Annotated in this window: 100 protein-coding genes, 1 tRNA gene and 8 pseudogenes; 58 read left to right on the top strand and 51 right to left on the bottom strand. The window is 69.2% G+C overall.

Annotated elements, in window-relative coordinates; all coding sequences use genetic code 11:
• Positions 1-782: 782 nt before the first annotated feature.
• The 5 genes from BG418_RS12330 to BG418_RS12310 all read right to left on the bottom strand — a co-directional run bounded on the left by BG418_RS12330 (position 783) and on the right by BG418_RS12310 (position 5,796).
• Entirely contained in the window at positions 783-1,295 is a 513-nt protein-coding gene (locus tag BG418_RS12330; RefSeq protein WP_188273843.1) for a hypothetical protein, read from the bottom strand.
• 148 nt (positions 1,296-1,443) lie between these two features.
• Positions 1,444-2,424: an aldo/keto reductase gene (locus BG418_RS12325; RefSeq protein ID WP_188273842.1), complete on the bottom strand. Its 981-nt coding sequence runs from the start codon at positions 2,422-2,424 to the stop codon at positions 1,444-1,446.
• Between the two features lie 38 nt (positions 2,425-2,462).
• Positions 2,463-2,813: a hypothetical protein gene (locus BG418_RS12320; protein WP_188273841.1), complete on the bottom strand. Its 351-nt coding sequence runs from the start codon at positions 2,811-2,813 to the stop codon at positions 2,463-2,465.
• A 101-nt stretch (positions 2,814-2,914) separates the two neighbouring features.
• Positions 2,915-2,998, bottom strand: a tRNA-Leu gene (locus BG418_RS12315).
• A gap of 2,249 nt (positions 2,999-5,247) precedes the next feature.
• The gene (locus tag BG418_RS12310; RefSeq protein WP_188273840.1) at positions 5,248-5,796 is read right to left on the bottom strand and encodes a hypothetical protein; all 549 of its coding nucleotides are present in this window, start codon (positions 5,794-5,796) and stop codon (positions 5,248-5,250) included.
• 1,449 nt (positions 5,797-7,245) lie between these two features.
• Between BG418_RS12310 and BG418_RS12305 the strand changes: the two genes are divergently transcribed.
• Positions 7,246-8,568, top strand: coding sequence for a PQQ-binding-like beta-propeller repeat protein (locus BG418_RS12305; RefSeq protein WP_188273839.1), 1,323 nt, complete (start codon positions 7,246-7,248; stop codon positions 8,566-8,568).
• Positions 8,569-8,699: 131 nt separating this feature from the next.
• Here the strand turns inward: BG418_RS12305 and BG418_RS12300 are convergent, their stop codons facing one another.
• The 3 genes from BG418_RS12300 to BG418_RS12290 are packed head-to-tail and all read right to left on the bottom strand — an operon-like array spanning position 8,700 to position 10,811.
• The gene (locus BG418_RS12300; RefSeq protein ID WP_188273838.1) at positions 8,700-9,308 is read right to left on the bottom strand and encodes a hypothetical protein; all 609 of its coding nucleotides are present in this window, start codon (positions 9,306-9,308) and stop codon (positions 8,700-8,702) included.
• Positions 9,309-9,357: 49 nt separating this feature from the next.
• A complete protein-coding gene (locus BG418_RS12295; protein ID WP_188273837.1) occupies positions 9,358-9,885 on the bottom strand; it encodes a hypothetical protein in 528 nt (175 codons plus the stop codon).
• Positions 9,882-10,811: a DUF6192 family protein gene (locus BG418_RS12290; protein WP_188273836.1), complete on the bottom strand. Its 930-nt coding sequence runs from the start codon at positions 10,809-10,811 to the stop codon at positions 9,882-9,884. Before BG418_RS12290 ends, BG418_RS12295 begins: the two co-directional genes overlap by 4 nt.
• A gap of 1,367 nt (positions 10,812-12,178) precedes the next feature.
• Here BG418_RS12290 and BG418_RS12285 point away from each other — a divergent pair.
• The 9 genes from BG418_RS12285 to BG418_RS12245 all read left to right on the top strand — a co-directional run bounded on the left by BG418_RS12285 (position 12,179) and on the right by BG418_RS12245 (position 23,404).
• A complete protein-coding gene (locus tag BG418_RS12285; RefSeq protein ID WP_188273835.1) occupies positions 12,179-13,702 on the top strand; it encodes a DUF2637 domain-containing protein in 1,524 nt (507 codons plus the stop codon).
• Between the two features lie 481 nt (positions 13,703-14,183).
• On the top strand, positions 14,184-15,092 hold the full coding sequence (locus BG418_RS12280) for a hypothetical protein (protein ID WP_188273834.1): 909 nt from the start codon (positions 14,184-14,186) through the stop codon (positions 15,090-15,092).
• A 53-nt stretch (positions 15,093-15,145) separates the two neighbouring features.
• A complete protein-coding gene (locus tag BG418_RS12275) occupies positions 15,146-15,412 on the top strand; it encodes a hypothetical protein (RefSeq protein ID WP_188273833.1) in 267 nt (88 codons plus the stop codon).
• The gene (locus BG418_RS12270; protein ID WP_188273832.1) at positions 15,409-16,524 is read left to right on the top strand and encodes a conjugal transfer protein; all 1,116 of its coding nucleotides are present in this window, start codon (positions 15,409-15,411) and stop codon (positions 16,522-16,524) included. The genes BG418_RS12275 and BG418_RS12270 overlap by 4 nt, the downstream gene beginning before the upstream one ends.
• Before the next feature lie 14 nt (positions 16,525-16,538).
• Positions 16,539-16,817 carry a hypothetical protein gene (locus tag BG418_RS12265; RefSeq protein WP_188273831.1) on the top strand — a complete coding sequence of 93 codons (279 nt, stop codon included), beginning with the start codon at positions 16,539-16,541 and terminating at the stop codon, positions 16,815-16,817.
• On the top strand, positions 16,814-17,437 hold the full coding sequence (locus tag BG418_RS12260; RefSeq protein WP_317453623.1) for a hypothetical protein: 624 nt from the start codon (positions 16,814-16,816) through the stop codon (positions 17,435-17,437). Before BG418_RS12265 ends, BG418_RS12260 begins: the two co-directional genes overlap by 4 nt.
• Entirely contained in the window at positions 17,437-19,977 is a 2,541-nt protein-coding gene (locus BG418_RS12255; protein ID WP_188273830.1) for an ATP-binding protein, read from the top strand. Before BG418_RS12260 ends, BG418_RS12255 begins: the two co-directional genes overlap by 1 nt.
• Complete coding sequence (locus BG418_RS12250) at positions 19,974-22,259, top strand: hypothetical protein (protein ID WP_188273829.1); 2,286 nt, start codon at positions 19,974-19,976, stop codon at positions 22,257-22,259. Before BG418_RS12255 ends, BG418_RS12250 begins: the two co-directional genes overlap by 4 nt.
• Entirely contained in the window at positions 22,256-23,404 is a 1,149-nt protein-coding gene (locus tag BG418_RS12245; RefSeq protein ID WP_188273828.1) for an NlpC/P60 family protein, read from the top strand. Before BG418_RS12250 ends, BG418_RS12245 begins: the two co-directional genes overlap by 4 nt.
• A gap of 366 nt (positions 23,405-23,770) precedes the next feature.
• Here BG418_RS12245 and BG418_RS12240 read toward each other — a convergent pair whose 3' ends face one another.
• From BG418_RS12240 to BG418_RS12225, 5 genes are all read right to left on the bottom strand, one after another.
• Positions 23,771-25,093 carry a helix-turn-helix transcriptional regulator gene (locus BG418_RS12240; protein WP_188273827.1) on the bottom strand — a complete coding sequence of 441 codons (1,323 nt, stop codon included), beginning with the start codon at positions 25,091-25,093 and terminating at the stop codon, positions 23,771-23,773.
• A gap of 316 nt (positions 25,094-25,409) precedes the next feature.
• The gene (locus tag BG418_RS40520) at positions 25,410-25,532 is read right to left on the bottom strand and encodes a hypothetical protein (protein WP_262928579.1); all 123 of its coding nucleotides are present in this window, start codon (positions 25,530-25,532) and stop codon (positions 25,410-25,412) included.
• Positions 25,533-26,151: 619 nt separating this feature from the next.
• On the bottom strand, positions 26,152-26,313 hold the full coding sequence (locus BG418_RS12235) for a hypothetical protein (RefSeq protein WP_188273826.1): 162 nt from the start codon (positions 26,311-26,313) through the stop codon (positions 26,152-26,154).
• Positions 26,314-26,396: 83 nt separating this feature from the next.
• Positions 26,397-26,669 carry a hypothetical protein gene (locus BG418_RS12230; protein ID WP_188273825.1) on the bottom strand — a complete coding sequence of 91 codons (273 nt, stop codon included), beginning with the start codon at positions 26,667-26,669 and terminating at the stop codon, positions 26,397-26,399.
• Positions 26,666-26,953, bottom strand: coding sequence for a hypothetical protein (locus BG418_RS12225; protein ID WP_188273824.1), 288 nt, complete (start codon positions 26,951-26,953; stop codon positions 26,666-26,668). Before BG418_RS12225 ends, BG418_RS12230 begins: the two co-directional genes overlap by 4 nt.
• Before the next feature lie 396 nt (positions 26,954-27,349).
• Here BG418_RS12225 and BG418_RS12220 point away from each other — a divergent pair, with 396 nt between their 5' ends.
• The 7 genes and pseudogenes from BG418_RS12220 to BG418_RS12190 form a co-directional block, all read left to right on the top strand.
• Complete coding sequence (locus BG418_RS12220; protein ID WP_188273823.1) at positions 27,350-27,814, top strand: hypothetical protein; 465 nt, start codon at positions 27,350-27,352, stop codon at positions 27,812-27,814.
• Complete coding sequence (locus BG418_RS12215) at positions 27,811-30,006, top strand: ATP/GTP-binding protein (RefSeq protein ID WP_223184722.1); 2,196 nt, start codon at positions 27,811-27,813, stop codon at positions 30,004-30,006. The genes BG418_RS12220 and BG418_RS12215 overlap by 4 nt, the downstream gene beginning before the upstream one ends.
• Positions 30,007-30,020: 14 nt before the next feature.
• The gene (locus tag BG418_RS12210; RefSeq protein ID WP_188273822.1) at positions 30,021-30,980 is read left to right on the top strand and encodes a replication-relaxation family protein; all 960 of its coding nucleotides are present in this window, start codon (positions 30,021-30,023) and stop codon (positions 30,978-30,980) included.
• Positions 30,977-31,312, top strand: a complete 336-nt coding sequence (locus tag BG418_RS12205; RefSeq protein ID WP_188273821.1) for a hypothetical protein — start codon at positions 30,977-30,979, stop codon at positions 31,310-31,312. Before BG418_RS12210 ends, BG418_RS12205 begins: the two co-directional genes overlap by 4 nt.
• 52 nt (positions 31,313-31,364) lie before the next feature.
• Positions 31,365-31,745: a hypothetical protein gene (locus BG418_RS12200; RefSeq protein ID WP_188273820.1), complete on the top strand. Its 381-nt coding sequence runs from the start codon at positions 31,365-31,367 to the stop codon at positions 31,743-31,745.
• 850 nt (positions 31,746-32,595) lie between these two features.
• Positions 32,596-34,005 (top strand): helix-turn-helix domain-containing protein, encoded by a 1,410-nt coding sequence (locus tag BG418_RS12195; protein ID WP_188273819.1) that lies wholly within the window; start codon positions 32,596-32,598, stop codon positions 34,003-34,005.
• 258 nt (positions 34,006-34,263) lie between these two features.
• Positions 34,264-35,150, top strand: a pseudogene (locus tag BG418_RS12190) (IS701 family transposase); the annotation flags it as partial.
• Positions 35,151-35,436: 286 nt separating this feature from the next.
• Here the strand turns inward: BG418_RS12190 and BG418_RS12185 are convergent.
• The gene (locus BG418_RS12185; protein ID WP_188273818.1) at positions 35,437-36,165 is read right to left on the bottom strand and encodes an SDR family oxidoreductase; all 729 of its coding nucleotides are present in this window, start codon (positions 36,163-36,165) and stop codon (positions 35,437-35,439) included.
• A 75-nt stretch (positions 36,166-36,240) separates the two neighbouring features.
• Here BG418_RS12185 and BG418_RS12180 point away from each other — a divergent pair, with 75 nt between their 5' ends.
• From BG418_RS12180 to BG418_RS12170, 3 genes and pseudogenes are all read left to right on the top strand, one after another.
• Complete coding sequence (locus tag BG418_RS12180; RefSeq protein WP_188273817.1) at positions 36,241-36,618, top strand: MerR family transcriptional regulator; 378 nt, start codon at positions 36,241-36,243, stop codon at positions 36,616-36,618.
• A 190-nt stretch (positions 36,619-36,808) separates the two neighbouring features.
• Positions 36,809-37,369 carry a hypothetical protein gene (locus BG418_RS12175; RefSeq protein WP_188273816.1) on the top strand — a complete coding sequence of 187 codons (561 nt, stop codon included), beginning with the start codon at positions 36,809-36,811 and terminating at the stop codon, positions 37,367-37,369.
• Between the two features lie 183 nt (positions 37,370-37,552).
• Positions 37,553-37,690 (top strand): annotated as a pseudogene (locus tag BG418_RS12170) (AAA family ATPase); the annotation flags it as partial.
• 868 nt (positions 37,691-38,558) lie between these two features.
• Here the strand turns inward: BG418_RS12170 and BG418_RS12165 are convergent.
• From BG418_RS12165 to BG418_RS12145, 5 genes are all read right to left on the bottom strand, one after another.
• Complete coding sequence (locus BG418_RS12165) at positions 38,559-39,743, bottom strand: bifunctional class I SAM-dependent methyltransferase/NUDIX hydrolase (RefSeq protein WP_188273815.1); 1,185 nt, start codon at positions 39,741-39,743, stop codon at positions 38,559-38,561.
• Positions 39,740-41,731 (bottom strand): ABC transporter ATP-binding protein, encoded by a 1,992-nt coding sequence (locus BG418_RS12160; RefSeq protein ID WP_223184721.1) that lies wholly within the window; start codon positions 41,729-41,731, stop codon positions 39,740-39,742. The genes BG418_RS12165 and BG418_RS12160 overlap by 4 nt, the downstream gene beginning before the upstream one ends.
• Positions 41,728-42,168, bottom strand: a complete 441-nt coding sequence (locus BG418_RS12155) for an NUDIX domain-containing protein (protein WP_188273813.1) — start codon at positions 42,166-42,168, stop codon at positions 41,728-41,730. Before BG418_RS12155 ends, BG418_RS12160 begins: the two co-directional genes overlap by 4 nt.
• Positions 42,169-42,717: 549 nt before the next feature.
• On the bottom strand, positions 42,718-43,233 hold the full coding sequence (locus BG418_RS12150; protein WP_188273812.1) for a topology modulation protein: 516 nt from the start codon (positions 43,231-43,233) through the stop codon (positions 42,718-42,720).
• Positions 43,234-43,367: 134 nt separating this feature from the next.
• Positions 43,368-43,586 (bottom strand): hypothetical protein, encoded by a 219-nt coding sequence (locus BG418_RS12145; protein WP_188273811.1) that lies wholly within the window; start codon positions 43,584-43,586, stop codon positions 43,368-43,370.
• A gap of 133 nt (positions 43,587-43,719) precedes the next feature.
• Between BG418_RS12145 and BG418_RS12140 the strand changes: the two genes are divergently transcribed.
• On the top strand, positions 43,720-45,069 hold the full coding sequence (locus BG418_RS12140) for an MFS transporter (RefSeq protein ID WP_398998491.1): 1,350 nt from the start codon (positions 43,720-43,722) through the stop codon (positions 45,067-45,069).
• Here BG418_RS12140 and BG418_RS12135 read toward each other — a convergent pair.
• Positions 44,991-46,628, bottom strand: coding sequence for a TfuA-like protein (locus tag BG418_RS12135; RefSeq protein WP_188273810.1), 1,638 nt, complete (start codon positions 46,626-46,628; stop codon positions 44,991-44,993). The two genes, BG418_RS12140 and BG418_RS12135, sit on opposite strands and share 79 nt — an antisense overlap.
• Before the next feature lie 215 nt (positions 46,629-46,843).
• Here BG418_RS12135 and BG418_RS12130 point away from each other — a divergent pair, with 215 nt between their 5' ends.
• Both BG418_RS12130 and BG418_RS41160 read left to right on the top strand, forming a co-directional pair.
• Complete coding sequence (locus tag BG418_RS12130; RefSeq protein ID WP_188273809.1) at positions 46,844-47,281, top strand: NUDIX domain-containing protein; 438 nt, start codon at positions 46,844-46,846, stop codon at positions 47,279-47,281.
• Positions 47,282-47,299: 18 nt separating this feature from the next.
• Positions 47,300-47,566 (top strand): annotated as a pseudogene (locus BG418_RS41160) (helix-turn-helix domain-containing protein); the annotation flags it as partial.
• Between the two features lie 259 nt (positions 47,567-47,825).
• Here BG418_RS41160 and BG418_RS40515 read toward each other — a convergent pair.
• Positions 47,826-47,957, bottom strand: coding sequence for a hypothetical protein (locus BG418_RS40515; RefSeq protein WP_262928578.1), 132 nt, complete (start codon positions 47,955-47,957; stop codon positions 47,826-47,828).
• A 55-nt stretch (positions 47,958-48,012) separates the two neighbouring features.
• Here BG418_RS40515 and BG418_RS12120 point away from each other — a divergent pair, with 55 nt between their 5' ends.
• A complete protein-coding gene (locus tag BG418_RS12120) occupies positions 48,013-48,465 on the top strand; it encodes an SAF domain-containing protein (RefSeq protein WP_188273807.1) in 453 nt (150 codons plus the stop codon).
• Between the two features lie 7 nt (positions 48,466-48,472).
• Here BG418_RS12120 and BG418_RS12115 read toward each other — a convergent pair whose 3' ends face one another.
• The 10 genes from BG418_RS12115 to BG418_RS12070 form a co-directional block, all read right to left on the bottom strand.
• Positions 48,473-48,907 (bottom strand): NUDIX domain-containing protein, encoded by a 435-nt coding sequence (locus tag BG418_RS12115; protein WP_188273806.1) that lies wholly within the window; start codon positions 48,905-48,907, stop codon positions 48,473-48,475.
• A gap of 24 nt (positions 48,908-48,931) precedes the next feature.
• Complete coding sequence (locus BG418_RS12110; protein ID WP_223184733.1) at positions 48,932-49,768, bottom strand: glycosyltransferase; 837 nt, start codon at positions 49,766-49,768, stop codon at positions 48,932-48,934.
• A 120-nt stretch (positions 49,769-49,888) separates the two neighbouring features.
• Complete coding sequence (locus BG418_RS12105) at positions 49,889-50,707, bottom strand: nucleoside phosphorylase (RefSeq protein ID WP_188273804.1); 819 nt, start codon at positions 50,705-50,707, stop codon at positions 49,889-49,891.
• On the bottom strand, positions 50,704-52,497 hold the full coding sequence (locus BG418_RS12100; protein ID WP_188273803.1) for a radical SAM protein: 1,794 nt from the start codon (positions 52,495-52,497) through the stop codon (positions 50,704-50,706). Before BG418_RS12100 ends, BG418_RS12105 begins: the two co-directional genes overlap by 4 nt.
• 13 nt (positions 52,498-52,510) lie before the next feature.
• Complete coding sequence (locus tag BG418_RS12095) at positions 52,511-53,716, bottom strand: DegT/DnrJ/EryC1/StrS aminotransferase family protein (RefSeq protein WP_188273802.1); 1,206 nt, start codon at positions 53,714-53,716, stop codon at positions 52,511-52,513.
• Positions 53,716-54,201, bottom strand: a complete 486-nt coding sequence (locus tag BG418_RS12090) for an RpiB/LacA/LacB family sugar-phosphate isomerase (protein ID WP_188273801.1) — start codon at positions 54,199-54,201, stop codon at positions 53,716-53,718. Before BG418_RS12090 ends, BG418_RS12095 begins: the two co-directional genes overlap by 1 nt.
• Positions 54,202-54,547: 346 nt before the next feature.
• On the bottom strand, positions 54,548-55,444 hold the full coding sequence (locus BG418_RS12085; protein WP_188273800.1) for an SAM-dependent methyltransferase: 897 nt from the start codon (positions 55,442-55,444) through the stop codon (positions 54,548-54,550).
• On the bottom strand, positions 55,444-55,920 hold the full coding sequence (locus BG418_RS12080) for a hypothetical protein (RefSeq protein WP_188273799.1): 477 nt from the start codon (positions 55,918-55,920) through the stop codon (positions 55,444-55,446). Before BG418_RS12080 ends, BG418_RS12085 begins: the two co-directional genes overlap by 1 nt.
• Positions 55,921-55,931: 11 nt before the next feature.
• A complete protein-coding gene (locus tag BG418_RS12075; protein WP_188273798.1) occupies positions 55,932-56,606 on the bottom strand; it encodes a hypothetical protein in 675 nt (224 codons plus the stop codon).
• Positions 56,606-56,941, bottom strand: a complete 336-nt coding sequence (locus tag BG418_RS12070) for an ATP-binding protein (RefSeq protein ID WP_188273797.1) — start codon at positions 56,939-56,941, stop codon at positions 56,606-56,608. Before BG418_RS12070 ends, BG418_RS12075 begins: the two co-directional genes overlap by 1 nt.
• A gap of 545 nt (positions 56,942-57,486) precedes the next feature.
• Between BG418_RS12070 and BG418_RS12065 the strand changes: the two genes are divergently transcribed.
• The 17 genes from BG418_RS12065 (at position 57,487) to BG418_RS11985 (ending at position 75,417) form a co-directional block, all read left to right on the top strand.
• Positions 57,487-58,275 (top strand): DUF5753 domain-containing protein, encoded by a 789-nt coding sequence (locus tag BG418_RS12065; protein WP_262928577.1) that lies wholly within the window; start codon positions 57,487-57,489, stop codon positions 58,273-58,275.
• Positions 58,272-58,487: a DUF397 domain-containing protein gene (locus BG418_RS12060; protein ID WP_188273795.1), complete on the top strand. Its 216-nt coding sequence runs from the start codon at positions 58,272-58,274 to the stop codon at positions 58,485-58,487. Before BG418_RS12065 ends, BG418_RS12060 begins: the two co-directional genes overlap by 4 nt.
• Positions 58,488-59,389: 902 nt before the next feature.
• Complete coding sequence (locus tag BG418_RS39790; RefSeq protein WP_223184718.1) at positions 59,390-60,013, top strand: hypothetical protein; 624 nt, start codon at positions 59,390-59,392, stop codon at positions 60,011-60,013.
• Positions 60,007-60,891: an ATP/GTP-binding protein gene (locus BG418_RS12050; protein WP_188273794.1), complete on the top strand. Its 885-nt coding sequence runs from the start codon at positions 60,007-60,009 to the stop codon at positions 60,889-60,891. The genes BG418_RS39790 and BG418_RS12050 overlap by 7 nt, the downstream gene beginning before the upstream one ends.
• A 33-nt stretch (positions 60,892-60,924) precedes the next feature.
• A complete protein-coding gene (locus BG418_RS12045) occupies positions 60,925-61,611 on the top strand; it encodes an SAF domain-containing protein (RefSeq protein WP_188273793.1) in 687 nt (228 codons plus the stop codon).
• Positions 61,611-62,486 (top strand): hypothetical protein, encoded by an 876-nt coding sequence (locus tag BG418_RS12040; RefSeq protein WP_188273792.1) that lies wholly within the window; start codon positions 61,611-61,613, stop codon positions 62,484-62,486. The genes BG418_RS12045 and BG418_RS12040 overlap by 1 nt, the downstream gene beginning before the upstream one ends.
• Positions 62,479-64,038, top strand: coding sequence for a CpaF/VirB11 family protein (locus tag BG418_RS12035; RefSeq protein WP_317453622.1), 1,560 nt, complete (start codon positions 62,479-62,481; stop codon positions 64,036-64,038). The genes BG418_RS12040 and BG418_RS12035 overlap by 8 nt, the downstream gene beginning before the upstream one ends.
• Positions 64,039-64,117: 79 nt before the next feature.
• Positions 64,118-65,092 carry a type II secretion system F family protein gene (locus BG418_RS12030; RefSeq protein WP_188273791.1) on the top strand — a complete coding sequence of 325 codons (975 nt, stop codon included), beginning with the start codon at positions 64,118-64,120 and terminating at the stop codon, positions 65,090-65,092.
• Positions 65,089-65,985, top strand: a complete 897-nt coding sequence (locus BG418_RS12025; RefSeq protein ID WP_188273790.1) for a hypothetical protein — start codon at positions 65,089-65,091, stop codon at positions 65,983-65,985. The genes BG418_RS12030 and BG418_RS12025 overlap by 4 nt, the downstream gene beginning before the upstream one ends.
• A gap of 19 nt (positions 65,986-66,004) precedes the next feature.
• Complete coding sequence (locus BG418_RS12020; protein WP_188273789.1) at positions 66,005-66,193, top strand: hypothetical protein; 189 nt, start codon at positions 66,005-66,007, stop codon at positions 66,191-66,193.
• A 44-nt stretch (positions 66,194-66,237) separates the two neighbouring features.
• A complete protein-coding gene (locus BG418_RS12015) occupies positions 66,238-66,654 on the top strand; it encodes a TadE/TadG family type IV pilus assembly protein (RefSeq protein ID WP_223184717.1) in 417 nt (138 codons plus the stop codon).
• Positions 66,651-67,109 (top strand): TadE/TadG family type IV pilus assembly protein, encoded by a 459-nt coding sequence (locus BG418_RS12010; RefSeq protein WP_188273787.1) that lies wholly within the window; start codon positions 66,651-66,653, stop codon positions 67,107-67,109. The genes BG418_RS12015 and BG418_RS12010 overlap by 4 nt, the downstream gene beginning before the upstream one ends.
• Positions 67,106-67,561 carry a TadE/TadG family type IV pilus assembly protein gene (locus BG418_RS12005; RefSeq protein ID WP_188273786.1) on the top strand — a complete coding sequence of 152 codons (456 nt, stop codon included), beginning with the start codon at positions 67,106-67,108 and terminating at the stop codon, positions 67,559-67,561. Before BG418_RS12010 ends, BG418_RS12005 begins: the two co-directional genes overlap by 4 nt.
• A gap of 8 nt (positions 67,562-67,569) precedes the next feature.
• Positions 67,570-71,151, top strand: coding sequence for a LysM peptidoglycan-binding domain-containing protein (locus tag BG418_RS12000; RefSeq protein ID WP_188273785.1), 3,582 nt, complete (start codon positions 67,570-67,572; stop codon positions 71,149-71,151).
• 401 nt (positions 71,152-71,552) lie between these two features.
• The gene (locus tag BG418_RS11995; protein WP_188273784.1) at positions 71,553-72,911 is read left to right on the top strand and encodes a dsDNA nuclease domain-containing protein; all 1,359 of its coding nucleotides are present in this window, start codon (positions 71,553-71,555) and stop codon (positions 72,909-72,911) included.
• Positions 72,908-73,480 (top strand): hypothetical protein, encoded by a 573-nt coding sequence (locus BG418_RS11990; RefSeq protein WP_188273783.1) that lies wholly within the window; start codon positions 72,908-72,910, stop codon positions 73,478-73,480. Before BG418_RS11995 ends, BG418_RS11990 begins: the two co-directional genes overlap by 4 nt.
• Positions 73,480-75,417, top strand: a complete 1,938-nt coding sequence (locus BG418_RS11985) for an AAA family ATPase (RefSeq protein ID WP_188273782.1) — start codon at positions 73,480-73,482, stop codon at positions 75,415-75,417. The genes BG418_RS11990 and BG418_RS11985 overlap by 1 nt, the downstream gene beginning before the upstream one ends.
• Before the next feature lie 25 nt (positions 75,418-75,442).
• On the opposite strand, the gene BG418_RS11980 is transcribed toward BG418_RS11985, so the two are convergent.
• Positions 75,443-75,745, bottom strand: a complete 303-nt coding sequence (locus BG418_RS11980; protein ID WP_188273781.1) for a hypothetical protein — start codon at positions 75,743-75,745, stop codon at positions 75,443-75,445.
• A gap of 411 nt (positions 75,746-76,156) precedes the next feature.
• On the opposite strand from BG418_RS11980, the gene BG418_RS11975 reads away from it, so the two are divergent.
• A complete protein-coding gene (locus tag BG418_RS11975) occupies positions 76,157-77,383 on the top strand; it encodes an MFS transporter (protein WP_317453627.1) in 1,227 nt (408 codons plus the stop codon).
• Positions 77,384-77,435: 52 nt separating this feature from the next.
• On the opposite strand, the gene BG418_RS11970 is transcribed toward BG418_RS11975, so the two are convergent.
• The 5 genes from BG418_RS11970 to BG418_RS11950 form a co-directional block, all read right to left on the bottom strand.
• A complete protein-coding gene (locus BG418_RS11970) occupies positions 77,436-77,861 on the bottom strand; it encodes a hypothetical protein (protein WP_188273779.1) in 426 nt (141 codons plus the stop codon).
• Between the two features lie 38 nt (positions 77,862-77,899).
• A complete protein-coding gene (locus tag BG418_RS11965; protein WP_188273778.1) occupies positions 77,900-78,361 on the bottom strand; it encodes a phytanoyl-CoA dioxygenase family protein in 462 nt (153 codons plus the stop codon).
• A 301-nt stretch (positions 78,362-78,662) separates the two neighbouring features.
• Positions 78,663-78,857: a hypothetical protein gene (locus tag BG418_RS11960; RefSeq protein ID WP_188273777.1), complete on the bottom strand. Its 195-nt coding sequence runs from the start codon at positions 78,855-78,857 to the stop codon at positions 78,663-78,665.
• Entirely contained in the window at positions 78,857-79,129 is a 273-nt protein-coding gene (locus BG418_RS11955; RefSeq protein WP_188273776.1) for a hypothetical protein, read from the bottom strand. Before BG418_RS11955 ends, BG418_RS11960 begins: the two co-directional genes overlap by 1 nt.
• Before the next feature lie 116 nt (positions 79,130-79,245).
• Positions 79,246-80,355 carry a methyltransferase domain-containing protein gene (locus BG418_RS11950; protein WP_188273775.1) on the bottom strand — a complete coding sequence of 370 codons (1,110 nt, stop codon included), beginning with the start codon at positions 80,353-80,355 and terminating at the stop codon, positions 79,246-79,248.
• Between the two features lie 319 nt (positions 80,356-80,674).
• Between BG418_RS11950 and BG418_RS11945 the strand changes: the two genes are divergently transcribed.
• The gene (locus tag BG418_RS11945; protein WP_188273774.1) at positions 80,675-82,024 is read left to right on the top strand and encodes a tetratricopeptide repeat protein; all 1,350 of its coding nucleotides are present in this window, start codon (positions 80,675-80,677) and stop codon (positions 82,022-82,024) included.
• A 276-nt stretch (positions 82,025-82,300) separates the two neighbouring features.
• Here the strand turns inward: BG418_RS11945 and BG418_RS11940 are convergent, their stop codons facing one another.
• On the bottom strand, positions 82,301-82,603 hold the full coding sequence (locus BG418_RS11940) for a hypothetical protein (RefSeq protein ID WP_188273773.1): 303 nt from the start codon (positions 82,601-82,603) through the stop codon (positions 82,301-82,303).
• A 240-nt stretch (positions 82,604-82,843) separates the two neighbouring features.
• Here BG418_RS11940 and BG418_RS11935 point away from each other — a divergent pair, with 240 nt between their 5' ends.
• Genes BG418_RS11935 through BG418_RS11925 form a run of 3 tightly spaced genes read left to right on the top strand, consistent with a single transcriptional unit; the run spans position 82,844 to position 84,782 of the window.
• Positions 82,844-83,095: a hypothetical protein gene (locus BG418_RS11935; protein WP_188273772.1), complete on the top strand. Its 252-nt coding sequence runs from the start codon at positions 82,844-82,846 to the stop codon at positions 83,093-83,095.
• Positions 83,092-83,673, top strand: a complete 582-nt coding sequence (locus BG418_RS11930; RefSeq protein WP_188273771.1) for an RNA polymerase sigma factor — start codon at positions 83,092-83,094, stop codon at positions 83,671-83,673. Before BG418_RS11935 ends, BG418_RS11930 begins: the two co-directional genes overlap by 4 nt.
• Positions 83,670-84,782 carry a hypothetical protein gene (locus BG418_RS11925; RefSeq protein WP_188273770.1) on the top strand — a complete coding sequence of 371 codons (1,113 nt, stop codon included), beginning with the start codon at positions 83,670-83,672 and terminating at the stop codon, positions 84,780-84,782. The genes BG418_RS11930 and BG418_RS11925 overlap by 4 nt, the downstream gene beginning before the upstream one ends.
• 34 nt (positions 84,783-84,816) lie before the next feature.
• On the opposite strand, the gene BG418_RS11920 is transcribed toward BG418_RS11925, so the two are convergent.
• Positions 84,817-86,001 (bottom strand): hypothetical protein, encoded by a 1,185-nt coding sequence (locus BG418_RS11920; protein WP_188273769.1) that lies wholly within the window; start codon positions 85,999-86,001, stop codon positions 84,817-84,819.
• Positions 86,002-86,298: 297 nt separating this feature from the next.
• On the opposite strand from BG418_RS11920, the gene BG418_RS11915 reads away from it, so the two are divergent.
• Positions 86,299-87,711 (top strand): hypothetical protein, encoded by a 1,413-nt coding sequence (locus tag BG418_RS11915; RefSeq protein ID WP_188273768.1) that lies wholly within the window; start codon positions 86,299-86,301, stop codon positions 87,709-87,711.
• A 467-nt stretch (positions 87,712-88,178) separates the two neighbouring features.
• Here BG418_RS11915 and BG418_RS11910 read toward each other — a convergent pair whose 3' ends face one another.
• Positions 88,179-88,379 (bottom strand): hypothetical protein, encoded by a 201-nt coding sequence (locus BG418_RS11910; RefSeq protein ID WP_188273767.1) that lies wholly within the window; start codon positions 88,377-88,379, stop codon positions 88,179-88,181.
• A 143-nt stretch (positions 88,380-88,522) separates the two neighbouring features.
• On the opposite strand from BG418_RS11910, the pseudogene BG418_RS11905 reads away from it, so the two are divergent.
• The 3 genes and pseudogenes from BG418_RS11905 to BG418_RS11895 form a co-directional block, all read left to right on the top strand.
• A pseudogene (locus BG418_RS11905) lies at positions 88,523-88,668 on the top strand (DnaB-like helicase C-terminal domain-containing protein); the annotation flags it as partial.
• Between the two features lie 129 nt (positions 88,669-88,797).
• Positions 88,798-89,052, top strand: coding sequence for a hypothetical protein (locus tag BG418_RS11900; RefSeq protein ID WP_188273867.1), 255 nt, complete (start codon positions 88,798-88,800; stop codon positions 89,050-89,052).
• Positions 89,049-89,423 carry a PIN domain-containing protein gene (locus BG418_RS11895; RefSeq protein ID WP_188273766.1) on the top strand — a complete coding sequence of 125 codons (375 nt, stop codon included), beginning with the start codon at positions 89,049-89,051 and terminating at the stop codon, positions 89,421-89,423. The genes BG418_RS11900 and BG418_RS11895 overlap by 4 nt, the downstream gene beginning before the upstream one ends.
• Before the next feature lie 620 nt (positions 89,424-90,043).
• Here the strand turns inward: BG418_RS11895 and BG418_RS11890 are convergent.
• Complete coding sequence (locus BG418_RS11890; RefSeq protein WP_188273765.1) at positions 90,044-91,063, bottom strand: hypothetical protein; 1,020 nt, start codon at positions 91,061-91,063, stop codon at positions 90,044-90,046.
• A gap of 676 nt (positions 91,064-91,739) precedes the next feature.
• Positions 91,740-92,153 carry a hypothetical protein gene (locus BG418_RS11885; protein ID WP_188273764.1) on the bottom strand — a complete coding sequence of 138 codons (414 nt, stop codon included), beginning with the start codon at positions 92,151-92,153 and terminating at the stop codon, positions 91,740-91,742.
• A 1,963-nt stretch (positions 92,154-94,116) separates the two neighbouring features.
• On the opposite strand from BG418_RS11885, the gene BG418_RS11880 reads away from it, so the two are divergent.
• From BG418_RS11880 to BG418_RS11870, 3 genes are all read left to right on the top strand, one after another.
• Entirely contained in the window at positions 94,117-94,752 is a 636-nt protein-coding gene (locus BG418_RS11880; RefSeq protein WP_188273763.1) for a hypothetical protein, read from the top strand.
• Positions 94,753-94,754: 2 nt separating this feature from the next.
• The gene (locus BG418_RS11875; RefSeq protein WP_188273762.1) at positions 94,755-96,632 is read left to right on the top strand and encodes a hypothetical protein; all 1,878 of its coding nucleotides are present in this window, start codon (positions 94,755-94,757) and stop codon (positions 96,630-96,632) included.
• A gap of 97 nt (positions 96,633-96,729) precedes the next feature.
• Positions 96,730-98,004 (top strand): Tat pathway signal protein, encoded by a 1,275-nt coding sequence (locus tag BG418_RS11870; protein ID WP_188273761.1) that lies wholly within the window; start codon positions 96,730-96,732, stop codon positions 98,002-98,004.
• A 31-nt stretch (positions 98,005-98,035) separates the two neighbouring features.
• Here the strand turns inward: BG418_RS11870 and BG418_RS11865 are convergent.
• Positions 98,036-98,750, bottom strand: a pseudogene (locus tag BG418_RS11865) (IS5 family transposase); the annotation flags it as partial.
• A 97-nt stretch (positions 98,751-98,847) separates the two neighbouring features.
• Positions 98,848-99,069: pseudogene (locus BG418_RS41155) on the bottom strand (ISAzo13 family transposase); the annotation flags it as partial.
• Here BG418_RS41155 and BG418_RS11855 point away from each other — a divergent pair.
• Both BG418_RS11855 and BG418_RS11850 read left to right on the top strand, forming a co-directional pair.
• Positions 99,065-99,406 (top strand): annotated as a pseudogene (locus tag BG418_RS11855) (ISAzo13 family transposase); the annotation flags it as partial. The pseudogenes BG418_RS41155 and BG418_RS11855 sit on opposite strands and share 5 nt — an antisense overlap.
• Before the next feature lie 95 nt (positions 99,407-99,501).
• The gene (locus BG418_RS11850) at positions 99,502-101,412 is read left to right on the top strand and encodes a phospholipase (RefSeq protein WP_188273760.1); all 1,911 of its coding nucleotides are present in this window, start codon (positions 99,502-99,504) and stop codon (positions 101,410-101,412) included.
• Positions 101,413-101,418: 6 nt separating this feature from the next.
• On the opposite strand, the pseudogene BG418_RS11845 reads toward BG418_RS11850, so the two are convergent.
• Positions 101,419-101,835, bottom strand: a pseudogene (locus BG418_RS11845) (ISL3 family transposase); the annotation flags it as partial.
• 666 nt (positions 101,836-102,501) lie between these two features.
• The gene (locus BG418_RS40510) at positions 102,502-102,630 is read right to left on the bottom strand and encodes a hypothetical protein (protein ID WP_262928576.1); all 129 of its coding nucleotides are present in this window, start codon (positions 102,628-102,630) and stop codon (positions 102,502-102,504) included.
• A gap of 268 nt (positions 102,631-102,898) precedes the next feature.
• On the opposite strand from BG418_RS40510, the gene BG418_RS11840 reads away from it, so the two are divergent.
• Together BG418_RS11840 and BG418_RS11835 are read left to right on the top strand one after the other, a co-directional pair.
• Positions 102,899-103,303 (top strand): NUDIX hydrolase, encoded by a 405-nt coding sequence (locus BG418_RS11840; RefSeq protein WP_317453626.1) that lies wholly within the window; start codon positions 102,899-102,901, stop codon positions 103,301-103,303.
• Between the two features lie 272 nt (positions 103,304-103,575).
• Positions 103,576-104,496 carry an HIT domain-containing protein gene (locus BG418_RS11835; protein WP_188273758.1) on the top strand — a complete coding sequence of 307 codons (921 nt, stop codon included), beginning with the start codon at positions 103,576-103,578 and terminating at the stop codon, positions 104,494-104,496.
• A gap of 453 nt (positions 104,497-104,949) precedes the next feature.
• On the opposite strand, the gene BG418_RS11830 is transcribed toward BG418_RS11835, so the two are convergent.
• The 5 genes from BG418_RS11830 to BG418_RS11810 form a co-directional block, all read right to left on the bottom strand.
• On the bottom strand, positions 104,950-105,927 hold the full coding sequence (locus tag BG418_RS11830) for a hypothetical protein (RefSeq protein WP_188273757.1): 978 nt from the start codon (positions 105,925-105,927) through the stop codon (positions 104,950-104,952).
• Between the two features lie 760 nt (positions 105,928-106,687).
• A complete protein-coding gene (locus BG418_RS11825; RefSeq protein ID WP_188273865.1) occupies positions 106,688-107,668 on the bottom strand; it encodes a TniB family NTP-binding protein in 981 nt (326 codons plus the stop codon).
• Positions 107,669-107,781: 113 nt separating this feature from the next.
• Entirely contained in the window at positions 107,782-109,917 is a 2,136-nt protein-coding gene (locus BG418_RS11820) for a Mu transposase C-terminal domain-containing protein (RefSeq protein ID WP_188273756.1), read from the bottom strand.
• Entirely contained in the window at positions 109,914-110,675 is a 762-nt protein-coding gene (locus BG418_RS11815) for a TnsA-like heteromeric transposase endonuclease subunit (RefSeq protein WP_317453621.1), read from the bottom strand. Before BG418_RS11815 ends, BG418_RS11820 begins: the two co-directional genes overlap by 4 nt.
• Before the next feature lie 210 nt (positions 110,676-110,885).
• Positions 110,886-111,899 (bottom strand): DNA-binding protein, encoded by a 1,014-nt coding sequence (locus BG418_RS11810; RefSeq protein ID WP_317453620.1) that lies wholly within the window; start codon positions 111,897-111,899, stop codon positions 110,886-110,888.
• Between the two features lie 593 nt (positions 111,900-112,492).
• On the opposite strand from BG418_RS11810, the gene BG418_RS11805 reads away from it, so the two are divergent.
• Entirely contained in the window at positions 112,493-114,988 is a 2,496-nt protein-coding gene (locus BG418_RS11805) for a DEAD/DEAH box helicase (protein WP_188273754.1), read from the top strand.
• Positions 114,989-115,343 lie beyond the last annotated feature (355 nt).

Genomic DNA, 115,343 nt, shown 5'->3' with positions numbered 1-115,343 from the left:
GGTCGTCCCACGCCCGTGCCATGAGCAGGTCCGGGTCGCTTCGGAGTTCGGCTTGTTGTTCCTCGGCGTATCCGCGGCTGATCAGGCGAAGCCGCAGCAGGAGGACCCATACGTTGGCCTGGCCGGGGCCGAAGGCGTGGGTGCCGGGGAAGGGGGGCGGGGCGGTGGTCAGCGGCAGCAGGGCACTGGGGTGCGGCCGGATCGGGGAAGCGGAGTCTCTGATCTGGGAGAGCGCGAGGCGGCGGACGGGGGAGGAGAGGCCAGGGGCTGCTGGGGGAGCTTCGGGGGGATGGTCTGCGGGGTGATCGGGTTCCTGCGCAGGAGTGGAAGACGGGGAGAGCGGGGGAGGAGCGGGCGGGGGCGCCGCATCGACAGGTATGTGCGGCTGGTCGGCGCAGAGGTCAGGTGGGGGGGTATGGGGGCGACGGTGCGGTGAGCGTCGACCTCTGGTCCATCGGAACGGAAACATGGGGGAATCCTTTCTGTGGCGGGGCTTTGGGGTTGTTGCAGCGCGTCGGCTGACCGCTCCGCCCGGCGGCAGTGCTGCTGGCCGCGCGTACCGACAGCAGTCCGGCTGCTCCGCAGGATGTGGCTTCCGCGGACGGGACGGTCGGGTGGGCGGGTGGATGGACAGGCTGGCCGGGCGGTGAACTGGCACGGCGGTGGAACGGGTGACGATGCTCTCCCGTGATGCCGGGCGCCTGGCTGCGGTGGGCGCGGGCGGCTCGGCGCAGGGGACAGGGCCGTTGTCCACGGGAGCGGTGCCGGGCGGGCGCCGATCACTAGGGTGTCCCGTAGCCGCAGGTGGCGTACGGCGGCAGGGGTCTGGGTTGGTCAGCGGCGTCCTCTTCGCTTTTCCAGCGTCGGTATTCGCCAGGGAAGATCATCAAGCAGCGTCCGACGAAGTAGGTGGGTGCGCTGGTGCCCCGGCCGGGCTGCCATCCGGTGCCGGCGAGCGCGCGTCGGCGGAATCGGGGCAGGGCGCAGGCGACGGTCAGACCGCAGAGTTCAGCGATGGCGTCGTGGTCGTCGCGCAGCCGGTCATGAAGGTGGATCCGTTGTCCGGTGAGGCGGCGGACCTTGGCGGGCAGAGTGTTCTCGATGATCCAGTGGTGCAGTGCTGACAGGCCGTGATGTGCCAGTTCGATGTCGACCGCGGCCCACTGGCGGAGGCCTTCTTCGCGTGTGGTGATCAGCCGTTCTATCCGTGTGTCGAGGAGACACCCGGCTTCACCGCCGGAGAACGGCAGGCGCGGCAGGCGGCTGCGATGCCGGCGCGTGGGGGAAGGCGACATGGTGGGGTTCCTTTCGGGACGGTGCGCCTTGAGGGCCGGGCGGGCGCCGCCTGCTGGCGGGCAGCGCGTACGAGTACGAAGGGGCGGGAACGGTCCGTTCAGGGGAGAACGACGGGCCGCTGGCACATGCGTCGCAGGCGTGAGGCGGTCATGGGACGGCTTGGGAAGGAGCATGGGTGGGCCGCGCGGGGCGGGGGGCGGGTTCCGGTGGGCAGCAGCGGTCGAGGGCGGCGAGTTCGTCCTGGTGGAAGGTGGTGTGCAGCACGGCGTGATGGTTGGCGGTGAGGTGGTCCAGGCAGGACGTCCGCACCAGGGTGGATGTCACGGCGGGGGTGCGCAGGCACCAGCCGAGAGCCAGTTGCTCGAGCTGCTGTTGGCGGGAGGCGGCGATCTGCGTGAGAGCGGTGAGAGTGCTCTCGCTGTACGGGGCACAGGGGTGGGGGGTTGGCCGTGTGCGGGTGAGTGCGCCGTGGGCCAGGGGTGCGCCGGCGACGAACCCGATGCCCAGCTCACCGAGCAGGCCCAGCAGTTCGAAATCCGCCCACCGGTCCAGCAAGGAGTAGGCGCCTTGGTAGGCGACGGCGGGAGTGCCGAGTGCCGACAGCAGCGAGGCGGCCTGGTGCACGCGGGACGCGGCGAACGACGACAGGCCCGCATACAGGGCTTTGCCCTGGGCGACGGCGGACGCCAGGGCTCCCATGGACTCTTCCAGGGGGGTGTCCTGGTCGTCGTGGTGGGCGTAGAGGATGTCGACGTAGTCCTGGCCCGTCCGGCGCAGGATGGCGTCGAGACCGGAGAGGATCTGGCGGCGCGAGCCGTAGCCGGTGTAGGGCTGGGGGCCGGTGCCCAGCCCCACGCGCACGGTGAGGGTCATCTCCTCGCGCCAGGCGCGCCAGGGCGCCAGCACGGTACCGATCTCGTCTTCTGCCTGGTGGCGGTTGACGGACGGGCAGGAGAGGTCGAAGTGGGTGACACCCAGGTCCAGTGCGTGTCCGACCAGGACGGTGGGAAGTCGCGCGCGGGAGCGGGGGGCCAGGCCCAGGCCGAGCGGAGTCAGGCACAGGCCGCTTGTCCCGCTGCGCCGATAGGGCGGGGACGGGAGGCTGGACAGGGAAGCCGAGGTCGGCATGGGCGGAGCTCCTTGGGGGGAAAGCGGGACGGGCAGGCTCACGTCAGGTGGAGGGAGCCGGGGCCTTGGGCCGTGGTGAAGTGCGCCAGGGTGACGCCGCGGGAGCGCAGGGCTTGCTCGCAGCGGGGGCATGGGCGGGCGAGCGCAGGAGCACCGGCCCGGTTGATCCGGGCGACGTAGACCACGGCACCCGGCGGGACCTGGGCGCGTCGCAGCAGCATTTCCTCGGCGTGGAAAGTAGCGTGGAGGAAGTCCACCGCCGGAGCGTTGCGGTAGCGGTTCGGTGAATGGGTCAGCACCCGGCCGCTTTTGACCAGGACAGCTCCCACGCGGTAGCGGCAGCGGGAGCGTGCCGCTTGTTTGAGTGCCAGCTCCAGGTAGGACAGCATGTCTTCTCCGGTCGGATGGCTGGGAAGGGGGTCGGGGGATGTCCCGCGGCCGGGCCTTCGTGGTGCCCCGGCGCGTGGGCAGGGGCGCGGGAGCGGTGGGGTGAGCGAGGTGGGAGTCGAACCCACATGCCCCGAAGGGGCGGCGGAGTTTAAGTCCGCTGCGTCTGCCATTTCGCCACTCGCCCGGAAGAACATCTGCTACGCCCTGCTCCTGTGGGTCATGACCGCTGGCGGAGAGCTGCCGCGGGGCCAGCGGGGACGGGCGGCCGTGGTGTGCCCGGTTCGCGGGACATCCGCAGGGCGGCCGGCCTGGCCGTCGGCGGGCAGGGCCATGGTGATTGCGGGACGGTGACGGGCCACTGCGTCCTCGGCGCGCCGGCGGTGCGGTGTCGGACAAAGCGGCGGTAGGACGGCTCTGTGCTCGAGCGGGTTGTCAGCACGGTGGAAGGCGGGCGAGGTTCTGCTCGCGCTGCGGATGCCGGAAGGGGACACGGGGCGGGTCCGGGGTCGATGTATGGCCCCTGGTGCCCGGCATCCGCGCCGATGGGCGCGGACCCGTACCCCAGGACCACCGTGCATATGTGACCGTGTGCCAGGATCTGGTTGTCCGCGCATAGCGAGGCCTGCGGCGACGCCTTGGCGGGATGCTCGTTCTGGCGGACATCCACCGGATCTCGAATCCGCCCCGGATCTGCGATGCAGTGGGCAGCAGCCCTGGGGATGGGGCGCGCACGGCGCGGCCGGTCTGATCTGGAGGCTGTTCGGGATGAAGACCGTGACCGGAGGCCGGTTCCCCACAACCATGACGCGGTCGGCTCTCGCACGGATGCCGTGTCGCTGCAGAGGGATCCGCCGCATTGGGACCTGGAGAGCCATGGAACGCGGCCAAGAGCGGCGGCCGGGCAGGCGAGCGATCAAGGCGAGCACCGGGAGCGATGCCGCAGTGGCGGTCGGCGCGGCTCCGGGGGCAGGGACGCACTGATGAGGGTGCCGCCTGTCTCCCGCGCCTGGTCCAGACGCGGGCTCACACCGGTGGCCCAGGTCTTGGGAGGAGCCCGGTACAGGGTGGCGCAGGCGGCTCGCTTCGCTGACCTGCCTGGTCAACGGTCCCGCCCGGTCTGCCAGCCCAGGGTGCGGCGGCGTCCCACCCCAGGGTGCAACAGCGGTCATCTCAGCCCACACACCGGCAAGGCAGGCGGATGCAGCACGAGCAGGCGGCACGACCGGCCCGCTGCACCCCGGTACAGGACACAATCCCGATTCCCCCCGGTCCGCGTCAGCGGTCTCGGGGCCGGGTGCGCTCAGGAGCCCGGTGGGCCGGGCACGCCCATCTGGGCCTGCCCGGACACCTAGTACGCGGCCGTCTTCCGCAACGTCATCGGACACGACTGGATCACCGTCTTCCCTCGTCTGCTCTGCGCGCCGGCCACCACGGTGACGAAGGGCGCCTGTTACGCGCGATACCGCCCGCTAGGGCATCCACCGCGGCTCGCCGGTTTCTCCCTCCTCCTGATCCGGGGCACCGCACCCTCTGTCCTTGCCCTTAAGGGGTGCGTGGCAGGGGCGGTGCATCGGATGCAGACACGCTTCCCCCGCCGTTGCCCGTCGGCGGCGGTCCTGACTGAGGCCCAAGCGGGCGGCGCAGTTGCCGCACGGCACATGGCGAAGGTCATCGAGCGGCATGCACGGTGAGGGGAGGCAGCGCACGTCTGCGAGGCCGAATCGCCAGGAGCGGACGAGACAGGCGACCTGACGATGCCGCGCAGGCTGACCGGAGCGGCTTGCCCCGCGCGGCCGGGGCACTGGGCCGACCGCCCGGCGGCACCCCCGACAGGGCACGGCATGCAACCGCGAAAGGCGGAGGGGGAGGAACCAGGCGACCACGGTGCAGGCGGCAAGCCACACCAGCCAGCTGCACCGCGACAGCACGAGCGCACGGGCGGGTACCGCGGTCCACCATGCGATGCGTGCGGCGACGTCCCCGGTGCGGGACTGAGTCGTGCGCCAGATTGTCTCTAGCGCCGCGGACAGCGGGTGCGGTGGCCGGTGCGCCGATGCCGTCGGGTCATCCAGGCACGGTACGGGGCGCCGCAGCGGTAGCGGTAAAGGTGATCGAGGCGGGGGAAACACGAGTGGAGTCCTTTCCTGCCGAAGGGCGCCGGTCCCGAATGCCCCGGCTGCCGTGGCGCCCGGCGGCCAGCAACCTCTGAGCCGCACGACAAGAGAGGGACAGTCCGGTGCGCGGGACAAGGCCACGGGGCGAGATGAGAGGAGAAGGGGGCTGCGGGCAGCCGGGGGAGGTCAGAGCGGGCCGGACGGTGCGGCGAGGAGGAAGGGGAAACCGCAGTCGGCCCGCCGCAGGCGGGGCAGACCCAGAGCTGAGCTCCGTGCACTGGGTCTGGCCGCGGCGAAGACGTACCCGTTTCCCGCGTCATCACGTGCGTGCTTGCTCGAGCGCGGTAACCACGGGGCCCACAAGCTCCTTCGGGGTCACCGCAGCATTGCCCCAGGCCCTCTCCAGCACCCACAGCGCAGGGGACACGTCCTGCCCGGCAGCCACCACGCGGGCAGCAACGGCCCGCGCGCCGGGTGCTTTTCCCCTCCTCACCCCCGCCGGGACCGGATGGAGGACAAGCAACTCGCGCGGCCTTGCGGACGGCGTCCAGATCCGCACGCGCAGAGCGGGCACCAGCCATGCATCCGCGTCCGGATCAACTCCTCGCCAGGCAGCCGCGAGGCGCATCAGCAGCAGCCGCTGCTCCTCGGCGAGGAGGATGCCAGAAGCCGAAGAGGCGGATGAGACCGGCAGGAAGCGGGCACGGCCGCCGCCCCACTCCGGCACGTACGGGGGGAAAGGAGCCGAGTCCGTCTCCGTGAACACGGAGGCGAGCAGCCGCGCCCCCGCGAGAGCACGGACGATTTCGGTGTCGGCCCGTCCGTGCACGCAGCAGGCCCCGCACGGGCCGGACACTGCTGCCGCCACGCGCTGCACCCCGGCCGCACGCGCTGGCCGTACGGCGCCTTGGGACAGCACCGGGGGAACGAACGGCCGCCGCTCTACTGCATCCCCCAGCCGGTCAGCAGGAGGCATGGGCCAGCCACCGCTTCGGTCCGCCTGCCGTCCGCGACCGCCCTCTGAGCCAGCGGGAGACACCCCCACCGCCACGACGGTCCCGGGCAGTGCCGCACCCCCGCCCCGTCGCACCACCACGGCAGATGAAGGCCGATCTCCTCGCGGCAGGACAACGGCAGGAACAAGGAAACGGGGCCGAACCGCCGGGGCGAGGGACTGCACAGCTGCCGCAGCAGGCGATCCCCACCCTGCCCCCCGCCCTGTTCCTTGTTCTACGGTTCCTTCTCGTCCGAGCCCTTCGTGCCCGAGGCGGCTGCGCTGCGGCCCGGCGATAGGACGGGGGGTGGGGTTCGTATCGGCTCGCCTGCCACGGGCTCCGGGCATGTGCAGCCGGTAGGCCAGCGCGGTCCGCCAGGCCACGCCCGCTCCCCGCCGCCACGCTGACGTTCTGCCCCTGATCTGGGCCGTGGCGAGCCGCACAGGGACCGCGACTGCTTCCCGCGTCCTGTGCAGGCACTGGAGTACGGCGGCGACCGCCCGGCGGTGCCGTCCTGCGTCGGATTCCGACAGATGTCTTCTGATCACGATGGCGCTCACTCCTGATTCTATGGAATCGGAACTTCCCGGTTGCCTGCTGAAAATATGCGGGCTGGAGGTGATATCCGCACGCGGCAGACAATCGCGGCGTCCCGGACCACTATTTCTTTTCGCGACCGGTATTGAGCCGGTACCCCGAGGTTTCCATACGATCCGAAAAGGAGTGGAGCGGGCGTCGAGGCATATCCTTGAAATAATTTTCTGAGCCCGAGGAAGTGCAGGCAGATGCCTGCACGCGGGAAGGAAAGTTCCGTAGAAAACCTGCAACGAGGCGCCTGCCGGAGGGCACGTGTCGGCGCCGGCTGTGGCGGGCGCCGCCGAGCACAAAGGGTATGCCGCGGGCGTGGCGCTCCTCGTGGCACCCAGCATGTGTACGAGCCCGGTCGGCTGGTGTTTCCAGCCTGCAGGCAGCCGCCGTGCGTTCGTCCAGGTCGCCCCCGTGCGGCCGGGCGGGGAGGCCATCGAGCGCCGCGGCTTAGACGCCTCAGAGCCCGGGCGCACAGGGCTACCGGGCATATGCCCAATAGAGAATGTCTTGCGTTCAGGCAGATGCCTGAACGCTCGCCAAGCGGCATGTGGCGCAGGCAGGTGAAGTAAGAGAGCAAGGGAAACAGCCGGATTGCGTACCGTCCAGACTCAGGGGTTCCGGCCCCGTTGTGGGGAGAGTCTAGAGGCGGAGAAAAAAGAGGTCTTATCACCGTGGTAAGGAATCGTCTGCCCGCTGTTCCGCAATGGTGGGGCTACCCAGGTGTGTTTTACAGCGTGGCGGCTCTGGTCTATGCGCTGGCAGTCATCGCCGGAACCCTCACGGCCCAGCGCTTTCTCCCGCACGAGGAAGCCCGCCCGGCCGTGGCAGCCGCGCTGCTGCACAAGCCCCTCAAGGGCCCACCCGCCCACCCCTCCACACCTCCCCCTACAGCCCATGAACACGCGCAGCAGACCCCCGCACGGCCGTCCGCCGAGGACTGGCCCATGCACCGCTATTCCGCCACACGGACGGGAGCACCGCCGTCCTTCGCGGCCGTGACGCCCCAGAGCGTCGAGCGGCTGGCGGAACGCTGGCGCAGCGACCTCGGGGCGAGCATGTCCGCCCCGGCCGTGGCCGCGGCCGGCCGGATCTATGCACCGGCGGACGGCGGCACCCTGCTGGCACTGGACCTGGCGACCGGCCACGTGGCCTGGCGCTACCAGACAGGGGCACCCCTCGTGTTCTCGCCGGCCGTCGCGGCAGGGCGGGTGCTGTTCACGACCTCCGACGGCCGGCTCTGCGCGCTCGATGCCACCACCGGCAGACGTCTGTGGTCCCGCACCGCCGGATACGGCGCGTCCTCTCCCGTCGTCCAGGAAGCCGACCGGGCCGCAGACACGCGGATCTACCTGGGAACCGCCCACGGCACGATCGAGGCACTGGACCTGGACGGGCAGCTCACATGGACGTTCATGGCCAAGGGACCGGTGGAATCCTCACCCGCCCTCGCCGGCCACACCCTCTACGTCGGGTCGAACGACCGCCACATCTACGCCCTCGACGCCCGCACCGGAAAGCTCCAGTGGAGCGTAGCTACCAGCGCCGGCGTCTCCGCGACTCCGGTCGTCACCCGCGACACCGTGTACGTCGGGTCCCAGGACGCCACCATGTACGCCCTGAACGCCACCACAGGCAGCACGCTGTGGACTCACCGCACGAACGGCTCCATCCGCTCCTCCGCAGCCGTCGGCAGCCAAACAGGCCACGAGAGCGTCTACGTCGGCTCCGATGACGGAACCCTGTACGCCTTCGACGCCATTGATGGCCATACCGAGTGGAAGAGGAGCTTCACCAACCCGGTGGTGTCCTCACCGGCCCTCGCCGGCGGCCTCGTCTACCTCGGCGCGGACGACAGCGTCGCAGCACTGGACGCCCGGACCGGACAGACGCGGTGGACCAGGCAGCTCGCAGGACCCGCGACCGCCTCACCGGCACTCACCCACGGCTCAGTGATCACCGGATCCGGCCGTGTGCTGTACGCGTTCGCTCTGCATGCGGCTGAAGTGACGGCCAACGAGGTCGTTCGCCCGCCGAACACCGCAGGCCACAGACCCTGATGTGGGCGCCAGACGGGCCGCTTGCGCACTCCGCGGCGACATGCCGACTGCAAACGGAGGGGGCGTGCGCGAGGTCGCCAGTTTCACATCCCAAATCAGTGCCGAAGCCGGGCCGGGTCTACCTACTTGTCTCACTGCGGCTTTCGTGGGTGCCGAGATGTCGTAGCCGACCGACGACCTGTAGGGCGATCTTGATCGTTTTGGGCCGCTGTTTGGGTGCGCGGCTTGCCGAACTCATGGCGTGCGCGCTTCACGGATACCGCGAGGTCGCGGCTGAACCGGGCTGCTGCATCCAGTGCTGCTGAGAGGGCCTCATCCTCGTCCGGAGGGCTCCGGTTATAGCGGAGGGCGTTGACAAGATTGGCGGCAGCGAGCGTAGCGCTCTCGGCAGCCTCAGAGATCGAGTCGGTGGCGTCGTCGTGCGTGGTGATCTCGATGGCTGTGCGGATCAGGCGTAGAGACATGAGCCGCAGGCGGATGTCACTGCCAGTGCCGATGAGGGCGTTGTAGCCGGTTATCAGAGCAGTGAGGCCATCTGGTGGGTAGGCGGAGGGGTCGGCCCGAACAGCGGCGTCGAGTTCCGCCTTGGCCAGCAGTACACCGAGCAGCAGCGGTGTGTCCTCCGGCTGCGGGCCGTGTGGCCGCTGCTTCGGGTCGGCGGTTGGGGCAGCGCCGAGTGCAGCCAGCGCGCGGTGCAGCGCCTGCGCGGTGGCTGGCCCGGATCTGGGCGACCTCGCCATGAGTGAACCAGAGCCGAATGGCATCGGTGCATGCCCACATGATTACCGATCAGAGGGTCGCAGTGGTGCGCCGACGACGCCTCGTGGTCCCCTTCACCGGCTTGGGCATCGTCATGCTGGCCTTCCGCATCCTCTCTTCGAGGCGCATCATGTGGCCGATCTCGTCCTGGTACATCGCAAGGACGTCGTAGTTGCTGACGTCTTCGCCGAGGGGATTGATCCAGCCGGACAGCAGGCGCCGCAGTTCCGTGTTGATCCGGCCGAGCCGCCAGCCGACGCTCTCAGCGATCTTCGCGGGATCCGTCGTGATCAGGTACCCGCCTCGGAACGCGAGGAACGCTCTCCCCTTCTCCATCGTCACGTGGTCACGTATGTATCCCTTCAGCCGTGTGAACTGACTGTCGGTGGCGTGCACTCGGGCGATGATGATCTCTTTCGGCACGAGTACGTCCTCGCCAGCCTCCTCAAAGATGTTCCACGCGAGTTCGGCAAGATGTTGGGTGGCTACGGGCGGCGTGCGCGGGGTCGGCGCGGCCGCCGTGGCCTTGGATGCTGTGGAGGTGGGGCGGGGAGTCATGACTGGTCATCGCCTTCATCGAGGATCCGCGCCAGTTCCTCGTCCATTGTTTTCTCGCCGGTCGTGACGACGGTGTCGCACCAGTCCAGGGCGGCGCGGATGCGACGGTGGTTGTCCAGGACTGCCCGGACCTCGCGGTCGGTGAACTCGGCCACGTGCAGGCCGGGGATCAGCCGCTGCATCTCGACCAGGAAGCTCGTACCAACGCCGATCAGCTCCAGTACTTCGCTGGATGCCCTCGTGTAGTCCACGGCCGACTCCCGGCGGCGCACCTGCCGGGTAGGTTCATCGGCTTCGTCGTGCTCGTGAGCGGCTGCGAACCGGGCCTCGGCGGCTTCGAGACGCTGCTCGTGGTGTGCCCGGTAGAGGATGCGCTGGTTGGACTGGTCTCCCATGATCCGATGAGCTACGTCGGGGCGACGAATCAGTTCGCTCACTGCTTCCGCTGCATTCTCGTCCTGGTCCAGCAGGACCCGGACCCGGTCCAGCTTCTCGGCCTTTGTCAGCGGTCGGTGCGGCAGTCGTCCGGCGTGGCTGAGTGCCTTGTCCTCAGTCCACTGGGCGATCCCACGAGGGGGGTTGTGGATCAGGTCGAAACGGTCGTTCATGGCGTCTAGGGCTTTGTGAATTGACCAGGACAGGCCGTCCGCGCGCTTGTCTGGTGGCCAGGCAATCGCCACATGCCTGTAGCCAAGAAGTGTGTGGACGTTGATCCCGATCTCGTCCGCATACCGGTCCAGGACGATGAAGACGCCCCTGTTGCCGCCGTTGGGGACGGAGGGGACCATCTTCAAGGTCAGATCGCCCAGCCGGAACTGGATACGGGTCTCCTCCTCGACCATTTCGCGGCCCTGCTTGATGTACCGGGCCCACTGCCGATCGGTGAACTGCTTGGGGAAGGGGCTAGTGATCTTCGTCGCCGACATGACGCCTCCACGGAGTATCGGCCTGGCCCGATTTCCATTCGCCAGGATGTACGCCACGGTTTGCCCTCTATAGGTATTTTATAACGAAATATTACTTTCGATGGAGTGGGGAATCTGGCTGGGGAGGCCGGGGGTCGAGTCCCGCTTCCTCCCTAGATCACACAGAGTGACAGGGGAACGGGGCGAGAGCTCGCACCGGTGATCGCTGCGGGCTGTGCCGGGGCTGGGACGGCGGATGACCGGCCGGGCTCGGGCAGGTCACTGCGGGGGTACGGATCGCCCTGCTCCATTGTCAGAGTGTCCACACCGCCGGGGTCGCCTCATCGGCGCGTCTGCGGGGAAGGACCGACCGGCCCCGGGAGGCGTGGGCAAGCCATTCGGCGGCGGATCCGGCAGGGGGTTGTACCCACAGGTGTCTGCACGGGTGTCTGAACAGGTGCATCCAAGGATGCTCCGGAGGTACGGCCGGAGGTATGCACCCCACTTTCGCGATCTTTTGCGTTTCCCCTGGTCAGCCCCCGTGGGCAAGCCTACGTCCTACGCCGACACCTCTTTCTCTGCGATAGCCGGAGTAAGAGGAACGAGCGGACGGTCCGGCGGCTTGTCTCGCCCAGCTGCCCTTTCTTCCTTCCGGTCTTTCTTCCGGATTCGTTTGGCGCTTGGGTCTGCGGCGCGCCGCTCGACGGTGCTCGCCGTGGGGTCTGCGGTCGGCGCCGACAGGCGGGCGGGCGCGCAGGTGTTCTCGGCCAAGAGCGGCGGATCAACGTGCTTCGGTGCCGCTGCCCATGGACACTGAAGCCAGCCCCCGCCGTTCCCCCGTCGGCGGGGGCTACCTCTTGCCCCATCGTTTGACGCGGCACCGGGGTGGAAGCGGTTGGCACTCCGAGTCCGCCGAGGCGGGCGGCGAGGGCGTCGGTCAACCGAAAACGCACGCCTATCCCGCACAGTTGCCGCCCTCGGCTGCAGCTTCTCGCCTCCGGTATGCCCCGGAGCGCTGACCCTGGAGAGGCCGATGCCTGGCAGGACTGGAGGGCCGGCGGTTGTTCCTGCCCGCTTCACCGTCTTGAGCCCAGCCTGAGCACAAGCTTGCCCGCCTACGCGGAGCTCAGGCCGGATTCGTCGGCCAGTAACGTCGGCTCGACGTCCCTGACAACCTCACCGAGCGGGGTGGTCCTGGCATTCGGGACATCGCCTCGGACCAGGCTGCGGCACTCTTCGCCGAGCCCGACAACTCCTGACGGCAGCATGGACGTCGTGAGTGGTGCTGCTCTTGGTAAGAATCCTGCGAACAGGGGACTCTCCTGTGACAGGGTTGGACGGATCTTCATAGGAGGCGCAGGCGGTAATAGCGATCCCGGAGGGACTGGATGGTGAGTCGGCCACAGCTGACGCGCACGCATCGCATACTCATCGGGGTGGTGGTCGCGGGTGCGGTGGTCATTGCCGGGATCGGGTTCGCCGGTTCTTACGCGGCGGTGCGGGCGCTCGCCGAGAAGAAAGGTTTCGGGAACTTCTCCCTCGTCTTCCCGATAGGCATCGACGCGGGCATCTGTGTGCTCCTCGCGCTCGACCTGCTGCTGACCTGGATCCGTATCCCGTTCCCGCTGCTCCGCCAGACGGCCTGGCTGCTGACGGCCGCCACCATCGCCTTCAACGGTGCCGCGGCCTGGCCCGACCCGCTCGGCGTCGGCATGCACGCGGTGATCCCCGTCCTGTTCGTCGTCGCCGTCGAAGCCGCGCGCCACGCGGTGGGGCGGATCGCGGACATCACCGCCGACAAGCACATGGAAGGCGTCCGGCTCACCCGCTGGCTGCTCTCCCCCGTGCCGACCTTCCGCCTCTGGCGCCGGATGAAGCTGTGGGAGCTGCGCTCGTACGAGCAGGTCATCAAGCTCGAACAGGACCGCCTCGTCTACCGCGCCCGCCTCCAGGCCCGTTACGGGCGCGCGTGGCGGCGCAAGGCGCCGGTCGAGTCGCTGATGCCGCTGCGGCTGGCGCGGTTCGGTGTCCCGCTGTCCGAGACCGGCCCGGCGGGCCTCGCCGCCGCCGGGATCGAGCCCACCCTGCTGCCCACGGCCCCACAGCTTCTGGGACAGGCCGGTTCCCTGAGCACAGTGACGGTGGAGCACGCTGCGGCCGAGTATGTGGTCAGCGAGCACCAGCGGGCGCTGGACGCCGGCGAGGGAGAAGCCGTCAGACACAAGGTCGAGAAGCAACCGATGGAGGTCGAGGCGACGGCCATTCCGCAGGACATCGTGGAGGCCGGCCAGCCGGCGGAGCCGGTGACCGATCGCCGGGCGGCCGCAGCGGACCTGACCGATGGCCAGCTGGCCGTGGCCGACGATGCCGACGTCCGTCCCGGCCCGGGCGAGTTGACCGAGCGCCAGGCCGTCGCCGAGCCGCACCCGTTCTTCGAGCCGCACGCGCCGCACCCCTTCACCGCACCGGCGGCCCCGGTGGTCGAGGAGCCTTACGTTCGTGAGCCGGTGGCGGCGTCGACCGCCGCGGTGGCCGACGAGCATCGGCTCGGTGGGGGAGTGCCGGAGCAGACGTCCCTGGATCTTCCTGCTGCGCGGTCGGCGGAGCCTGCTTCCGGTGAGGCGGGGGTCTGGGAATCCACCGTCGCCGACACGAGCGCGGCGACGGCGCGGCTGCCCGAGCAGCAGGCCGACGAGCCGGAACTGGATCCCGTCCAGCAACAGATTGTGACCGTCGCCGATTGGATCATTGCGGCGGAGGAAGCCCAGGAGAAGCTCTCAGGCGCCGAAGTCGCCCGGCGCCTGGGCCTGTCCCCGCGGACCGGTCAGCGTCGCTTGGACAAGGCCGCGGAGTATCTGGCCGAGCAGCGCCGGCAGCAGGGCCGCGCACACCTGCGGTCCGTCCGGAGCTGACCGCCTCCTTCCTTCAGTGGCCGGTGACCGAGCCAGGCCATTGGCCGCCGTCATGTCCGGAGCGCGGCGGCCATGACCGGTCAGTGGGGGGCCAGTGGCTGTGACCGATGGCTGATGGCAATGCGTGGCCGATCTGGCTGGCCGGTGGCCGATGACCGGTCACGCGCTCGTCGGCCATCGGTCATGGCCGATCCGCCTCCGGTCGGCCACGCCGTGCCGTGACCGATCAGCTCCCTCCCGCCGCCCTCATCCGCTGCTGTGGGTACCGGGCTTGCCCACCCCTGGGAGGGGCTTGCCCAAAGTTGCATCGACCGGTCACCGAGGCTTGCCCAACCTCCTGAAGGGCTTGCCCAATCGGCCATCGCAGGCTTGCCCGGCACATGGGCAAGCCTGTCACCTGCTCTTTTGGTGACGTGGGCAAGCCTTTGGGCAAGCCGCGCTGAGAAGAGTTCACGGCACGAGATCCGAAAGGAGACGTGCCGTGCTCGACGTGCGACACCCCACCCGCCCCGCTGGCGGGATCTTTCACCGCCTGGATGCGGAGTGGGCGGCGCTGTGCGCCGACGCCACCGTCCAAGCCGCCGTGGCCGACTGGCTGGTGGCCGATCGGCTGGCCGACGACGTCGCCGCCATGACCGGTGGCGTGGCCGATGCGTGGGTGCGCACCCTCGGCCCGGCCCAGCTCCTCGCCGCACTTCGTCCCGTCGACGGTCGCCTGACCGACGAGCTGACCGATGCCGTGCTGCGCGCTTTGTTGCACCGGGCGGCCGGCCATGACCGATCGGCCATCCTCGCCGCCCGCATCGTCGTCCAGGCGATGATCCCGGCCGCCGTCCGGATGACCCGCAGCCAGGTCCGTCCTTTCGGCGGCCGGTCCTTCGACGACATCGGCCACATGACCGTCGCCGTCCTCTTCGAAGTGGCACGCTCCGGCCGGATCCACACCCGGCCCGGGCGGCCCGCCGCCAACCTCCAACTGGACACACTGCGTTACCTCTGCGCCGAGCTCGCCGCCGACCGCGAAGCGCACGGTGAGGCCCTGGCCGCCGCCGAGGACCTGCCCGATCACGTCCCCGGCCCGGCCCGGATGGCCGAGGCAGCGCAGGTCCGCACCGCCGCCGCGACCGCCGGTCTGATTCCCGCCGATCGGGCCGGTGAGGCCGAGGTAATGAGCGCCCGCCTGGAGCTGCTGGAGCTGGTCCTGGAGGCGATGGACGTCGGTGCCCTGACGCCCGAGGACGGCCGCGCCATTGCCTGGCACTACACCGCCGCCGTCTCGGACGCCGAGGCCGCCGCCCGCACCGGCACGACCCCGGGCGCCTGGCAGCGCCGGCGCTCGCGTGCCGTTGCCCGCCTGACGGCCGTGCTCCAGCCGCGGTGCGCGGCATGACCCCGACTACCGCTTCGGCCATCGTCCGCTCGCTGTTACGACAGGAGATCCGTATGCCCCAGACCACCAAGGCGCCGCTGGATGCCGACGAGGAGCGCGTCACCCGCGCTCAGCGTCTGCTCATCCAGCTGGGCGCCGCCCTGGTCTGCCAGCCCTTCGATACCCGCACCCACGACCAGCTTCGGGCCTTCCTCGCCGAGGACGCCCATGACGTCCTGGCCTCCCTTGAGGTGTTGCGGCAGCGCCCCGAGGTCGAACTGCGCCGCCGCGTCGCCGAGCTGGCCGGCCACCACCTGCTGTCCACCGGAGGCACGGCATGAAGACCGGTGCATGGACCCGCCGCCCCCCGAAGGCCGCTGCCGCACCGGGGGATGACGTCGAGCCGCAGGGCGGCGACGTGGGGGAGGAAGACGACGAGCTGGCGTACGTCGGCGGCTGGTCGACCGGTGCCCGCGCCAACACCTCGGCGCTGGTGCGCTGGGTGGCCTGGGGGCTGCTGGTCCTGGGGCCGCTGCTCGGGGCGGCCGCTCTGTGGTTGTCGCCCTCCCCGGCCGGACCGGCCAGGGCGACGGCAGCGCCCACGGCAGCGGCGGCCCCTGGTGCCCAGGGCGCGGCCGGCTTCGCCCAGCTGTTCGTCGCCGCCTACCTGGCAGCGGGGGAGGGAGACCAGGACAAGCTCGTCGCCTACTATCCGCCCGCCACCAGCCTGCGCCTGGAGGGAGCCTCCAACCGGCGCCGCGGCGAGCAACTCACCGTCGTCCGGCTGCGCCAGAGCGACCGCGACGTCTGGTCGGTGACGGTGGCCGCCCGCATCACTCCCGCCCCGACCGCCCCCACCGGCGAGACCCGCTCACCGGCCCCGGCCGCCAGCGCCCCCGCCTCGGCAGCGCAGACGGTGCGGTACTTCCAGGTCCCCGTCGCCACCGCCCGCACCGCCAGCGGCGCCAGTGGCTACACCGCCCTGGCCATGCCGGCCGAAGTCGCCGCCCCCGAGCGGATTCAGGCGCCGGAGCTGGTCTATGGCCCGCTGCGGCCCGCCCTTCCCACCGATCCGCGGACCCAGGCCGTCACCGAGTTCCTGACCGCCTACCTCACCCGCGGCGGGGAGTTGGATCGCTACCTGGCCCCCGGCACCCACCTCGCCGCCATCACCCCCGCCCCGTACACGCAGATCGCCGTCGACTCCCTGGCCATCGAGGGGGAGAGGGGCGCCGAAGCGGTCACGCCGGTGCCTGACGACGGCACCCGGCTGCGGCTGCTGGTCGCGCTGCGCGCCACCGGCCCCGACGGCATCCGTATGCCGCTCACCTACGCCCTCACCCTCAAAGCCCGTGCCGGCCGCTGGGAGATCGCCTCCCTCGACGGAGCGCCAGCTGCCGCCCCCACCACGCCCGTTGGCACCACCGCGCCGACCACCGCTCCCACGCCCTGACAAGGAGATTCCCAATGAACGACATCCCGCTCGCCGTTGGATGGATCCAGACCGGAACTGGTATGGGCAACGACCTCAAAACCCTGATCTTCACCGTGGCGATTCCAGTGATGTGCGGGGCGTTCGTCCTGATCGTCGGATGGAAGACCAAGGCCCCCGGTCCCACGATCATGGCCGTCATCTTCGCGGCGATCGTCTGGGGCGGCTCCGCGAATATGGACACCCTCAAGAACAAGACGACCGATGACATCACCCACTACGACGGCACCACCCGCATCGGCGGCGACCAGTGAGCACGCACCTGGCCGACGCGGCCGATGCCGATGAGCTGATCGGGCGTTGCTACACCAAGGCGCGCCGTACGCCGCTGGTCGTCGGCTCGGTTCCGGGGGGCGGTGGGCGCAGTCTGCGGCTGCCGGGCGGTCCGTACACGCTCACCCAGCTCGCCGCGATCGTGGCTGCGTTCACCGTCCTGATCCTGACGCGGGCCGTGTGGGGCGGGCACGGGCCCGTCGACGTCGGGGTGCTGCTCGGCTGCCCGTTCGGCGCGGCCTACCTGCTGCGGCATCTGCACATCGATGGCCGTAATCCGGCCGCGGCCGCCGCCAGCGTGGTTGCGATGCTGGCCGGCCCGCGCTGGGGCCGCCTGCACGGCCGGCCCTTCCGCCCAGCCTCGCCTACCCGGAGCCTCAGTCGCATCACCGTCGGCACCCAGGAGGCGGCCGCTGACGAGGTGCCCGCCGCTGCGGTGCCCGGCCCCGAACCCACGGCGTCCCGGCGGGTACCGCGCACCACTGCCCCGGCGACGCCCGCTCCCGCGCTAGTCCCCGCTGCGGCCACGCCTGTGGCTTCCGGCGTGCAGGCCCTGCTGGCGCGCCGTGCCGCCTCGCATCGAACCGGTCTGGAGGATTGATGTCGCTGCCGATCCGGCACGTCGAACGCAACCTGATCTTCACCACGCACGGCACCACCTGGGCGCTGTGGCGGGTGGCGGCGGCCAACTACAGCCACGCGCCGGCCCTTGCGAAGAAGCGGCGGCTTCAGTCGCTTGAGTCGCTGTTCAAGTCCCTTACGGGCGAGCCGATGTTGATGTCGCTGTGCCCGCAGGTCGACCCGATCGCCGTCGTGCGCGCCATGGTCGCCGACGTCGACCTGGCGCGCTCGCCGCGCTACGAGCGGCTCGGCCACGCCGTCCTGGACCAGCTCGAAGATATGGAGCTGACGGGCCGGACCGACTGGCTCGCGATCCCGCTGCCGCCGTTCTCGCACCAGGACGCCGTGCTGTCCGCGGTGCGGTCGGCGAGTGCCCATGTCGCGCTGCAGCTGGGCCTGATGCCCGCCCCGGTCACCGTCGAGGAGGTCGAGCGGCGGGCCGAGCAGGCGGCGCGGATGCACGCGCAGTGGCCCACCGGAGTTGCCATGCGGCCCGCCACTGAGGCCGAGATCCTGTGGATCTACGGACACAGCGCCCGCCGCGGTCTGACGGAACCCTTCTTGCCCGATGGCACCGAGTCGTCGGTGCGCGGTCGCGGCCGTACGGTCGCGGCGCTGGGGGAGGTGCTGCTCGCCGAGGGCGGCGCCGACTTCCACGAGCGCCGCACCGTGCCGGGCAACCCCTTCGAGCGGCGCTATCTGCAGGTCTCCAGTGAGTGGGGCGACTCCTACCAGGCCCTGCTCGCCCTCGCGGAGATGCCGGAGGCGTTCGCGCTGCCCGGGGCCGCCTACCTGCAGCAACTGGACGACCTGGCCTACCCGGTCGACTGGACGGCGCGCCTGGTCATCACTCCGGGTGCCCGGGCCGAGGCCAAGACCCGCCGGCGCGCGAGGCACCTGAAGGCTCAGGCGGCCGAGTATGCGGGCGACCCGGCCGGCCCGCCCGCATCCGTCGCCCAGCACGAAGCGGACAACGACGAATACCGCGACCGGCTCACTGCTTCGGCGCGGGAGGTCGAGATCCGTGCCATGGTCACCCTCGCCGTGTGGGGTGCGAGCCCCGACGACGCGCAGGACCGGGCCGCCTCCCTTGCGGCCGACTTCGGCGCCACGGACTACACCTTGTCCCGCCCGGTGGGCAAGCAGAGTGAGCTGTGGCAGGCGATGCTGCCCGGCTGCCGCACGCCGCGGGTGATGACCGGCTACGCCCAGTACCTGCTCGCCAAGGACTTCGCGATGGCCATGCCCTGGTGCGGCAGCGCGCTGGGCGATGAGCGCGGCGGTTTGTACGGCCTGCAGCTGGCCTCCGGCGGGGCCCGTCCGGTCCTGGTCGACCCGGCCCGCGGGCCGCGCGAAAACTCCAGCGCCTCCATGGCGTTCATCGGGGAGCTCGGGGCCGGCAAGTCGGTCGGCCTCAAGGCGGCCGTCTACAACGTCCTGGCCCGCGGCCGGCTGCGCGGCCGGGCCGGCTCGCGGGGCCGCGCGGTCATCGTCGACCGCACCCGCGAAGAGGAGTGGGCCCGTTTCGCGATGGCGTGCCCCGGCACGACCCAGCTCATCCGGATCGACCAGAACGCCGAGGTCTCCCTGGACCCGCTGCGCCTGTACGTCACGGACAGTCCGAAGAAGGCGGCCCGCTTCTGTGAGTCATTTTTGACCCTGCTGCTCGGCGTCAAGCCGATGGATCTGGAGGGTGTGGTCTTGTCCGAGGCCGTCCAGGCAGTCCTGGAGTGGCCGGCCCCGTCCATGCGCGCCCTGGTCGAGGAGCTCACCGCCCGTGGGGCGGAGGACACCGCCGCCCGCATCCTGGCCCGCAAGCTCAAGGCGGTGGCCCGCAAGGACCTCGCCGCCGTGGTGTTCGACGACACCCTGCCCATCGTGGACACGGCCCGCGCCGACAGCGTGGTCTTCCTGGTCAGCTCCCTGGCCCTGCCCAAGAAGGCCGAGCTGGCCAGCGAACACCGCATCGAGCGCCTGGAGTTCGAGAAGGTTTTGGGCCGCGCGGTGATGTACCTGATCGCGGCGGTCGCGCGCGAGACGGTGATGAAGAGCAAGTCGGAGTTCGGTGTCGCGGTCTTCGACGAATGCTGGTGGCTCACCTCCAGCGAGGAGGGCCTGGAGCTGCTCCTCGAACTCACCCGCGATGGCCGCAAGCACCTCGCGGCCGCGTACGTGGGCTCCCACGACCCGGATGACATCGGGCCGGCCGACAGCGACAAGGGGGCCATCGTCCGTGGACTGATCCCGCACCGGCTGCTGTTCCGCCAGACGAGCCGCTCCCTGGCCGCCCGGGGGCTGGACTTCCTCGGCGTCGACGCCACGGACGCCGACCTGCTGGACACGGTCACCCGGCTCTCGCCCCTCGACCTTCCCGAGGAGGAGCGGCTGGCCCGGGCGGGGGAGTGCCTCTACCGCGATCTGCTGGGCCGCATCGGCCTGATGAAGGTGCTCATCCCGCTCGACCCGGCGGTCATGGAGGTCATCCACACCACCCCGAGTACGGCCGGAGCCCCGGCATGACGCGGCTGCAGAGGGGGTGGGCGTGGCTGCGGCTGCTCGGATCGGGCCGGCTACGCATGGCCCTGGCCGGCGCGGCCCTGGCCGCCACCCTGGTCACCGGCGGCCTGTCGCTGCCCGCCCACGCCGACCCCACCCCCACGCCGTCCGCGACAAGCCCCACACCCGCCGCGCCCGCGCCCGCCACGCCGCCGGCGGGTGGGACGCCGGCGCCGACGGCCGAGGAAATGGAGCAGATCGAGCAGATCCTCAAGGAACAGAACGAGAAGCTCAGCGGCGCCGCGCAGGAGGAGATGCTGCGGCAGCAGACCGAACGCCTGCGCAAGCAACTGCCCCACGAGGGCGGCGTACTCGGTGTCTTCAACGTCACCGATGCGCACCAACTGCCGGTCAGCGCCTACACGGTCAGGGGGGACACCGGCGGGCTGACCGACTGGGACCTCGGTATCTACAACCTGATCACCGAATTCTGCTTCATGATCACCAAGTGGCTGATCGCGTTCTGCTGCTGGCTCATCGCCTGGGCCCTCTCCTTCGGCCTGGCGAAAATCCTCCTGGCCCCCGTGCTGACCGTCGCCCAGTCCCTCCACGCCCGCGTGATCCTGGAGATGGGCCTGCCCACGCTCTTCCTCGCGGTGTGTGCACTGATCTGCGTCGCCAGGATTTTCTTCGGGGACCGGGCCCGCGGCTGGGGCGATGCGGCGCTCTCCCTCATGCTCGCCGCCCTCACCACCACGCTGCTGTCCTCCACCCCCCAGCTGCTGCTCGGCCCCGATACCGGGGCCATCGCCGCAACCCGTGGCCTGGCCCTGGAGGTCGCCTCAGTCGTCGTCGACGCCAGCCCCCCGGCCCACACCCCGGCGAGCGAGGCCACGCCCGCGTCCTTGTCGCGGCCGCTGACCGATGCGCTGGTCAATGCCTTCGTCGTCCAGCCCGCCATGCTGCTCCAGTACGGCCAGACCTTCGACGGGGAGTGTGCCCAGGCCTACGCCGACACCAAGCTCTCCCAGCTCGCCTACGACCGCCAAGTCTCCGCCCGCACCAACCGCTTCAAGAAACTCCCCGGCCTGGCCAACTACCTGCCCGGCGGCTCACTGATCAGCTCCTGGTACGACACACAGATCGACATGACGCGCCGGTGGGCTGTTGACCACTTCGGCAACCCGCCCACCGAGAACTTCGAGAAGAAATGCGTCCACGGTGACGTCGGCGCCGCCAAGAAGGCCTCCCTCGACAAGGTCGGCGGCAGCGTATTCCTCCTGGTCGCCGCCATCATCGTCACCATCCTGCTGATCGGACTCACCGGAAGCTTCCTCGTCGCCCAGTGCCGCATCGCCTGGGACGCGGTCCGCGGCGAGTTCGCCCTGGTCGCCGGCACCGTTCCAGGCCCCGGCCGCGGTGTGCTGTGGGACTGGTGCGCCTCCGTGCTGCGCTCCCTCGCCCAGATGCTCTACTCCGTCATCGCCCTCGCGGTGTTCATCGTCGTCGTCCAGGCGGTCCTTAACCCCGTGCAGCAGGAATGGGGCCGTGAACTGACCCTGCGGTTCATCTTGTTGGACATCGTCTGCATCGGTGCCGTCAAGAAACGCAAGGACATCACCGCCCGGACCCATCAGCTCGCCTCGGGCTTCCGCGCCAAGATGGCCTCCGGCCGGATCGGCGGCACCAGCCTCGCCCCGGCGGCCACTCCCCTTGCCAAGTCACCCCGCATCGGCCGCGGGCTGGTCCGGGGCGTCGTGCGCGGCGGCCTGGTCGGCGTCTCCCTGGCCCAGGGCAATCCGCTGGCCGCCCTCGGCTATGCCATGCCGCGCACCATCGGCGCCACCGCCCTGATGACCCGCCTCAGCACCGCACGCCGCCGTCGCCGCCCCGGACCCCCTCGCAGTGCCCGGCCCGCCGGCCGACCGCTGCCGCCACCCGCCGCCCCGCCCGCAGTACCTCCTCAGCCTGCGGTGCCTCCGCTGCCGGCCACCGTGCCGCAGCCCGCGACCGGTTCCACCGGCCCTGCCCGCGGCACCGGTACCCCGCCTGCACAGCGTGCTGCCCGCCGCGCCGCGCAACGGTCCGCCCGCCGCGCCGCCCAGCGACGTCCCCAAGCCCCCCGCCAGGTCCCGCGCCAGCCCACCGCCTCCGCCCGCCAGCAGCAACTGCGCCAACGCCTCAACCGGCGCACCAACCGCCACACCGCGACCGGCACCACCGCAGCCGCCCGCCGCGCCAGTGCCCTGCGGCGCAATCGGCGTGGTCGCGGCGGTTCCAACTCTTCTGCGGGCGGCACTCCGTGACCGCGCGGCGCACCCGGTGGCTGCTCGGCGGCGGTGCCGGCCTGGGACTGTTCGCTGTCCTCTTACTGTGCGCGGTCGCTGCCCATGTCGCCGGCCTGGCCCAGGACCAGGCCGAGGCCGCCGCTCGCACTCGCTGCGCCCCGTCCGGCGCGTCCGGTGCGGCCGGCGACGTGGACACTGCCCAGGTAGCCCAGCAGGTCCGCGCCGTCCTCGCCCACAGCACGACCGCCATCCATGTGCCCGGACTTGACCGGCCCACGGAGCAGATCCCCAACGCCAAGATCATCGTGGCCACCGGAGCCCAGCTCCAGATCTCCGCCCGCGGGCAGGTCATCGCCCTGGCCACCGCCCTGGCCGAGTCCGGCCTGCGTAACCTGAACTATGGCGACCGTGATTCCCTCGGCTTGTTCCAGCAGCGCCCCTCCCAGGGGTGGGGCACCCGCGAGCAGATCCTCGACCCGGTGTACGCCGCCACCCGCTTCTACCGCGCCCTGAAGGATGTTCAGGGGTGGGAGCAGATGCCGGTCACCGTCGCCGCGCAAAAGGTCCAGCAGTCCGCCTTCCCTGACGGATATACCGAGCATGAACCGCTCGCCACCGCCCTTCAGCAGGCCATCGCCCCCACCCTTGGCGCCTCCGGCGCTGCCCCGGTACTGCCTGCTGCGGCGGGCGGGGCACCCTGCGGCGCTCCGGGCGGGAGCGACTACGGGGCCATCCCGGCGGGCACGCTCCCCGCCGGATACCGCATCCCGGCCGCCGCCCCCGTACCGGTCCAGCAGGCGATCCGCTGGGCGCTCGGGCAGCTCGGCACCCCGTACCAGTGGGGCGGTAGCTGTACCAACCCCCACGGCAGCGACCCCAGCGGCCGCTGCGACTGCTCCTCCCTCACACAACGCGCCTACGGCGTCGCAGGCATCCAACTCACCCGCACCACCTACACCCAGGTCACCGAAGGGCAAGCGGTCCCGGTCTCACTGATCCAGCCCGGCGACCTGCTGTTCAGCGAAGGCAGCGCCACCCACCCCGAACACGTCGCACTGGCGATCGGAGACGGACTGCTCGTCCAGGCACCCCGTCCAGGCCGGGTGGTATCCATCTCCAAGATCGAGGGCCACGGAATCCTCGCGGCGCGCCGCGAGGGCTGAGGAGCCCATGGGGGCGACGTGCAGGGGACCGACCATCCTGCTGGGGCGCGGGCGTTGACCTGTGACACCAAATAGAGTGCCAGCGACTCGATCTGACGGGGCATGGTGCCCATTGTGGCCAATAGATCCCGGTCTGAGGGGTTGGTGCCGACTATCTGGCATGCGGCTTTCCAGGGTCCGGGCAAGTGAGCTTATCCGGAGTCCAGACGGATCCGGGCGGAAGCGCCGGACCGGAACCCGGAGGGACTGAGATCTTCCCCGTATTCCGGGATGAACAGCTGAACCGTCCCCGGGCGGCTGGGCCCGCAGGCAATGACAGGCCGCTGCGCCATCGCATCGCGCTGGTCTGCATCTGCAGGTTCACCTCTACCCGGAGCCCGCGCTGTCCGCTTCACCGTCCCTGTCAAAGAGGCTCTTTGGCAGGTCGGCGTCGGACAGCGGGTTGACCAGGACTGTGACGGCCAGAGAACTGGGATGGACCGTGAGGAAGAACCGTGGGCTCAGTTCCAACACGCGGACCCTCGACGAGGGCGACATCTTCTGGAGTCCCTCTAGGTACGGGGGCGGGATCACCAGGCGAACCTGCTGATTGGGCAGGGTAAATACGCCTCGCCCGGACGTCTTCAGTGTGCCCTGGTAGGGCATCTGGGGCTGGCGGGTGGCGGGGTGGAGGGCGGCGTACAGGCCCGCGAACTGGGTGACATGCGCGAAGCCCGCGGCGGAGAGCTTGTAGAGGGTGATGTCGTCGATGCTCTGCTGGTCGACCAGATGGGGCGGTAGCACCGTGGTGTCCTCGGTCAAGAACTTCCCCACGGCCCACAAGGGCTCCCCACGCGGCACCGCGTCCGCGTCGTACAGATCGACCAGGAGCTGCCACACGTTGGAGGGCTGCGCGTTGCGATGGAAGGACTCAAGGCGTTCGGGAATTTGAGTCAGGCCGCGGGTGAACATCACATCCGAGCGGACCACCGACTGCTGCGCGCGAGCCTGCCGGGCCCGGTCGGTCTCGAAGTCGGCGAGGACACGCTCCCGAAGGCCGCGTGCATATCGCTGCCGCAGCCTGCCCAGTTCGTACGTCATGACGCGCCGTGTCCTGGCCAGGGGGCGGCCGTAGGCTGCAGCCAGCTCGATCACGTCGGGGTCCGTGGCGTCGGGCCCGTGCCATGGTCCTTGGGCCTGCACATAGCGTTCGGCCAGCTGCACAACGAGTTCGGCAACGCGGCGCCGGCGCAAACGTACCGCCGGGGTCCGGTCCATGGCCTGTTCCAACATCCTGCGCTGCACGCCGATGGCATTGGCGGCCTCGTCGAGGAACTGCGGCCGTCGGCTCGGCACGATGCCCTCGGTTTCGAACCGGCGGTAGATCTTCGGAGATATCCCAAGCACGCCCACGACGTCCTGCGCGCGCAGACCGCACGCCCGCCGCACGTCGGCGACGGTCCATTCGGCTTGCTGGTCAGCACGCATCAGGAACCACGGATGTACCCCCAGGGCGTGCGCCAGGGCCCGGATCCGCTGGGGGTCTGGCACCTGGCGCCCGTTCTCGTAGGCAAGGATCTGAGCCTTCGTCGCCCCCACGGCCTGCGCGAGCTCCTCCGCGGTCATTGCCTTCCTGGTGGCACGCGCATGGAGGTTCATGCGGTGGGCACGCAGCGCGGAGGGGTTGAAATCAGCCAGGCCACGGGTCATGAGAGTGCACTTTCTCGCCGTTAGGAGCAGTTTAGGGGTACCATCTGTGGCGTGTTGCTGTCAGAAAGAGGCTAGCGAAAAAGCCTTGACCTGCACCGATGCGGCTTTAAGTGGCAGAACTGGTAGATCTGCCCGTCAGAATGCGCGACGTTGGACACCGTAGGCCGCACGGTTTGGGGACAGCGGTCCGCGTGTATCGCTTACGAAAGTGGCCCTGCACCCCCACGGTTCCAACGCCGTTGGCGGGGGCACAGGGCCGGCGTGTGGGAGCGAAACTCCCGGTGGGCCCTCTGTGTCAGCAGGGGGCCCGACGCCGTTAGAAGAGGTTCTCGATCTGATGGCGCAGCCAGGCACTCAGTGCCTGGAGGGCCAGCCAGCCGAAGATCTTCTTGACGGTCTTCCGGTTGTCTCGCTCCCCGCCCTTCGGCGGGTTCTCCACTCGCAACACCTTCTCTCGGTCGCGGGGCGATCGACCCCGATCGGGGTAGCCGATCGCGAAGTGCGCCACGAGAGACGATGTTGAGATGAGCTTACCGGGCCGCGCATACACCACAGACCCTCGCAGGGGGACGTCAGGTGTTCAACTCCGGTCCCAAGCAGCGGTTTGACGCTAGTTCATGCCTGGACCCGTACCCCCGCGTAACTGGGTGACCTGCGAACTCCCGCCCGAATATGCCCCTGTCGGAGCCTTCGAGGACGCACGATGCGGGAGTAGCGCCGGTGGGGCATGCCGTTCTGGGTACGCAGGGCACCTACGTCATATGGCGCAGTTGGACACCTCTCCCTCCTCACGGAATCAACTTGTGTGTCGTCCGTCACCCTCCACAATTGCGCGCCGGTGCGCCCCTCGGGGGCTCGCGCGCGCCCCACGCGGAAGAGGAGTGCCCAGCGTTGCACCACAAAGCCGCAGTGCAGGTGCGGGGCCTCGCCGAACTCAGCGCGGGTAGCGGGCTGCTGCACTTCAGGGGCCATACGGCAATCGAGTTGCAGCGCGAACACCGACGAGAGCCGGTACCGCCTCGCGGTACCGGCTCTCTCGCGAGCATGTCTTCGGGCGGCTACTGCTGTGGCGCGCTGTCGCGGATTGCCTCGGCGACTTCGAGGAGCGCGAACGCGATGGCGGCCAATCCCTCGCCGACCGCGTCGGTCCGGTACTCCTCGCCCGTCCGCTCGGATGCCTTCAGCGCGAACTCGGTGGCCCGGTCGCCCATCCACTCCATGGCGGTCTCCCCTCCCTGCCCGGCGGCCCGTCCGCGCCGGCGCCCCCTGACCCTGCCCACCTGGGACCGGGGTCGAACGTGTGTCAGGGGCCAGCGATCAGCCACAGGATCAGGCAGGCGTCGAGGTCTTGGCTATGGCGGTAGACGACGGAGATCCCGCGGCCGCCGGTCTGCTCGGGGAGCAACTCGATGACGTACGACTCCGAGTAGGGGTCGGCGTCCGGAAGCCTCCGGGCGTGGTCGGGGTCGGGGTCGTCCTCCAGCGCCCGGCGGACCGTCTCGACAGCGGCTTGCTCGCCGCGGGACAGTTCGGCGCGCGCCTTCTCGGCGGCGTCGGAGTAGAACGCGTGGCTCACCGGTCGGTCAGCTTGCGGCGCAGCTCGGCAGCGACATCCTCGGTCGACCGGGCGAGCGCGGCCATGCCCTGGGCGTCGTAGCGGAGCAGCACGCGGTGCCGGTACGCCTGGGTGATCTCGCGGACCCGCGTGAGGTTGTCGAGGTCGGCGGCCGACAGTTCCTCCTCGAACGCCTGCAGATCGCCGGGGAACCCCCAGCTGCCGAGCGCGTCGCGCAGCTCGGCGAGCGTGCGCATGGGCGGGGCGAAGCCGGTCCGGGCCGGGTGGTCGGGCTGTGCGGTCACGGTGACCTCCTCGTCGCTGGTCTCGACGCTACTCGGCTACCGCCCGGCGGCGGTACGGCCCTGGGTAATCCGCACGCCCTGGAAGCTGGGACGCGCCCCAGGCGGCGCCCTTGGCGAGTTCATTGGCGAGGGCGAGGACCTGCTGTTCAGCTCCCGCAGACTGGCGAACTGCTCGCCCAGGGGCTCTTCAGCTTCGTGCGCCGCGACGGGCTGATCCCTGCCGGGCCCCGTATCCGCCCACCGACACAGAGGTAAATAGAAGGTAAAGCCTGGCGGGTGGTGTCTGAATCGGCCTTTCAGCTCGACTTGGGGGGAGCGAAGGGATTCTTCCTCACTGCGATCTGGAGGCCCCATGCGCCACCGTCACACGCAGCTGGCCTACTCCGGGACGTCGGGATGACCGACGAACTCCCGGCTGTACAACGGCTACTCGACGCCGCCCACGAGATCGCCCAGGCTGCCCCGTATCTCGCCGCCTTGGTGATGGCCATCGGCATCGCCTGGATCGCGGTCACCATCCGGCGCGCCCGCCGCGTCCATGCGGCCCTCGCCGACCGCGTCACCGTGGAGGTCGTGCCCACCAGCACCTTCGACCCGGGCGAAGGGGAGATCGGCCGCTGGGCACACCAGCTGGGCCGGGTGCGGCAAGCCGCCGCCGGGGTACCAGCCCGTGGATCGGCGGCCCGGCTGCGCTACCGCGTCGAAGCTGGCAAGATGCACTGCTTCATCGAGGGCCCGGCGCAGGCAGCCGCGGTGCTGGCGATGCCCGGCTTCGCCGAAGTCGAAATCCGCGCCCACCGCAGCCAGGGCATCCAGCCGGTCACCTTCGTTCTCCCCGCCCAGGGCAAGGGGGAAAAGTGACCGCTCCTGTCGACTTCGCCAAGCCCACAGCCAGCGACGGCAAAAGTGATCGTCGCGTGCGCACCCGGTACGTGGAGCGCGCCGAGCTCGTCCTGGCGTTGCCCGACCAGAAGCCGCTCGCCTCCCTCGGTCTCACTCCCGATCCGCTGCAGCAGCTGGCGGCCGCGCTGTCCACGGTGCGTACAGAGGCGGGGGAGCACGCTGAGGTCTGCCTGGACCTGGTGCCGATCCGTGAGCGTCAACTCGTCCGCCGCCGACGCAGACTGCTGGCGCAGTCCAGGCGTCGCGGCCCGTCGGCGTACGGCGAGAAGCTCACCGGCGGCCTGAGCGGCGGCGCGGGGGTGTGGGGGTCGGTCACCGCGGCCTGGTCCGGCGGCAAGACCTCGGCCAGCGCCTCGCGCGCGGAACGACTGCCGCGGATGAGTGACCTGGCTGCCGGGGTCGGCAAGTTCGCCCCTGCCGCGGGTGCGGTGTTCGCGGTGCAGCTGCTGTTGCGTACCGAGGCCAACCACCCGCAGGCGGCGCTGGAGCGCATGCACCAACTGCTCGCCGTCTTTGCGATCACCAGTGGGGAGAACTACCTCAAGCCCCGCACGCCGCACGGCCGCCGGGCGGTTACCTCCTTCGAGCGGCGCTTCACCACGGGCCAGTTCGCCCCGCTCAAGCGTCAGTGGATGACCGTGTCCGAGCTCGCCGGTTTCCTCAAGCCGCCCACCGCGAAATGCACCGCCTCCAGCGTCGTCCGCTCCGGCGGCCTCGTGCCTCCGGCGCCAGCCCACTTGCCCGTCTACACCGGCCAGGCGGACCTGGTGCCGCTCGGCGCGGTGACGTATGCCGACGGCAGTGAACGCATCGGCGCTGCCCGGGTCGAGGACTTGCTGTTCGGCCTCGGCTTGGGCAAGAGCGGCCACGGTAAGACCGAAGCGGCGCTCGTCCAGGCCATCTCCCTGGCTCACAACGGACACGGCGTCTGGTTCCTGGACCCGCATGGCGAGGCCTGGGCCCGCGCGAAGCCGTACCTGGCGCACCCGCACATCATGAGCCGCATCTGGGAGATCAACCTCGCCGAATCCGACCCGGACCAGCTGGTCGCCTCGTGGAATCCGCTGTCCATGGAGGGCCGCAGGGCCGGCGACGTCCAGAAGGTGGTCCGCGCGGTCACCGAGGCCATCGCGGCCGCCCAGGACTGGGGCGATCACGCCCCGCGGGCCCGTACGATCCTGGCCCGCACCGCCCAGGCCCTCGCCCTGCTCAACCGCCAGGCCGTGGCGGCTGGCCGTCCCGATCTGCAGTGCACCCTCTTCCAGATCCGCTCCTGGCTGACCGACGAGGACTGGCGTGAGGCCCTGCTGCCCCAGCTGCCACTGCGGGTGCGCCAGTACTGGAAAAAGACCTTCCCCAAGCTCGCCTCCGACGCGGTACCCACCGTCACCTACGCCATCGACCGCCTGGACACGAGCGAGGCCCTGCAGGCGTTCTTCGGCTCGCCCCGCTCCGGCTACGACGTACGCACCGCGATGGACACCGGGCGCGTCGTGTTCCTGTGCCCCGACGGCTCCGAAGCCGATGCGCTCGTCAGCTGCCTGCTGATCCACGACCTCTACCGCGCGGGCAAGTCCCGCCAGGACATCCCCCACAAGCTGCGCCGCACCTTCTGGGCCTGGGGCGACGAGCTGACCGCACTCGACTCCTCCTCCAAGGGCTTCCTCGCCGCGATCGCCGAGCAACTGCGCAAGTACGAGGTGCGGTTCACCGGGATGACGCAGATGGCGCTGCGCCTATCCGCGATCACCCGCCAGGCGCTGCTGCAGAACCAGTCCCTGCTGTCCACCTGCGCCGCCGACTACGACGAGGCGGCGTTCGTAGCCCGCCGCTGGAACGGCCACGTCAGCCCGGAGACGATCACCGAACTCCCCAAATACCACTACGTGATGTCGATCAACCTGGACGGGAAGCCCACCACCCCGTTCCGGGTCCGCGGCCTGCCAGTCGAAGAGATCTTCGCCCACTACAACAACCCCGACGGCGTCCCGGACCTGGACGCGGCGATCGACACCAACCTCAAGCGCCGCCCCATCGGCGAGATCCTCGCCGAGCTCGAAGTCCTGGACGCCGCGATCCTCGCCCACCACGCCGGCCACCACCCCGACACCGCAGCCGTAGGCAGCGACCCCACCACTACCCTCGACTAGCACCGGAGCCTGCCATGCCCTACCCGCACACCGGCCCCACGGGGCTCGGGCAGATCGCCCAGCAAGCGGTACAGATCCTCTACCAGCACCGCCTGGTCTCCACCCGGCAGCTGCACCAGCTCATCACCCCGCACCACACCCGCACCGAGTACCTGCGCCGCCAGCTCCACACCCTGCGCGGCGCAGGCCTGGCCGAGACCGTCGGCCGGCGCATCTCCGGCCAGACCGAACTGCTGTGGTGGCTCACCGAGAAAGGCGCCCAGAGCGTCGAGGCGGTCGGGCTGCTGCCCCCGCGCCCCTACCGCATGAGCCCCGAGGCAGCCCTCGGACCACTGCAGGAACACACCCTGGCCGCCATCGAAACGGGCCTGGCCTTCGTCGACCACGCCCGCCGGCTCGGCCACGAATGCGGCCCGCTCGACTGGTCACCCGAGACCGCGCACTACTACCGCGACGAGGCCCGGCCCGGCGAGGACCTCGCGCTCATCCCCGACGCGGTCCTCAACTACGTACACACCGACAGCAAAGCGAAGCAGCGCACCCTGCTCACCTTCTTCCTCGAAGTCGACCGCACCCAGATGACGATCGCGCGCCTCGCCCACAAGCTCCACGCCTACGCCGCCTACCAGACCTACACCCCGCAGCAGCCCCCAGCCCGCCGAGCCACCGCGGGCCGGCGCATGGCGGGAACACCGGCCTGGCGCTCCCGCTATCCCGTCTATCCGCGGCTGCTGCTGGTCCTCACCGGTGCCTCCACCAACCGCCTGGCCCGGCGCATCGCCGACCTGCGCAGCCTCGCCGCCAGCGACCCGCTCCTCGCCACCACCGCACTGCGAGCGGGCGTCACCACCCTCGACCAACTGCGCGAGGACGGCCCGTTCAAGAGCGTCTTCACCCCCGTCCTCGGATCGGCAGAACCCACCGACGCCTGGCTGCGGCCGACGTCCACCACCGCGCAGAGCCCCGCCGCGTGAGCGCCCGCACCACCAAGCCCACCACCTTCTCGGAGACCCCGATGACCGCTTTCCCTGCTGTTCCGCCCGTCGGCGGGTGTGTGCACGTACGGCACATCCAGGCAATCGAGACCCCCTTCATCACCGAACTGGTCGCCGCCCTGCACCACCTGACGAACGCCGCGGCACTCGCCGTCACGCCCAACGCGCTCGTGCTGCCCAACGGGAACACCGTCACGGCCCAGCAGATGAGCATCTGGGTGGCGGCGAACACCAGCAGCCTCCTCGTCCAGCTGGACGCGGTCACTGCCCGGTACCCGGACCAGCACGCCGCTCCTGCGCCCCGGAGTTGACGCATCGCTTGTTCCACCCCGCGCAACATCCCCTGCAGCAAAGGAGTCTCTCGTGCGCTTCCGTCGCTTCCGGACGAAGAACGCCCCGACCACCACGGCCGGCGTGCCGCTGCCGGCCTGCGTGCCGGCGGAGTGCGACGCGTTGTTGGCGAGACCCAAGGTCTACTCGCCCCTGCTCGCCGAACTGATGGCGATCTACTGCCACACCCGCCCGATCGGCGCCCTCTCCCAGAGCGAGCACTGCGTGAACGAATACCAGATGACAGCGCGCTCGATCATCAGCCACCTGCTCGAGGGCTGGCAGAATCAGACCCGAGGCCAGGGCACCATCGACGACCTACTCCTGGTGCCCCGCAACTCCCGTACCCCGGCACTCCCGTCAACCCGACGCGCCGAGAATCCCGCCTCGGGGGAGCATGGCCTTGCCCTCTGAACTGACGTCACCCGCCGCACGCCTAGCCTGGTCCAGCCGGGCCGACGACGCGATGGCCCGTCAGAAACCCAGGCACAACACGGCGGAGGGACCGGTGGAACGGGTGACAACTCGTGCGTCAAGGGGACTAGGGTGGGACCGCGTTGTTCGCTGTGGTCATCCGATTGCGGCGGACGGTTCCTCGGATACGACGAAGGCCCCCCGTAGCTCCAGGTCGGCAAACCTGGTACCGCGCTACAAGGGGCCGAGCCGGTGCGAGGAAGCTTTCGGTGAAGCAGGTCTCGCACGGTGCGAGACCGAGGTCTGGAAACGAGGTCTCGCTGCGATGCAGCGTACCCGCAACTGTCCCCCGGGACACAACAGCACCACCAGCTGGCGTCCGTGTCCGTACCGGGCCCCCTGGTGGAATTCTGCATGCCGTCCGGTGTGCGGGCTTCCTGCGGTCCCCCATGAGGGGAGCGGTATGACGTAGCCCCTTCGAGGGGCAGCTCCTCCGCGGTTCCTTTCGCAAGGCCCGCACCTGCTGCCCCGGCCAGTACGCCCGATCCTCATCGGGCCAGCTGGCCAACCTGCCACCGCCGTCCCCAGGGATACCAGCCCTGGTCAGGCGAAGCGTCCGGCCAAAGGCCAGACGGTAATCCGGTTCTTCCCTGAACCCCCACCTTCAGGCCACACGGCCAGAGGCGGATTTTTTGCGCCTCCGAACACGAAGGCAGTGCTCATCATGCCTGACGTTTCGGCGTGCCGCCATATCGACTCGGCGGCATGCCCTGATGTGTCCCAGTCCCGCGCGACTTCGGACACACTTCGTCATGCCTTCACGCTCGTCCGCGATGCTTCCGATCACGAGGTGGCCGCCACCGCCTCCCGGCAGTTGCGGAAGGCCGACGACTTTCGGGCGGCAGTGCAGTTCATGGTGGGCGCCGAGTTTCACCCGAAGGCCGGCCGTACGACGCTGCGCCTGGCGAATGCCTTCGCCGTACGGATGGAGAAGAGCAAAGACGGGCACTTCCCGTTCAGCGCCGACGCAACCGGGCGGATGCTCGGTCTGAGCCGACGCGCTGTCTTCCACCACGCGAGGATTCTGCGCGAGCTCGGCCTGATCGCGTACGTCGAGCACGGTACGAGGACGAACTCGCAACGCACCCGGCACGGTGCAGCCTGGACCCCGGCTCACGGGTACCGCGGCACGGCCACCCTGTTTGCCGCCGTCGCACCACCCGTCTGGGACGACGCCATGGGACGGCGGATCGCCGGGACCGGCTACCGAGCACGGCCGATCGGGGTCACCCAGCAGGGCCGGATCCGGGCCATCGACGAGGCGCGACGCTCGGCCGGAAGGGACAACTGTCGACGGAGTTCGTGCACCCCTTCTTTGGTGGTCCCACAGGACCACGGTCACCAGCAGGTAGGGGGAGGGGAGAAATACACCTCGCGCACGCGCGCGACGGGCCGAAAGACCACTTCCCGTCCGACTCAGCAGATCCTTCCCCGCACCTCGCCAGCAGAGTGCGCCCGCCAGATTGCCTTCGCCGAGCAACTCCAGCGAGAAGTGTGGTGGCTTCACCGATGCTGTGCCCGCCGCCTCGCGTACGTCCTGCGGCCCCTGTTCACCTCGGGATGGACCTGGCAGAGCCTGGCCGCAGAGCTGCGGGCCTGGGGCGTGCCCGGCTATCTGCGAGATCCGGCCGCCTACGTGCACTCCGAACTCGACCAATTCCGCCGACTGGGCCGCCTCGGCCATGCCCAACTTCCCGAGCGGGAGGTCCTGGTGGACGAGCAGGGCACCCGCCACCGAGAGATGGTGCACGCGCGTCAGCGGGCCAACAAGCTTGCCTGGCGGAGCTACACAGAACGCCTGCGCCCCGAGCTCCGCCGACAGGTTGCTCAAGCCCGCACGGCTGGGAACGGCGGTCCCCGAGCCGAGTATCTCTCTTGGCTACGCGAGCCGGAAGCTGTGCATCTGCACGCGCTGCCGCTTCAGGACGCACACGGTCCCGGGGGCAGTCCGCAGGAGATCTACGCGGCACGGGCCACTAACCGGCCGATGCCCGTACGCCACGCGGCGCCCGAAGCTGACCAGGGCTGGCTGGATCAGATGCGGGACGAGATCGAGGCGAAGCGAGCCTGCGCTGTGCTCCGAGCCGAACTCGACGACTGGGAAGCCGAGCAAGCCCAATATGGGGCAGGGCTGTTCAGGCGTGGCCGTCGCCTCGATGAGCGAGAGTCGTTGGACAGGCCGGGAAGCCCCTGCTCCTGATCGCCGCTCCCGGCGTCGCCGAGCAGGCCGAGGCTCTGGCCGATACCGCGTGCGACCTGCACGACGCCGTCGGCAGCGAGGCGAGCTGGAGTGTGACAGCCGCCACCGCGCTCGCCCTGGCCCGCATCCGACCGTCAGGCGTCGCCGCCATCCTCACCGTTGACTAGTACTCCAGCCGTAGTTGTGGATCTTGGAGAGTGAGGCGGTGCCGACGGGTGCGGCCATCGGTGATCATCGTGTGTGAAGACAGAAGATCAGATGGTGGCCGCAGGCCACAGCGTAGGCCCTGGCCGTTGGGACGAGGAGTTCGAGGGGCTGATGGAGCGCGTAGCCGGACGGTTCGCCCGTTCTGAACCCCGGCGCCGGGTGGGGAAGTTCGTTCGCGGACTGCTGGCCGATCTGCCCCGCAAGAACTGCTGGACGATCGCGGAGTGGGCCGGTGAGGCCACGCCGGATGGCATGCAGCATCTGTTGGAGCGGGCCAAGTGGGACGCGGACGCGGTCCGCGATGATCTGCGCGATTACGTCGTCGATCACTTCGGCGCCGATCAGGCCGTCCTCGTCGTCGACGAGACTGGCGACGTGAAGAAGGGGAACGCGACCGTCGGGGTGCAGCGCCAGTACACCGGAACTGCCGGGCGGATCGAGAACTCCCAGGTCGCGGTCTATCTTGTCGATGCCACACCGCGCGGACACGCTGCCGTCGACCGTGAGTTGTACCTGCCCAGAGCATGGACCGACGATCCCGAGCGGTGCCGTAGGGCGGGCCTGGACCCCGACGAGGTGCGTTTCGCCACCAAGACGCAGCTCGCCGCCGCGATGCTCGAGAGGTTCTGGGCCGGCGGTCACACGGCCGGCTGGGTCACCGGCGACGAGGTCTACGGCGGCAACCCGGCCCTGCTGTCATCTGCCAGCTGTTGATCCGCCGCAACCGCACCACCAGTGAGGTGGCCTACTACCGCTGCTTCAGCCCGCGGCCAGTACCGTTGCCCGCCCTGGTCCGCGTCGCCGGAACCCGCTGGAGGATCGAGGAGACCTTCCAGGCCACCAAGGGCCTCGCCGGTTTGGACGAGCACCAGGTCCGCCGCCACACCCCCTGGCTGCGCTGGGTGACCCTCGCGATGCTCGCCCACGCCTTCCTGGCCGTCATCCGCGCCGACGAGCACCGCGAATACCCGGCCCCCAACGGACTCATCGCCCTCACCTGCAACGAAATACAGCGACTATTCGCCCTGCCCTCCGCATCCCTGAACGGCCAACGTGACCATCGCCTGGGCTGGTCCCTATGGCGTCGCCGACACCAGGCACGCGCCCGCGAGTGCCACTACCGCCGACGCGCGGCCACAACATGAAGATCCACAATTGCGGATGGAGTATCAAGTGACCGACCTCAGAAGCAACCGACCGAAGCCAGCGTGGCCCGAGGGCCCCTCAGCCTGCCGTTAGCGCCGCCAGGGCTCGGTCCATCGCGGCGTTGAACTCTTCCGGCGTCAGCGGCAGTCGGGACTTGACGTCCCGACTCCACTGGTCGGCGAGGACCTCGGCGGAGCCCGCCTCGACACCGTCGAGCGCCGCGTCGGCCAGGTCCGACGGCGCGATCTTGTCCACGGGCCAGCCTGCGGCCATGTCGGTGTCGGCCAGGCCGAGATGCACCGCTGTCACGAGCGTGCGCTGCTCGGCGAGCTCCAGGCGGACGCCGTTGGTCATGGCCCAGGCGGCGGCCTTGGTCAGGTGGTAGGCATTGGCGCCCTTGCCCCCGAACCACGACATGGCGGAGAGGACGTTAACGATCGCGCCCCCGCCGTTCCTGGCGAGCGCCGGCGCGAACTCCCGGATCATTCCCAGGTGGCCGAACACGTTGGTCTCCAGCTCGTGCCGCACCGCGTCCAGCGAGCCGGTCACCAGGTCGGTCCCCGTCTGGATCCCCGCGTTGTTGACGAGCAGCGAGACGTCCGGGGCGGCCTCGGCGGCGGCCCTCACGGATGCGGGATCGGCGATGTCGAGGGGCAGCACCTCGACCCCGGGCAGGTCCACGGTCTCCGGTCGGCGGGCCGTCGCGTAGACCTTGCGGGCGCCCCGTTCGAGCAGGCGCTGGGCGAAGGCGCGGCCCAGGCCGCGGTTGGCTCCGGTGACAAGGGCGACTGAGTTGTTGATGTCCATGTCCGGTACGCTAAAACCTGACGTTGACGTCAGAGGCAAGTGCTGGTCGTCAGGACCAGGGTGAGAGGAATCACCATGACCGTCACGGAGCCCGCGGCCGAGCGGCTGGTCCGCATCGGCGAGGTGGCGCGGGGCGCTGGCGTCTCGGTACGCGCCGTGCGCTACTACGAGCAGCAGGGGCTGCTCATCGCGGAACGCAGCCCATCCGGCCAGCGCCTCTACCGGCAGGACGCCGTCACCCTGGTGCGCTTCTTCCAGCAGATGTTCGCCGCCGGCCTGACCAGCCGAAGGATCACTGAACTCCTTCCGTGCTGGGACTCCGGGCACACCGACGCCGAGCAACGAACCATGCTGCGCGCCGAGCGCGACCGCATCCAGGCCAAGGTCGACGACCTTCAGGCCGCCTTGGACCGCCTCGACGAGGTCATCGCGATCACGGACACGCACCCATAGGCGCGGTCGGTTCGGACGGCGCACCAGCGATCTACGGCTGGAGTACTAGGCTCTGGCCCGGCACCGTAAGGATCTCGGCCTCTCGGCCCGGGACGACGAGGCGTGCGGCCGCCCGATCCTGCCCATCTTGGGCGCATCGTCGGACGACCCAAATAGCCAGCCTCCGAGCGAAGCTCCGGACCCGGGCACCGTGGCGATTCCCCAGTACGAACTCTCCAAGCTGTTCGCCAGGGAAAAGGATCAAGGCCGACGGGCAGGTGGACGGGATCTCCTGGGCCAGCTCGGCGTTGACTCGGCGAAGTCGCTGACCGATTTCATGCAGGGGCAGTGTGATGAGGAACAGCCCCGTAAGGACGCGGAGCGCGCTTTGCTGAGCGATACAGAGCGATGCGAGCAGAGCGTTACCGAGCGGGAGCAGTACCTCGTACGGCGCGAAGCAGCGGTCCTTGCCCGCGACGTGACGCGGCCCGGCGTGCCGTGCAGGCTCGGCGCGACGGGTGCCGAGCTAGAGGACGCCGCCGTCCTGCTGGGGTGCCTCGTAGACACCACTGCCGACGACGCAGCCGTGACGGCGGCAGCCGACGAACTCAAGAACAGGCGGCCCGAGTTGTTCGGCCGCCAGGCCCTGACACCCCGCTGCCCCGGCGCGCCAACAGGCGGGCCGCCCCCGCACGCCGGCGGAACCCCTGCCCGGCCGGGTTCCCGCGGGCTGGACATCGCCCGGCGGTGCGGGCATCTCAAGGCTTCCTGAGCACGGCCCGCTCGCCTCTGGGGACCGCGCCCCCTGCTCGCGGACGACGGCACCACCCCGGTGACCGCACCGACTCGCTACGGTTTGCCCGGAGGAATCACGCGTGGATCTCCAGCCGATTACCTACTCCGAGTCCGCGACCGCCGATCGGCTGGCTGTGAACGGCTTCTCTGGCCCCGGTGGAACGAGTCCGTTGGCCCCAGGCTCTGCGCGGCCATCGTGGACCGCCTCACCTTCGGCGGCAACATCATCGAGATCGGCAGCGAGTCCTACCGCTTGGCCCACACCAGAGCCCGCCAACAGGCCAGCGCGGGCTCCTGACGACCGGTGTCACCGTTCCCGAATGCGCCACCACCACCAGCGCCCCGCTGTCCACTCGCTCACCCAACCCGGGTTCGGAAGAGTACGCCGCTCGAACTCGATGTCGATCTGCTCTACCAAGCGGCCCAGATCAGCTCGGGCTCCTCTCGGGAAGCGCTGCAAAGCCACTTCCAGATCATCTCGACCGTCTTCGATCTCGATGCCGGGACTCTCATAAGGGCCAGTCAGATATCGTCCCGGCTGCCTGAAAGCCCACTCGAACCGGCTCAGTGCGTTAGCAACGGCGTCCGGCCACAAGTACTCGGCCTCAACACGTCGCACTGCTGCCCGGGTTCGAGCGGATACACCCGGAATCTGCCGGACCAGCACGTGCCTGGGTGGCCGCCACCGCTCAGCGCGGACGGCCTTCGGGCGCCTACGCGGCATCGCCCTTTCGGATCAGAACCATGCCGGCATTCTGCCACGACCCGCGCCTTCGGAGGCGGGGCCAACAGACTCGGTCACGTTTCCCCGCGAAGATCCCCAACTGGGGCCATCGGTGTCGTTCCGCTGAGGCCAAGAGACATTTTCGAGGCCAATCGGCCCTGGCTTGCCTCCCGGCATGGACTCGACTCCCCTCTCAGCGTCACCCTTGACATATCGCTCTTCACCAAGGACACCCACTGGGTCGGCGGCGGGCCCATGCAGCCGCGCAGCCTGATCGGTATCGGCGGTTCTGGCTCGGGCTCCTCCCTCGGCTGGTGGCCGGTTGTGTGGTCACTGGCGATGCATAGCGGGCAGTTCGGGTCGTATGTCATGGCTCCCCTTCATCCAGGGCCACAGCGGCGGGAGATGGGCGGCTCCCGCCGCTGCGGCGATCAGTTGTCGGTCAGGGGCGGGTGCTCGGTGGGGCAGCGGGCAGGAAGCGGGCCGGGGGGTGGTTGATTTGGAGGTCCGGCTTCCAGGCGGTGAGGCACTGGGCGGTGCAGTCGAAGAGCCTGTTGGGCAGTGCCGTCAACGGCCACCAGCGCCAGGACCCGATGGCTGCCTCACGGTCATGTGGTTCGCCGCGCCAGTGGGTGACCAGGACCGGGACGGTGATCCGGAGTACTCCGTCCACGTGGTCCAGGAGGGTGCCCAGCACGCAGGCATCGCCGACGTCGGCAAGGAGCCCGGTCTCTTCGGCTAGCTCGCGCACGGCGGCCTCCGCGAAGCTTTCGTCTGGGTCGACGGATCCACCGGGTGCCTCCCAGGTTCCCCGGGCATGGCGGCCCAGCAGAATGCCGTGTGGACCGTGCACGAGGACCCCGACGCCGACGGCGGCGTGAGCAATGGGCGGTTTCGTGCTGCGGGCCCGCGAGGTGGGGATGAGCGGTCGATGGGCCTGGAACAGTCGGTAGGAGACGGGACTGTCGGGCTGTGCGGAGTCCAGCACGGTGATCGAGTCGACGATCAGCCCGTTCTGGACCAGCAGGTCCTCCCACAGCGAGGGTTCCAGCATCCACATGTGGACCGTCCGCTCCTCACCGCTGCCGGGCAAGCGCAGGGTCTCCGGGCGAGGGGCGACGCGGGAGGAGGGGCCGGCCCCGGCTGAGGTGGTGTGCAAGGCGGTGAAGATGAGCTGGCCGCCGGGGGCGAGGGCGTCGGCGAGGACGGGTAGCAGCCGGTCGGGATCGAGGTAGGGCAGCCCGTTGACGGAGTAGATCACCTCGTACGGTTCGGCATCGGCCAGGTACCGGACTGCATCGGCCAGCTTGAACTGAACGCCGGGCAGGGATCCGTAGCGGTCGATGGCGCGTTGGTGCTGGCTGGGGGAGGCGTCTACGGCGTCGACCAGCGCTCCGTGCTGAGCGAGGTAGGCGGCGTGCAGACCGAGTCCGGAGCCCAGATCCAGGAACCGCCGGCCACGAGCATTGCCGAGGATCTCGACACCGGGGCCGGTTCCGGCGTTGCCCCAGTGCCACTGGGCGAGGTCGGGGATGTCAGGGCGGCGCTGGAGCTGGTGCTGGCCATAGGCGTGCCAGGTCGTGGCGTTGGCCTGCTCAGCGCCAAGAGCGGTGAGGCGGGTGCTCATAGGGAGTCTCCGGCGGGCTGGTCGGCGGACAGGCGATTGGCTTGGGCGGGGAGGGTGTGCTGGTAGGCGCTGGACTGCAACAGGTAGGCGTCGCGGAAAGCCCCTGTGCCGGTGACGGGGTCCATGAGCTGGTCGAAGGTGCCGTGCTCGGCGATGCGCCCGTGGTCGAGGACGACGATGGTGTCGGCGTGCCGGACGCTGTGGAGGCGGTGGGTGACCAGCACCACGGTCTGTCCTTGGTCGGCCAGGGCGCGGATCTGGTCGAAGGTCCGCTGCTCGGCCTTGGGGTCGAGGGCGCTGGTGGGCTCGTCCGCCACGAGCACGCGGCCCTGGCGGAAGTGCGTGCGAGCAAAGCCAAGCCGCTGCCACTGACCGCCGGAGATCTGCTGGCCGCCTTTGTAACCGCGCGACAGTAGCGTGCCGAGCCCGTTGGGCAGTTCGGTGATCACGTCGTCGGCGCCCGCGAAGCGGGCCGCCTCCAGCAGTTCGTCGTCGTCGAACGGGTCGACGGGGCGGCCGATGCCGATGTTGACCCGGGCGGTGAAGGGCCAGCGGTAGAAATCCTGGGCGAGGGTGGCGACCCGGTCGTAGATCTGTGCCCGGCTGGCGGTGACGGAGTCCACCTCGCCCCACCAGATCCGGCCTGAGTCCGGCGCGTACAGGCCGCACAGCAGTTTGACCAGCGTGGTCTTGCCCGAGCCGTTGCTGCCCACCAGCGCGATGGTCTTCCCTGCGGGCAGCACGAGGTCGATATCGGCGAGGGCGGGGTCATTCTTGCCGGGATAGGTGAACGACACCTTCTCGAAGCGGATCTCCGCGTGATCCGGCAGATCTACCCCGTCGGTGGGGGTCGCGCGCCGCTCGGCCTCGGTGCATAGCCGCTCGTAGTCGCCCACGAACAGGCTCTCTTGATGCATGTCGGAGATCTCCAGGACGGATCGGCGCAGGGATGCGGAGCCGGAGCGGATAGCGAGGACAGCGGTACCGCCGACGGACAGGGCCATCGCCCCGGTCCACAGCAGCAGCCCGAGCACCCCGAAGGTCGCCGCCGTCGCGGCGCCGGTTGCCGTGGCAGCGAGCAAGCCGGTGCGCGCGTCCTGGCGGGCGAGCCGGTCCTGCTCGCGTTCGGTGGTGTCGGCCATGCCCCGGAAGTGCCGCAACAGCCACGGACCGACGCCGTGCAGGCGCAGCTCGGCGGCGGCACTCTGCTCGATCATCAGCCGGGTCAGCAGCTGGGCCGCCCGCGCGTGCTGCACGAATCGGTGAAAACTGATGTAGCGGCGGCGGGCCTTGGCCATCGCCCCCCAGGCGCTGGGCACGGTCATCAAGAGCAGCAGCGGCAGCAGAACCGGGTGCAGCACGGTCAGGACACCAGCCGCCGCGATCAGCGAGATCAGACTGTTGACCACGTTGGTGGTGTACTTCACCATCCGCCGTGCCGACTCCGCTCCCCAGGACGCCGAGTCCAGCAGCCGGTGGAACTCGTCATCCTCGATCGCTTTGAGCTCGACCGCGGCCACGAGCGTCAAGTACCGCTCGGTGGCCACACGTTGGACCCGCGGCTCCAAGGCGCCGGTTGCGGCGGTGGACGCAGCAGTGCACAGCGCCCGGACCATCCCGGCCACCGCGACCGTGAGCAGCGCGGGCAGGGCATGGGTGATCCGTGCTGGGACTGTTCCCGAGGCCAGGAGCCGGGCGAGCACCGCGTTGACCGCCACGAGGGAGATGGCCTGGGTGATCCCCGAACTGATCTCGGCGGCCGCGACGGTGCGCAGCGCTCGCCGGTCCGCCAGAGCGGCCAGCCGTACCGACGTTGCCACGAGCCTCGGTAGATCCCGCGCCATCGACCACAGAGAAAGCCCGAGCCACGCGCCGTGGTGCGCGTTCCAGCCCATGTCGTACTGCAACTGCCCGCCAAACAGCAGCTCCTCGGACGCCGAGACGGCTCCAGCCTCGTCCGTGTCAGCCGGGGCCTTGTCGTTCCTCATGCTGTGCCCCTCTGCCCGGCGGCCGGCACGCGCAGGCATGCCTGGACGGTGCCCGTGACGAACAGCTCCAGGAGGGTGGCCGTGACCGGGTGGCAGTCGGCGGGCGGCTCACCGGGCTCCGCCCAGACCAGCTCTACGTCCCTATCGGCATTCGTGTTGAACGGCTCGCCCCTCCAGTACTGCGCGGTGAACAGCACCACCAGGTACCGCTCTCCGTCATCGACTTGGAGGTGCGCGGTGCAGCAGTACTCCACGTCGGCCGGATCGATGCGGACCCCGACGGCCGAGGTGGTGGCGCGGCGCGCACCGTCGTCCGCCCACTCGTCGTGCTTCAACTCCCTGCCGACCAGGACGAGGCGGTGGTCGTCTCCGGGGGCGTTGCGGCGCAGGAGCAGGACCCGGCCGTCCGGCCGGTGCAGCACGACAGTCGTTTCCACCGCGCTGCGGTAGCGGTCAGGTGCCCTACTCGGGTCGGGGCCGGTGGCCTCACTGGGGGGCGTAGGGGGATGCGGTTGATGAGGGAGGCGGGCGGTGCGCTGTTCGACGCACACGGAGTGCTGTTCGAACTCGGGCTGGTCGCCGGTGCTGTGCATGCGGTGTGGCATGACGCCTCCTCGTTGACGTGACGCTCGGACAGGTGCTCGGACTAACGGCCCTCAACGGCGCGCGTTCGGGTGGGGAGGGGGCGAACTCTTCGGGCTGATGTGCGGTTTCGTTCTCCGGGCCTTGTGTTGTCTGAGCCGGAGTCCGTTCGATCACGCAGATGGGTGTCCGAGTGCGCACCCCACACGATCCGGGGATTGTGCGGCACCGTGTACGGCAAGGTGTGGGGGCCGAAGGGTGGCGGGGGCTGTGCTCCGTCAGGCGCATCCAGGTGTGCCGCCCAAGCCGCTCCTCATCGCAGCATCGGCGACTGGCGACGCGTCGGGAGCCTAGGAACAGGGCGCGGCCAGGCGCCGGTGCCCTGCGGGCGGTGGGGCTTCCTGCTAGGCGGTTTGCGCTTCGGTGAGCTGGGCCAGCAGGGCGCGGGCCTCGCGTCGGCTGGTGACCACGTGGATGCTGGCCCCGGTGGCGTGCTCGTCGAGCAGCTCCCGAACCCGTGGGGCCATTGTCTTGCGGTAGCCCCACACGTAGCGGAGAAAGCCCCACGTGATCCGGTCGTACACCCCCGTCGCATCGTCCTGACCCCCGCCGTGGCGCAGGCGGCGCTGAGCGATGCCCCACAGGCAGACCCAGGTCGGGAGTTCGAGGAAGATCACGCAATCGGCGCGGCGCAGCCGGATGGGCAGTGTGCTGGCGTAGTTCCCTTCGATCACCCAGGCAGGTTCGGCCACGAGCCGCTCCTGGGCCGCAGCGAACTCCTCGGGAGGCAGCGGGTTCCACTCGTCGTCGTAGTACACGGCGTCCAGGTGCTTGACCGGGGCGCTGATCAGGGTGCCGAGCTGCTTGGAGAGGAACGTCTTGCCGCTGCCGCCGCAGCCAATGAGGGCGATGCGCTTCATGGCTGAAGAAGCTACTGAGCCCAGCGGGCGCCTTGAGTCCACATTTCATGATCTTCCCCCAAAGCAGTTCAAGGCCGTGTGGATGGTGGCGAGCTTCTGGGACGGACAGAACGGAGGTGGCGCCGATGCTCCCGTTAGGCGAAGAGCTTGATGAGGGTCCACATGAAGGCGACCCAGGAGCCTGCGACTGCCAGCACGATCACCAGCGTCGCGATGCGCGGAGGCCCCATCCGTTCCCCGGCTCTTTCCTTGGCCTCCGCCTTGGCCTTCTCCTCCGCGAGCGCGGCCTGCTGGTCTGTCCAGCATGGGTGGCAGTGCGCACCTGGCCCTGCGTGCGGTATGTGCCCCTCCATTCCGTGTTCCTCCTGCTAGTCCGCGGTGGTCCGGAGCGCGCCAGGGGCGTACTGAAGCGTCTGAGACACACGATCTTGGGGTTGCTCTAGAGTCGGGGCGAGCTTCCCGGCGGCCTCTCGCTGCCGGGATTTCGTGTTCTCCGGGCGGAGTTGGATCTTGCGAAACGCGCGGCCGCTGGACCGAGGGGGAAGAGGTGCTGTCCCCCGGATCGGTTGGGCGGCGCGTGTCCGGGAGGCGGGGGCGCCGCTCAAGGTCCGCCCCTACCGGCTCCACTTCACGGCCCGCCTGCTGTCGTGGACCGGCTCTGCGGTGTCCCCCATCGGTCTCGCGTTCGCGGTGCTCCACATCGGCGGAGGCGCCACCGCTCTCGGTATGGTCCTCGCGGCCAGCGTGGTGCCGCAGATCCTGCTCCTGCTGGTGGGCGGCGTCGCCGCCGACCGGCTCTCTCGAGCCCGGGTGATGGTGTGGTCCAACATCACCTGCGCTGTCGCCGAGGGCATCGCCATGGTGCTGCTGTGGTCCGGGCAGGCCCGGGTGTGGCACCTGGTGATCATGTCGACGGCCTGCGGTGCAGCGGCGGCGTTCTTCACCCCGGCGGCCGGCGGAATCGTCGTCGAGGTCGTCCCGGCAGAACTGCGGCACGCCGCGAACGCACTCCTCAAGATCGGCCAGAACACGGTGAAGGTGGCCGGCCCCGCGCTCGGCGGTGTCCTCGTCGCGGCGTTCGGGTCGAGCTGGGTGATCGGATGGGACGCCCTCACGTTCGCGGCGTCGGCGGCCCTGTTCGCGCGCATCGACCTCACCCCGGCCGCGGTGAAGGTACGGGCCCGCTTCACCGCCGATCTGCGCGAGGGCTGGGACGACTTCCGCTCGCGGCGCTGGCTGTGGGTGATGGTCTGCCAGGCCGCCGTCGTGGTCCCCGCGTGGCTGGTGGGCTACCAGCTTCTCGGGCCCGTCTACGGCGCCCATTTCCTGGGCGGGGCCGGACCCTGGGGACTGGCGGTGTCCGGGTTCACGGCCGGGCTGGTGGCCGGGGCCGCCATCGCGCTGCTGTGGAAGCCCCACCTGGTCGGCAGGGTGGTGTGCCTGGGCACCGGCACGATGGCCCTGCCGCTGGCCGCGATGGCGCTGTCCGCCCCACTCGCCGTGCTCGTGATGGCGACCGCCACGGCGGGGTGCGGGCTGGCGGTGAGCATGACCGTGTGGGCCGGGCTCGTGCAGGAACGCATCCCGGCCGACCGCCTCAGCCGCACCCTGTCCTACTCGACACTCGGCCAGATCCTGCCGGTCCCGGTCGGCTACCTCGCCGCAGGGCCGGTCTCCCACCAGGTCGGTGTGCGTTCCACCCTGGGCTTCGGCGCCCTCGTGATCGCGGCCGCAGCCGTCGTGCCACTGGCCCTTCATCAGGTACGCGGCCTGGCACTCGCACCAGCCGAAGCCAGCCCGGCAGACGGGACACCAGCGGAGCGGGCGCCGAGGTAGAACGCACGGGCGACCTCAACCGCCCCGGCGAAGTCACGGAACGCCCGGTCACGGGCCGCCGCATCCCGTTCCGCCCGGTCCGTGTCCGCAGGCAGCCCCCAGGCATCAGTGAGGTGGATGCCGATGCGCGCCCCATCGAGGTGGGCGATGCTGCGGCGGGGGTCGGCTGCTTCGACGGCCTGGTTGATCGCGAACGCGGAAACGACGGCGGCGGCCGACGCGGCCGGGGCTTCGAGGAGGTCTGCGGCCTCGGTGGCAGTGGTCGGCCACACGGACCAGGCGCCGTCGAAGCGCGCCGAGCGGACGATGATCCGCAACAGTGCCTCGCGGCTGTCCAGGCCGTGCAGTTCCTTGGGCGTGAGCCAGAAGGCTCGCTGCTGGCGGGACAGGCGCGCGCATGCCAGCCCGTCGTCGGCGGCGACCCGCAGGGCATCCGCCTCCTCGTGGGCGGGAGCGGCGACGGCGGCGAGCACCCGCTTGCGCCACCGGCCGGGGAACGCGGGGTCGTAGAGCTGCTGATGCTGGAGCACCGGGAGGAACGGAGCCTCCCACCCGGCGACCGGCCGGAACATCGCGGTCCAGAACCGCACGAAACTGGTGCGCCACGCCTCCCCGCCCCACACCCCGGTGTCGGGGGTTTGGAGTGTGCCGGATGCGACGAGGGCCAGGGCCTGCTCGGCGTCCTCCCGCTTGACGTCATAACAGTGCACGCGGCGCCAGGCATCCACCCGCCCGAACGCCTCGCCGCTGCCCCCGTCGGCGGCGCGGCGGCCCAGCGCGGCCCAGGAGCGGCGGGAGTAGGGCAGTGCGCGGGCGAGGTCCTCCAGCGCGCGGGCGTCTGCCTCGCTGATCTGGCCTGCTGCGGCGGCCCGGTGGAAGGCGGCGCGCAGGTTCACCAGTGCCTCGGTGACGGGGCGGCCGTCGGGGGTGTGCAGGATGGCCACCTCGTCGTCGGCGTCTAGGGCCCCGGCGGCGAACGCCTCGAAGACCGAGCCGACGCCGACCATGCCGTAGGAGGCGAGCTCGGCCGCCCGCAGGGCGGGCAGGTGGGGCTCGATGAGCGGGTTCCACCGCGCCAGCGCGTCCAGGCGTAGCCGGATAGAGACGCGCCCCTGTCCCTGGGGGGTGAACACCTGGCTGGCGTGGCCGTCGCCGCCCCCGAAGAAGGCGGTGTGCCGCGTGGACAGCAGGTCCAGGGCCTCGGGATGACGGGCGGCGAGGTCGGCGTGGATGGCCTGCCCGTCGGTCAGCAGGCATTCGCCGCCCTTGGCCGCCGGGTTGGCGCACACCAGCAGCATCAGCCGGGGCGGCCGGGGGATCCCGGAGCGTTCCGTGTGGGGGGCGAGTTCACTGCTGGTGAAGCCGCCGTACCCGGCCCGCCGCGCGTGGCGCCGGGTGTCGTAGATGGTGGTCACCCCGTCCCGTGCGTCGCTGTCGCGATGGGCTGTGACGCGCATGACGCGGTCCGTGAATGTGGTGACGACAGAGCGGACCATCAGCCGGTCCAAGGTGACCAGTCCGGTATCTCGTAGCTGGTCGGCGAGGTCGCCTACGGACATCGTGGTGGCCGACTGGAACGAGACGGGGCGCCCAGGGCGTGGCTCATCACGAAACTCTCCTTCGCTGGGTGGTGGACCAACTGTTCGTGGCCGACTCGCGAGCGGTAAAGCGACTGATTGTCGACTCGGTCAATTCCGGCAGATCGCACCGGAGTTGGTTGGTGCGTGCTACGTTCCGTTCGCCCCCCTGCACGTGCCGCTGGACGAGGACCGTCATGCCGTACACGCCGCCGCTGTGGCCCGTATCCATCAAGGGCGTCGCGCTCGACGCACACGGCCGGGTCCTGCTCCTGCGCAATGAAAGAGACGAATGGGAGCTGCCCGGGGGCAGGCTGGAGGTCGGCAGTCCGGACGGCACGCAGGCCCCGGACGGCTCGCCCGAGCAGGCGCTGGAGCGGGAGATCGCAGAGGAGACCGGCTGGAAGATCCAGGCCGCCTCCCTCATCGACGGCGGCACGTGGATCTACGAGCCCATCCCGGGGCGACGGGTCTTGATCGTCACCTACGGCTGCACCGTCCTGACTCCGGACCAGACTCCCGTCCTCAGCCGCGAGCACAAGCAACTCGGCCTGTTCACGGCCGAGGAGGTGCCGTTGCTGACGATGCCCCAGGGCTACAAGCGGTCCATCGCCGCGTGGTTCGCCCAGGTGTAGCCGGTGGACGGCACCGTGATGCGGTCCAGTGACGGAGCGGCGGTGCTGCCCTCGCCGTCCCGGTTCGCGGCCTGGCACTGGGCCACCGGGCAAGCACAGCAGATCCTTGCGACCGGCGATCTCGGCAAGATCCTGCGGCTGTTCCGCGCGGTTCACGGGCTGACCCAGACTGAGCTGGGGCAACTGCTCGGCTACGACAAGACGTACGTGTCCGCGATCGAGCTCGGTAAGCGCACGGTCGACGATGTCGGCTCGCGGCGGCGTATTGCTGATCAGCTGCACGTGCCCCCGCACCTGCTCGGCATCACCGATGTCGCCGATACCGATCACCGGGCGATGGTCCAGTTCGGGGAGTCCACCGTGCGGCTGGCGGAGATCGCTCGCCAGTCCGGCCATGCCACGGAAGCGGTCGCTGAACTGTGGCCGCTGGTAGCCCGGTTGGAGGCCCGCCTGGAGGACGGACACGCGGAGCGGGAGGCACCACGGCCGGTACGCCCTACCAGCCCGAGCACGGCAAGCAGCCCTCGTCGGACTGCGGGTATCACTACAGCGGCGCGTCCTCCACACAGCCCTCCGGGAAGTACCACGTCACCGCCACCTCGACGTGGACGATCGACTGGGCGGGTGCAGGGCAGACCGGGCAGCTCATCCAGACCCGGGCGAGTGCCGTGGACATCACCGTCGCAGAGGTTCAAGTCCTCAACTAGCACAGAGAGCAGAGGAATCCCCGCATGGATTCCCCCGCCGCTCCGCCACTGCCACGCCCCGCCAGCCCCCTCCGCACCGAGCTCCCGATCACCACCACGGCCCCCATCAAGCGGCAACGACGCTGGTCGGTAGCCGCGTTGTGCATCGTCCTCGCTGTCATCGCCGGCCTGGGCGCAGCAGCTGCCGTCACGTCGGCCGGCGACCGCGTCAAAGTCCTCGCGATCGCGCGTGACGTCCCGGCGGGGCAGGCGATCACGGACGCCGACCTGCGCATTGCCGAAGTATCCGCCGATGGTGCGCTGACCCCGATGCGCGCCGCCGAGTGGGCCTCCGTGATCGGCAAGCGCCCGGCGGTCGACACCAATCCCTCCGGTGCCGTCGGTTGGCTGGCAGCCGCGAGGGCGGCGGCCAGCAGGGGTATCGCTCGTCGTATCCGCATCGGTAGTGCCTCCAAGACGACGCGTCGGGGCAGGTAGATCTGTCTCAGAGCCAGCCGGTGGTCTCGCCGCGCAGCCAGGCCGTCAGGGCTGCCCGGTCGGTTTCCTCGGTGTCCTGGGCGAGGGTGCGCGGGTGGGTCCAGGACAGTTCGGAGCACCGGTGTGTTTCCGCGTTGCGGACGGGTCCCTCCCAGCGGGTGTGGAAGTACCAGCCGACGATGGGTTCTCCCTTTTCTCCGACTTTGTTGATGACGTGGACGGTGCGCAGGTCGTTCACCTGAACGTCCGCCGCGACTTCCTCGTTGGCTTCGCGGGCGGCGGCCTGAACGGCGAGCTCACCGGGGTCGACTCTGCCGCCGGGCAATGACCACTGGCCGTCGGCGAAGCCGGTGTTGGCCCGGCGCATCATCAGGACGTGCCCGTCCCGGTTTTCGAGGATGATCCCGGCGAAGAAGATCACCGGTGTCTGAGCGTCGGACATGGGTGCTCTCCTGGGCGTAGGTGGTCAGACGACGGGCGGGCGGCCGGCGCGAGTCAGGCGGAGCACGGTGCGCCAGGTCATGGGGGCGCGAGCACCGTGGCCGCCGCGCCATCCCTCACGGAACCCGGTCAGGGACGCGGTGAGTGCGGCGCGGTCGCGGACCCGCCATAGGGTGAGCAGCGCCCAGGTGGTGAGGTTGATCGGGATGAGTGGCAGGGGGAGGTTGCGGCGGGCGACCCAGACCCGGTTGCGGGCGTTGAGCCGGTGGAAGGTGGCGTGGCGGGCCGGGTCGGTTGCGGGGTGGTGGACGACGATGTCGGGCCGGTAGGCGCCTTGAAGTCCGAGGTCCCACAGCCGCCAGGCCAGGTCGATGCCCTCGTGGAAGAGGAAGAAGTGTCCAGGCCAGCCTCCGGCCTGGTCGAAGGCGCTGCGGCGGATGAGGACGACGCCCTCGGCCATCACCGTGACAATGCCAGGCCGCTGTGCGTCGGCCGCACGGAGCCGGGGCACCCAGCGGCGCAGTGTGACGCCGGTGTCCGGGTCGGCGATGCGGGGCTGGACGTAGGCGAGCTGCGGATCCGCGTGAAGGGCCTGGGCGAGGCGCGAGAGGACGTCGGGGGCCGGGAGGAGGGCGTCGTTGTCGAAGAAGAACAAGTAGTCGCCCTTCACCTGGTCGGCGCCGACGTTCCGGCCGGCGGGAATGCCCACGTTCTCCGGGAGTGCGGCGGTGCGCACCCCGTCGGTTTCGGGGACGTGTTCGGGGAAGCAGCCGTTGCCCACCACGACGACGTCCAGGACGATGTCCTGCTGGGCCAGCAGCGAAGCCATGGCCTTGGGGAAGTCGGCGGGTCGGTCGTTCATCGTCAGGACCACGGCGCCGATGGCCGGGCGTACGTCGGTGCTCACGGAAGTGTCCTTGTGCTGTGCAGGCAGGTCCGGGTCACCACGGGCCCGCCCTCATCACGTCATCGGGCAGATCCCTCAACGTAGTGCACCCGGCTGGCATGGTCGGGCGTCGGCGCCGAACGTAGTGAGCGCGGTGAGTGCGGCATCAAGCGCCGTACGGAGCCCCTGGCCGACCTGCGGGTGGTCCTGTCGGGGCTGACGGTCGACGAGGGAGTCGGCGACCGCGAGGACGGCGGCTGCCGGGATCCGCCGGTGGGCGGCGACCGCGAAGAGGCCGGCGGACTCCATGTCGGCGGTCAGGACTCCGGCCAGCGCGTACTGTCCGACCTCACCGGCCGTCTCGCGGTAGGGGGCATCCGTGGTCCAGGTCGGCCCCTGCCGCACCACGATCCCCCGCGCCTCGCACACCTGGGTGAGGTGGCGGGTGAGGTCCTGGGCCGGTGCGGCCCATGCGCCCGGCGGCAGGTAGTGGCGGGAGACGCCGTCGTCGCGCAGCGCCGAGCTGCACACGACGAGACTGCCCGGGGCCAGTTCGGGGGTGAGGGTGGCGGCGGTGCCGATGGTGATGACGCGGCGGGCCCCGAGCGCGATGAGCTGTTCCAGGACCAGGGCGGCGGCCGGGGCGCCGACTCCGAAGCCGCCGCACAGTGCCACCGGGTGGCCGTTCACGTTCAGGGTCCGCAGGTCCCCGCGGACCCAGTGGTGAAGGGGCCGGGTGGGATACGAAGCAAGGGCATGGTCGAGCAGGGGCTGCTGGTAGACGAGGACGACGCCAGCGGTGCCGGACAGCGTGGCGTTCGGGTCGCGTCTGCGGACGTAGGCGGCGTGCTCGGCGGGGTCGGTAACGGACACCAGGACGTGCTTGCCCTGGTAGAGCGGGAAGGAGACAGTCACGGCCGTGCCTCGCGTTCGGCCAGCTGGTTGGCGAGGGTGGTTTCGGCGGCGGCGGGAACGTGGTTGAGGATGTGCCAGGGCAGCACCGGGTCGTCCATGTGCCGCAAGTGCCGGTCGTAGTCGAGGCCGTGCTTGCCCAGGGCCGCCATTAGCTGATCCTTGGTGAGGGTGTCCAGGTCGGTGCCGGAGTTGTACAGGTCTTCCAGGACGTGTCCGATGCGCCGGTCGCCGCGTGAGCAGACGACTTCCAGGTGCATGCGGGCGGTGGCGAACTGTTCCACCCGGTAGTGCGTGTCGAACACGGCAGCGCCGACCAGTGCCTTGAGGCGTTCGCGGACCTGGTTGCCCCACAGGTGGACGAGGTCGGGGTCGGTCATCCGCAGCCGCTGGGTGAGGGTCCCCGGCTTGGGCATGAACTGGTGGAGTTTGACGATGACGTTGGCGTTCTGGCCGCCGAGCCGCTCACGGACGTCCACCGCATAGTCGGCGATCTTCAGGCGGTCTTCTTCCTTCTCGCCCGGTGCGCCGATGATGAAGTACAGCATCACGGTGGTGACGCCCTTCTCGCGACACAGGTTAAGGGCCCGGTTCACGCGCTCCAGCTTCTGCGTCTTGCCGTAGAGGGCGACCAGGTCGGGCGAGGCCCATTCCGGTGCCACGGTGATCACCCCGCGGGTCTGTTTGAGGTGCAGTTCGGTGAACAGGTGCCCGAAGTCGCCGAGTTCGGTCACCGCGTCGAGGTAGTCGGCGTTGATCTCGTCGGCGCGGATCGAGCCGATGATGGTGGTCACGCGCCGCCCGTCGGCATCGGCTCGCTCGGCATAGGCGCGGATGTGGTCCAGGAGCTGCTGGCGGTGGCGGTACTGGGTGAACGTCGGCGCACTGATGATGATCTTCGAGATGCCGTGCTCTTCCAGCCGGTCGACGTAGTCGGTCAGCACCTTGAGGGGCGTCTGCCGGAACGGCGGGTTGCCGAGGTTGCAAAAGAGGCACGTGTGGAGGCAGCCGAGGACGGGGTGGAACCCGGCGGCGCTGCCGTCGCTGATCGGATAGGTGACGTGCGCCTCGTGGATCTCCTCCGTCCTCAGATACTGGGGGTGGACCTGCTCCGGGACGAGCGCGGTGGCGGGGCGGATCGCCCGGATGCCGCCTCCGGGACGGAACTCCGGCGTGTACAGGGAGGGGACGTACAGGCCGGGAATGCGGGCGAGCTCGGGGAGCAGCATCGGCCTAGGGACGGTGCGGTGGGCGTGGACGGTGCGGATCAGCTCGGCGAGAGAGCGTTCGGCTTCACCGACCGCGATCACGTCGAGGTAGTCCGCCAGCGGCTCGGGGTCCGCCAGGCCCTGGTTCCCGCCGATCACCAGCGGGTGCTTGCCGGGGATCCTGTCGGTGCTGCGGCGCGGGATCCCGGCGAGGTCGAGGAGGCGTAGCAGGCTGTGCAGGTCCCCGGCGTTGATCAGGGAGACGCCGACGATGTCGGCCTCGTTGACGGGGGCGGGCGATTCGATGCTGCGGTAGGCCACCCCGTCGGGGGTGGTCAGGCGGTTCCCGTCGCGCCGCAGGCAGTCGTACTGCAGGGCGCGTTCGGCGACGGCGGGGATCTGGGGGCTGCGGTTGATCAGGTCGTGCAGGCCCATCGGGCCGGTGCACATCAACGAGTAGGCGTGCCCGAACGGCAGCAGGAACACCAGACGCAACAGTCCCTCGGGGTCCTTGGGCTCGTAGGGGGCGGACAGCTGGATCTCCCGTGCCCGGATGGCGTCGATCTCGTCGGTCAGCTGGGACATGGCGAACCCGGTTTCAGTCGGTGGGGTGGGTGCGGGCGAGATGGGCGATGGCCTCGCGGATCGCGTCGGCGACCTGCTGCTCCTCGGCGGGGCTCATCTGGGGGTGCAGGCACGGGCACAGCAGCCGGGCGGTGAGCTGTTCGGCGCGCGGGCAGCGCTGCCCGGCGGTGTGCTCGGCCACCAGGCGGTGGAACTGGTAGGCGGGACGGTCGCTGATGATCGAGCCGACCCCGTGCCGCTTGGCCAGCAGGTGCATCAGCCGGTCGCGGCCGTGCCCGGCCCACGCGTCGGGGACCAGGAGGTTGTGCCGGTAGTACAGGTGCCGCTGTTCGTCGAGCTGAGGCGGCGTGGTCAGCTCGTCGATGCCGGCCAGGGCCCGGGTGCGGTCGTGGGCCCGGAGGATGCGGGCCTGGTTCATCTCGTCCAGGCGCTCCAGCTGCACGAGCCCGACCGCGGCCTGCACCTTGCTCATCAGCTGGTTGGTGCCCCAGTGCTCGGTGCCGCCGTACGTGCGCAGCCACCGCAACCGGCCTGCCAGAGCGGGGTCGTTGGTGGTGACCATGCCACCCTGCCCGAACGTGCTCATCAGCTTCTTCGACTCGAAGGAGAACACCGTCGCCCAGCCCTCCGCGCCCACGCGCACCCCGGTGCCGCTGCACCCGCCGCAGGCCCTGGCCGCGTCCACGATCACCACTGGCGGGCCGTGCACCGGGTGCGGGTGGCGGTCGGCGAGGTCGAGGAACGGGCGCAGGTCGGCGACCGCCCCGTTCCAGTGCGTCACGATGATCGCCCGAGTTCGCGGCCCCAGGACCCGCTCGACGTCGCAGGGATCGAGGCTCAAGGTCTCCGGCTCGGGCTCGGCGAGCACCAGACGGCCACCCTGGTGGATCACCGCCAGGTGAGGGCCCGTGAACTGCACGGCGCACGAGATCACCTCGTCTCCCGGCCGCAGCTCCAGGTAGGCCAGGCACATCTCCAACGCGGTGCCGCCGGAGTTGAACGCGACCGCGCACCCGGCCCCGGTGTAGTGGGCGAAGGCGTCCTCGAACCGGACCGTGTAGTCGCCGGCCTTCCAGCCGACGCGCCAGTCGTCGGACTCGGCCATCACCGCCCGCACCGCAGCGTGCTCCGCCTCGGTGTACCAGCCGCCCTGTGCTGGCTCCACCGGCCACCGCAGCCCTTCCCGTCCCGCCGGGACGGTCGCCAGGTCAGTAGGCATCACAGCCCCCGCATCGCGGCGTCGTGGGCGCGGTGCTCGTACGCGGTGATCGCCTCGACCTTCCGCGCCGCCGACGAGGCCGGGTCGAAGCGGTAGCTCAGCCACTCCTGGACCAGCAGCCGGGCGTCATCAAGTCCGATCACGCCCTGTCCGAGTGCTAACACCTGGGCGTCGTTGGACAGGACGGCGTGCTGGACGGACAGCGAGTCGCGGGCCGTCACCGCCCGGATGCCCCACACCTTGTTCGCCGCGATGGCCATACCGAGGCCGGTGTGGCAGATCAGCAGGGCCCGGTCGGCGCTCCCGCGTGCGACCAGTCGGGCCGCGGCGAACGCAACATCTGGGTAGGCGGGTTCCGCGCTCATGTCGTCCGCTACACCGATCACCGAAACAACCTGGCGGCTGGCCCGCAGGTCTTCGGCGAGGGCGGCCTTGTAGCGCAGACCCGCCATGTCCGAGCCGATCGCGATCCGGAGCGGCTTCATGCCGAACCCCTCTCATTGTGAGATCAGTTGGGAACCAGTGGCACCGACCGGCCGTGGCGCCGGCCGGTGCCGTTCCGTCTGCGGCCGACTGCCACTGCCAAATCGCAGACGGAGACCGTGTGGCTACACAAGGCAGGGGTATCTGCTCGCGCCAGGCCATGGGACGGCGAGGCCAGGATCGGCCGGGCGTCAAGAGCTGGTGCCCGGCGCGGGCCAGCTGCGGAGCGCTTGGGCAGGCGCTCTGACAGGGCCTGCGCGGGGCGGGGGCCGCCGGTGCCGCTCCGCGCGAGCAGGCTCCCGGCGGTGGTCTATCCCGGCGCAGCCTGGCCCACGGGCAGGGCGGCGTTCATCGGACGGTCCGGGGAGGAAGGGAGCGGTCACTGGTCATCAGAAACTCCGTGTAGAGGGGGGGGAGGGTGAAGAGCGATGGCCGCGTACGCGGCCGACGACCACGGCGGCGACGCGTACAACCGGTGGCTGCGGTGTGCGTACGCGGTAGGCGCCAGACCCGCGCCGTGCAGCGGCCAGTCACCAACCAGGTCGGCGATGACCTGGCGGGGCCGGGGCACCCAGGGAACCCGGCTTCCTGGTACACGCCCGCGACTCGGCGCACCGTCAGCGGGTGCAGGTCAGCGGTTGCGTGGGTGAGGGCGATGACGCTCCCCGGAGGGAGCACTGCGCGCAGGGTCTGCATCGCCTCCGCCACCTGGCAGGTGTCGGCAATCCACGGCAGCACGTCGTGGATCAGGACCGCGATCGGCTGGCGTGCATTGAGGCAGTCCAGGGCAGGCGAGCCGAGGAGCCGGGCTGTTTCTGCGGCATTGGCGGCAACGAATGTCCAGGCTGCAGCGGCATGGGCGGCGCGGGCGTGCGGGCCCACGAGGGGATCGTTGTCGACGGCGACGAACACCGCCTCGGGATGCCATCGGCGCACGACCTGGTAAAGCGGCCAAGCCGTGCGGTCTTCGGTATGCGGTGACCATGGCGGTGGGTATCCGGAGCCCAGATCCAGGAACTGGTGATAACCAGCGCGGGCCAACATGTCGGCGGTCACTGCCGCGTGGGCGCGGTTGATGACGACGGACAGGCGCCAGTACGGGGCCGCCCACGTCAACGCGTCGGCGAGCGCACGATCGACGGCGTAGTGGTCATCGCCGCCGAGGAAGTAATCAGTCAGGCGGGCGCTGGAGGGACGGTTGGACAGGTCCTTGGGCAAGCCCCCGGTGGCAGGTGTCATGGTCATCAGCAGCCACCTGCCGGTAAGCCACCATTGGAACGGGTCGGGCTGGACGGAGTGCTGGCGGTCTCTAGGGCCTCGCTCAGGGCGGCGGGGTCGACCAGATTTGTGGTGGGGACCCGTATCCAGTAGGCGCCGGGCGGCCGGGTACGAGTGAGCGGCGGCAGCACCACAATGCCCCGGGTGTAACGGAAGGCCAGCAGGTGTTCCCACTGGGGCACGGGTGCGATAAGCCAGTACCAGAACGGTTGGTCGGGCATCGCGAACACCGGCCCACCGTTGCCGTGCTGATTCTCCAGGGCGGCTAGTACCGCGCGCGAAAGTGGACCGGCCTCGGTCAGGACCAGGTGGAAGGCGTCTTTACCGATGTCGGCCACCAGGCCCTGCGTATCTGGCGCGGCCATGGGCGTGATCAGGGGCGGGGTGAACAGGGTGACTGCCGACGGTGGCGGGACCGGCGGCCCCTCGATCACATCAGGCACTGCTTGTGAGTTCATCGTGAACCTGCCGGTGCTGCGATGTCGTTGAGGCACACCAGGCGCAACTGGTGTGCCAGCGCCCACTGTTCGAACGCGTGCCGCGCATGCTGCGGGTGGGCTGTCAGCAGGCTGTACGGCGGGATCAGTTCCTCCATCGACGCCACTGCGAGCAATCCGATGTGCCGCTGCTGGATCAGGCGTCCGACACGCTGCCAGCCCGGCCGATCGGCCAACGGCCACTCAGCCAGCCTGTGATCCTGGTGATACCAGCACACCGACCCGCCGCATTCCCGGGCCAGTTCTTCCAGACGCTGGTGCACGGGGAACAGGGCGGTGCCCTCAGGAGTGCACGTGTACACGGCTGCCGCCACACGGTGCGATTCCAACCGCTCCAGCACACTCCGCAACGTCCGTACGTACCGCCGGCTGGGGTGGTCCGGATCGCGGGGGCACAGCGCGAGGCACTGCCGGGTCATCGCAGCCACCGGCTCCAGCTCCGGCGATGCGACCTCCAGTGTCCGCAGCCGGCAACGAAGGCGCAGGCGCGTCTCCCGCACCTCCGTGACCCGGTTGGCGAACTCGTACGGGCGCAGCCCCTCCGCAATCCTGGCCAGCAATTCGGCCTCCGGCGACCGTGACCTGCTCTGCCGACTGGACACCGGGTTGAGCGACGTCTGCGGCACCGTCATCAGTCCCACCCCGGATCAGCAGGCTCGACTCCGGCACCGGTCGAGGCTGGATCCGTCCAGAACAGGCACCACACGCGTTTCCACTGCTCGCTCTCGTGCATGGTGACGCCCCAGCAGTTGCTGACCGCCGCGACGAGGAAGAGCCCGCGGCCGGATTCGTCGTCGGGTCCCGCCTCCGCGCAGTGCACGGAATCGACGGACTGGTCGACGACCGCCACGCAGACCGCTCGCGTACGCCGGGTGACCCGCACCTGAATGGGGCCCTGGCCGTGTTCCAGCGCGTTGTTGGCCAGCTCGGCAACCGCCGTTTCGACGCGGTCCGCGAGCTCGCCCAATCCCCAAGCATCGAGCGCGCCACAGCACATGCGTCGGCAGTACGCCGGCCAGCACCGGTCGGCCGCAGACAGCTCGGTCCCGCGAGTGCGGGCAAACCACACGGCGTGACTACTCAGGTCAGGTCCCGAGTCGTCCAGGCGCACCTCGAGGGGGGTGGCAGGCAATGGCGTGCGCTCGGCAAGAAGAGTCATGCCCGGTCCTTCGCAGATCAGGGCGGGTACGACGCACTGACTCTTCTCGCCCCGAAGGGCGCGTGTGCGTTGATGTCCCGCATGCGAGATGGCTCAACTACCGTCGTACATAGCGTCGTTAGGATTCAAGAGAATCCCCCCAGAATCCTCTGCGGGGAATAAAGTGGCACATGCCGAGACGCGCACATGGACTGTTGTCTCGGGCAGATGGAATGTCAGACTGCGCCCATCGGCACCGACGGCGCGCACATCACCGGGAGGGACGCACGTTGGTAGCACGAGCACGACCCACCGGACGGCGCATCGCGCTTGGCCAGGACCTGCGCCGCCTACGCAAAGTCGCCGGCCTCACCTTGGAAGAGGCCGTCGCCGATCTCCCGTTCTCCGAGGCTCAGCTCCAGCGAGTCGAAACTGGACAGTCGTCGCTCCGTCGAGCGGAGCACCTGCGAAGCCTCCTCGAAAAGCTTGGCGTCACTGACGACGACACGGTCGAGGAACTCCTGGAGATCCAGCGCGAAGCCTCGAAGGAGGAGTGGGTCATCGAATTCAAAGACTCGATGACGCCGCCCCAGATGCCCAAGTTCGTCGCGATCGAGGAATCGGCACGCACCATCCGAGCATTTCACCCCCTGCTCCCCTGGGGTTCCCTCCAGACAGAACCGTACGCCCGCGCGATCTTCGCCATGCAACAGCCGATCCTGGAGCTCCCAACCGAGTCAATCGACAAGGCTGTCCGGCTCCGGATGCGGCGACGCGAGTTCATCACCCGTGATGAGGATCCCGTGAAGCTCATGGCCATCATCGGCGAACCAGCCCTCCGGCACATCGTGGGCAGCGTCGACGTCATGCGCGAGCAGTGCAACGACATCATCAAACTGGCCAGCCGCGACAACGTGGAGATCCAGATCCTCCCCTCTGTCGGCACTCGGTACCGATTCGCCGGCGACTTCAGCATCTTGGACCTCGGAGACGGACTGCCGCCCCAGGTCCAAGTGGATACAGCGTGGGGAGCCCTGTCGATGTCCGGCAAGCCCCGCGACGTCGGGATCTTCAGCAGACGGTTCGAGCGGCTGAGTACCCATGCTCTGCCGCCCGAGGAGACCCCGGATTTCGTCCAACAACTAGCCCGAGAGATAAAATGACCAACACACTGGACCCGTACTTCACCGACAGCCACTGGAAGAAGTCCTCCTACTCGGAAGGCAGCGGCAACGCCTGCATCGAGACGGCCGTACTGACCGACCAAGTCGGCATCCGTGACTCCAAGGATCTGACCAGGCGACCCATCGCCGTCCCTACCACCGCATGGAGCAGGTTCGTCGACTTCATCACGGTCGACGAAGTACGTCCGTAGGTGCCCCCGTAAGCCTCGACCACGCCACACAGGAGGCCTCCTCTGAGCCAAAGAGGAGGCCTCCGACTCGAACGCGCCGACTCCAATATCGGGCTCTGCGCGCCTCGGCAGCGCGGGCGCGGCGCCTGCCGGAGCAGGCAGCGCGAAAGGGTTGGCGTTTCAACGTGTCTGGCGCACAGACCATCCGGCTTCTTCCACCAGTGCAGGCCAAGCGAGATACACGGTGTATACGGGAGTGAGTTGCGCCGTTGCCCGTGCACCAGGGTGCTCTTGCTGGAGTCGGTTGCGCATGCCGGTGCGTATTCGCTCCGCTTCCCAGGTATGTAGGCCCGGCTCCGTCATGAAGACCCTAAACGTCCGTCCGGACGCCAGGGACCAGAGCAGTGCCATGGCATTGTCCGGAAGCCGACCAGGGTGTCGGGGCAGAGGATGGACAACCAGGCCGTGGCGTAGCGCCATCGCGACGAGCCCGGCCCGCGTGGTCCGATGTCCCACGAGTCGGATCAATTTGCGCACGCACCACGACACTTCGTCGACGCCGGCAGTAAGGTCCGTGGCAATGGTGCCGTCAGTGCCGCCAAGAACCAGTCGTTCCAGGACTGCGCGTTCGGTCACGCCGAGCAGTCGGGCGACATGCGCTTGCATGGCATGGATCTGTCCCGTCTGACGAGATCGCGATGGCCGATATTCGGCCGACTTCGCTGGCCTTGCTGAAATGTGATGGTTTATTGCCTGCGCGTGAGCGCTCAACTGGCATAACAGGCTGTGTTGTTGGCCGGTCTTTGCGTAACGTAGGAGGCCGCAGACCTTGCCTGTGGCAGATGCAACATGAGCGATCCCCGGGCCACCCGCTCGGATCGTTGCCCGGGGCCTGCGGAACCTACGGATGTGGGGGAGAGGCAGTGGAGCGTCAGACAGCACTCGGAAAGCCCCGGTCTCAAGGACGGCATGCCAAACGTACGGCTGCCGCCGCCCTCACCGCCGCGGTGGTCCTGACCGTGACCGCCGCCTGTACCTCCGACAAGGGCAGTGCCTCGGGCGGCGAAGTGAAGCGCTCCCCGACCTTGCTCTCACCGTCCGGTACCCCACCGACGCAGCCGGACCCCGTCGAGACCGCCAAGAAGGACGCCATTGCCACGTACGAGGCGTACTGGCGGGAAATGGGGAAGCTCTACGCCGACCCCGGCGTCAATGCAGCGAACCTGAAGCGGTATGCCGCCTCCGCAGCTCTGAAGAATGCGGAGGGGGACGCGAAGCGTGCCCATGACCGCAACCACATGTACCGGGGCGATGTCATGGTCAGGAATCCCACTGCTATCAAGGCGGATACGAACGGCCAGGTCCCCTACGTGATGCTCTCGAGCTGCCTGGACATCTCTCGTTGGGAGGTCCTGGATGCCAAGAGCAGGAAACCGGTCAGCCTGCCGCCCAATCGCCTGACGAAATACGTCATTCTGTCCACCCTCGAACGCTGGCCCGAGGGTTGGCGTGTGACCCGCGACGAACCTCAGAACAAGTCATGCTGACCCGCTGGAGCATGGCTACCGCAGCGCTCACCCTCGCCGCGCTGACCCTTTGCACCCCGGCGTACGCGGACGGCAGCCCGCCGCCCGGCACGGGCGGGGCGGAATGCGACATGTTCATCTGCCAGGTTGAAGCCGACGCCCCCGGCACCGCAGGAGGCGGCAAAACCACACAGAGCGGCGAGGAGAAGGGGAACAGCGGGGAGGGGGGAGGCAAGACCAGTCTACGGACGTGCACCTACAAGCTTGCTGACCCTCAACCGCGCGTCGGCAGTCCGGACTGGGAAGGCCATACCCCTGGCGACGGTGCCGTCTACGAGCAGCGGTGCAAACTCGCCGGTGATGCGACGCTCACGGTGATCCGTATGGTGTGGGCCGCCGACCCGCCCCAGGGCGGCGGCGTCGATCCCGCAGTGCTGGCTCAACGTGCCGTGGACGACATGCGGTTACGCGGTCCGCAGATCGGCATCACGCCGAAGCCGGGCGGCAAGGGCGTGGTTGGCATGCCTGTCTACCTGTGGACCGCGACGGGCCCGGAGACCTACGGGCCGAACTCGGCCAGCGCGTCCGCCGGCGCCGTCACCGTGACCGCCACCGCCAGGGTCAGCAAGATCGATTGGCAGATGGGCGACGGGAACACGGTCACCTGCACCACAGCGGGCACCCCCTACCAGCCCGAGTACGGCAAGCAGCCGTCACCGGACTGCGGCTACCGCTACAACCAGCCGTCGTCGACCACGCCTTCCGGGAAGTTCCACGTGGCCGCGACGTCCACTTGGTTGATCGACTGGACGGCGACCACTGGTCAGGCCGGTCAGCTCACCGAGGTCCGCGACAGCGCCGTCGACATCACGGTGGCCGAGGTCCAGGTCCTGAACTAGCCCGAGACCAGAAGAGACAGAAGGCATCCCCGCATGGATTCCCCCGCCGCTCCGCTGCTGCCCCGTCCCGCCGGCCCCGTCCGTGCCGAACTTCCCATCACCACGACTGCCCCCATCAAGCGGCAACGACGCTGGTCGGTAGCCGCGTTGTGCATCGTCCTCGCTGTTATCGCCGGCCTGGGTGCAGCGGCCGCTGTCACGTCGGCCGGCGACCGCGTCAAGGTCCTCGCGATCGCGCGTGACGTCCCGGCGGGGCAGGCGATCACGGACGCTGACCTGCGCATTGCCGAAGTATCCGCCGATGGTGCGCTGACCCCGATGCGCGCTTCCGAGCGGGCCTCAGTGATCGGTAAGCGCCCGGCGGTCGACCTGCGTACGGGCGGACTGCTGACCGCCTCTCAGCTTGGCGCGGGTACCGGCCTGGGTGATGATCAGCAGCAGGTTGGCGTCCAGGTCAAGCGCGGCCAGGCCCCGGCCGGGACCCTGGTGCCTGGCGACAAGGTGCTCGCGGTGACCACCCCCGGCCAGGGCGAGCAGACCGGCTCCAAGACCGATGCGCCGCCGTCGACTGTCAAGGGCACGGTGGTGGCCGTCAGCCGCCCCGACGCCTCTGGCTCCGTTGTCGTGAACCTCGCCGTGGCCTCAACTGATGGTCCGCTGCTGGCTACGCGGGCCTCCCTCGGGCGCATTGCCCTGGTCCGCGAGCCCAGGAGTAACTGATGCCGGTCACCGCACTCGTCTCGGCGAAGTCCTGCGGCGTGACCGCCTGCGCGCTCGCTCTCACCCTGGCCTCCGGCCGTCCCTCACTCCTTGCCGAATGTGATCCGGCCGGTGGCACCATCCGGGCCGGCTACCTGCAGACCGAGGCGAGTGCCGGATACGGCCTCTACCATTTGGCGAAGGCCGAGCGCACCAGTCCCGACGCGCTTGCCAACGCCTTCGCCTCGCACCTGTGGCCCCTCGACGAGGCTGGCCACCGTCAGCTGCTGCCGGGGCTGACCGACCCGGCCCAGGCCGCGGCCCTGGGCCGGACTTGGCCCGCGCTCGCCCAGATCTTCCGCGTGCTCGCCGACCAGGTCGGGCACGACGTCGTCATCGACGCCGGCCGCCTGGCTCTGCACAACGGACAGCTCCACCCCACCTTCACCCCGGCGCCCCTGCTCCACCAGGCCGACCTGGTGCTGCTCACGGTCCGCGGCACCGAGCAGTCCCTCACCCTGGCCCGGCATATCACCGAACCGCTGGTCGCCGAGCTAGCTGAGCACGGCACGGGAGCGGATGCCCTGGGACTCCTGCTGATCGAAACCGGGCCCTACCGCGCCCATCAGGTCGCCGAGTCCCTCAAATTGCCGGTGCTGGCCGCGCTGCCGTACGAGCGGGAGACCGCCGAATACCTGACCCTGGGCGGCCAGCCGCCACGCGGCTACAAGCGCAGCCGCCTGCTGAGCCAGGCCCGTACCGCCACCGCCCAGCTCGAAGCCATCGCCGCGCGGCGCCAGATCCAGCAGCAGTACCCGCCGCAGCCCGCGACCGCCCAGCTGGCCGGCGTCCTGGAACGCCTGACCCGCAACCGCAGGGGAGGGGCGCGTGGCTGACATCCAGCAGCGCCCCGGCGCGGGCGGTCCGGCCCCGATGCGCCGCGACGAGCTCGCCGGCCTGCTCGCGGGCCACCTGAGTCCCGGGCGCATGGCCGAAACGAGCCCCGAATCCCTTCCGGCCCAGCCCATCGTGCCCGCGACGGCCGGCCCCTCGGCGGTGCCCCGGCTGGTCGAGCTGCCCGGAGAGCTCCCCGTCGACTACGCGGTCATCGAATCCCTTCAGGCCGAGGTCTCCAAGCAGCTGAGCGAGGCTGACCCGGACCGGCTCTTGCAGGAGAGCGACCGTCGAGCCCAGGCCCGTTCCCTGGTCACCACCGCGGTCGCCGCCTACGCGACCCTGCATGCGCAGGGCAGCACCCCGCTGACCCCCGAGCAGGAGCGCACGATCGGCAACGCGGTCTTCGACGCGATGTTCCGCGGCGGCCGCCTGCAGTCCCTGCTCGACGAAGAGGGCGTCGAGGACGTCATGGTCGACGGCCTGACCGCGCACGTCGAGTACTACAACCGCCCGCGGCGCACCCTGGACCGCGTGGCCGACACCCACGAGGAACTCATCGCGTGGGTCAACCGCATGGCACGCCTGTCCGGGCACGGCGAGCGCGGCCTGACCCAGGCCACCCCGATGGTGGGCTTCCGCATGCCCGACGGGTCCCGCGTCACCGCCTCGACCCTGACCAGCCGGCCCTCCGTCGTCATCCGCAAGCACCGCGTCCGCGACGACGGCCTGGACGAGCTCGTGCAATGGGGCACCCTCAACCCGCTGCTCCACGCGTTCCTCAAGGCGTGCGTGCACGCCCGGAAGAACATCCTGGTCGTCGGCGACATGGGCTCGGGCAAGACCACCATGGTGCGCGGCCTCGGGCGGGAAATCCCCGAAGACGAGCGCCTGGTCACGCTGGAATCGGACCGCGAGCTCTACCTGGACGAGCCCGGACCGGGCTCCAAGCCGGGACCGCTCACCTTCGCCTTCGAAGCCCGGCAGTCCAACGGCGAGCGCCAGAGCGGCGGCAAGCTGGCCGGGGAAATCACCATCGCCGACATGTTCCCCACCGCGCTGCGCTACAACGCCTCCCGGGTCATCGTGGGCGAGGTCCGCGCGGTGGAGATCCTGCCGATGCTGCAGGCGATGTCCGCGGGCGGTTCCGGCTCGATGTGCACGCTGCACGTACGCCAGCCGCACGCCATCATCAGCCGCCTCGTACAGCTGTGCACCGAGGCCGGCATGGCGACCGAGGCCGCCCACCACCTGATCGCCGCGTCCATCGACGTCGTCGTCTACATCACCTACCTCAACGAGGCCGGCCGCGGCGGCCGCAAGCACCGCTTCGTCTCCCACATCTACGAGGTCCACGACGTCGTCGGTGAACGCGGGCGGCCCACCACCACGGAGCTCTTCGCCCCCACCCCGGACGAACGGCGGGCCGTCTACCAGAACATGCCCACGTTCATCGACGAGTTGGAGCGCACTGGCCACTTCTACCGGCAGTGGCTGCTCCAGGACCCGAACACGGCATGGGGCGCGCCCTTGCAGACGGTAGGCCAGCGATGACCACTGCCGAGCCAAACAACCAGGGACCGGCCGACTCCGACCAGGCCGTCCCTGGTGGCGCACCTTCCTGGGAGGCCCGGTGACGACCGCTCAGCTCGCTCTGGTCGCGGCCTGCTGTGCCGTGCTCGCCCTGCTGGCGAGCGCTGGCGCGGTGCGAGAGCTCCGGGGCCGTATTCCGGATCCGCTCAAGCCGCCTTCCCCGTTGGTGGGGCGGATGCGCCGGGCCAAGGCCGAGCTGCCGCAGACGTGGCAGCACCGGTGGCGCTACCTGGTTACCACCGCCGTGATCGCGACGCTGGTGGTGTGGGCGTGGACCGGCTGGCCCGTGCACGGCCTGCTGGCCGGTGCGGCCGTGCTCGGCGTGCCGTACATCCTCAACCCCGGCACCGCCGCCCAGCTGCGCATTCAGCGACTCGAAGCGATCGCCCAGTGGCTCAACTACCTGGCCGGTGTCCACACGGCCGGTATCAGTCTGCCGCAGACGATCCGTGCGTCCGCCAAGAGCGCGCCGGGCCCCATCGCCGCTCCGGTGCGCCGGCTCGCCGAGCAGCTGCGCTCCGGGATGGACGCCACGGATGCGTTCGCGCTGTTCGCCGATGAGCTCGCCGACGGCGTCGTCGACCACGTTGTGCTGCTCTTCCAATCCCACGCCGTCTACAAGGACGAGGGGCTCTCCGATGCCCTGGAAGCCCTCGCGGTGACCATCGACCAGCAGGCCAAAGATGCCCGGGACGTGGAGGCCGACCGCGCCACCGTCCGCCGGTCCTCCCGGATCGTGTCCATCGTGATCTTCATCGTGGTGGTCTGCTGTCTGCTCAACGGGTCCTGGTCCAGCTGGTACCAATCAGCGGTTGGGCAGATCGTCCTCGCCATCCTGGGCGGCTTCTTCGCCTGGACCCTCGCGATGTTGCGGCGCATCGCCCGCACCAAGCCCGACCCGCGCCTGCTCGACCCCCTCACCCCGACGGAGACGCGGCCTCCGCACGGCGGCACGGGTGCCGGCCCGGGCGTGCCCGCGCCAGCCGTCCCGCTCGTGAAGGGAGCGGCCCGATGATCCCGTTGAACGCGGTGCTCCCCGCAGCCGCAGCCGGCGCCCTGATCGGCCTCGCGATCCGAGCGGCCTGGCCCGCCAAGGCGGACCTCACCGCGGTCCTGGACCGGCTGGACGCCACCAAGGCCCCCGCCCTGCTGCCCACCACCACGGAGCAGGCGGGCGTCGACACCCTCGCCGAGAAAGTCGGCCGTCGCCTCCTGGACGAACTCGGCGGCCGCCTGCGCCTGCCCATGAAAGACTTGGCGCTGCTGCGGAAGTCACCGGCCGAACACCTGGGCAAACGCGCCTTGCTCGCGGTCTTCGGGCTGCTCTTCCCCCAGTTGTTCCAGGGCCTCATGGCGCTGGCCGGCGCCCCCTTCCCCTACGTGATCCCCCTCGGCCTCTCCCTCGGCCTGGCCGCCCTGCTGTGGATGTGGCCCGTCGTTGAACTGCGCCGCGAGGCCGCCGCCACCCGCCTCATCGTGCGCCACGCCGTCGCCTCCTACCTCGAACGTGTCGCGCTCGCGCGCATCGCCAACTCCGGCGCCGCCCAGGCCCTGACCCAGACCGCCGAGGTCGGCGACGGCTTCATCTTCGCCCGCATGCGCCGCGTCTTCGCCCAGGCCGACCTGTCCGGCGTCGCCGTCTGGGACGCCCTCAAGCAACTCGGTGAGGAACTCGACATCCCCGAACTCACCCGCCCCGCCGACACCCTCGCCCTGGCCGGCGACGGCGCCGCCGTCTACACCACCTTGCAGGCCCAGGCCCGCCAGCTGCGCATCGCGCTCCTCGCGGACGCCAAATCCCAGGCCAACGCCGCCTCCGCGTCGATGGTCCTGCCCGTCACCTTCGCCGTCATCTTGATGCTCGCCTTCGTGATGATCCCGCTCACCGCGACCATCCTCGGCAGCTGACCAGTTAGGAGAATCCCCCATGGACATCCGCGCCCTGACCCTGCTCCTCCAGGACCGCTGGCAGCAGCTGAAGAGTGCCCGCGACGCCGGGCAGTCCTCCACCGAGGTCGCCGTCTTCGCGGCCGTCCTCATCGTCGTGGCCGGCGGAATCGCCCTCGCCATCAAGACCAAGGTCGCCGAGAAGATCGGCATCATCAACGGCGGCTGACGTACGACGAACGAGCCGACAGGAATCCAGCAGGGGGAGTGGCGTTGAGAATCCGGGAACGCATCCGGCACCGGATGCGCAGGGTCAGATCGGGCGACGACCGTGGCGTGGGCAGCGTCGAGTTCGCCGTCCTGGCCGTCGTCGTCCTGATGCTCGTGCTCACCGCCATCCAGGTCGGGCTGTACTACCACGCCCGCAAGGTCGCCCAGTCCGCGGCCCGCCAGGGCGTCGAAGCCGGCCGCCAGTTCGGCGCGAGCCCCGGCGACGGCGTCACCCAGGCCCAGGACTTCCTCGCCAAGTTCGGCGGCAGCGTCCAGGGCGCGAGCGTCTCCTCGGCCGGCAGCACCCCCGCCCAGATCCGCATCACCGTCCACGGCACAGTCGCCACCCTCGTGCCCGGCCTCCACCTGAACGTCACCCAGTACGCCGACGCCCCCACCGAAGTGTGGACCGCCCCATGAGCGCCCGCTCCCGCAGGCGCAGCCTCGCACACGCGGTGAGAGCCGACCGCGGCAGCTATGCGGTGGAGACCGCCGTCCTGGCCCCCGTCATCATCGCCCTCATCCTGCTGATGATCGCCTTCGGCCGGGTCACCGACGCCTCCGGCGCCGTCGACTCCGCAGCCCGCGCAGCCGCCCGGGCCGCCTCCCTCGAACGGGACGCCGCCAGCGCCCAGGCCCAGGCGGAAGCCGCGGCCACCCGGAGCCTGGACGGCGACGGCATCACCTGCCGGACCTCCAGCGTCGAGGTCGACACCTCCGGCTACTCCCTCGCGGTGGGCGTGGACGCCACCGTGACGGCGAGCATCTCGTGCACCGCGCCCCTCTCCGACATCGGCCTGCCGGGGCTGCCCGGCTCCAAGACCCTCCACGCCTCGTGGACGAGTCCCCTCGACACCTACCGGGGCCGCACATGATCACCAGGCTGATCGGCCTCGTTCGCCGCCGCACCGCGGTGAGCGGGGCCAAGGACCGCGGGTCGATGTCCCTGTTCTTCGCGCTGTCCGCACTGGCCATCTTGATGGTCCTGGGCCTGCTCGTCGACGGCGGCGGCGCCCTGAACGCGGCGAACCGGGCCACCAGCTTGGCCCAGGAAGCCGCCCGCACCGCCGGCCAGCAGCTCAACACCGCCCAGGCCGTCGAAGGCACCGCGATCACCGTCGACCCGGACGCGGCCGCCGGCGCCGCCCGCGACTACCTCGCCGCCCGCAACGTCGACGGCGACGTCGCCATAACCGACGGCGGACAGACCCTCAACATCACCGTCCACGACGCGTACCACACGTTCTTCGCGCAGCTGCTGGGTAAGTCCACGATCAACGTGACCGGCACCGCCCACGCCCATCTGCACACCCAAGCCGGAGGCTGAACACCCCGATGGCACCCCGCACCCCCGCCCCGCTGCGCACCCTCACCCTGCTGGTGCGCGCCGTGTTCGGCCTGGCCCTCCTGGCGGCCCTGGTCGGCGGCGTGCCCTACCTCCTGCTCCAAGTCGGCCACCAGCCCACTGAACTCTCGGGCGGCTGGAGCCTGTTCACCCAGCAGGACGACGGTTCCCTGTTCCTGGTCACTCTCACCCTCATCGGCTGGGCTGCCTGGGCCAGCTTCGCGGCCTCGGTGCTGCTGGAAATCGTGTCCCTGGCCCGGGGCCGCACGGCGCCCCGCGTCCGGGGACTGAGCAGCCTTCAGTCCCTCGCGGGGTTCCTGATCGGCTCGATCGTGCTGCTCGCCCCGACCGCCGCCTCGGCCGCCACCCCTACACCGGCCGCCGCCGCGGTCCACACCACCGCTACGCCGAGTTTGTCGGCCCCAACGCCCCGGACCTCCGCCGAGGATGCCTGGCCCACGCACACGGTGGCTTCCGCCACGGAGGCGCCCTGGGACCTCGCCGTCACCTACCTCGGAGACGGCCAGCGGTGGAAGGACATCGCCGCCCTCAACCCCGACATCCCCGCCCTCGCCGCGGGCGACGGCTACCTGCCCCAGGGGGCAGTCATCAAGCTCCCCGCCGACGCCCGCACCACCACGGCCACCGCACACCCGGCCACCCCCACCGCCGCGGCCCCAGCCCCGGCGCACACCGGCCCAACTGACCAGCCGACCGCGGAAAAGACCCCCGACCGGACAACCCCGCCCTCGACCCCGGGCAGTCACCCGCAGCGGGCGACGAGTACCACGGTCAGGGAAGGCGACAACCTCTCCCTGATCGCTGGCAAAACGTACGGGGACCCCGACAAATGGACCGTGATCTACGCCGCGAACAAGGGAGAGGAACAGCCAGGCGGCGGCCACTTCGACAACCCCGACCTCATCTTCCCCGGCCAGGTCCTGAACCTGCCCCAGCCCGGCACGGCCGCCGAGCCACCCGCAGACCAGAACACGACCGACCCGAAAACGCCGGACAAGCAGAGCCAGACGAAGCCGACACCTGAGAAGACCCCGGACAAGGACAACGACAACGACGCTCGGGCGGGGGCCGGCAAACCGAGTACGCCGACAGCGACCCCACCGCCCGCCCGCACGGTCCGGCCGACCCCGAGCAGCGCCACCCCCGCACCCAGCACGGACCGCACCCACGCCCCCGCATCAGCCGCGCAGACCAGGGATGGCCACGACACCGCCCTGGCGCCAGCAGCGGTATGGGCAGGCGCGGGAGCCTTGGCGGCCGCGCTGGTCGGTACCCTGGCCACCCGCCGGATCCTGCAGCAGCGCCGTCGGCGCCCCGGCCGGCGTATCCCCATGCCCACCGGCCGCGCGGCCGCGACCGAACAGGGCCTGCGCGCCGCCCAGCACGGTTTCGACCTGCTGGACACGGCGCTGCGCTCCCTCGCCCTCAACCTGGCTGCGGCAGGCCGTGAACTCCCCACCGTGGAAGCGGTCGTGCTTCATGAAGCCAAGGTCGTGCTGCACCTGGCCGAGGACACCGCGCCCATGACGCCCTTCAGCGCGGCGGCCGGCCGCACCGACCTGTGGACCTGCCCGGCGTCCAGTCCGGACCTGGCCACCGAAGACCAGCTGAAGAACGCGGACGCCCCGTACCCGGCGCTCGTCTCGATCGGCTGGGACCCAGCCGCCCACCTGGTCCTGGTCGACCTGGAACACGTCGGCATCCTGAACCTGGCCGGCGACGCCGGCTTCACCCGGCACGTCCTTCAGGCCATCGCGGTCGAACTGGCCAGCACCCCGCTGCCCGGCCACCTCGAAATCACCGCGCTCGCCGACACCGCGCCCGGCCTGGACCACGCCGTTCCCGAGCGCGTCGTCCGTATCCACGACATCACCGATGCCAGCGCCGACCTGACCAGCCACACGAACGACCAGCGTCGCGCCCTGGACGCCGTCGGCGCGAGCAGCCTGCGCGCCGCCCGCCTCATGGACGACGCCGCCGGCGCCTGGACCCCCCACGTACTGCTCGCCCAGGACCTTCCACACGACGCCAGCGAGGCACTGTTCGACGCCCTGGCCGAAGAGCCCCGCGCAGCCGGAGCGGTCATCACCGCCAGCACCCCCGCCGACCTGCCGAGCACCGCCTGGACGCTCGATTGCCAGGGCCCGGAGCACATCATTGCGCTGCCCGGCTCCCACTTGCCCGTCAAACTGCAGGGTCTGAGTGACGAGCACTTCGCCGACGCCATGGAACTGCTCACTCTCGCCGCGAGCGAGGCCGACGCTCCCGCCCCCGACTGGGTCCGCACGGACGACGAACCGAGCCTGGATGAGCCCCTTCTCAGCGACCAGGCTGCCCCCACGGCGGCGGCCAGCACCGGCGAATCGGTCGAGCCGGACCCTGACGAGGACGGCCTGCCTGCCGAGTACGCCGAGCTTGAACTGGACGCCCTCGCCCACGAAGACGAGCTCGCGCCTTCCGCCGAGTACGCCGCGAGCTCCGCCGACGTCGGCTATCCCGTCCCGAGACTCGACCTGGCGAAGCCGGAGGTCCACGACGCGGACGGCCCGATGCGTGAGCCCGCTGCCGGTTCCACACTCGCCGACGTTCTTGCCGAGGAGAACGAGGACGCGGCGGCCGCTGCCGGGGCGAAGGCTCGTACGAACCACGAGGACTTGGCCCCCCCGGCTGCCGACTCCGGGGACGCTCTCCCAGCGACCCCCTGCGCGACTGTGGCCGCTCCGGCCGTCCGCGTGACCCTCCCCGCACCGGAGCCCGCCACCGACACAGACCCCGCAGCGACCAACGCCGCACCCGCTGTTCTGCTGCTCGGCCCCGTCAGCATCGACGGCGCGAGCGGCCGGATCGACTCCAACCGCCTCAGCATCGGCACCGAGCTGGCCGCCTACCTCGCCCTCAACCCCGGAGTCGACCACCACGCCATCGACGACGCACTATGGCCCGGACGCCTGGTGAACAAACAGATGCGCAACGCCGTCATCTCCCGCACCCGCTCCTGGCTCGGCAAGAACACCGACGGCACCGCCCACCTGCCCCGCGTCCAGGACACCGGAGACAGCCGCTACCGCCTCGGCCCCGCCGTCACCTGCGACTGGACCCAATTCCAGCGATTCGCCCGCACCGGCCTCGCCCGCCACGACGAGGACGCCAGCCTCACCCTGCGCCGCGCCCTCGCCCTGGTCCGCGCCCGCCCCTTCACCGGCATCGACCCCCAGCGCTACGCCTGGGCGGAGCCGATCATCCAGGAGATGGTGTCCGCAGTGGTGGACGTCGCCTACGAGCTGTCCACCCGCTGCCGAGAAGCCAACGACATCCCCGGCGCTTTGTGGGCGGCCAGCCGCGGCCTGCTGGCCGCCGAGGAGAGCGAGCTGCTGCACCGCCAGATCTTCCTCGCTCACCACACTGCGGGCGACATCGACGCCCTGCGTGAGGCCGCTGCCCGGCTGGTCCGCATCAACGAACAACTCGGCGGCGGTGTCGACATGGAAGCTGAGACTGCCGAACTGCTGCGGAACCTGCTGCCTCGTCTGACTACCCGGACCCGCTTCTAGGATCCGCGAGCGCGTAAGCATTTCCGCGTGACCATGAGCAGGGTCCGAGCAGATTCGGGCGATTATGAGCACTGGTTACGTTCAGTAGCGAACACTTGTCGGCCTTCTGTGGTCTTTCAACTACGGCTGGTCAAGAGGCACGGCAAGGGCGCCGTGCCGCTGCCAGCCAGCACGATGGGCTACGAGCTGCTGCGGCCACTCTCCGACGGAAGCAACGCGCTCCGATATCACCCGCACGTGTGGCGTCCTGAGCCAGTCGCCCTTGGTGCGGACGCCAATTGTCTGACTCGTTCCAGAATTATGCGATCACTCGGTTACGTTACGCATGCGGACTGTGATACGCCTAGGGATCTTCGGCTCACCGACCCCCTCAGGGCTCGCGGTGCGCGTACGGCTTGGGGGTGGCTGTGGTCGACGTGACAGCGGACGCGGTGGATGACGCCGACGACTTCGTGCATCCGATCTTTCAGCGGGCGCCCGGCGAGGACGGCGGAACCGACACCTCACGGCTGTATCGGTACCAAGCCGAAGTGGCGGCTCAGGCATGCCTGGCCATGCTTACACGGGACGAGATCGAGTACGTCGTCTGCGAGTGGCACGAGGACTTCGCCATCGCCTTCAAGGACGGCGCCGTCGAGCTGGTGTCGGTGAAGCACCGCCAGTACCACCGGACCCTGTGGAATGTCGGCGATCTGTGCAAGGACGGGGGCCTGGCACACCTGTTCAACAGCTGGCGCGCGTGTGGTTGTGCAGACAACGTTCGGTTGCGCCTCACCACGAACGGCGCCTTGAACACCGGCAAGGGCAATGCCGCTGTGCTCGCGAGAATGTGCGGCCCAGCCCCAGAGGTCACTACGGACGTCGACGCGATGGCAACGACCATCGCGCGGTACTTCCTGAAGATTCGCTGGAAGCAGCCGTACCCTCACATCCCCGAAGTGCCGGAGACCAAGGCGATGGCTGACATCGCCATACCCGCCGGCTTCGTCGCCACGATCAAGCAGTTCCTGGCCGTATTGCACATCGACTACAAGAGCGTGCCCTCGTCCAGGTTCATCACCGACCACAACCTGCAGCAGCTACTTCGGCCAGCCATCGTGGCTCTGGAGCTGGAGCACGTGGACGACGAAGCCACCTACCGCCAGATCGTCGAGCGCATCGAGCAGGCCAACCGCGGCGAGGGCGAGCGTGGCCAGTTGGCCGAGTACATCGCGAAGCCGAGCCGAGTCCTCCAGAACGTGCAGATGCAGCAGCGCATCGCCCGCCGGACGCTGTACGCGCGCACCGTGCGCGAGCAGTTCGTCTACCGCGAACTCACCGTTCCGACCTTCGCTCCTGGTCGACTCCCCATGGTCGCTCCCGGAGGAGTGAAACTCCGCAAGAAGCTGGTGCAGGGGCAGGTGCCCGATGATGAGGTCGTGCACGCGGAGAGCCTGCGCTCGGCCTGGTACGTCGCCTGGAAACAACACCAGTCGGGATTGCCAGGAGACAGTGCCGATCTCGCCAATATGCGACTGGAGGTCTTGGACACCGCCTTCGACTGCCGTGCGGATGCGCAGAGCGAGACGGCGGAGGGCAATCCGTACGGGGCGCGGATGAACCGGCTCTTGAGGCAGCGGCTGATGCCTGAGGCGATGTCGGTGACCCTGCCGTTCAAGATCAATGGCAAGCATCTTCGTGGCCTCGCGTATCAGCTGTGCGACGACTGCGACTACTACTTCTCCGATGTCTTCACGATCTCCGACGAGAAGGCATCGTGAGCAACGCCTCCGAGCGTCTGGCTTCCGGGACGCGCATCAAGGTGCAGGCTCGTAGCGAGGAGCGCCGTGAGGCTCACTACCACGAGGCGAGAGTCCTGCTGTTGATCGGACGCTTCACCACGGCACGCACGGGCCTTGCAGGACTCACCAAACTGGCCAAACTCGACTTCCTACTTCGCTATCCGGCGATGCTGGAGCGACTGCTCGACGAGAGCGGCGACAGCTGGCCCCGCGGCACTGAGCCCACAGCCGCCGAGCGACGGGCCGTCGAGAGTCGTATGACCCGCTACAAGTACGGGCCGTGGGATCAGCGCTACTACAGCATCCTCGGCTCGCTGGCGGCCCGTGACCTCATCACGTACGCGGGTGGCGACCGGACTGAGTTCCGCGTCACGGCCACTGGCGCTGAGGCTGCGGCGGCTCTGTCCGCGACGCCTGACTGGGTGCTCGTCTCGCAACGTACGGCGCTTTTGAAGAAGCACTTCGACAAGTCGGGGTCAGCCCTGAAGAACCTCATCTATGAGCGCCTGCCCGACGCGGTGGACAGGCCCTGGCGGACGGAAATCTGATGGCGGTCAACCTGAAGTTCCTCGCCCTGACTCTCACCACCGCCGACGCGGAGAAGACGTACCGGTTCGACCAGCCGGCCACCGTGATCAGCGGACCGAGCGGCAGCGGCAAGTCCAGCCTTCTCATGCTGCTCAAGCACGCTGTCGGCGGTGACGCCATCCTCACGCCTGCCGTGCGCGATCATGTCCACTCGGTGTGTGCGGAGGTCCTCGTCGGCGACGAGCACTTGGCGCTCCGGAGGCTGATCGGCGAAGCTGGCAGCAACCGGGTGGACGTGCTCGACCCCATCACACTGGAACTCCGCGAGAGCCTCATCATCCGCGCCGAGGCCGGTCAGACAACCCTGTCCGACCGGCTGTTGAGCGCCTTGAGGTTCCCTCGTACGTCGATTCCCGTGCGCCGGGAAGGCAAAGCAGCCAAGGCCAATGTGACCTTCCAGGCCCTGTTCGCCTACGTCTACCTCGAAGCGATCTACATCGACACCCAGATTGTTCGCCACCAGCAGACCTACTTCGACGGGATGCGCCGAGCCCTTTTCGAGATCATCTTCGGGCTGACGGATAGCGTGCTCCTAGATCTGAAGCAGCGCTCGGCACAGCTCCTGACGGACATGAAGACGAAAACCTCTGAGCACGACAACGTCAGCAACTTCCTCCGAGAGTCGGACTCGCGGAGTGATGACGCGCTCCGTGCGGAACTCGTTCAGCTACGCGAGATGCTGTCCCTCGCCGAACGTGCCCTCGGCGCTCTGCGCTCAGAGCTGGAGGAGAGCAGCGCGGCCGATGCTGTTCTCCGGCAGGAGCTCCGTCGGGCCGTCGCTGGTGCTAGGGACGCCAGCCAAGAGGTCGAAGCCGCACGCGAGCTGCTCGAAGCCCGTGAGTCAGTCGTCGCTCAGGTCGAACTCGATCTCCTGCGCCTGGAGCGCTCAGCATCCGCGATCGAGAAGCTGTCTCCCTTCGACTTCGTCGTCTGCCCTCGCTGCATGCAGCGGCTGGAGGGACGGCCGGTCCAAGAGGACCACTGCATTGTCTGCCTGCAACACGATCCCCCGGACGAGTCCGTCGACCCTGCAGCCATTCAGCAGACCCGGGAGGCCCTTGAGAGGCAGCTCCAGGACGCACAAGCTGTTCGCGAAGCTGATGCGCAGGTTCTCGCAGCTGCGCGCGACCGCGTCCAGCAAGCCGACTTCCTCGCCACCACCCTGCGACGGGAGCTGGACGTGCAGACCCAAGACATCGTCGCGCCCCGGTTCGACGCGATCGCCGGTTCCAGCGCCCGCGTAGCCTCGCTCGGAGCGAGCATCGACGCCGTCACCCAGCTGCGTGATGCCTGGGCTCGCGCGCGGTCCATCAACCAAGAGGTCAAGGACCTCAAGGCGACCCGCACGCGCGTCCAGGCCGACGTCAAGAGTCGCACCCTGGCCCTCGCAGCCCGCGGCCAACTCGTAGACGACCTGAGCCAGGATTTCTTCACCCTGCTCGCCGAGTTGCACCTGCCTTGGGTACAAACGGCGGTCATCGACCCGAAGACCTATCTGCCGGTGATCGACGGCAACCCCTTCGAGAGCCTGCAGGCTTCCGGCGGCGGCATCACGACATGCGTGAGCATCGCCTACAGCCTCGCCCTACTGGAATTCGGGCTCACCCATCCTGATGTCCTCGTCCCCTCCCTGCTGATCATCGACTCCCCGCGCAAGGCACTGGGCAACAACCCAGATGACCAGGAACGCGGGAACCGCATCTACGACCGCTTCAAGGCACTCGCAGACGCCTACGGCGACCGGGTACAGCTGATCATCGCTGACAACGACACCGCTCCCATCCCTAGCGACACCTTTAGCACCATCCCCCTCGACTACAACCGCCCTATGGTCCCCGGCGTAGCACACCCTGGGCCTGAGCATGTCCACCGTGCCGAAGACGGCTATGAGGCATAGGCCCGCGGTCAGCGATCGGCCGTTCCTAGTGGTCGGGCTGGTAGCAGTAATCCTGGACGGGCCGGGCTCCGTTCTCGACGGTGGCGGCGAGCTGGGGCGGCAGCAGGTGAACGAGACCGCCTCGGAAGGCGTACGACGGCGACAGGTGGAGAGACCAGGCCCACGAAGAGTCGATCAACTGGACGACGCCGCCGGGCGTGTGGATGGCGTGGTGGGGCTGGAGGTCGGCGTTGACCCATCCGGCCTGGTGAAGGACACCAACGGTCTCGCACAGCGCCTCGGCCCCGTGCGAGGGCGGCTGTGCAGCTGCCCTGGTTCTCGCGGACATCGTGGAACAGGTCCCAGGTCGAGGGGCCGTCGAACCATGGCGTGATCAGCCACGCGGACGTCTGACTGCTCCCTGCCCGCACGGTGACGCCGCGCCGGGGCGGAAGACGCTGGAGGACGACGGCTTCGCGGGCGGTGATGGCCGCGCCTTCGCCGTGCCCGGCCTTGACCGCGACGGTTCCGCGCGGACCGGCCGCCTTCCACACGGCCGATCCGCGCCGGTCGCTGACCGAGTCCCAGGACACCAGCGGGCCGCACAGCTTCTCGGCCGCCACGCGGGCCTCGACAGGGCACCGTGGTTCTCGCGTCTCCACCGTTTCGCCTTCCTCGTTGCTCTAGGGTGTCTCGCATTCCCGGTAGCGGTCGCTGCCGGGTTTCGTGCTTTCGCGGGCGAGGAGTGATCTTGGGCTACGTGCGGCTGCTGCGCCGGGGGCCGGTGCTGGGACTGTGGGCCGGACAGACGTTCTCGGTCTTCGGTGACCGCCTGTACGCCATGGCGATCATGTGGATCGCGTGGCAGAAGTCCGGGGCCGCCGCGATGGGGTTCGTGGCCGTCGCCGAGTCGGTGCCGTACATCGTGACCGGCACGGTCGGGCGGCGCCTCGTGGCCCGCCTCAACTCGTTGAAGGCCCTCGCCTGCGTCGACGTGGCCCGCGCCGGTGTCGTCGCGGTAATTCCACTGGTGTGGACCCATACCGGGCTCGCCGAGGTCCTGGCCCTGGTCGTGCTCGTCGGCTGGGGCGGCGCGGTGTTCGACCCGAACCTGTCCGCGATCGTGCCCGACCTGGTCGACAAGGACTCGGTACAGACGGTCATAGGGCTCATGGACCTGTCCGGGCGGATCGCACGAATCGCGGGACCGGGTACGGCCGGTGCGCTCCTCGCGCTCATGCCGATGCCTGCCCTGTTCCTCGTCGATGCCGCCACGTTCGCTGCCTCGGCCCTGTCCCTGGCGTTCCTGGCCCCGTACGCCGCCCGCATCCGCCACCGCACTCCACCGGCCGCACGGGACGTGGCCGGGCGCCCCAGGGCCCGTGACGTCCTGCGCAAGAACCCCGAGGTCGCGGCCGCGATCACCGTGCACGGAATCGGTATCGCCTGCACGGCCGTGACGATGGCGCTGCCCGCCCTCCTGGCCACCCGGCTGGACGCGGGGGCCGCCGCGTACGGGGCGGTGCTCGCCGCGACCGGCGCCGGAGCCCTGGCCGGGAACACCATCGCCGGGCACTGGCGCATCAAGGGCCCCGTCCTGTCCCTGTACTGCGGCCTGTGGGCCGTGTCCGGGGTACTGCTGGCCGTGATGGGGGCTGCGTTCTCGCTGCCGTTCCTGGCGGCCGTGGCGGCCGTGTCGGGGATGGTCGCGCCGTTCTTGCAGATCACCCTCGCCACCTACCTGTCGATGTTCGAACCCGCCCTGCGGCTACGGCTGATGACCGTGGACCTGACCGTCATCCGCACCGGCGGGACGGCCGCAATGCTGTTCGTTCCCGCGCTCGCAGCCCCCCGCCCCGGCGCCGCCTACGCCATGGCCGGAGCGGCCACGGCCGCCGCCGGACTCCTTGGCGCACTCCTCGTCCTGCGCCACCGCCGTACCGAGGTTCCTGAGAAGACGTCGGAGCGGGAGATGGCACGGGAGTAGCCGCAGCAGGCCCCCGGCCGGACATCCGGCCGGGGAACCCGCTGCAGCGCGGTTAGGCGATCAGCCGCCAGTGCGAGACGTCGATGTTCTCCAGCGGGATGCCCAGCTTCTGGTAGATCCGCTGGTGCATCGCCCCGAACCAGGCGTCACGCCGGTCGGTGAAGAACTCCTCGTGGTACCAGGCGACGCCGAGGATCACCGTGCCGCCGCCTGCCTCGCTGCCCTGCTCGGCCTCGAAGTACGTGGCGGCCCAGTCCCACAGCATGAGCTCTTCCGGACGCTCACGCAGCCGCCGGTCCGACTCCTCCAGGGCCTCGATGCAGCGGCGAGCCGTCGCCTCGTCGGGGCAGTAGTACGTGCACTCGCTCCGCACGAGAGGCTTCTTGTCGCCGCGCCGGGCGGCGTCGGTGTCCTCGCCGTTGAGAACGCGGACCCTGGTGGGAGCGTCCTGGTCGATGAACTCCTTGACGATCGTCATTGCTGTCTTTCCCCTTTCGTTCCGTTGGCCGATCGGGTTCACCAGCCGGACCCGGAGACCGGGTCGAGGCTGGGGCTGATGCCGCCGCGCGCGGTGTAGCCGCCGGGCGCGACGAAGCGGATGTTCAGGCCGATCCGGACACTCGTGCCGGTGTTCGGCCCGGAGCTGTGGACGGTGCGCGGGTCCATGAGGACGCCGCCGGTGGCCGGGACCGGAACCGCGATGCCCTGGACCACTTCGCCGATCTGGACGCCTAGGGCCCGGCCACGCGAGGCGCCCGAGTCCTGTTCCGGCTGGTAGGGCAGGTATCCGGCGCGATGCGAGCCGGGCACGATGCGCAGGCAGCCGGTCTCCTCTGTGGCATCGGTCAGGGCAAGCCAGGCCACCACCGACCGCTTGGGGTCGAGTTCGATGCGGTCGTTGATGCCGTCCTGGTGCCACGGCACAACGAAGTCGTGGCCGGGCCACTTGAGGACGGCGAACATGTTCTCCACCGCCATATCCGGGCCAACACCGCCTGGACGGCCGCCAGCAGGAGCGGCGATCTGACGGCTTCGCGCGCCCAGGCCTCGGAACAGTGGGGGTTGCGAAGGATCTCGGTGCCCGCAGTTTGGTGGGCGCGGGTCAGCGTGTCCGCCCAGGCGGCGACGGTGTCGGCCGGGGCCCATCCGTTGATGCCACAGAAGCCCTGGGGTGCGGACAAACCGAGGGGTCGGGTGATCACACGGGTCTCCTTACATCTGGGGGATGGTCGGTTGCTCCGGCGCCCGGGGCTTGTCTCCTACCGGGCGCCGGAGCGGTCTACGTGGACCCGGTGGGGGAGTGTGCGGCGGGTCCGGTGTCCGGCACGGACAACCCGACTCCCCGGCTGATCGGGTCGCTTTCGATCTCGTGCTGAGCAGTCATCCCGAGGAGCACGAGGCCCGACACGATCGCGCCCCACCACGCGACCCCGGCGACCACATCGCTGTCGACAACGAGTCGATGCCGCCCCATCAGTCCTGGCCTAACGCTCGGGCCGACTCGCGGGCCTCAACCGCGCGGCCGGTCTGGATATTGGCGGCGTACAACTGGCTGCCGCTCATCACCAGGTCCGTGCGGACGGTCGTACCGTCGCGGAACTGGACCTCGACCGGCATCCGGGCCACGCCGGTCTTCGGGGCGTAGGCGGTATCGCGTCGCAGCGGAACGACCTGGGCGACCATCGGCGTGAAGACCGGAGCCGAGGTGACGGGGGTCACCTCGCTGGCCGCGGTGCTGTGCGTCACCTCGGCGGTCGTGAGCGCCGTTCTTCCAGTACCAGTCGCGCGCATCGGGGGTCTCCGTGTTCCGTCGGTGTAGGGGACCCGGGTACGGGGGAGCCTCCACGCGTACCCGGGCCGATCTATCGGGAGCGGCTGACGACGTTTGCGGGGTCGTCCAGCCATACCCGGTGCTCGTACGGGGTGACGGTGAGGCGGAAGCGGTCCCGGACGGGCCGTCCCCGGTCGTCCCAATCGCGCCAGGCGGCCGCGACTTCGTCCCACAGGCGCCGGGACCCGTACTGGTCCGCCTCGAACTCGGTAGCGCCTTCGATGTGTTCGACGGCCGCCCACGAGTGGCGGTCGTCGCTGAGCAGCCACAGGGTGGCCTCGCCGGGGGCGTCGTCGTCGCGGCCGACCTTCGCCCACACCCCGGGCACCTTGAGCGAGATGTAGAACTCGGCGTCCGCATCGTCCACGAGAGACAAGGGATTGATGCGGGTGATGCCGGGGGTGCCGTCCTGTCCCTGGTAGACGTCGCTGACCTGCGCCATGCGGCCGCGTTGCTGGCGCGCCCACATGAAGTCGGGGTTGCCGGTGAACCGGCCGGTTCCCTCACCGCCGTCCACGTCCAGGACCAGGTACGAGTACGAATGGAAGCTCTCCCCGTAGGGGGCGACGATCCGGCCCCCGTCGGCTGTCTGCGCCAGCAGGGCCGGGGGGATGCGGCGCAGGGTGCACGTCGCGAGAATCTTTTGGTACGGGGCCCGGTGTGGGTGTCCGGCGAGGCCGTCGCCGTGCAGGAAGGTCGGTTTGTACCCGGCCAGTCGCAGGTTCTGCCGGGCCTGCCGGAACAACGCTTCGTCGTACTCGATCGTGGTGACCTGCTCGTCGCTGAGCTGTTCGCACAGCCACGCGGCGTTGTAGCCGGTCGCGGTGCCGATCTCGAAGACGGTGTCGTCGTCCTGGATGCTGGCGAGCTCCAGGGTTTCGAGCATGACGCTGGGCTTCGACGACGACGAGGTGGGATAGCCGGGGCCGTCGTCTGCACCGTCGTCCCACTGGGTGACGATCGGAACGTCCGCGTAGACGGTCGCCGCCCACTGGACGGGGTCGGTGAAGCGGTCGAGGTCGCGGGTACGGTCGGGGATGAACATTGCCCGGTCCACCCGACGCACCGTGTGCGCCCACCGGTCAGGCAGTACACCCCGGGCTTGAAGGGCCTTGGCGAGATCCTTCTGCGTGGTGGTCACAACGGCCTCACTTCTGCAGCGGCTTCGGCGGCGGGGGGAGGTTCGGCGGTTTCTCGCGGTGCCCGTCCTGCGGCGCGGTATCGGGCTTTCCGGAGTGCTTTCCACCTGCCATGGTCTTCTCCTCTGAAGGGGTGCGGGGTCGTACGAGCAGGCGACTGCCCCGGTCCGGGGAGATCGAGGTGACGGGAAGCACCTCGCCGGCCTCGGTCACCTCGTCGGTGGGGTGGTGGCATTGAGTGAACCGGCGCGCTGCACATGCCGGAACTGGCCTGCCAGGGTGGGGAGTTGAAAGCCTTGAATTTCAGGGAGGAGCCCTGCCATGACCGGCGACCGCAGTCCGAACACGCTGCTTGAGCAGTTGATGAGTGAGGCGCGGTGGACGAACGGGGAGCTGGCACGGGCGGTAAACCGCGCCGGGACCGAGGCGGGGCTGGAGCTGCGGTACGACGATTCGTCGGTGTGTCACTGGCTGTCCGGGACGATGCCGCGTGCCCGGGTGCGTCCGCTGGTCGTGGAAGCGTTCGCCCGGCGTCTTCGCCGTCCAGTGACCCCGGCAGAGACAGGATTCCGTGGTCCGCAGGGCGCCGGTAGCAGCGCTGGCGTGGATACGGCGGCGGCTCTGATCGAACTGGGGAGCGCGGACATGGACCCATCCCGCCGGTCGGTACTGGGGGCCGCCGGACTGTTCTCGGCGGCCCTCGTGCTGGGCATCCCTGAGTACGCCGACGCCGCCGACCGGTTCCAGGCCGTACGCCGGGACCCGCATATCAGGATCGGGTACGGCGAAGTCGACGCGGTGGCCGCGATGACGGAGAAGATCAGCGAGATCGACGACGAGTTCGGCGGCCGCACCGCGCGCCCGATGGCCGCCGCGTACCTGGTCAACACCATCGCCCCCGCGTTGCGCGCCCAGGCTCCCGAGGACGTGCGGCGGGCGATGCTGTCGGCCGCCGCCGACCACCTGTACCTGACCGGGTACATGGCGATGGATGAACGCCTCGACGGCCTCGCCCAGCGCTACTACACCAAAGCGCTCGAACTCTCGTCCGCCGCCCGGGACCATCTGACGTACTGCACCACCTTGCGCGGGATGAGCGTGCAGGCTGTCGACCTCGGCCATGCCCACCTGTCCGTACGCCTTGGGGACGCCGCCTCCGCCGCGTCTCCGGAAGCGGGGCCCAGGATGCGGGCGTTCCTGGCTGGACAGCAAGCCCATGCCGCGGCCACCGACGGCGACCGCTCCACTGCCTTGGTGAAGATCAAAGAGGCGGAAGTCGCCATGGAGAAAGCCGAATCCAAGGCGAAGGCGTTCGGGTCCTACGACCCTTCCTCGCTCGCCTACCACGTGGCCCAGGTCCGCCACGCGCTCGGCGACAGGCGCGCGGCCATCGAGGCGTTGGAGGAGTCCGACCGCTCCCGGCACGCGGTCTACCGGCGCGGCCGGGTCCGCCACCTCGGGCTCCTCGCGGAGCGCAAGCTCGAAGTCGGGCGACTGGATGAGGCGTGCGGGCACTGGCATCAGATGCTCGACGAGCACCCGCACGTCCAGTCCGGCCGGTGCGATGACCGGTTCCGCGCGATGCTCGCCGCCGTGAAGCCGTACACGGCAAACCCACAGGCGCGGGAGGTGCACGAACGAGGCCGCGCTGCTGTCGCGTCTCGTACTTGAGCCGCGGACCGAGGTGTCTTCCGGCCGCGTACGAGAGAGCCTGGCCACTGGCCAACTGACCGGGACAGCAAGCCTCGCGGCTTGGTGCCCGCCATGTTGTGCATGTGCGGCATGTCGCTGCGGGCTTCGACGAACTCGGCCAGAGTGAGCCCGCCGGGCAGGCCGTTGTCCCCGATAATTCGGTAGGACGGCCGGTCAGGGTCGTAGCCGCGGCGTTCCCTCATCGCTTTGTGGAAGGCCGCGTCGTACATCCAGGACATCAGCTGGCGGCGCCAGTCAGTGTGATCCCCGATGCCTATGTATGCGGGAGTCGGCGTACTCAGGCAGACGGACTTCCGCGAGGTCGCCGAAGTCGATGCGCAGGTCGGTGAGCGCACGGCCGGCGCGATGGACATCGCGGTCGTCGTACATCCAGCGCGCCTTGTGCTTGTAGCCGCGCAGCGCCACGTCACCGATGACGATGTGGCCGTGGTGGATCAGCGACTTGGTGCGGAGCAGAAGGTCCGGGACCAGGGGGAGCACGCAGTTCTGGGTGAGGTCCCCGAAGGTGGCGCACGCTGATTTCGGGCTGATGAGCATGGCCGGATGATGGCAGCCAGCTCTGACATCGGACCGGCCCTCCCGGCTGTATCCCACGCGGGAGAGGGGTCTGCGCGGGCGCCGAACGGTGAAGACAGCGGCTAGTGACGTGTGTCACTAGCCGGGTGACCTGCGGCAACTCTTTTTGTTTCTGGGGGAGTTCACGCTGGTGGGACCTGTGGGCTCTTAGCTCATGCCGGGCCTTCTGGGGGTCCGCGCCCAACGGAGAGGGAGACCCGCGTGGACTCGGCAACGGTCGTTGTCACCATCATCTCGATCGTCACGGCGAAGGGATGCGGACTGCTGGGGTTGTGGCTGCGGCTGCGCTGGCGGGTGCAGCAGGAACTGGCCCGGCAGCGGTGCTTGACGGGTGCGCTTCGGGCCGCCGGGGCCGGCGGCCGCCTCGAGGTTGAGACCTCGGGCATGAACGGGCAGCTGCTGCGGATGCGTCTGCTCACAGCACCGGCCGGGAAGGCACGGGGTGGCGTATGAGCGAGGACGACCTGGCGGGTGGCGGGGATTTACCGGCCCCGTCGTCACCCGCCCGGTGGGGAGCGCTGTATCAGCAGGGCCGTCAGCAGTGGGCAACCGACCAGGAATTCTCTGCGTTCTACCGCAGTACGGTGCGCCCTCTGGTGGCGTTTTTGGTAAATCACGGCGCCAGCGTGGCCGATGCTGCCGACATTGCCCAGGCCACGATGGTCAAGGCCTACCAACGGTGGGATGACATCCAGCATCCCCGGCCGTGGGTCTATACCGTCGCCTCCCGCTCTCTGGTCCGCAAGATCTCCGATGTGCGGGAGGACCTGGTCGACGAGGTTCCCGAACCGACCTCGTTGCTGCCCCGGACCGATGCGGTGAGCGAATGGGAATGCCAGCAGAAGACTCTGCACGTCCTGAGGGGCCTTCCGGCCAGACAGCGGCAGGTGCTCGCGTGGACGTTCAGCGGGTTCACCCCGTCCGAGATCGCTGAGCAGCTCCACCTCACTCCGGAGGCGGTACGGGCGAGCCTGAAGAAGGCCCGTCGGGCAGCAGTGGAGCGGCTTTACAGGTGGGAGGAGGAGCAGTGACCGGTGACGAGATCACGGTCGGCGACGGTGGTGTTGTCGAGGGCTGGATCGTTGATCAGCAGAGTCTTCTTCTCGATGCGGTCGGTGGTTTTTTGGATGTCGAGGCCGGTTTGCGGGAGGTGCTGCTGCACTCAAGCCACAAGACCCTGGTGGAAGGCCTGGATGCTGTGGTTAACGTCGAAGCCGGACTCGCCGCGATCCTCCCGCAAACGCCTCTGGCCAGGCACCTGCCGGTGCCAGTCGCTTCCTCATCCCGCGAGCCTGCTTCAGTCCGGGAGGTCCTGGCGAGGGTGAGCCCTGGGGCTCGGATCGCCCTGCGTGTACGCCCGTCTGTCGTTGCGGGGTACGAGGCGCTGGAAGCGCTTGATGTGGCACTCACGGACTGGCAGCAAGTCCACAGACTGGTCCGTCGGCTTGATGGCGTGCTGTCTGGCAGCGTCGTGGACGACTTCGAGCAGGCACGGACCCTCTCGCGCAAGCTCCAGCATCGTGCGGAGCAGATCTGCGACGTGCTGTGGGAAGCGAAGGGTTTCGTGCGGCACGGCTTTGACGAGGCCCTTGACGCGGTGCTTGTGGACATCCGGCGAGTATCGGGGGAACTTGCCGGTGCGAGCGGCCTGGCTGTTGAGTTCTCTTCCCCTCCCAGGGCGAGCAACCGCCGGTTTTTTCTGGAGGCTCGTGCGGCGCGGCGGGCCGAGCGTGAACGAGCAGAGCAGCTCAACCAGTTTGTGGACCGCCCGCGCGCCCTCGTTGACGACTTGAGTGCCCTTGTACGGCGGGGCGACTGGGCTGTCCGGCACCTCAGCCATGAATGCTCCGAGCGGGTGCGCGGGATCTTCATCCATGAGCTGGATGTCCACGACTTCCCCGTACTCGACTTCGCGCAGGTGAAGGCGTTTTTGGACGACTTCACCACAGCCGACCTGCGCACCGCTGTGCTGGCGGGCGTCGACTTGGACGGCGTGCGCTGGTCCGTCGCGAAGACCCGCTGGCCGGCATCTACAGATGTCGAGGACCTCAAGGCACGTTCAGTCGCCTCCCCTCCAGGAAGCGGGATCTTCACAATCCGCTCTGGGACGGCCACGATCTGCGAACCGGTCGACGCATAGGCCGCCCCAGAGCCGCTGGCACCGGCGGTGCTGGTCACCGGCGCCAGCGCCAAGGGAGCAGGCGGCTCCAGGAGAACCGGCGCCGGGGCGTTGCGGGGACGCGGGGGAGGGGCGGGTGCGGCGGGGCGGGCGGCAGGACGGGGCGGGGCGGCACCGGCAGCGTGGGGGCGGCCGCCGGTGCCAGCGGCACCGATGGAGCGGGCGGGCGAGCTGCCTGGTCCGCTGATGCGTCAAGGGGGAGCGGGTCGGGCACCGCGCTGTGGGCCTCGGCTGCGGGGCGTTGGGCGTTGTCGAGGGCGAGGCGGCGGCGGTGGGCTTCGCGGCCGTGCTGGGCGCTTTCCAGGGCGGCCATCAGATGGAAGGCGGGGGCGGGCCGGAATCCGGTGTGCTGGCCTAGGACGAGCAGGGGGACGGGGATCAGGCCCCACCAGGCGGCGCCGTCGCCCGGGTAGGGATGGGAGATCTTCCAGTCCCGCGCCCAGGACGCCACCTCGCCGCTCCAGTCCTCGCCTTCGAGGACGGGGTAAGTGCCGGGGTGGCCACCGTAGGGGATGAGGACGGTGTCCTGGGTGATCCAGCAGACCGCGCTGCCCACCTTGATGATCTGCCGTTGGGCGGGGGTGGGGCGGACCTTGTGGTGGGTGTCGGGCTTGCCGTGGGGGCGGACGTTGACGGTGCCGGCCGCCTCGTAGTGCAGCGAGTCGGTGCGGTCGAAGAACCACCAGTGGATTGCCTTCTGCCCGTACTGGGTGCGCACGGCCTGCAGGCGAGCGTCGACGGCGGGCTGGGTGAGCAGGCGGCGCGGCCGGTCGATGACGACCACGTCGTCGCCGCGCCTCACGACCAGGGCCGGGGGCAGGTCCCAGCGCTGTCCGGCGAGATGGGGGTCGATCTGGAGGCAGATGGTAGCGCCGGGCAGGGCGCGTACCAACTGGTCGCGGAGATCGAGGATGACGGTGAGGTCGGCCTGGACGTCGGCCTGGCGGGGGGCGGGTGCACTGCACCGGTCGGTGCCGGGGGTGCTGGTGTCGTGGCGGAAGCGAGGCGTGAAGCCGGAGTGCTCGGTGGCCGGGCCGGTGAATATCAGCTGGGCACCGCAGGCGCAGCAGCAGTAGCGGCCGGCGGCCTTGCCGCGGGGCAGACGCCCGGCTGCGTCTGGTTCGCGGCGCAGGTCGATGACCCGGCCGCCGTCGCCGGTATCGATTGCGAGTTCGCTCATGCGGGGCAGTTTGCTGCGCGAGCGGCCACCGCGTGATCGTTTCACGGGGATCGTCAGCTGTCCGGGGCCTGCGGTGCGGGCCGCGACGCGGCGGGATCGGGTGGCGGCCAGAGTGGCGGGGCGGGTCATGCGGGGCAACTCCCAGGGGACGAGGTCGGGTTGGGGAACCGGGTGGTTCCAGTCATGAGCCTTGCGCCCTGGTGTGTGTCCGGCACTTTGTCCGTACCCTTCGACCAGGTGAACTCCGGACAAGGAGCTCTTTGTCCGGGACACGGCCGGACAAAGCCGGGGGGCGCGATGGCAGGCCGCAAGGGCCGGGGACGGGCATGGGCGCCGCTGCGTGCCCAGACGGAGCAGGCCGCTCAGCTAGCCCAGTTCCTGCGCGGCCTGATCGATCTCCACGGCGTCACGCTGCGGCAGCTGCAGGACTCCGTGATGTACGGGAAGTCGACGATCAGCGACAACCTGAGCGGGAAGGTGCCACCGAAGGCCTTCGTCGATGCCGTGGTCCGGGCCGTCGTCACCGAGCCCCGCAAACAGGCGCTGGACCTCGAGAAGGCGTTCCGCCTGTGGGAGGCCGCCAACAAGCCGCCCGCCGCGCCACCCGCAAAGGCTCCGGCCGCCCCGGGCGGGGCACTCGCGGTAATCGAGAAGACCAACGACCGGCTCGCGGTCATGACCGACCGCGCCCTCGAACTCGAACAGGAACGGGTCAGCGCGCACCAGTTGACTCTGCTCCTGCTGCGCCTGGTGGCCGGCCTCCAGTCGCAGCTCGATGAACTGTCCGCAGCTCCGGCCGCCGTACAGGAGCAGATCGACACCCTGAGCGAGCAACTGCGCGTTGCCAAGCAGGAACTCAAGCTGGCCCGCCAGGCGCGGCAGGAAGCTGAAGTTCTCGCCAGCCGCGCCCAGTCCAAGGCCACCGTCCTCCAGGAGGAGCTCGCGCAGCTGCGTACCTCGATGCCGACCACCAGCATCGACGTCGCCCCCAACGTTCAGAGCGCCCAGCTGCCGCCGGAACTGCAGGAGGAGTACTTCCTCGCCGACGTCGACCGGGCGCTGCGCACCGCCGAAGACTTCCTCAAGGACGGTGTCCAGCGCCGCGAGCGCATCGCCGACGACCTTCCCGAGGGCCAGGACTCCGAGCAGGCCCGCCAGCTTCAGGTCTGGCAGACCATCGCGTTGTTCACCGGCCGGGCTCTGGGCGGCCTGCTGATAATGGGCGGCGCGATGCTCGACTACGCGATCACCACCCGCATCGGCCGCACGTGGAGCGGGTTCGGCACGGGCCTCTCCCTGGCCGGCGTTTTACTGCTGGTCGACCCGTGGGACCTGTACTTCCAGTACTGGCCGCTGCTGCGCGCGAAACTGCATCGGGAGGAGGCGCCCTACGCCTGGAGCGTCAATCTCAACAGCGTCTTCAGCCGCCTGTTCCGCGTGGCATGGGGTGTCGGCTCCGCCGTCGCCGCGGTGCTCAGCGTGGCGACCGTGTTCTGGTGGTCTGCGTGGCTGCTGCTGCTCACCGTTCCCGCTGCTGGCTTCTTCTGGATCGGCACCGTCCTCAGCGACAGCACTCCGCTCGTTGACGTGATGCTGGTGCTCACCAAGCAAGTTGCCCGGTTGTTCCCCGGCACCCCGCTCGCTGAGGCCTTCCAGATCGGGGCGGTGCCCACCTCCAGGCCGTCGTCCGCGCCGGCGACCGAGCGCTGATCCGTCCCCGTTCTCGCCGCATGATCGGCTACGGCGGTGACAGTGCAGGTCAGCGGACATATGAGGGTTCCGGGCTCCGAGTGGCGCAAGCCTTGGGGAAGCCACTGACCTGCGTTGTCACCGTTCTTTCGCCCTCTGACCGTGTTGATCGTCTGGTGTGAGGCGCTGACCTGGGCTGTCGCCGGTGTCACCGGTGTAGCCGTTGGTTCGGCAGGTGCGTTATGGGTGTTGACCTTTGCTCGGCCGCTGCGGGCAGTTAGGGGGAGGGAACCCACCGGCAGCTCGGGGCGTGTCCCGCGCAGTGCGGGCAGAGCTCGGTGACGGAGGTGAGGGGGAGTCCGTACACCCAGCGCAGGCACGAGGCGGAGCGCAGCGGCCCCGGGCTGGCACCACGCACATCGCAACGGGCCCGGCACGCGAAGGCCCCGAGCCGTTCATCGGCTCGGGGCCAGGGGGCTTGCGGTGGATTACAGCGTGCGGGCGGGCTGCACGGCCGGCTCGGAGCCGGGTCTGGAGGGCGTGAGCGCGGCCAGATGGCGGTGGGCTACCGAGTCGGCGCCGAGGAGCAGCGCGCTGGGGGTGAAGTGCGGTGTGCCGAGGTGGTGTTCGAGCGGGGGGAGGTAGTGCCAGCGCAGGCCGGGGCACGTCCTTGATCCCGACCTCCTCACCCACCGCGGCACCGCTGATCGTGGCCAGGTTCACCGAGAGTCAGTGTCGGCCTTGCGCGGCACCACCTCCCGCGAAAGTCACCGCACCGTGGGCTTTCCCCCGCGCGAACTCCGCGACCTGCAACTCCGCCTCCGCACCGAGCCTGCGTGAGTCGGGCAGCCAGGAGCAGGACGCCGACATCGTCATCCTGTTGCACCGGCCGGACGCGTACGAGAGCGCGTCGCCCCGGGCCGGTGAGAGGGCGATGGGCTGGTGGCCAAGCACCGCAACGGGCTAACTGCGGAAGTGTGCTTCTGGGTGGTTCCGGTAGTGCTCCAGGCCTCGGGATGGCTGCTTCCTTCAGGGCCTGTCCGGTTCATGGCGCCAGAGAGGGAGAAGTGCAGACCGATCTGCTCTACCGGCGGTAGAATCGTTGGTATGAGTAAGCCGACGAGCATCAAGACCAGTGAAGAGGTGCGCGATCGTCTGCGCACCCTCGCTGAAGAGCGCGGCACCACCATCATGGAGCTGCTGGAGGAGCTCGCTACCCGCGAGCCCACGGCTGCCGAGCGCGAGCAGCGCGCCCTGGAGGCCGCCCGGGAGCTCGGGATCGAGTACAGCGAGCAGGTCAAGGAAGCCGGCCAGGACGCCTGGGCGAAGATCCGTGCCCATCAGGGCGGCGCCGCCGCATGAATCTGACGGCCGTCCTGGACCACACCGCCTTGACCGCTCTCTACCGGGCCGACCCGTTTTTCATCGGCCTGTACATCGAGGCCTCGCGTGGAACCGGCCGCGTCCTGGTCCCGTCGCTGTCCGTTCTGGCTGCCGAGCGTCAAGTGGGAGGAGCGGGCAGGCACGCCGCGTCGCTGCGGTTCGCGGAAGCCGTCCCGTTCAGTGCGGCGCACGCCGTGGATGCGATGGACTGGCCGGGTGTGGAGTGGCCGGTGGCTCATGCGGCGGCGATCGCCTGGCAGGCGCTTAAGTCGGGTGAGCCGCTCACGGTCCTGTCGCTGGAGCCTGAGTTGTACGCGGGAACGGGCATCACCCCGCTCAATCCCACCTGACCGCGTTGCCTCCGTCGCCGGCGCACATCGCACGGGCAGCCGACGGCAGCGTGGACTCCAACGGCTCAAGGCCTCAAGGCCTCAAGGCGGATGAGCGTTTAGCTGGGATGGTGGATTGCCAATGATGCAGGCAGAGAAGGAATTCTGTTGCGGTACTCGGTGGAGGCTCGTGCGTCCACCGGCAGAGGGGATGACGAATTGAACGCCGACGAGCAACGCATCGGGTGGTCCGGCAGAGTACGGCGTGTGTGGGAGTCGCTGCGGGGGAGGGGCGGCTGGTACGTGGTCTTCTGGCCGGACGGCGAGCCGTACAGCGATGAGCGAGCTGTTCTCCTGCGTTCCGCCCAGTTCCGGTGGCAGGCCGCGCGGTGGGTCCGGACCTCTGGCGTTTGGCTGCGCTCACCAATCCAAGTCACGCCGCACGACCTAGCCCCGCAGTACGCGTCGCGGCGACCTCTCTACCCATACCCTGACCGGCCCCTTGCCATGGACGACCATGTTGAAGGTTCCCTGTCCGGAAATTCTGACGTCCGAGGAAACTGAAGTCGGCGCACGACCGCAGGGGCGAGCCGAGGGCCGCATGGGCTCGAATCGCCGCAGACTTGACGTCGCATGAGTGTTCATCCAGCTCGCGGATAGCTTGCGGCGGGGCCGACGGTGCCGGAGCCGAAGCGGGTGTTGAGCGCGCCCACGGCCTGCTCGGCGCGCAGCCGGTGCTCCCGGGCGGCGTCGAGGGAGAGCTGCTCGGCGACGGTGGCCCCGTCCATCAGCTGCTCGCAGCGCACGGCGACCGCCCGCACCCGGGCCCGCTGAAGCCCCAGAGCCCGGTACATCTCGTACGTGATGTCGCGCAGATCGTCGGTGTGCGCGGACGGGCCGCCGGGCAGCTGGCGGCTGCGGTGCAGCTGGGTGCGGTCGGCGAAGATCACCGTCATCGTGACGGCTTTCGCCGCCTGCCGGCGACTGCGCAGCCGCTCGCCCAGCTCAACCGCCAGCGACAGCAGCGCGGATCGCACCAGCTCCGGCGCCAGGGTGTCGGTGGGGAAGCGGCGCTGCGCGCCCACGCTGTACGGCAGCTCGGCCGGCACCACTTTGCGCCGGTCGATACCGCGGGCCCGGTCCTGCAAGAGTTGGCCGGCCCTCCCGCCCAGCACTCGCCTCACCGTCTCCTCCGGCAGGCTCGCCAGCAGCCCGATCGTGTGGATCCCGTACGTTGTCAGCGTCCGCTCCTGGGCTCTGCCGATGCCGTGAAGCTCACCGACCGGCCGGGGGTGCAGGAACGCGGCCACCGCCTGCGGGCTGGAGCCGACGGCACGCACGCCGCCCCGCTCCGGCTCCCGGGAGGCCATCGCCGCGACCGTCCAGTTGGGCCCCACCCCGATCGTCACCGGCAGGCCGTACAGGGCCAGGGCCCGCGCCCGGATCATCCGGGCCAGCTCGGCAGGGTCACGGTCGAAGAACCGGATGCTGCCGCAGGCGTCCGCCACGGCAGCGGACGGCGGCAGGGCCTGCACCACCGGCGTCACATCCGCCACCAGGCCGAGCAGCAGGCGGTACAGCTCGGGATCGACATCGCGCGGGCAGCGCAGATGGAGGATCGGCGACCCGGCCCCCACGGTCTGGTCGTGCTGCTCGTCCATGGCGACACCTCCCACCCCCCACCGTAATCGAACAAGAATCGAACATATATGATCTGGGGCGACGCACACACGGCTTGCCCAAGCCCATCGGGGGCTTGCCCACCCGCCACCGCCGGAGCTTGCCCAGCCACCTGATCAGCGGAATCGCCCAGGGCTCGCCGAGGGACGCACCGTTGGCCGACAGTCCGGGCTCTCCTTCGCGGCCGAGAAGGACACCCTGCGCCGCATGTTCGCCGACTGGCTCGCCGAGGTGGGCATCCTGGTCCTCGTCGTACGCGGCTCCGGTTCCCGGTCCGACGCGTACCTCGTACGGGCTCGTGGCCAAAGACTCGTGCCCTTGCGGTCCTGCTCTCGCACAAGACGTCGGCTGCTCCGGCGTCGGCGATGAACGCGCCTGGGCGCACGCAGCAGTTGCCCAGTCCAACGCCTTCCTCTCACCGGCGAGTAGCCCCGCGCCTACGCCGTGCCCCGCACTCGACGGTCAGAGCCTGTGCGAGATCCTCCGATTTGGAGGTGGGGCGTTGGCCAGGGGTTGCTACGGAGCTCGCTCCGGCAGCAAGCTCAGCAAAAAGCTATGGAGAGCCCGGTCGTGCGAGCGCGGCCGGGCCGCGCCGTGAGGCGGCGCCTTTGTCTGCGCCGCCTCCGGCCCACTGCGGGAAGTTCTCGCACAGGCAGGTCAGCCGCGGAGCTGGAGGTTGATCGTCTTGGTGACAGTCACCAGGGCAGCTCCCCCTCCGACCCTTCGCAGGGACACCACCGCCAGAGCCGGGCCCGTGTCCCACGATTGCAGCGGGGTGCTCGCCTCGACGCCGATGGCGTAGTTGACGTTGCTGGCCGGGCAGGAGACGACGGACCCGCCTGTTCCGGTGGCGGGGATGAGATGCTCCAGCTCCTGGGACAGGACGACCTCGATGACGGCCCGCCCTTCGGGGTAGTCACACGAGAATTGCCCCCGGACGACTGCCCCCTGGGTTCCGTAGATGGCTCCGTCGTCGTTCACGGACAAGCGCGTATCGGCCTGGGCGCTGGTGGCCAGGCCGAGAGCGAGCAGGGGCGCGGAGAGAGCGGCGAGCACGCGGGCTTTCTTCACGGCGGTCCTCTTTCGTTGTGCGGTCGACCAGCCCTTTTCCCCACCCCGTAGATCGACTACCACATTTACGGATGGCGTCCGTCGGGTGGTGTAACAGCGATCTCTGTCGCCTCGCTTCGGCCGATCGGATGCACCCGCAATTCACCGCACCCCGCCTCTGACCCGGACCTGCCTGTGCGAGAACTTCCCGCAGTGGGCCGGAGGCGGCGTAGATGCCTTCGGAACAAAGGCGCCGCCTCACGGCGCGGCCCGGCCGCGCTCGCACGACCGGGCTCTCCATAGCTTTTTGCTGAGCTTGCTGCCGGAGCGAGCTCCGTAGCAACCCCTGGCCAACGCCCCACCTCCAAATCGGAGGATCTCGCACAGGCACTCAGCGGGCCGCCCCTGTCGGCTGGCCGGTGCCCGGCATAGATGAAGACCGGCCGGTCCAATGGGAGTTCGAGGCCCTTGAACCGGCCGAACTCCAGCGCCTCGTGCTCGGCGCGGCGGAACGGCATATCAGTCGGGCCCGCTGGCTCGGCAGCTCGCCGAATCGGCGCCGGTTCGACGGCCCGGCCGGCCCGTGCGGCGTGGGCAAGCCGTTCGGTGACAGGCCCGGCGGAGGGTTGCACCCACAGTTGTCTGCACAGTTGTCTGCACGGGTGCACCCAAGGGTGCTCCGGAGGTACTACCGGAGGTGTGAACCCCCCTTTCGTGATCTTGAGTGTTTCCCCAGGTCAGTCCCTGTGGGCAAGCTACTTTCCTGCGCCGACACCTCTTTCTCCGCGTAAGTCGGAGGAAGAGGACCTGGTTCGGCACGGCCCGGCATGGCCCACAGTTCAGCTCAGTTCGGCTTCGACTCGCTCTCCCTCCGGTGCCTGGCCGGCTGGGGTCGTCGCTGGATTAGGCCGTGTCCGGTGGGTCGTTTGTGCTGATCAGGGTGGTCTAGTGTTCGCTGGACCCTCGACAAGTCTCATCGTTCCTGGTCAGGAGGCACTTTCGCGTTCACGGCACGGTGACCGCCCTCACCCCAAGTGAAAGCGCGAGGTTAGGGGCGTGTTGGGTCGTTCGGGCGGCGACGCTGCCGCAGGCGCGGGCGATCGATCCTAGCTGTAGGGCCACAGGGTGAGATCCGTTGTAGTGGTTAGCGAATTGGTTCCAACTGGATTGCTCTGTGGTGAGTTGTCTGGTTTGCAGTCCCGCGAGGCCGTACATGGCTGCAGTGTGGTCGGTTGTCGGGTCCTGTGCGGTCCCGTAAAGGTGACCCAGGGCAACGGTCTGGCCATCGAGGGGGAGTCGTGTGCCTTCCGGAAGGCGTGTGAGGTTGCTGCATGCCCTGCCGTCGGGGGCGGCTCCGCTGTTCTGCACCGTGGCAGCAGGGGGTTCCAGCTATCCCTATTGCGCTGATAGGTGCGATGTGTCACAGTAGGTCTCGATCGTGGTGCACGGTGCGCGAAGGCGCCCGCGGCAGAGGTTCCCCTCTCTGTAACGCACGCTGTGGTGTAGGTGCAAGCTCGCCGATCCGGTATCACGCGGGTATTCGCGAATGCACCCATGCGCTGCCCCCACGCCGTTGGCGTGGATCTTGGCTGCCGTATAGCGGTAAAATGTGTTCCCGATGCTGGACGTCCCCATGAGCTGCCGCTCGTCTTGTGGCGCTGAGCTGCAGGCTGCCCGGCAGGCTCGCCTGTGCTGGTTTTCCCGCTTTCCGCCTCGCTGAGATATGCCGTGTGTTCAGCGGCATCGCCAACGCGCGCTCCGCTCCTGCTGGGGCGGCCAAAGCGATCACAGCCCCTTGTCGGGGCCGCTCCGTTGAGGCGAACGGCTGAGCCCTCCGTCACCGCCAGGCTGCCCGCTTGATCCCCCGTCAGCGCACCTGCTCATCGCGCATGTCTTTCTTCCGCTGCATGCGGCACCAGGGCCATTTGCCGGTGCCGCACGCGGTTGTGCTGTGACTCTTTCCCTTCTTTGAGGAGCGGTCTCCATGCAGCCTTCACGTGCCGTCGCGCCTTTATCAACCGGTGAGGGTGATGTCAAGAAGCCTTCTTCCGGGCACACTTATGTGCTCATGGTCGAGTATGACTCCGAGTTCGGGCTCGACCAGCTTCCTCTGGTCGGCCAGGACATCCCGCCGGTGAAGTTCTCCGGCCTGCGGACGGTGGTCGCCTCTGCGACGCTCACGCCCGAGCAGATGCAAGCGATCAATAACCAGCTGGGGCAGCTAGGAGGAGAGCGTCCCCCCTCGTTACCGGAGGACAAGGTCACCAAGGGAGCGACATTCCACGCGACGTGCACCGTGCCGGGCATGGCCCAGCACACCTTCCGCCTCCATCTGGGCGGCTCCGAGTACAAGGGCACCAAGCCGCGCGGCACGGCACCCGCTCTCCCCCAGGGGGCGCGCAACACCACGGCTCCGGTGCTCCTGGCCGCCCAGCCAGTGCCACGGAACACGCCGACGGCCCCGGACGCGGTCCCCGCGGCGCCCGCCGCCGCATGGCTGAACGTCGACAAGACGTTCGGCCCGCGCTCACTGTGTCGTCAGTTTCCCATGTTGACATTGTCACGCAATTCATATGCGACACCTTCAACATTTGCCCGACCTGTTTCTCGAGGGAGATAGTGATGCTGGTAGCTGACATCGAAAAGCAGGCATCCAGCGGAACGCTGGAACTGTCCGACGCGGTTCTGGGGCTGGGGGCGAGATCGCGAGCGGTGTTCTCCGATGCAAATCTCGGCACTACCTGGCGGGTTAGGGATGCCAAATTTGACAGATCTTCCCTATCGGTCTCGGGTACAGCGCAATTCGACAAGGCCGAGCGGGGGGTGAGAGTGGAGTTCGTTTCTGACCGGGACGAAAAGGTGATCGGATTGGTCATCTACGCCGATCTGGCCGGCCGCTGGGACCAGTTGGCAATCGGTCCCCAAATGCGCACCCCGGACATAAGCGTGTTCAAACCGCCGGAAGTGCACGATCCCGAAGCGCCGAAAGTGCACCATCCCGAAGCTCTTATTATGCTTGCCCCCCAGCCGTGGCGCGAGGATCCTATCGTTGGTGCCTGCTTCCACTTCGATACGCCTGGCACCACCGGTGGGCGCGGCACAACCGGTGTAGCAGGCACAGCAGCAACGAACCGTATCCATGTCATAGAAGTCGGCCAGGATAACTACAGGCTGCGTGGCAAGTTCGCGCCTATTCCGATCTCCGCCGGACTATCGGAATTGTCGGAATTGGTGTTCGGCACGGAACTTGGCACGGTGAAGTGGCCCGACGGCGTTGGCGGCTGGGTCAAAGATCTACCGGTTTCCGTAACTGATCTCGATGTGCAATACGACACCAGAACCAAAAAGGTCAACCAGATCGCCGTATCGGTCGGCGTGGTGGGAAGCGCCGGAACTCCGCTGGTCACACTTGCCGACATGATCGAAATCGACGCCGTGGAAGTCACTTTCAGCGGCCCGCAGAACCTGGAGACAGGCATCACCGTGCGCGGTGCCCTCGACGGCTACTCCGTGGTCCTGGACGGCAGGTATTCCCCCGGTCATGGCACTCGGCTATCTGGCCGCTTCAAGCTGCCTGGCTCCATCAAGGGCAAGGGCTTCACCGGCGGCTGCCCACCTGAACTCGACCTCACCGGTGCCGACGACAACACCCTGGAAATCCAGATCAACCCCGCCGCCAAGGAATACAGTCTCGAGTGTCTGCTCGGCGGCACGAACCCTGTGTGGCGGCTCAACGACAATCTCGCCGTCACCGACCTGTCGCTGAACGTCGCCGGCAGCGGCAGCACCCTGACCTACACCGGTTTTTCCGGAGGTCTGAAAATCGCCGACACCACAGTCCGCCTGATGGGTCATCGCGGCGACATCAGTTGGACCTTCAGTGGTGAACTCGAAAACCTGCCTCTGGCTGAATTCACCGAGTGGTTCAATAATTCCTTCACAGTCTTCCCCTTTCAGCTGCCCGCCACCACTATCAACACACTCGGCATCAGCGTCACCAACAGCAGCCTGCAACGTGTATTCGGTTTCACGCTGGACACCGCATTCGACACGAGCGCGCCCACCCCTGCGAACCTCACTGTCCGGGTCGACCTCACTCAAACCCGCTCTACGCCCGAGGCCGGCTGGAGCCAGCTCGATCTCGAAGCCGGTGCCGAGCTCCAGTTCGCCCTTCCGGGCACACCCGACCTCACGCTCAGCCTCGTCGGCGATCTCACATACGGGACCGGGGCCGATCCCTACTGGACACTCACCGGCAGTTTCACCACCACCGATGACACTCTCACCGTCGCCACCCTCCTCACCGCCCTCGATATCCCCGTTGCCGACTTACCCGCCGTCTTTTCCGGGATCGACCTCAAAGATATCACCGCCAGTCTCACCCATTCGAACGAAGGCCACGCCCTAGCATTCAACATCGCCGATACCCACATTACTTACGTGTCCCTCAAGAAAAAAGAAACCGCCACAACGGCGGTCGACCTGCTGGTACCGACCTGAAGCAGCCCGCTTTTCATCCGTTCGACAGTTCGACAGGAGCAGGAAATAACAGAAGCCGACGCCTGGGCCGTTTCGCGGAATAATTAAAGGACGATCAATGGACAGAACATACACCGTGTGCTTCAGCGGGACATCGTGCACTCGTGATGAGGGCGAGGAGTCACGCTCTGATAGTGACAAGCGGATCTACAGCAAAGAAACCGGCTATATCCCGGTCCGTATCCACATGGAGATCTCCGGCGACCGCTTGGAAGCCACGAATCCCAGCGTGATCGTGCGCGGCGTGGGAGCGAACGACTGGGGTAACGTAGATATCAGCGACGCGCTTACCTTGAATGCTCCGCTGAATATTCCCCCGGGCCTCAAAAAAGTTACTGAGAAGTATTCGCGGGGCGATCGGCGGTCTGATATTGGCGTTAAGATGGACACTGCCATCGGTCGGACGTCGGCGGCCGCCCTTGCTCTGCATGGCGCGAACCTGGCTGCCGCCAGCGATGCGACGGCGTATAACTTCATCGGGCACAGTCGGGGCGCCGTGGAATGCATGATGGCCGCCTGGTTCCTGTATGCCTACGGTGGGGCAAAGAAGGACGTCCCCGTGCGCATTTTCGCGATCGATCCGGTTCCTGGCCCCGGAACGTGGTACTCGATCATGACCAAGCTGGCCCCGAACGTCACCAACTACGTTGGGATCACCGCCTGGGACCACATCGGCGAATCCCTGGACGGACTCTTCGACCCCGGACTTGTGCCCAAGCCCAACGCGAAGATGGCACGGATCAGCACAGCCGAACCGGATGTGAGGAAGCTGAACAAGCTGGGATGGACAGACCTTGCCGACAGCTACCTGAGCGGGCGCGCGAACCCGCTGGAACCCGCCAAAATCGCTGGCACCCCTCAGCCCGACGGCTATCGGCTGTTCGCGTGCCGTGGACGACATGCGACGGTCGCCGGGAACACGACCCGTGACGGGAAGTACGACCCGACCAACGCCGACACCAGCGTCGCGCGGGTTCCGCACCTGGTCTACAAGATGGCCAGGGCCTATCTCACGGACTGGGGAACGGTCTTTTCACAAGCGTCGGCTGTTGATCTTGGTGCGCTGGAGCTGCGGCAGAGGATTAACCTCGATCACGGCGCCTTCGACAAGATGGGCGGTGGGTCGCGGCGCGACAAGGTCGTGCTCGGCGATTTACGCACCGCGATCTCGGGACGCGACGGCGCCGTACGGCACGTCTCGTCAGCCTACGGCAGAAACCCCACGAACAAGAAGTACCTCGAGGACGTGGCCGGGGACCCTTCATACCGCCAGCCCTATCCCGTGACCGCCCAACGCACCGGCGCCGGCTGGGTACACTGGACCTATCTTTAGGGCCTGTGGGCCTGTCCGGCGGATCATGGGCGGACCTGCGCTTGTAGATCGTCTTGCCGAAACCAGTGAGCCGATCGCCCTTGCTGCCGTGCGCTTGGCGGTTTGCCCGCTGGTTCCTCGGTTCGGGGATGGTGTGCTTGATCTGGCGTCGTCGCAGGGCGGTTGCGGCAGGAGGGATACGCCTTGTCGCCGCTGACGTGGTCCGGTCGGGTGCGGGGGTGTCCGCCGCCGGGCCGGCCGACACGGGTGCGGTCCATGACCGGGATGAACTGCGGGGCGCCACCCCGTTGGCCCGGCGCGATGGGCAGGGCCGGCGGGCGGCGTCCGCCCTCACCGGCGAGGTGGATTGTGTAGGTCAGGCCGCCCCGGGAGCCGTCCGAGTCCCTCGTCGGGGCGGCGCTGGCGGGGCGTGCGTCTTGTCCCGGCACTCGCGGCCGCGCCTTCGAGCCCCAGCGGCTGACCATCGACCAGTCGATACGGCCCTCCGCGTCGGCGTCGACCAGGACGGCCGCGAAGGTCTGGTCCCAGGTGCCGTCCGCCGGCCAGCGTCTATGGTGCTCATAGACGGTCTTCCACTTGCCGAAGCGAGCAGGCAGATCCCGCCACGGCGCCCCGGTCCGATTCCGGTACAGGATCTCGTTGATGATCCTGCGATGGCTGGCTCAACGCCCGCCACGCTGCCCAGACTCCGGCAGACGCGGCTTCAGCCGGACCCACTCATCATTCGTAAGATCTCCCCGCCCCATGCACATGCCAGCGAGCCGGGGCATGGCCAGTTGCAAGATCCGCCGGGCAGGCCCTGGCCACGAAGTCGTCGTCAGCACCCATCGGAGCGACCACGACACGCAGCCAGGCAGGCAACTTGTCACAGGCCGGGAAACGCCCGAACTCGGCACTGGGCGGGGGTGGTTCAGGGGCAAGGGGTTCGGGGCGCAGTGTGTAGTTCCACGTGCCATGCCACTCGTGCGGCGTCCGCGGCAGACGCTCCATGACGCTGTCGGGGACGGTGACGCCGGTGGGGTAGGCGCCGGCGTCGAGCTCGGAGTGGACGGACAGCCCGCTGCGTCACCCCAGCCTCACCGGACTCGAGCCTGCCGCCTTCGACGAGCTCACTGCCCGCTACCAAGCCTGGTGCACCGAGCACCCGCCGACCTTCCTGCCTGGCAAGCGCCCCGGCGCAGGCCCCGGAGCCGGCGGCAGACGGCTCTCCGCCGCCGACCAACTCGTCGTCTTCCTCCTCAAGAAGTGCTGGTCCATGGACCAGGCACCGCTCGCCGAGGCAACCGGCCTGCCCAAGAGCAGGATCGGCGCGACCCTCCGGGAGGCCACCCCCGTACTCGCCGCGCTCGGACACACCGTCTCGACCGGCGCCCGCACCGCGACCACGGCCCCACAGCTCGCACCAGCACGAAGCACCAACGCCAAAAGCATGACCCGATTCCCTCCGACACCAGACGTAAACCTACTTCAGACTCGAAACGCTAGGGGAGACAAGCCATGGATGAAAGCGTCAAAGTCAAACATCTGCCCAACGAAGCCCCTAACTATATCCGGCTCATGGACACGCCGCGGGTCTGGGGAAGGCCGTTCGGCCCGGCGATCATGCAGCAGTCGTGGGCCCGGCAGGGCGAGTTCCAGCGGGCATTGGAGGAGGTCGTCCAAAAATCTCGGTATCGCTGCGACATAGCGTCTCTCAACGCCCCGGATCCGGCTTGGGCCGGCATCATTCTCGGTGCCATGGACACCGCGCTGAGCCAGAAGATCCTCCGGCCCGCGCCCACACAGTTCCGGTTCCTGTTCGGCCAGACGCCAACGGCGCTTAAAGAATACGGCACCCCTGAGAACTACACGCTGTTGAAGCAGGCTGTCATCCGCATGGTCCTAGAGCGGAGAAAACACTGGACGCACCTCCCAGAAATCTGGTTGGGGCGTTACTACCAGGTGGCGGGCGGAATAGCGGCTGCCATCAACTGGAAACTCTTCGGGGACATTGTAGAAGCACCCGACGAGAGGATGACCTGGAACCACTCGAAGATCATTGTCGCCGACGCCACGGAGGTACTGGCCGGCGGGCACAACCTGAACATGGACCTGTTCCTGAGCTATCCGCCCGTGCACGACCTGTCGGTCGTGGTCCATGGGCCAGCAGCGGCGGACGCGCACACCTATTTGGATAAGATGTGGGCTTGCGGAAAAGACCTGCTGGCCGTCGAGCGACTCGAGGCACTCAAAAGCACGAAACCGAAATGGGAGGATCATACCAACACCCAGACCCGGCCCACCAACCCGCTCAAATCGCCGAATACAATCGAGAACGTCCGTAAAAGTCAGCAAGAGATTGTGGAATTGCACCAAGGCGTCGCCCCTGCGGTGTCGGCTGGTTCACCGAGCCCGGTGCCCCGCGACCAGTACCAGGTGCTCGACGGCGACCTCGACACAGACGTCTTCCCCGTGCGACAGACGTTCGCGGGATACGACGCGCTCGGCGAATATAAGCTCGCCACCAGATACGGGTCGGTGGGTAAGTACTGGTCCAAGACAGAAAAAGGGGGGTACGAGGACGACTCCGGGAAAATGAAGGAAGACCTCATCCTGGGCGCGGAGCGCACTATCAAGATGTCGCAGATGGACCTCATCAGCGCGTGGAAGAAGAATTGGAAGGACCACGTCGTTTGCCACTCGATCCTGAAGGCGTTGCTGGAAAAGAAGGATTTGACCGTGCAGGTGGTGGTGTCACCACTAGATGCCGGGGCGGGTGCGGGGGGAGACCAGTATTCGTTCGGATCCGGCGCGGTCCGCACATTCTCACTGATGCGCTACTACATGCTGCACGACGCGGAGACCGACGACGAGCATCCTGACCAGGACAGGCGACTTGAAGCTTTGAGCCGACTGTTCATTGCCCCGTTCTACTACACGGATGTCCCATCCCGAAACACCGTCGAGGGCAAGACCTACAAGTGGCCGCATCTCCCCACGGCGGGTTTTACCGCCACGCTCAAGCAGCCGCCACTGAGCGAGCGGCGCCCGAAGGAGGGCGTGATCGGCGATGCCTATGAGGCCGCGCAGAAAGGGAAGGGTTTTGAATTTGACCTTCTTAAATTGAGATTGACATCCACGACGGTTCCCTCGGCACCCGGAAATCACGCGAAGCTGATGGTGATCGACGACGAGGTGTACGTGGTCGGGTCGGACAACCTGTACCCAGGGTTCCTATCGGAATTCAACTACGTCATCGAGGGCGAAGAAGCGGTGGCCGACCTGCTCGAGAACTATTGGAATCCGCTGTGGAGATATGCGAGCAGGCATGCCCTGTCCGGTGGAAGGCCCGGTTCGTGTTGTGGGGGACCGGACAAATGCTGGTGTACTCGTGACCTGGCTCCCAGGGGCCTTTGCAAGCTCGTGTGATGGCGGGGTTCGTCGGGAGTGCCCCGTGACAGGGTGTGTCAAGCGGAGCGTGAGCGCGGCGTTCTCGGCGTCGCGGTCGCGTTCCAGTCCTCTGGTGAAGGCGTGCATGTGGGGCAGGTCGGCGCCGCGGACCTGAGTGATCCAGTGCGTGAGGGCGTCGGCGTTGTCGGCGTGAGGCGCAAGGAGCGGGGCGAAGTCTCGGATGCCGGTGGCCAGTTGGGTCATCTCGGGGCAGGCAGCGGTGAGGTTGTCCAGGAGCGCGTGCTGTTCGGCCTTGAGGTTGTCCGGCCTGGTCAGCAGCATCCGGGCGAGCCGGCGCGGGGAGATATGGCTGCGGTCGGCGTCCGCGCGGCCCTGGTTGATGTACTTGTGCAGCAGGTTCAGACAACCGGTGAACCCGAGGGCCTTGATCTCTTCGAAGTGTGACTGGGCGAGGTACCTGTCATCTGGTCGCGCGAACTGTCACCACGACCCTCTCGACGGCGAGCGGGACACGCGCACCCGCTCTGAGCAGCCGGTTCGCTCCCGGCGGTGGTGACAACAACCGCGACAAGGCGAGGCAGGTGACAACTATCTCGCCCAACTGGTGACAGATAGCGCGCTCAAGGCGAGCCGAACACGCAGGTCGCGGTGCGCGCCTGGTGACGACTACCTCGCCCAGTCACAGCAGGGCTGGTCCGAGGTGTCGTTGGCTTCCAGGCACAGGCGCGTCCCGTCGGTGAAGTGCGCCGGTGGAGCGTCCAGTGGACCGTCATCCCCCACGAGCGCGACCAGCTCACCGGGCGCCACGGCGTGACCGTGTACCAGTGACCGTTCGGCGAGCGGGCGATCAGCGCCGCTTTGACCCCGTCCTGGTGGCCCGTGATCGACCCGCCGGCACTCTCCACCAGCGTCCCCGCGCTGCGTACCCACAGGGTCACATCCCCCGCGCGGACCCGGGCGTCGGGTGACGCCGGAACAGCTGCTGCGCCGACCAGGAGGGACGCCGCCACGGCGGCGATCACTGTGCGTTTCATGCCTGGCCAACCGGCCGCGCCCCAGACGGTCACGGGTGTCGGGCACGATCACCCGTCCGGGAACGCGGCGCGCCTACGCCGCGTCGTCGGTGATGTCGCCGACCACCTCACCGGTGCGCCGCGACCGGGCCCGTACGACGTCGTACGGCGCCCCGTCCGCTCGCTCGGCGAGACGGATCACCACGCGGCCGACGCGGGCCACGAGACCGGTGTCGAGGCTCCGTCGATCGGCCCGGCAAAGAGGAAACACATCCATCTCGTTCCGCGTGCTGCGGGTGAACTCCCGCCTGCGCCCTGACGCCCGCCCTAGAAGACAGTGATCTTCAACGTCGGGAGCAGGCAGACCTTCTGTCCGGTCAACCACGCGGCCTCGCGTGTCTTATGCCAGGTGGACGAGGAGGTCCCGTTGATGCTGGTGGGGGCCAGGCCGCCTTCGATCCTCGGGAAGTAGTACAGGCAGCGCTGCAGACATCGAAACCCCTGACGGCAGCCGGTTCGAGCACCACAAGGTAGCCCTGCCCCCGGCCGCGATCGTGGCCATGGTCGACGGCCGGGACCGGGTGTTCATGATGTGGCGGCACCGGTTCGTCTCCGATACCTGGGGCTGGGAGCTTCCCGGTGGGGTCGTCGAAGACGGCGAGGAGCCGGCGGCAACGGTTGCTCGTGAGGTGGTCGAGGAGACCGGCTACGAGATCTCCGGGTCCCTGGATCACGTCGTGACTTACCAGCCGATGACGGGGACCGTCGACAGCCCGCACCACGTCTTCGTTGCTCGTGGCGTGACGAAGGTCGGTGAGCCGTCCGAGCGCGACGAGGGTCACCGCTCCGCATGGGTCCGCTGGATCGGATCAACAGTCTGGTCGAGAGCGGGCTGATCTCCAGCTCGGGGACGCTCGTCGCTGTCCTCCACCTGGTCGCGGCGCGCACCGGCTCATCCGGCGTCGCGCAGTAGGACCGTGGCGGGTCGGCGCGCGTACAGCCCCGATGGCGTACGAGCGGTCAGGCAGGCACTGCCTGGGGCCGGGGCCGGTGACACAGGACGCCGGAAAAGAGGAAAAGGGAAACTTCGCCAACCCCCTGCCGCAGTGCCCCGGTGGCAGGGATGGTGAAGGCACCGCCTATCAGACGACCAAGGAGAGCCCCCGCCATGCTCGCAACGCCCCACGTCGTCGTGACCTCGTACGGTGCCCGCTGGAATGACCCGCCGCGTCATGACGGGCCGGTGGTCAAGCTCGATGTGTCCGGCACGTTGTGGGACCCGGCCGCGCACGCCATCACCCAGGGCCTGGTCCCGCTGACCGGACTCGATCCGGCTGTACGCGACCACGTCCTCGCGACGCCCGGGGCTGCTGGTCTGATCGAGGGTGCCGGCCGCGACGTCCTGGCCGTGCGCGAGGGTCGTGGCGACGGCGGGCCGGTCCGCCTGGACGTGCACTGTTGGTATGGCAGGCACCGCGCCCCGGCCGTCGCTGAAGCCGTCGCTTCGTGGCTTCGCGACCACGGTGTGGACGTCGAGGTCGTACACCGGCATATCGGCCGTCCGCTGGTCCACCGCGACCCCACCGTGGGCGAGTCGTGTGTGTTCTGCCGGATCATCGCGGGCACCGAGCCCGCCACCCTGGTGCGTGAGTGGGACGACGCGATCGCCATCGTGCCGCGCGGCGGGGTGACCGCCGGGCACACCCTGGTCATCCCGCGCCGCCACGTCGAGACCGCGGTCGTCGACCCGGCCGTGACCGCGTGGACGATGGCGCGCGCCGCCGAACTGGGCGCCGAACTCAGCTGCGACCTGAACTTGATCACCAGCGTCGGAGCCACGGCGACCCAAAGCGTCCAGCACCTTCACGTCCATCTCGTTCCGCGTGCTGCGGGCGACGGGTTGCCGTTGCCGTGGACTCCGCAGCAGACCGCCCGCAGCAACCCCGAGGGGCATTACGAGGAGTGCCCCGCTCTCGACTCCCCTTCGGAGCGGTGCCGCTGTGTAGGCATCACGGCTGAGGCTGAGGCGTACTACGCCGAAGAGGACGACGTGTTTGCCCAGCAGCTGAGTTGGCGGCAGTCGCTCTGACGCTGAGTCGGTGGGTCCACCGCCCGTTGGGCGCAGTGGAGCGGGCGCGGCCGGGCGGTGGTGCCGGGGCATCGTCATGTCCGGGGCCACCCCAGAGTTGGAACCCGGGGCGGGAGTTCCGTGTCACCGGCCGACTGACCGGCCACCCGCCCCGGGGCCCGCCACCCTACCGACGGGTCTCACCCTCGGGGGAGCGGCTGCGGACGGGGCGCAGCAAGCCTTTCAGCGGGCTCTAGAAGCCCTTTCTTCCGTGGCGGTGGCCCAGGGTGCCACACGGCGCCCCGAGGGCCGCCCTCCGGGCCCTGGCGGGCCCTGCGGGTGAAGTCGCGGGCGCCTGCGGCGACTTGGGTCCGTGCAAGCGCGGACCGCGCCGCCGGGCTTGTTACCGATTCCAGGGCGGGGGCGGGGCCCGGGTGTGTGCTGCCCGGCCCCGCTGCCGTTGGGTTGGTGGTGTTACCAGCTGATGACGACGCGGCCGGTGCCTTCGCCGCCTGCGCCGGAACCATTGTTGGTGGTGGTGGCGCCGTTTTGGCCTCCGTCGGTGCCCGTGCCGCCGGATCCACCCGTGCCATTACTGCCGCCGGGTGAGCCGGTGCCATGGAGGCCTCTGCCGCCTCCGCCTCCTCCGCCTCCGCCTCCGTAGCCGTTGACGCCAGCTCCGCCCTTGCCGCCGTTGCCGCCGTTGCCGCCGTTGCCCGGACCGCCGAGGAGGCCGCCGGCTGTGCCGGCTCTGCCGTCTGTGCCGTCTGTGCCGTTACTGCCGCTGCCGTTGGCTACGCGGATGGCCAGGATTTTTCCGTTGTTGTCGCTGTTGCAGTTCGCGCCGAGGCCTGCGCTGCTGCCACCAGTGCCTTTGGTTCCGCCGCTGCCTCCGGCACCGGGGTCGAGGAAGGCGCCGTTTCTGCCGTCTCCGCCGTGTGCGCCAGCTGTGCCGCCTCTGCCGCCATCGGCTTTGACGCCGCTTGTGTCGGCGGCGGTCACCGTCGTTGCGCCGCCGGTCATGCCAGCTGAGGCGCCGGTGCCGATCTGCACGGTGTAGACGGTGCCGGGCAGAGTGTCGCCCTGAAGGTTGCATTTGACGTAGAACCCGCCTGAGCCCCCGCCGCCCCCGCCGCCGCCCCCGCCACCACCACCCCCGGCGTTGTCTGTTTGTCCGCCGCTGCCGCCGACGCCGCCGTTTCCTCCTGCGCCGCCGGCCCCCCATGCCTCTACGGTGATGGATTTGACGCCTTTGGGCACGGTGAACGTGGACGTGCCGCTGGTGAAGACTTGGGGGCTGGTGGGGGGCGGTGGGGGAGGGGCGGCCAGTGCCGGGCTGGTGATGCCGGTGAGCAGTACGGCCAGGGCTGCCGCGCTGCGGCCAACGCGCCGCCCGGGCGGACCGGCCGGGTATCGGCCGGATGTGTCGGGGGTGGGGGGATGAAGGTCCATCAGTTCTTGCCTCTCACACGGCCCGGACCCGCCCCGTACGGGGGCTGTTCCAGGTACCAAGGGGGGTGACGCCCGGCCCGCAGTACGCCGTGGCGTGGTGGCGGGTCTACCGCTCCGTACCGGTGGCGGCCCGGACGGAACAGTCGGTGTCACAGCAGAACGGAGCACTGCCGTGCGTCCCGCTGTGCCCACACCGTCACACGGCCCGAGCTCCCTCCACCACGGCCGCTACGCCACATGGACCAGGGAGCGCACCGTGGTGGCGGCGGGCCCGCGATCCCGGCGAGCTGCACGGGCTGGTCCTCGAAGTCGTCGACTGGCCCACCGGCCGAGCCGTCCTCGCCCAGGAGCGGTGCCAGCGCCGCGAACGCGACGCCTTCGGTGCCCTTCGGAGTCCTTTGACAAGCCAACGGCTGGCTGGTGCTGCTGTGGCCCTGGGGCGTCCGGGTACGAGTACCCCGTCGAAGTCCCGCCGCCTCCCGCCGCGCCCTCCCGCCAACGACCGCAGGCCCCTACCACTTCTTGGCTTCTTCGCGGGCGTCGATATTCGGCCCTGGTGTGGGTTGGGGTGTAGGGGTGGGGTTGAGCTGGGGTGTTGCAGGTTGAGTGAGAACTTTCCGGGGCGGTTTCGGGTGGGGTGACAGGTGGTCTGGCCTGCTGCTACGCCAACTTCGGTAAGAATTGTGGGTGTTGTCGCAGAGTGCAGCCCGCGTCTAATGGCACCGCCCGTATTCACGCTGGTCAGCGCGGTTTTGCCTGGTCAGTGGGGTCGGGGTGAGCGGCTTTGGCTGGTGTGGTGGGTTTCAGCTTGGTGGTCTAGCCGGATCTGGTCCAAGCCGGTTTTGGTGATGCGTTCGGTGCCGTCGAGGATGCTCGTGATCGCGGCTTGGCGGATCAATCGGGTGAGGCTCCCGATCCGGCCCGCGGTGCGCTGGTGGAGGTACGGGGCGTGGCGGGCCAGGGTGCCGGGCCGGTGCGCGCGGAGGTCGAGTGCTGCTTCGACCCCGGCGATCAGCTCGCGGAACGGCTCGCGTTTCCCGAGGCGTGCGGGGAACGGCCCGCATTCCACCAGGCTGGCGCGTGCGGCGAGTTGGGCCCCGCGTACGCCGGAGAATAACGCGGTCTGCGTCACGTCGATGCCCGCGTACACGAATGTCGCCTTGATGCGTTCGGTGAGGTCTTTCAGTAGATCGGCGGTTTGTGCGCCGGTGGTGGTGCGGGGGTTGAGGCGGTGGATCTCGTCGATGAGGACGAGGCGCACCCTGGCTTGGTTGTAGGTGTGGCAGACGGCGTCGGTGATGTGGGCCTGCGTCATGCGGCTGGTGACAGGGACGCCCAGGTAGCGGGCGAACTCGCCCGCGAGGGTTTTCGCGCTCGCTGCGGGCGGCACCAGAACGTAGGCGACGGGCACCGGTGCCTGCACGCGACTGTCCGGCACCGGGTGTTGCTGGGTGTGGGCGAGGTGGCAGGTACGCCCGACGGTCAACAGGGCGGTGGTCTTCCCGGCCGCGGCCGGCCCGGTCACGATCAGCGAGGGGCGGGCGGTGGTCTTCTGGTGCCTGCCCAGGATCATCAGCGTGCGCACGTTGGTCGTCAGGGTGTCGATGGCCGGGGTGCGGACGGTGACGAACGCGGAGTGATACGCCAGACGTTCCTCGTCGCTGCGCGCCGGCTCTTCGGGGGCGGGCGGCTGTGGGGGAGGGGTGGTGGCGAAGTGCTGCCAGCCCTGCCAGGTCGTCACCGGCCACGCCCCACCACCCGCGCCGTCGGCGTCTGCCGCGCCCGTGCCGTGTTCTGGCGGTCCAGCCACGTCCGTGTGCACCCCCGCGTGGCCTGCTCCCCGGCGGTGTCCGGTCACCATTTGCGGGCCTCTTCCTGGGCGTCGTAAAGCCCGTACCCGGCCACCGGCACGGCCGGAGTGCCCCATGCCTCGTCGTCTTCGGCAGCCTCCTCCGCGCTTCGGTCGAGGCCGTCTTCTTCCCCGTCTACGGCTGCGGTGTCCTGTTGCTGGCCCTCACCCTCACCCTCACCCTCGTCTTCGGGCAGGGGAGTGCGGGCGGTGGTGCGGCGGGCGAGGAGGTACTCCTCGCGGGCGGTGGCCCCTCCGGCGTGGGCGCGGCGCATCAGCTGATCGAGGGCTTCGGCCAGGTCCGCCTCGTACCGGTCGTGGCCCGTGTGGCGTGGGGTGAGGGTCTGCAGGTACTGCCAGATACGGTCGTTGAACGGCTGGTGGGCGTGGTCGCGGTGGATCCACGGGATCTCGGTGAGCCCGGGTCCGGGGAGGCGGACCCAGATCTGGCGGACGTCGTGCGGGTTGGTGTGGACTTCCCATTTCCCGCCCCTGGCCGCCACACCGGAGTCCTGCCCGCGGTACGGGCCGAGCACGTCGTGGTCGTAGGTGCGGTGGTGCAGCCGGATGCCGTGCTCAGTGATCGCCTGCCACCGCACCGGCAGCAGCTCCACGTAGTCGTTCCTGCTCAGCGGGACCGGAACATAGCCTGCGACGCAGACCAACGCCGCCCACATCTCGTTCGGCGACAGCACCACCTTCGGCAGCATCGGATGCCGCAGGCCCTGGTGCGGGCGGTGGTGGTAGAGCACCAGCCACTCATCCAGGAACTCCTGCAACTGGACGATGCTGTAACAGGCTTCGCGTGCGACGTCCCGGCCGCGGCGGGTGACGTCACAGCCGGTGTAGCCGGGCAGGTGCTGCCAGAGCAGCGTGTTGAGCGATCCGAAGGTGCGCTCCACGATGCTCTTGGCGGTCGGTGCGAATGGCGGTGAGGCCTGCACACTGATCCCGAGCGTCTCGCAGGCGCCCGTGAACGCCTTCGACAGGTACACCTTCCCCCGGTCCACGACCACCGTCTCGGGCACCACCACCGGCCGGGCAGCCGCCTTATGGAGACGTTCGTCCAGCGACAGCAACCGCTCCGCGGGCAGGACGGTGCTGCGGGCGAAGTGCAGGACGTCGGGCCACGTGGGTCGTGCCGGATGCGGCACCGCCATTTCCGCGAGCAGCAGAGCGGCATCGACAGCCTGCGTCCCACCAGGCCGCAGTACCGCAGCCAGGATCGCGCGGGTCGCGACATCGACCGCGATAGTGAGCTCCGGGCGCCCCACGCTCCCGTCGCCGTACAGCGCGAGGACGTCCAGGCGGGTGGTGTCGATCTGGACCTGCTCCCCGGGCCGCAACGCCCTGGTCGGGGTGAACTTGCGCCCGCCATCGGTGAGCGGAGCACTGCGGACGCGTTTCGCCGGGTGATCAGCTGGGTGGGCGAGCTGGTTGACGAGCCGGTAGAAGGTGGTCTGCGCGGGCATCGCGACCGTATCCCCGTGCCGGTCTTTGAGGAGTTGCGTGACCAGCGGCATCAGCGCTTTGACGGTGCCCTTGGAGCGCCCCCGCTGCCCGCGCAGTACGTCCTTGACCGCGGCGACGACCCGCTCGTCCTGACGCCCTCCAGCGTTGCCGTCCCCGCCTTTCGGCCTGCGGGCGGTGCGCTGGTCGACCAGCCCCCACAGCCCTTCCCTGCGGTACGCCAGCCGCATACGCTGCACCGTCGACCGCGACACCCGCCCGAAGCCCAGCGTCGTCAGCTCCGCGGCTTTGGCCTGTTCCCGCTCGGCCAGCGTCCACCGACCGGGGTCGTACTCGGCTCGCACGACCCCGCCGCTGTCCGGTCCGCCGGGCAGCCCGGACTCGACCTCGCGGATGTGCCCAAGCCAGGCCATCGCCTTTTCCCGTGCCGCGACCGGGGCGGTCTCGAACAGCCCCCACTGCGGCACCGCTTGCACCTGCTCCGCGCCTACGACGGCGAAGCCGGGGTCGGCGAACAGGTGCCCGGCGAGTACCACCTGGTCCGCCCCGTCCTCACCGACCAGGTGGAAGCTCTGCCCAGACAGGGCCACGACCTGCCACTGTGCCCCGCTGAAACGGATCTGCGCCCCGACCTCCACCACCGGCCACCCGCTCCGCCGCACCCCGCTCACCCCGCTTCCCCGCAGCCCGCGTCGGGCCTGCTGCCGCCTTCGGCCCGGACCACGGCGTGTCCGTGCAGCGGCATCTCCAACAGCGCCACCAGACGTCCCGACCACAGGGCGTGGAACGCGACGGGCAGCACCTCGATCGGATCGCCGACCTCTGCCACTCCCTTGATGAGCGGGCGCGGCTGTGCGAATACGTCCACCACCGCCTCCAGCAGTCCCGCCCTTCCCCGGTTGCGTGGGTGCCGGTAGCCGGCCAGCCACTTCACGTTGGCCTCCACTACCTCGTCCAGCGGCTCAAGGCGCCGGTAGACGAACCCCGCCTGTGTACACGCCTGCGTCATCACGGCTGCGGCAGCCAGCGCCCGCTGCCCGCCGGCCTCGGCGTGGCTGGGGCAGTCGGCCAGCATCCCGGTCCCGTCCGCGTACCGGGCGAAGAGCTGTGGCACCCAGGAACGCTCCCGCCCCCGGCCGTCGCGCCACAGCAGCCGCACCGGCCGCCCCGCTATGCCGATCACCTGCGGGTCGCGGTCGAGGACCATCAGCTGGACGCGCATCGCGTTCGACCCCGAGGCCACATGCCGCCCGCAGGTCGCCGACCACCACAGACCCGGACCCCACCGCCGCCCCGGTACGACCGGGAATGCCGACACCGGATCCAACTCCTCGAAGGCGACCGCTACAGCCGCGTCCGCCCACCGCTGCTGCACCATCCGGCCTACCGGGTCGAGGAACATCGCCTCGAACCCCGCCGCGACGTTCACCTCCGCCCGCCCGGGCCTGCCACCGACCCGGCTGCCGCACTCTCGCCGATCACCCGCCCCAGCCAAACCCCATCCCCACCGTGCCGGGCGCGATTCCCGTGTTCTGGACTCACAGCGCCACGCGATGCGATACAGCCCGCCGTCCCACGACAGCGAGGCCTGCCCGCACCACGCCCCGCGCTCTGCACCAGTAGCACCCGTCGCGACCGGCTACCGCTCCTCCCCGTCCCCGTACGCCTTCAGTGCCTCCGCCACGGCATCGGCGGGCAGGCGGGCCCACCGGGCCACATCGTCCACCGGCACCCCGGCGTTCGCGGCCGCGGCCGTGATCCGCAGCAGCACCTGGTCGAGCAGATCGAGACCACGGCCAAGGCCCTGCAGCAGATACTGCGCCGCGTCCGCGGTGGTACCACTCTGCGCACCGCGCAACTGCTGCAGCTGCTCCTCCGCGTCACCGAGCAGGTTCTCGATCAGGAAACGCTGCTCGGCGGACACCGTGGAGCGCCAGTTCGTGCCGGAACCGGGTGTCTTCCTCTCCTTGGACAGCGCCCGCAACTGGGCGGCCATGGTCGCCGCCTGGTGTTCCTGGCGCACCCACCACAGGTTCTCCTCAAACCGCGCATACGGCCCGGGCCGCCCTTCGGGGTGGCGGCGCCGGCGGACAACAGTTCCCATCCATGCGATCAGTGGGCCCCCGTGGTCGACCGCGACCAGCGGCCCCAGCCACTCCCTTCCCACCCGCTCCCCGAGCCGCCGGCAGAACGCCCCGTCAGCGGGCAGCGGCCGCGGCCGCTCCGCCCCGCTGTCCACCCACACCAACTGCGCCATCCCCGGATCCAGCAGTGCATCCGCGACGGCCACTACCTCAGGGAAGATGACCGCATCCCGCCCCACGATCCGCCAACGCTCCAAATCGGTCCCCGCGTTGCCGCCCGCGACCTGGTGCAGACGACGCGGCCAGATCTCCTCCCTCTCCCACCCGTACGCCCCCTCCCACCAGCGGGCCACCACCGCATACGCCAGAGCGAACACCTCACCCGGCTCCACCCCCGACCGCACCGCGCGCCGCGCGACACCCCACCACCGCCGCTGCGCCGCGACCACCTCCGGCAGGCCCCGCAGGTCCAGATACTCCAACTCCTGCTCGGCGTCGGCGTCCAGAGCCCACCGGCCGTGCCGCACGCACACCCGCTCCCACCGCTGCGCGTACCGCACCACACGCACCGCAGCCCCGGTACGCCGTGCCGTGCACAGCCGGCACCCGAACGCCACCGGCCCCGCCACCGCACCCCCGACCCGCCACAGCCCTCGCCCCCGGCCTTCCTCCGGTCCGTCGAACTCGGGAGCATCCCGCCCCCAGGACGGCAACGCCCGCCCTAGCGACTGCTCCCCAACTCCGCACAAAGAACCCAGCGCGCGCCGGCCCGCCGCATCCAGCAGCACCTCCGCATCCGCCCGCAGCCCACCCCCGTCATGCCGGGGCCGGTGACCGCGCCACTGCCAACCAGACAGCAGCGCCTTCTCCTCCAGCCCGTACCGGTCAGCGATCCGGCACAGAAACGACCACGTCGTCTCCCCACCCACAGGAGCCAGACGGAACACCCCGGAAACCATCTCCTCAGCCTTCCGGAAACCATGGCCGGACGGACGGATCCTTCCTTTCTCGGGACTCCCGCCCGTGAGGGCGTCAGTGGGACCGCGAAGCCCCCCCCACCAGCCGTACGCCCGATGCCGGATCAAGACTTCTGCCCCCTTGGCCTCCTCCAGCGCGGGAGGATAGGCCTGTCCGTTGCTGTCGTCTGCCGAGGTTCTGCCCCATGCCACCCACCCCCGGCCCCGCAGCCGCGGCCGCGACTCCTGCTCCCGCTCCCCGGACTGCGGTTCTTCGTCGTGTGCTGCGCGTCGATCAGCAGGCGGCGGTGGACAGTGGAGCACGCGGCCTGCGAAAGCCGGGTTCGCGTGGCCACATGGTGTCCGCGTGCGGGACGGGCAAGACGCTGATCGCGCTGCGCACCGCCGAGGCCCTGAATGCCGGCCACCTCCTCATCGCGGTGCCGTCTCGGGATCTGATCGGCCAGTGGGCCCAGGTCGCCCGTGCGGATGGCCGTACCGAGCCGCTGATGGCGGTCTCCTCGCTCCGGGCCAACAAGCATCCGCTGCTCGCCGGTGCCGCCGCGCACAGCACCAACTCGGGGGAGTACCTGGCGTACTGGCTGACCCGGCACAAGAAAGCGACGGTGTTCGTCACCCTCGACTCCCTCCCACGGATCGAGGAGACCCTGCACTCGGTCTTCACCGCCCCCGTCTTCGACCTCCTGATCGTGGACGAGGCACACCGCACGGCCGGGAGCTGGGACAAACAGTGGACGATGCTCCACGACAACCAGCACGTCCGGGCCGACCGCCGCCTGTACCTGACCGCGACCCCTTACGAATGGGAGGCCCCCCACCTGGCTGAGGCCCCGGACACCCGCCCACGCCCCAAGCGCACCGCATCGACCGCACCGGCATGGGAATCTCCCTCCCTGATCGCCTCCATGGATGACCCGAAGGTGTTCGGCCCCCGCCTGCACACCTACACCCACGCCGAGGCGATCGAGGACGGCGTCCTGGCCGACTACCAGCTCCTGGTCCCCACCATCACCGACACCGACCTGCGCACGGTCCTGACCGACCCCGATGGCGCGCACACCGGGTTCGCCCCGACCGCGCGGCGGACGACCGCCCTGCACCTGGCCGTCCTCAAGGCGATGACCGAGCACGACCTCAAGCATGTGATCGTCTACTTCCAACAGGTTGCCGACGCAGAAGACTTCGCCCGCCAGTTCCCCCACACCCTGCGCACCCTCCCACCCGAGCAGCGCCCCTCCTGGGCGAGCAGCCTGAGCATCTCCTCGATCAACGGCAACCACACCCCCCACCAGCGCGCGCAACTCCTCGACCGCTTCGCCACCGCCGACCGCGCCGTGATCACCAACGCCCAAGTCCTGGGCGAAGGCATCGACTTGCCAGCCGTGGACGCGATCGTCTTCGCCTCCCGCACCGAGAGCGTGCGCCGCATCGTCCAGGCCCTGGGCCGCGCCCTGCGCAAACCCCCCACCACCGATGTGAAGACCGCGAGCCTGATCATCCCCGCCTACATCCCACCCGAGGCCGACCCCACCGACCTCCTCGACACCCCCTTCGAGGCCCTCTGGCTGATCACCGCCGCGCTGCGCCACCACGACCAGACGATCGCCGCCCGTGCCCCACGCAAGGCCACTGCGCACCGCCTGGACGACACCACCCACCGCCTCCTCGCCCGCCGGTTCCGCTTCGACTTCACCCTCCACCCGGGCACGATCGCCCGCGCCATGGACCTGCTGGCCTGGCCGTCGGACGGCGCGGTGCTCTCCGCACCCCGCCGCGCCGGCCTGGCGGCGGCCGCCCGCTACCACGCAGAACACGGCCACCTGAAGGTCCCGACCAACTACGAAGACACCTACGGCTACCGCCTCGGCTCCTTCATCGCCGGCCAGCGCACCGCCCACCGCCGCGGCACCCTGACTGCGGACTGGATTACCGAACTCGACGAGCTCGGCATGATCTGGGACGAGAACGAAGCCGCCTTCGAAGGCAACATGACCCTCATCGAGGCCTTCCACACCGAACACGGCCACCTCGCCATCCCCGCCCAAGATCCTGGCGGCCAGTTCCTCGTCGACCAACGCGGCCTCGCTCGCAAAGGCCAACTCCCCACAACCCGCCACACCCGCCTCACCACCCTCGACCCCAACTGGCTCCTCCCGTACGGACCCGACTGGCACCGCAAGTACCACCTCCTGGCCCGCCACATCCAGGACGGACACGACCCCGCAACTCTGCGCCACGACACGGTGATTGACGGAGTGAAAGCCGGCGCCTGGCTGCAGCGCCAGCTCACCACCTGGAACACCCTCGACGACGATCAACGCCACCTCCTGGCCCGCATCGGCCTCACCCCGGACCACATCACCCTGACGACGACGAAGAAGACCACCACCGCCCCCGCCACATTCAGCACTGCCCAGACCAGAAAACGCCGCTCCTTCGAACAGACAGCCACCCTGCTGCGCGCCTTCATCGAGCGGCACGGCCGCCCTCCCGGCGCCCGGGAAGGCATCGAGGTCGACGGGGAACGCGTCATGATCGGCCCCTGGCTCTGCAAGATCCGCACCGGCCAGAAGAACGGCCAACTCTCGGACAACAGAAGCCAGTTGATCCAGAGCATCCTCCGCGAAGCCGGCGCTGCCCCCGCCGAAGAGGAGCGCCCCGAAAACTCAGAGATCCCGTAACTTTTTTGCCCCTGATCCCGCTAAGGAAGCACACTGGAAGTGCTACCGTGGAGACCGACGGGGAAGCCCTCCGGATCCGGAGGGACCACACCTTCGACATGAGAGCGGCCGGAACCTCGAAGCTCAGCAGGGCCCAAGATCCCGAAGACCTCTGACGAAACAGCCCCCAACACTGTAGCCAGCCGTAGGAGTTTGCGAAGCGAACTCCGTTGAGAGAGACCGCGGAGCGGGATCTCTCACGCTCGGGTCGCGGAGCGACCTGATGCTGCGTCACGGAGTGACGCAGCATCAGTGATGCGGAGCATCACGACGTATCCGTCGCGTAGCGACGGCGCGTCGTCTTCGCGGAGCGAAG

This window comes from Streptomyces sp. CBMA152, from assembly GCF_014596475.1.
GTDB lineage: Bacteria > Actinomycetota > Actinomycetes > Streptomycetales > Streptomycetaceae > Streptomyces.
The sequence above is the reverse complement of the archived record's forward strand: the minus strand, read 5'-3'. Positions and strand labels throughout refer to the sequence as shown.

Bases quoted from the DNA above. Each gene is read 5' to 3' on its own strand.
- BG418_RS12265 (WP_188273831.1), top strand. From the start codon at position 16,539: ATGAACGACATCCCGCTCGCCGTTGGATGGATCCAGACCGGAACTGGT.
- BG418_RS11965 (WP_188273778.1), bottom strand. From the start codon at position 78,361: ATGGCGGTGGAGAACATGTTCGCCGTCCTCAAGTGGCCCGGCCACGAC.
- BG418_RS12300 (WP_188273838.1), bottom strand. From the start codon at position 9,308: ATGGCGAGGTCGCCCAGATCCGGGCCAGCCACCGCGCAGGCGCTGCAC.
- BG418_RS11915 (WP_188273768.1), top strand. From the start codon at position 86,299: ATGGCAGGCCGCAAGGGCCGGGGACGGGCATGGGCGCCGCTGCGTGCC.
- BG418_RS12100 (WP_188273803.1), bottom strand. From the start codon at position 52,497: ATGTCCCAGCTGACCGACGAGATCGACGCCATCCGGGCACGGGAGATC.
- BG418_RS12005 (WP_188273786.1), top strand. From the start codon at position 67,106: ATGATCACCAGGCTGATCGGCCTCGTTCGCCGCCGCACCGCGGTGAGC.
- BG418_RS11920 (WP_188273769.1), bottom strand. From the start codon at position 86,001: ATGAGCGAACTCGCAATCGATACCGGCGACGGCGGCCGGGTCATCGAC.
- BG418_RS12145 (WP_188273811.1), bottom strand. From the start codon at position 43,586: ATGGAGGGGCACATACCGCACGCAGGGCCAGGTGCGCACTGCCACCCA.
- BG418_RS12050 (WP_188273794.1), top strand. From the start codon at position 60,007: ATGCTGACCCGCTGGAGCATGGCTACCGCAGCGCTCACCCTCGCCGCG.
- BG418_RS12295 (WP_188273837.1), bottom strand. From the start codon at position 9,885: ATGACTCCCCGCCCCACCTCCACAGCATCCAAGGCCACGGCGGCCGCG.
- BG418_RS11960 (WP_188273777.1), bottom strand. From the start codon at position 78,857: ATGGGGCGGCATCGACTCGTTGTCGACAGCGATGTGGTCGCCGGGGTC.
- BG418_RS12220 (WP_188273823.1), top strand. From the start codon at position 27,350: ATGACCGACGAACTCCCGGCTGTACAACGGCTACTCGACGCCGCCCAC.
- BG418_RS12285 (WP_188273835.1), top strand. From the start codon at position 12,179: ATGGTGAGTCGGCCACAGCTGACGCGCACGCATCGCATACTCATCGGG.
- BG418_RS11850 (WP_188273760.1), top strand. From the start codon at position 99,502: ATGGATGAAAGCGTCAAAGTCAAACATCTGCCCAACGAAGCCCCTAAC.
- BG418_RS12135 (WP_188273810.1), bottom strand. From the start codon at position 46,628: ATGTCCGTAGGCGACCTCGCCGACCAGCTACGAGATACCGGACTGGTC.
- BG418_RS12010 (WP_188273787.1), top strand. From the start codon at position 66,651: ATGAGCGCCCGCTCCCGCAGGCGCAGCCTCGCACACGCGGTGAGAGCC.
- BG418_RS12075 (WP_188273798.1), bottom strand. From the start codon at position 56,606: ATGACGGTGCCGCAGACGTCGCTCAACCCGGTGTCCAGTCGGCAGAGC.
- BG418_RS12090 (WP_188273801.1), bottom strand. From the start codon at position 54,201: ATGAAGCCGCTCCGGATCGCGATCGGCTCGGACATGGCGGGTCTGCGC.
- BG418_RS12165 (WP_188273815.1), bottom strand. From the start codon at position 39,743: ATGAGCACCCGCCTCACCGCTCTTGGCGCTGAGCAGGCCAACGCCACG.
- BG418_RS12020 (WP_188273789.1), top strand. From the start codon at position 66,005: ATGGACATCCGCGCCCTGACCCTGCTCCTCCAGGACCGCTGGCAGCAG.
- BG418_RS11835 (WP_188273758.1), top strand. From the start codon at position 103,576: ATGCTCGCAACGCCCCACGTCGTCGTGACCTCGTACGGTGCCCGCTGG.
- BG418_RS12255 (WP_188273830.1), top strand. From the start codon at position 17,437: ATGTCGCTGCCGATCCGGCACGTCGAACGCAACCTGATCTTCACCACG.
- BG418_RS12110 (WP_223184733.1), bottom strand. From the start codon at position 49,768: ATGAACGACCGACCCGCCGACTTCCCCAAGGCCATGGCTTCGCTGCTG.
- BG418_RS11930 (WP_188273771.1), top strand. From the start codon at position 83,092: ATGAGCGAGGACGACCTGGCGGGTGGCGGGGATTTACCGGCCCCGTCG.
- BG418_RS11985 (WP_188273782.1), top strand. From the start codon at position 73,480: ATGGCGGTCAACCTGAAGTTCCTCGCCCTGACTCTCACCACCGCCGAC.
- BG418_RS11880 (WP_188273763.1), top strand. From the start codon at position 94,117: ATGCAGCCTTCACGTGCCGTCGCGCCTTTATCAACCGGTGAGGGTGAT.
- BG418_RS12235 (WP_188273826.1), bottom strand. From the start codon at position 26,313: ATGGAGTGGATGGGCGACCGGGCCACCGAGTTCGCGCTGAAGGCATCC.
- BG418_RS12040 (WP_188273792.1), top strand. From the start codon at position 61,611: ATGCCGGTCACCGCACTCGTCTCGGCGAAGTCCTGCGGCGTGACCGCC.
- BG418_RS11875 (WP_188273762.1), top strand. From the start codon at position 94,755: ATGCTGGTAGCTGACATCGAAAAGCAGGCATCCAGCGGAACGCTGGAA.
- BG418_RS12115 (WP_188273806.1), bottom strand. From the start codon at position 48,907: ATGTCCGACGCTCAGACACCGGTGATCTTCTTCGCCGGGATCATCCTC.
- BG418_RS11830 (WP_188273757.1), bottom strand. From the start codon at position 105,927: ATGGACCTTCATCCCCCCACCCCCGACACATCCGGCCGATACCCGGCC.
- BG418_RS12095 (WP_188273802.1), bottom strand. From the start codon at position 53,716: ATGCCTACTGACCTGGCGACCGTCCCGGCGGGACGGGAAGGGCTGCGG.
- BG418_RS11940 (WP_188273773.1), bottom strand. From the start codon at position 82,603: ATGCTCATCAGCCCGAAATCAGCGTGCGCCACCTTCGGGGACCTCACC.
- BG418_RS12000 (WP_188273785.1), top strand. From the start codon at position 67,570: ATGGCACCCCGCACCCCCGCCCCGCTGCGCACCCTCACCCTGCTGGTG.
- BG418_RS12330 (WP_188273843.1), bottom strand. From the start codon at position 1,295: ATGTCGCCTTCCCCCACGCGCCGGCATCGCAGCCGCCTGCCGCGCCTG.
- BG418_RS12060 (WP_188273795.1), top strand. From the start codon at position 58,272: ATGACCAACACACTGGACCCGTACTTCACCGACAGCCACTGGAAGAAG.
- BG418_RS11805 (WP_188273754.1), top strand. From the start codon at position 112,493: ATGCCACCCACCCCCGGCCCCGCAGCCGCGGCCGCGACTCCTGCTCCC.
- BG418_RS12250 (WP_188273829.1), top strand. From the start codon at position 19,974: ATGACGCGGCTGCAGAGGGGGTGGGCGTGGCTGCGGCTGCTCGGATCG.
- BG418_RS11945 (WP_188273774.1), top strand. From the start codon at position 80,675: ATGACCGGCGACCGCAGTCCGAACACGCTGCTTGAGCAGTTGATGAGT.
- BG418_RS12320 (WP_188273841.1), bottom strand. From the start codon at position 2,813: ATGCTGTCCTACCTGGAGCTGGCACTCAAACAAGCGGCACGCTCCCGC.
- BG418_RS40515 (WP_262928578.1), bottom strand. From the start codon at position 47,957: ATGTCCACGGCACTCGCCCGGGTCTGGATGAGCTGCCCGGTCTGCCCT.
- BG418_RS12120 (WP_188273807.1), top strand. From the start codon at position 48,013: ATGGATTCCCCCGCCGCTCCGCCACTGCCACGCCCCGCCAGCCCCCTC.
- BG418_RS12045 (WP_188273793.1), top strand. From the start codon at position 60,925: ATGGATTCCCCCGCCGCTCCGCTGCTGCCCCGTCCCGCCGGCCCCGTC.
- BG418_RS12085 (WP_188273800.1), bottom strand. From the start codon at position 55,444: ATGACCATGACACCTGCCACCGGGGGCTTGCCCAAGGACCTGTCCAAC.
- BG418_RS12025 (WP_188273790.1), top strand. From the start codon at position 65,089: ATGATCCCGTTGAACGCGGTGCTCCCCGCAGCCGCAGCCGGCGCCCTG.
- BG418_RS12160 (WP_223184721.1), bottom strand. From the start codon at position 41,731: ATGAGGAACGACAAGGCCCCGGCTGACACGGACGAGGCTGGAGCCGTC.
- BG418_RS12180 (WP_188273817.1), top strand. From the start codon at position 36,241: ATGACCGTCACGGAGCCCGCGGCCGAGCGGCTGGTCCGCATCGGCGAG.
- BG418_RS12275 (WP_188273833.1), top strand. From the start codon at position 15,146: ATGCCCCAGACCACCAAGGCGCCGCTGGATGCCGACGAGGAGCGCGTC.
- BG418_RS12185 (WP_188273818.1), bottom strand. From the start codon at position 36,165: ATGGACATCAACAACTCAGTCGCCCTTGTCACCGGAGCCAACCGCGGC.
- BG418_RS11980 (WP_188273781.1), bottom strand. From the start codon at position 75,745: ATGTCCGCGAGAACCAGGGCAGCTGCACAGCCGCCCTCGCACGGGGCC.
- BG418_RS12240 (WP_188273827.1), bottom strand. From the start codon at position 25,093: ATGACCCGTGGCCTGGCTGATTTCAACCCCTCCGCGCTGCGTGCCCAC.
- BG418_RS12210 (WP_188273822.1), top strand. From the start codon at position 30,021: ATGCCCTACCCGCACACCGGCCCCACGGGGCTCGGGCAGATCGCCCAG.
- BG418_RS12325 (WP_188273842.1), bottom strand. From the start codon at position 2,424: ATGCCGACCTCGGCTTCCCTGTCCAGCCTCCCGTCCCCGCCCTATCGG.
- BG418_RS12270 (WP_188273832.1), top strand. From the start codon at position 15,409: ATGAAGACCGGTGCATGGACCCGCCGCCCCCCGAAGGCCGCTGCCGCA.
- BG418_RS11895 (WP_188273766.1), top strand. From the start codon at position 89,049: ATGAATCTGACGGCCGTCCTGGACCACACCGCCTTGACCGCTCTCTAC.
- BG418_RS11890 (WP_188273765.1), bottom strand. From the start codon at position 91,063: ATGGACGAGCAGCACGACCAGACCGTGGGGGCCGGGTCGCCGATCCTC.
- BG418_RS11900 (WP_188273867.1), top strand. From the start codon at position 88,798: ATGAGTAAGCCGACGAGCATCAAGACCAGTGAAGAGGTGCGCGATCGT.
- BG418_RS12290 (WP_188273836.1), bottom strand. From the start codon at position 10,811: ATGTCGGCGACGAAGATCACTAGCCCCTTCCCCAAGCAGTTCACCGAT.
- BG418_RS12150 (WP_188273812.1), bottom strand. From the start codon at position 43,233: ATGAAGCGCATCGCCCTCATTGGCTGCGGCGGCAGCGGCAAGACGTTC.
- BG418_RS11970 (WP_188273779.1), bottom strand. From the start codon at position 77,861: ATGACGATCGTCAAGGAGTTCATCGACCAGGACGCTCCCACCAGGGTC.
- BG418_RS12130 (WP_188273809.1), top strand. From the start codon at position 46,844: ATGCCGTACACGCCGCCGCTGTGGCCCGTATCCATCAAGGGCGTCGCG.
- BG418_RS11870 (WP_188273761.1), top strand. From the start codon at position 96,730: ATGGACAGAACATACACCGTGTGCTTCAGCGGGACATCGTGCACTCGT.